This window comes from Pseudomonas sp. S3_A03 (assembly GCF_054668275.1).
The window spans coordinates 3839021-3952626 of sequence record NZ_CP162753.1 but is presented as its reverse complement, the minus strand read 5'-3'; the positions used below and the strand labels follow the sequence as shown (position 1 = coordinate 3952626).

At 61.8% G+C, this 113606-nt stretch carries 102 protein-coding genes and 6 pseudogenes (2 of these 108 running past the window's edge); 47 read left to right on the top strand and 61 right to left on the bottom strand.

Going from position 1 to position 113606, the window contains the following annotated elements:
* Window positions 1-473, top strand: a pseudogene (locus tag AB4O25_RS18135) (M23 family metallopeptidase) (it extends 198 nt beyond the left edge of the window).
* 3 nt (window positions 474-476) lie between these two features.
* On the opposite strand, the gene AB4O25_RS18130 reads toward AB4O25_RS18135, so the two are convergent.
* The 3 genes from AB4O25_RS18130 to phoB form a co-directional block, all read right to left on the bottom strand.
* Window positions 477-1817, bottom strand: coding sequence for a hemolysin family protein (locus AB4O25_RS18130; protein ID WP_017528593.1), 1341 nt, complete (start codon window positions 1815-1817; stop codon window positions 477-479).
* 202 nt (window positions 1818-2019) lie between these two features.
* Complete coding sequence (gene phoR, locus AB4O25_RS18125) at window positions 2020-3306, bottom strand: phosphate regulon sensor histidine kinase PhoR (protein ID WP_241665008.1); 1287 nt, start codon at window positions 3304-3306, stop codon at window positions 2020-2022.
* Window positions 3307-3400: 94 nt separating this feature from the next.
* Complete coding sequence (gene phoB, locus AB4O25_RS18120; RefSeq protein WP_003176964.1) at window positions 3401-4090, bottom strand: phosphate regulon transcriptional regulator PhoB; 690 nt, start codon at window positions 4088-4090, stop codon at window positions 3401-3403.
* Window positions 4091-4245: 155 nt separating this feature from the next.
* Here phoB and AB4O25_RS18115 point away from each other — a divergent pair, with 155 nt between their 5' ends.
* Complete coding sequence (locus AB4O25_RS18115) at window positions 4246-4623, top strand: COG4315 family predicted lipoprotein (RefSeq protein ID WP_017528591.1); 378 nt, start codon at window positions 4246-4248, stop codon at window positions 4621-4623.
* Window positions 4624-4735: 112 nt separating this feature from the next.
* Here the strand turns inward: AB4O25_RS18115 and ubiA are convergent, their stop codons facing one another.
* Window positions 4736-5626 (bottom strand): 4-hydroxybenzoate octaprenyltransferase, encoded by an 891-nt coding sequence (ubiA, locus tag AB4O25_RS18110; RefSeq protein WP_017528590.1) that lies wholly within the window; start codon window positions 5624-5626, stop codon window positions 4736-4738.
* Window positions 5626-6189, bottom strand: coding sequence for a chorismate--pyruvate lyase family protein (locus AB4O25_RS18105; RefSeq protein WP_017528589.1), 564 nt, complete (start codon window positions 6187-6189; stop codon window positions 5626-5628). The genes ubiA and AB4O25_RS18105 overlap by 1 nt, the downstream gene beginning before the upstream one ends.
* A 196-nt stretch (window positions 6190-6385) precedes the next feature.
* Between AB4O25_RS18105 and AB4O25_RS18100 the strand changes: the two genes are divergently transcribed.
* The 3 genes from AB4O25_RS18100 (at window position 6386) to AB4O25_RS18090 (ending at window position 8206) form a co-directional block, all read left to right on the top strand.
* Complete coding sequence (locus tag AB4O25_RS18100; RefSeq protein ID WP_017528588.1) at window positions 6386-6553, top strand: rubredoxin; 168 nt, start codon at window positions 6386-6388, stop codon at window positions 6551-6553.
* A 37-nt stretch (window positions 6554-6590) separates the two neighbouring features.
* A complete protein-coding gene (locus tag AB4O25_RS18095; protein WP_017528587.1) occupies window positions 6591-7739 on the top strand; it encodes an NAD(P)/FAD-dependent oxidoreductase in 1149 nt (382 codons plus the stop codon).
* Between the two features lie 191 nt (window positions 7740-7930).
* Window positions 7931-8206: an HU family DNA-binding protein gene (locus AB4O25_RS18090; RefSeq protein ID WP_003176958.1), complete on the top strand. Its 276-nt coding sequence runs from the start codon at window positions 7931-7933 to the stop codon at window positions 8204-8206.
* A gap of 126 nt (window positions 8207-8332) precedes the next feature.
* On the opposite strand, the gene AB4O25_RS18085 is transcribed toward AB4O25_RS18090, so the two are convergent.
* The 14 genes and pseudogenes from AB4O25_RS18085 to tssA form a co-directional block, all read right to left on the bottom strand.
* A complete protein-coding gene (locus AB4O25_RS18085; protein WP_065879241.1) occupies window positions 8333-8995 on the bottom strand; it encodes a hypothetical protein in 663 nt (220 codons plus the stop codon).
* Between the two features lie 583 nt (window positions 8996-9578).
* Window positions 9579-9812, bottom strand: a pseudogene (locus AB4O25_RS18080) (hypothetical protein); the annotation flags it as partial.
* 152 nt (window positions 9813-9964) lie between these two features.
* Complete coding sequence (locus tag AB4O25_RS18075) at window positions 9965-10564, bottom strand: hypothetical protein (RefSeq protein WP_017530588.1); 600 nt, start codon at window positions 10562-10564, stop codon at window positions 9965-9967.
* A gap of 18 nt (window positions 10565-10582) precedes the next feature.
* Window positions 10583-15037, bottom strand: coding sequence for an RHS repeat-associated core domain-containing protein (locus AB4O25_RS18070; protein WP_460149835.1), 4455 nt, complete (start codon window positions 15035-15037; stop codon window positions 10583-10585).
* A 12-nt stretch (window positions 15038-15049) separates the two neighbouring features.
* Window positions 15050-15484 carry a DcrB-related protein gene (locus tag AB4O25_RS18065; protein WP_065879244.1) on the bottom strand — a complete coding sequence of 145 codons (435 nt, stop codon included), beginning with the start codon at window positions 15482-15484 and terminating at the stop codon, window positions 15050-15052.
* Between the two features lie 15 nt (window positions 15485-15499).
* Window positions 15500-17440: a type VI secretion system Vgr family protein gene (locus AB4O25_RS18060; protein ID WP_460149834.1), complete on the bottom strand. Its 1941-nt coding sequence runs from the start codon at window positions 17438-17440 to the stop codon at window positions 15500-15502.
* 157 nt (window positions 17441-17597) lie between these two features.
* Complete coding sequence (gene tssH / locus AB4O25_RS18055; protein WP_460149833.1) at window positions 17598-20252, bottom strand: type VI secretion system ATPase TssH; 2655 nt, start codon at window positions 20250-20252, stop codon at window positions 17598-17600.
* Window positions 20245-21288, bottom strand: a complete 1044-nt coding sequence (tssG, locus tag AB4O25_RS18050) for a type VI secretion system baseplate subunit TssG (protein WP_065879246.1) — start codon at window positions 21286-21288, stop codon at window positions 20245-20247. Before tssG ends, tssH begins: the two co-directional genes overlap by 8 nt.
* Window positions 21252-23111, bottom strand: a complete 1860-nt coding sequence (tssF, locus tag AB4O25_RS18045) for a type VI secretion system baseplate subunit TssF (protein WP_017526781.1) — start codon at window positions 23109-23111, stop codon at window positions 21252-21254. The genes tssG and tssF overlap by 37 nt, the downstream gene beginning before the upstream one ends.
* Window positions 23108-23623, bottom strand: a complete 516-nt coding sequence (gene tssE / locus AB4O25_RS18040) for a type VI secretion system baseplate subunit TssE (protein ID WP_026067178.1) — start codon at window positions 23621-23623, stop codon at window positions 23108-23110. The genes tssF and tssE overlap by 4 nt, the downstream gene beginning before the upstream one ends.
* Before the next feature lie 72 nt (window positions 23624-23695).
* A complete protein-coding gene (locus AB4O25_RS18035; RefSeq protein ID WP_017526783.1) occupies window positions 23696-24184 on the bottom strand; it encodes an Hcp family type VI secretion system effector in 489 nt (162 codons plus the stop codon).
* A gap of 140 nt (window positions 24185-24324) precedes the next feature.
* On the bottom strand, window positions 24325-25821 hold the full coding sequence (gene tssC / locus AB4O25_RS18030; protein WP_017526784.1) for a type VI secretion system contractile sheath large subunit: 1497 nt from the start codon (window positions 25819-25821) through the stop codon (window positions 24325-24327).
* 2 nt (window positions 25822-25823) lie between these two features.
* A complete protein-coding gene (gene tssB / locus AB4O25_RS18025) occupies window positions 25824-26330 on the bottom strand; it encodes a type VI secretion system contractile sheath small subunit (protein ID WP_017526785.1) in 507 nt (168 codons plus the stop codon).
* Between the two features lie 54 nt (window positions 26331-26384).
* Window positions 26385-27401, bottom strand: a complete 1017-nt coding sequence (tssA, locus tag AB4O25_RS18020; RefSeq protein WP_017526786.1) for a type VI secretion system protein TssA — start codon at window positions 27399-27401, stop codon at window positions 26385-26387.
* A gap of 395 nt (window positions 27402-27796) precedes the next feature.
* Here tssA and tagH point away from each other — a divergent pair, with 395 nt between their 5' ends.
* The 13 genes and pseudogenes from tagH to AB4O25_RS17955 all read left to right on the top strand — a co-directional run bounded on the left by tagH (window position 27797) and on the right by AB4O25_RS17955 (window position 45356).
* Window positions 27797-29185 (top strand): type VI secretion system-associated FHA domain protein TagH, encoded by a 1389-nt coding sequence (gene tagH, locus AB4O25_RS18015; protein WP_137220065.1) that lies wholly within the window; start codon window positions 27797-27799, stop codon window positions 29183-29185.
* A 55-nt stretch (window positions 29186-29240) separates the two neighbouring features.
* Window positions 29241-29750, top strand: a complete 510-nt coding sequence (tssJ, locus tag AB4O25_RS18010; RefSeq protein ID WP_017526788.1) for a type VI secretion system lipoprotein TssJ — start codon at window positions 29241-29243, stop codon at window positions 29748-29750.
* Window positions 29751-29768: 18 nt separating this feature from the next.
* Window positions 29769-31103: a type VI secretion system baseplate subunit TssK gene (tssK, locus tag AB4O25_RS18005; RefSeq protein WP_017526789.1), complete on the top strand. Its 1335-nt coding sequence runs from the start codon at window positions 29769-29771 to the stop codon at window positions 31101-31103.
* Window positions 31104-31109: 6 nt separating this feature from the next.
* A complete protein-coding gene (locus tag AB4O25_RS18000) occupies window positions 31110-32399 on the top strand; it encodes a DotU family type VI secretion system protein (protein ID WP_017526790.1) in 1290 nt (429 codons plus the stop codon).
* Entirely contained in the window at window positions 32396-35896 is a 3501-nt protein-coding gene (gene tssM, locus AB4O25_RS17995; protein ID WP_460149832.1) for a type VI secretion system membrane subunit TssM, read from the top strand. Before AB4O25_RS18000 ends, tssM begins: the two co-directional genes overlap by 4 nt.
* Complete coding sequence (gene tagF, locus AB4O25_RS17990; RefSeq protein ID WP_017526792.1) at window positions 35893-36546, top strand: type VI secretion system-associated protein TagF; 654 nt, start codon at window positions 35893-35895, stop codon at window positions 36544-36546. The genes tssM and tagF overlap by 4 nt, the downstream gene beginning before the upstream one ends.
* A complete protein-coding gene (locus AB4O25_RS17985) occupies window positions 36547-37266 on the top strand; it encodes a PP2C family protein-serine/threonine phosphatase (RefSeq protein WP_017526793.1) in 720 nt (239 codons plus the stop codon).
* Window positions 37263-40250, top strand: coding sequence for a serine/threonine-protein kinase (locus AB4O25_RS17980; RefSeq protein ID WP_065879250.1), 2988 nt, complete (start codon window positions 37263-37265; stop codon window positions 40248-40250). Before AB4O25_RS17985 ends, AB4O25_RS17980 begins: the two co-directional genes overlap by 4 nt.
* The gene (locus tag AB4O25_RS17975) at window positions 40250-40954 is read left to right on the top strand and encodes an ABC transporter ATP-binding protein (protein ID WP_078826588.1); all 705 of its coding nucleotides are present in this window, start codon (window positions 40250-40252) and stop codon (window positions 40952-40954) included. Before AB4O25_RS17980 ends, AB4O25_RS17975 begins: the two co-directional genes overlap by 1 nt.
* Complete coding sequence (locus AB4O25_RS17970; protein ID WP_017526796.1) at window positions 40954-42138, top strand: ABC transporter permease family protein; 1185 nt, start codon at window positions 40954-40956, stop codon at window positions 42136-42138. Before AB4O25_RS17975 ends, AB4O25_RS17970 begins: the two co-directional genes overlap by 1 nt.
* On the top strand, window positions 42131-43843 hold the full coding sequence (locus AB4O25_RS17965) for a formylglycine-generating enzyme family protein (RefSeq protein ID WP_017526797.1): 1713 nt from the start codon (window positions 42131-42133) through the stop codon (window positions 43841-43843). The genes AB4O25_RS17970 and AB4O25_RS17965 overlap by 8 nt, the downstream gene beginning before the upstream one ends.
* Window positions 43844-43925: 82 nt before the next feature.
* Window positions 43926-44854, top strand: a pseudogene (gene tagQ / locus AB4O25_RS17960) (type VI secretion system-associated lipoprotein TagQ).
* A gap of 124 nt (window positions 44855-44978) precedes the next feature.
* Window positions 44979-45356 (top strand): helicase, encoded by a 378-nt coding sequence (locus AB4O25_RS17955; RefSeq protein ID WP_267863769.1) that lies wholly within the window; start codon window positions 44979-44981, stop codon window positions 45354-45356.
* A 53-nt stretch (window positions 45357-45409) separates the two neighbouring features.
* On the opposite strand, the gene AB4O25_RS17950 is transcribed toward AB4O25_RS17955, so the two are convergent.
* From AB4O25_RS17950 to exbB, 9 genes and pseudogenes are all read right to left on the bottom strand, one after another.
* Entirely contained in the window at window positions 45410-46810 is a 1401-nt protein-coding gene (locus tag AB4O25_RS17950) for an aminoacyl-tRNA deacylase and HDOD domain-containing protein (RefSeq protein WP_017526800.1), read from the bottom strand.
* Window positions 46811-46887: 77 nt separating this feature from the next.
* On the bottom strand, window positions 46888-48963 hold the full coding sequence (gene recG / locus AB4O25_RS17945) for an ATP-dependent DNA helicase RecG (protein WP_017526801.1): 2076 nt from the start codon (window positions 48961-48963) through the stop codon (window positions 46888-46890).
* A 7-nt stretch (window positions 48964-48970) separates the two neighbouring features.
* Window positions 48971-49894 carry a hydrogen peroxide-inducible genes activator gene (locus tag AB4O25_RS17940; protein WP_003176928.1) on the bottom strand — a complete coding sequence of 308 codons (924 nt, stop codon included), beginning with the start codon at window positions 49892-49894 and terminating at the stop codon, window positions 48971-48973.
* A 113-nt stretch (window positions 49895-50007) separates the two neighbouring features.
* On the bottom strand, window positions 50008-50538 hold the full coding sequence (locus AB4O25_RS17935) for an iron transporter (protein ID WP_017526802.1): 531 nt from the start codon (window positions 50536-50538) through the stop codon (window positions 50008-50010).
* Window positions 50535-51362, bottom strand: a complete 828-nt coding sequence (locus tag AB4O25_RS17930; RefSeq protein WP_017526803.1) for an FTR1 family iron permease — start codon at window positions 51360-51362, stop codon at window positions 50535-50537. The genes AB4O25_RS17935 and AB4O25_RS17930 overlap by 4 nt, the downstream gene beginning before the upstream one ends.
* A 3-nt stretch (window positions 51363-51365) precedes the next feature.
* Window positions 51366-51701, bottom strand: coding sequence for a cupredoxin domain-containing protein (locus AB4O25_RS17925; protein WP_017526804.1), 336 nt, complete (start codon window positions 51699-51701; stop codon window positions 51366-51368).
* Window positions 51702-51883: 182 nt separating this feature from the next.
* A pseudogene (locus tag AB4O25_RS17920) lies at window positions 51884-52618 on the bottom strand (TonB family protein); the annotation flags it as partial.
* A complete protein-coding gene (gene exbD / locus AB4O25_RS17915) occupies window positions 52615-53040 on the bottom strand; it encodes a TonB system transport protein ExbD (protein ID WP_017526806.1) in 426 nt (141 codons plus the stop codon). The gene exbD and the pseudogene AB4O25_RS17920, both read right to left, overlap by 4 nt.
* A gap of 6 nt (window positions 53041-53046) precedes the next feature.
* Window positions 53047-54018, bottom strand: coding sequence for a tonB-system energizer ExbB (gene exbB / locus AB4O25_RS17910; protein ID WP_065879252.1), 972 nt, complete (start codon window positions 54016-54018; stop codon window positions 53047-53049).
* A gap of 189 nt (window positions 54019-54207) precedes the next feature.
* On the opposite strand from exbB, the gene AB4O25_RS17905 reads away from it, so the two are divergent.
* Window positions 54208-55059, top strand: coding sequence for an SDR family oxidoreductase (locus tag AB4O25_RS17905; RefSeq protein ID WP_460149831.1), 852 nt, complete (start codon window positions 54208-54210; stop codon window positions 55057-55059).
* A gap of 121 nt (window positions 55060-55180) precedes the next feature.
* On the opposite strand, the gene AB4O25_RS17900 is transcribed toward AB4O25_RS17905, so the two are convergent.
* The 6 genes from AB4O25_RS17900 to AB4O25_RS17875 all read right to left on the bottom strand — a co-directional run bounded on the left by AB4O25_RS17900 (window position 55181) and on the right by AB4O25_RS17875 (window position 60488).
* On the bottom strand, window positions 55181-55924 hold the full coding sequence (locus AB4O25_RS17900; protein WP_017526809.1) for a hypothetical protein: 744 nt from the start codon (window positions 55922-55924) through the stop codon (window positions 55181-55183).
* Window positions 55925-55979: 55 nt separating this feature from the next.
* Window positions 55980-56360, bottom strand: a complete 381-nt coding sequence (locus tag AB4O25_RS17895; protein ID WP_003176922.1) for a RidA family protein — start codon at window positions 56358-56360, stop codon at window positions 55980-55982.
* A 36-nt stretch (window positions 56361-56396) separates the two neighbouring features.
* Window positions 56397-58502, bottom strand: a complete 2106-nt coding sequence (gene spoT, locus AB4O25_RS17890; protein ID WP_003176921.1) for a bifunctional GTP diphosphokinase/guanosine-3',5'-bis pyrophosphate 3'-pyrophosphohydrolase — start codon at window positions 58500-58502, stop codon at window positions 56397-56399.
* 60 nt (window positions 58503-58562) lie between these two features.
* Entirely contained in the window at window positions 58563-58826 is a 264-nt protein-coding gene (gene rpoZ, locus AB4O25_RS17885; protein WP_003176920.1) for a DNA-directed RNA polymerase subunit omega, read from the bottom strand.
* A 167-nt stretch (window positions 58827-58993) separates the two neighbouring features.
* Window positions 58994-59614 (bottom strand): guanylate kinase, encoded by a 621-nt coding sequence (gene gmk, locus AB4O25_RS17880; protein WP_017526810.1) that lies wholly within the window; start codon window positions 59612-59614, stop codon window positions 58994-58996.
* 10 nt (window positions 59615-59624) lie between these two features.
* Window positions 59625-60488 (bottom strand): YicC/YloC family endoribonuclease, encoded by an 864-nt coding sequence (locus AB4O25_RS17875; RefSeq protein WP_065879254.1) that lies wholly within the window; start codon window positions 60486-60488, stop codon window positions 59625-59627.
* Between the two features lie 197 nt (window positions 60489-60685).
* Here AB4O25_RS17875 and rph point away from each other — a divergent pair, with 197 nt between their 5' ends.
* Window positions 60686-61408, top strand: coding sequence for a ribonuclease PH (gene rph, locus AB4O25_RS17870; RefSeq protein WP_017526812.1), 723 nt, complete (start codon window positions 60686-60688; stop codon window positions 61406-61408).
* Between the two features lie 22 nt (window positions 61409-61430).
* Window positions 61431-61799 carry a DUF4870 domain-containing protein gene (locus AB4O25_RS17865; protein ID WP_017526813.1) on the top strand — a complete coding sequence of 123 codons (369 nt, stop codon included), beginning with the start codon at window positions 61431-61433 and terminating at the stop codon, window positions 61797-61799.
* Window positions 61800-61857: 58 nt separating this feature from the next.
* On the opposite strand, the gene AB4O25_RS17860 is transcribed toward AB4O25_RS17865, so the two are convergent.
* Window positions 61858-62637 (bottom strand): exodeoxyribonuclease III, encoded by a 780-nt coding sequence (locus AB4O25_RS17860; protein WP_003176915.1) that lies wholly within the window; start codon window positions 62635-62637, stop codon window positions 61858-61860.
* Between the two features lie 82 nt (window positions 62638-62719).
* Here AB4O25_RS17860 and pyrE point away from each other — a divergent pair, with 82 nt between their 5' ends.
* Window positions 62720-63364 (top strand): orotate phosphoribosyltransferase, encoded by a 645-nt coding sequence (pyrE, locus tag AB4O25_RS17855; RefSeq protein ID WP_017526814.1) that lies wholly within the window; start codon window positions 62720-62722, stop codon window positions 63362-63364.
* Window positions 63365-63502: 138 nt separating this feature from the next.
* Here the strand turns inward: pyrE and argB are convergent, their stop codons facing one another.
* The 5 genes and pseudogenes from argB to coaBC all read right to left on the bottom strand — a co-directional run bounded on the left by argB (window position 63503) and on the right by coaBC (window position 67759).
* The gene (gene argB / locus AB4O25_RS17850) at window positions 63503-64408 is read right to left on the bottom strand and encodes an acetylglutamate kinase (RefSeq protein WP_003176913.1); all 906 of its coding nucleotides are present in this window, start codon (window positions 64406-64408) and stop codon (window positions 63503-63505) included.
* A 20-nt stretch (window positions 64409-64428) separates the two neighbouring features.
* Window positions 64429-65832, bottom strand: a pseudogene (locus tag AB4O25_RS17845) (phosphomannomutase/phosphoglucomutase); the annotation flags it as partial.
* Window positions 65823-66023, bottom strand: a complete 201-nt coding sequence (locus tag AB4O25_RS17840; RefSeq protein WP_460149830.1) for a hypothetical protein — start codon at window positions 66021-66023, stop codon at window positions 65823-65825. The pseudogene AB4O25_RS17845 and the gene AB4O25_RS17840, both read right to left, overlap by 10 nt.
* Before the next feature lie 66 nt (window positions 66024-66089).
* A complete protein-coding gene (gene dut / locus AB4O25_RS17835; protein ID WP_017526817.1) occupies window positions 66090-66545 on the bottom strand; it encodes a dUTP diphosphatase in 456 nt (151 codons plus the stop codon).
* A 5-nt stretch (window positions 66546-66550) separates the two neighbouring features.
* Window positions 66551-67759: a bifunctional phosphopantothenoylcysteine decarboxylase/phosphopantothenate--cysteine ligase CoaBC gene (gene coaBC, locus AB4O25_RS17830; RefSeq protein WP_017526818.1), complete on the bottom strand. Its 1209-nt coding sequence runs from the start codon at window positions 67757-67759 to the stop codon at window positions 66551-66553.
* A 164-nt stretch (window positions 67760-67923) separates the two neighbouring features.
* On the opposite strand from coaBC, the gene radC reads away from it, so the two are divergent.
* On the top strand, window positions 67924-68598 hold the full coding sequence (gene radC / locus AB4O25_RS17825; protein WP_017526819.1) for a RadC family protein: 675 nt from the start codon (window positions 67924-67926) through the stop codon (window positions 68596-68598).
* A gap of 26 nt (window positions 68599-68624) precedes the next feature.
* On the opposite strand, the gene AB4O25_RS17820 is transcribed toward radC, so the two are convergent.
* Window positions 68625-70217 (bottom strand): ABC transporter substrate-binding protein, encoded by a 1593-nt coding sequence (locus tag AB4O25_RS17820; RefSeq protein ID WP_017526820.1) that lies wholly within the window; start codon window positions 70215-70217, stop codon window positions 68625-68627.
* Window positions 70218-70675: 458 nt separating this feature from the next.
* Here AB4O25_RS17820 and rpmB point away from each other — a divergent pair, with 458 nt between their 5' ends.
* Together rpmB and rpmG are read left to right on the top strand one after the other, a co-directional pair.
* The gene (rpmB, locus tag AB4O25_RS17815) at window positions 70676-70909 is read left to right on the top strand and encodes a 50S ribosomal protein L28 (RefSeq protein ID WP_003176907.1); all 234 of its coding nucleotides are present in this window, start codon (window positions 70676-70678) and stop codon (window positions 70907-70909) included.
* Window positions 70910-70920: 11 nt separating this feature from the next.
* A complete protein-coding gene (rpmG, locus tag AB4O25_RS17810; protein ID WP_003176906.1) occupies window positions 70921-71076 on the top strand; it encodes a 50S ribosomal protein L33 in 156 nt (51 codons plus the stop codon).
* Window positions 71077-71148: 72 nt separating this feature from the next.
* Here rpmG and AB4O25_RS17805 read toward each other — a convergent pair whose 3' ends face one another.
* Window positions 71149-71511 (bottom strand): cupin domain-containing protein, encoded by a 363-nt coding sequence (locus AB4O25_RS17805; protein WP_460149829.1) that lies wholly within the window; start codon window positions 71509-71511, stop codon window positions 71149-71151.
* A gap of 229 nt (window positions 71512-71740) precedes the next feature.
* Between AB4O25_RS17805 and AB4O25_RS17800 the strand changes: the two genes are divergently transcribed.
* Together AB4O25_RS17800 and AB4O25_RS17795 are read left to right on the top strand one after the other, a co-directional pair.
* Window positions 71741-73234, top strand: a complete 1494-nt coding sequence (locus AB4O25_RS17800; protein WP_017526822.1) for an aldehyde dehydrogenase — start codon at window positions 71741-71743, stop codon at window positions 73232-73234.
* Between the two features lie 147 nt (window positions 73235-73381).
* Window positions 73382-74530 (top strand): MFS transporter, encoded by a 1149-nt coding sequence (locus AB4O25_RS17795; protein ID WP_460062473.1) that lies wholly within the window; start codon window positions 73382-73384, stop codon window positions 74528-74530.
* Between the two features lie 56 nt (window positions 74531-74586).
* On the opposite strand, the gene AB4O25_RS17790 is transcribed toward AB4O25_RS17795, so the two are convergent.
* Both AB4O25_RS17790 and AB4O25_RS17785 read right to left on the bottom strand, forming a co-directional pair.
* Window positions 74587-76155, bottom strand: coding sequence for a phospholipase D family protein (locus AB4O25_RS17790; RefSeq protein ID WP_032883377.1), 1569 nt, complete (start codon window positions 76153-76155; stop codon window positions 74587-74589).
* 62 nt (window positions 76156-76217) lie between these two features.
* The gene (locus AB4O25_RS17785; protein ID WP_017526825.1) at window positions 76218-77642 is read right to left on the bottom strand and encodes an aminotransferase-like domain-containing protein; all 1425 of its coding nucleotides are present in this window, start codon (window positions 77640-77642) and stop codon (window positions 76218-76220) included.
* A gap of 166 nt (window positions 77643-77808) precedes the next feature.
* Here AB4O25_RS17785 and AB4O25_RS17780 point away from each other — a divergent pair, with 166 nt between their 5' ends.
* On the top strand, window positions 77809-78033 hold the full coding sequence (locus AB4O25_RS17780; RefSeq protein WP_026067179.1) for a DUF1127 domain-containing protein: 225 nt from the start codon (window positions 77809-77811) through the stop codon (window positions 78031-78033).
* On the opposite strand, the gene AB4O25_RS17775 is transcribed toward AB4O25_RS17780, so the two are convergent.
* A complete protein-coding gene (locus AB4O25_RS17775; protein WP_460149828.1) occupies window positions 78034-79326 on the bottom strand; it encodes an NAD(P)/FAD-dependent oxidoreductase in 1293 nt (430 codons plus the stop codon).
* Between the two features lie 115 nt (window positions 79327-79441).
* On the opposite strand from AB4O25_RS17775, the gene AB4O25_RS17770 reads away from it, so the two are divergent.
* Window positions 79442-79795, top strand: coding sequence for a YkgJ family cysteine cluster protein (locus AB4O25_RS17770; RefSeq protein WP_017526828.1), 354 nt, complete (start codon window positions 79442-79444; stop codon window positions 79793-79795).
* Between the two features lie 8 nt (window positions 79796-79803).
* On the opposite strand, the gene AB4O25_RS17765 is transcribed toward AB4O25_RS17770, so the two are convergent.
* Complete coding sequence (locus tag AB4O25_RS17765) at window positions 79804-80292, bottom strand: Lrp/AsnC ligand binding domain-containing protein (protein WP_003176896.1); 489 nt, start codon at window positions 80290-80292, stop codon at window positions 79804-79806.
* Between the two features lie 156 nt (window positions 80293-80448).
* Between AB4O25_RS17765 and dadA the strand changes: the two genes are divergently transcribed.
* From dadA to AB4O25_RS17735, 6 genes and pseudogenes are all read left to right on the top strand, one after another.
* A complete protein-coding gene (dadA, locus tag AB4O25_RS17760) occupies window positions 80449-81750 on the top strand; it encodes a D-amino acid dehydrogenase (protein WP_460149827.1) in 1302 nt (433 codons plus the stop codon).
* A complete protein-coding gene (locus AB4O25_RS17755; RefSeq protein WP_017526830.1) occupies window positions 81722-82075 on the top strand; it encodes a RidA family protein in 354 nt (117 codons plus the stop codon). Before dadA ends, AB4O25_RS17755 begins: the two co-directional genes overlap by 29 nt.
* Before the next feature lie 77 nt (window positions 82076-82152).
* Window positions 82153-83226 carry an alanine racemase gene (alr, locus tag AB4O25_RS17750; protein ID WP_068935995.1) on the top strand — a complete coding sequence of 358 codons (1074 nt, stop codon included), beginning with the start codon at window positions 82153-82155 and terminating at the stop codon, window positions 83224-83226.
* Window positions 83227-83342: 116 nt separating this feature from the next.
* Window positions 83343-83891 carry a cupin domain-containing protein gene (locus AB4O25_RS17745; protein WP_003176893.1) on the top strand — a complete coding sequence of 183 codons (549 nt, stop codon included), beginning with the start codon at window positions 83343-83345 and terminating at the stop codon, window positions 83889-83891.
* Window positions 83892-84073: 182 nt separating this feature from the next.
* On the top strand, window positions 84074-84484 hold the full coding sequence (locus AB4O25_RS17740) for a c-type cytochrome (RefSeq protein WP_017526832.1): 411 nt from the start codon (window positions 84074-84076) through the stop codon (window positions 84482-84484).
* 137 nt (window positions 84485-84621) lie between these two features.
* Window positions 84622-86543: pseudogene (locus AB4O25_RS17735) on the top strand (acetyl-CoA hydrolase/transferase C-terminal domain-containing protein).
* A gap of 127 nt (window positions 86544-86670) precedes the next feature.
* Here AB4O25_RS17735 and AB4O25_RS17730 read toward each other — a convergent pair.
* Both AB4O25_RS17730 and rep read right to left on the bottom strand, forming a co-directional pair.
* Window positions 86671-87240, bottom strand: coding sequence for a xanthine phosphoribosyltransferase (locus AB4O25_RS17730; RefSeq protein WP_003176890.1), 570 nt, complete (start codon window positions 87238-87240; stop codon window positions 86671-86673).
* 58 nt (window positions 87241-87298) lie between these two features.
* Window positions 87299-89308 (bottom strand): DNA helicase Rep, encoded by a 2010-nt coding sequence (gene rep, locus AB4O25_RS17725; protein ID WP_017526834.1) that lies wholly within the window; start codon window positions 89306-89308, stop codon window positions 87299-87301.
* A gap of 255 nt (window positions 89309-89563) precedes the next feature.
* Between rep and AB4O25_RS17720 the strand changes: the two genes are divergently transcribed.
* Window positions 89564-91228 carry a putative bifunctional diguanylate cyclase/phosphodiesterase gene (locus tag AB4O25_RS17720; RefSeq protein WP_017526835.1) on the top strand — a complete coding sequence of 555 codons (1665 nt, stop codon included), beginning with the start codon at window positions 89564-89566 and terminating at the stop codon, window positions 91226-91228.
* Between the two features lie 27 nt (window positions 91229-91255).
* Here AB4O25_RS17720 and AB4O25_RS17715 read toward each other — a convergent pair whose 3' ends face one another.
* The gene (locus tag AB4O25_RS17715; protein WP_065879261.1) at window positions 91256-92659 is read right to left on the bottom strand and encodes a NorM family multidrug efflux MATE transporter; all 1404 of its coding nucleotides are present in this window, start codon (window positions 92657-92659) and stop codon (window positions 91256-91258) included.
* Between the two features lie 152 nt (window positions 92660-92811).
* On the opposite strand from AB4O25_RS17715, the gene AB4O25_RS17710 reads away from it, so the two are divergent.
* Both AB4O25_RS17710 and AB4O25_RS17705 read left to right on the top strand, forming a co-directional pair.
* Window positions 92812-93732 (top strand): LysR substrate-binding domain-containing protein, encoded by a 921-nt coding sequence (locus AB4O25_RS17710; protein WP_017526837.1) that lies wholly within the window; start codon window positions 92812-92814, stop codon window positions 93730-93732.
* Between the two features lie 178 nt (window positions 93733-93910).
* Window positions 93911-95887 carry a methyl-accepting chemotaxis protein gene (locus tag AB4O25_RS17705; protein ID WP_017526838.1) on the top strand — a complete coding sequence of 659 codons (1977 nt, stop codon included), beginning with the start codon at window positions 93911-93913 and terminating at the stop codon, window positions 95885-95887.
* 41 nt (window positions 95888-95928) lie between these two features.
* Here the strand turns inward: AB4O25_RS17705 and AB4O25_RS17700 are convergent, their stop codons facing one another.
* Window positions 95929-97425 carry a YifB family Mg chelatase-like AAA ATPase gene (locus AB4O25_RS17700; protein WP_460149826.1) on the bottom strand — a complete coding sequence of 499 codons (1497 nt, stop codon included), beginning with the start codon at window positions 97423-97425 and terminating at the stop codon, window positions 95929-95931.
* Between the two features lie 152 nt (window positions 97426-97577).
* Window positions 97578-97838: an accessory factor UbiK family protein gene (locus tag AB4O25_RS17695; protein ID WP_017526840.1), complete on the bottom strand. Its 261-nt coding sequence runs from the start codon at window positions 97836-97838 to the stop codon at window positions 97578-97580.
* 423 nt (window positions 97839-98261) lie between these two features.
* Here AB4O25_RS17695 and glnK point away from each other — a divergent pair, with 423 nt between their 5' ends.
* The 4 genes from glnK to sutA all read left to right on the top strand — a co-directional run bounded on the left by glnK (window position 98262) and on the right by sutA (window position 101046).
* Entirely contained in the window at window positions 98262-98600 is a 339-nt protein-coding gene (gene glnK / locus AB4O25_RS17690) for a P-II family nitrogen regulator (RefSeq protein ID WP_002555808.1), read from the top strand.
* A 34-nt stretch (window positions 98601-98634) separates the two neighbouring features.
* On the top strand, window positions 98635-99972 hold the full coding sequence (locus AB4O25_RS17685) for an ammonium transporter (RefSeq protein WP_017526841.1): 1338 nt from the start codon (window positions 98635-98637) through the stop codon (window positions 99970-99972).
* 210 nt (window positions 99973-100182) lie between these two features.
* Window positions 100183-100608, top strand: a complete 426-nt coding sequence (locus tag AB4O25_RS17680) for a secondary thiamine-phosphate synthase enzyme YjbQ (protein ID WP_017526842.1) — start codon at window positions 100183-100185, stop codon at window positions 100606-100608.
* A 102-nt stretch (window positions 100609-100710) separates the two neighbouring features.
* Window positions 100711-101046, top strand: a complete 336-nt coding sequence (sutA, locus tag AB4O25_RS17675) for a transcriptional regulator SutA (RefSeq protein ID WP_017526843.1) — start codon at window positions 100711-100713, stop codon at window positions 101044-101046.
* Window positions 101047-101240: 194 nt separating this feature from the next.
* On the opposite strand, the gene AB4O25_RS17670 is transcribed toward sutA, so the two are convergent.
* Genes AB4O25_RS17670 through lptM form a run of 6 tightly spaced genes read right to left on the bottom strand, consistent with a single transcriptional unit; the run spans window position 101241 to window position 105826 of the window.
* On the bottom strand, window positions 101241-101936 hold the full coding sequence (locus AB4O25_RS17670) for an HAD-IA family hydrolase (protein WP_116078100.1): 696 nt from the start codon (window positions 101934-101936) through the stop codon (window positions 101241-101243).
* Window positions 101933-102832: a tyrosine recombinase XerC gene (xerC, locus tag AB4O25_RS17665; RefSeq protein ID WP_065879265.1), complete on the bottom strand. Its 900-nt coding sequence runs from the start codon at window positions 102830-102832 to the stop codon at window positions 101933-101935. The genes AB4O25_RS17670 and xerC overlap by 4 nt, the downstream gene beginning before the upstream one ends.
* Before the next feature lie 2 nt (window positions 102833-102834).
* Window positions 102835-103551, bottom strand: coding sequence for a DUF484 family protein (locus tag AB4O25_RS17660; protein WP_065879266.1), 717 nt, complete (start codon window positions 103549-103551; stop codon window positions 102835-102837).
* 13 nt (window positions 103552-103564) lie between these two features.
* Window positions 103565-104395 (bottom strand): diaminopimelate epimerase, encoded by an 831-nt coding sequence (gene dapF, locus AB4O25_RS17655; RefSeq protein ID WP_065879267.1) that lies wholly within the window; start codon window positions 104393-104395, stop codon window positions 103565-103567.
* A 3-nt stretch (window positions 104396-104398) separates the two neighbouring features.
* Window positions 104399-105646 (bottom strand): diaminopimelate decarboxylase, encoded by a 1248-nt coding sequence (gene lysA, locus AB4O25_RS17650; RefSeq protein WP_017526848.1) that lies wholly within the window; start codon window positions 105644-105646, stop codon window positions 104399-104401.
* A gap of 9 nt (window positions 105647-105655) precedes the next feature.
* The gene (gene lptM / locus AB4O25_RS17645) at window positions 105656-105826 is read right to left on the bottom strand and encodes an LPS translocon maturation chaperone LptM (protein ID WP_017526849.1); all 171 of its coding nucleotides are present in this window, start codon (window positions 105824-105826) and stop codon (window positions 105656-105658) included.
* 238 nt (window positions 105827-106064) lie between these two features.
* On the opposite strand from lptM, the gene cyaY reads away from it, so the two are divergent.
* The 3 genes from cyaY (at window position 106065) to rnk (ending at window position 107162) form a co-directional block, all read left to right on the top strand.
* Window positions 106065-106397 carry an iron donor protein CyaY gene (gene cyaY / locus AB4O25_RS17640; RefSeq protein ID WP_017526850.1) on the top strand — a complete coding sequence of 111 codons (333 nt, stop codon included), beginning with the start codon at window positions 106065-106067 and terminating at the stop codon, window positions 106395-106397.
* Window positions 106398-106399: 2 nt separating this feature from the next.
* Window positions 106400-106618 (top strand): DUF1289 domain-containing protein, encoded by a 219-nt coding sequence (locus tag AB4O25_RS17635; RefSeq protein ID WP_026067180.1) that lies wholly within the window; start codon window positions 106400-106402, stop codon window positions 106616-106618.
* Between the two features lie 130 nt (window positions 106619-106748).
* The gene (gene rnk / locus AB4O25_RS17630) at window positions 106749-107162 is read left to right on the top strand and encodes a nucleoside diphosphate kinase regulator (protein ID WP_017526852.1); all 414 of its coding nucleotides are present in this window, start codon (window positions 106749-106751) and stop codon (window positions 107160-107162) included.
* 10 nt (window positions 107163-107172) lie between these two features.
* Here rnk and AB4O25_RS17625 read toward each other — a convergent pair whose 3' ends face one another.
* The 3 genes from AB4O25_RS17625 to AB4O25_RS17615 form a co-directional block, all read right to left on the bottom strand.
* The gene (locus AB4O25_RS17625; RefSeq protein WP_065879269.1) at window positions 107173-110013 is read right to left on the bottom strand and encodes a class I adenylate cyclase; all 2841 of its coding nucleotides are present in this window, start codon (window positions 110011-110013) and stop codon (window positions 107173-107175) included.
* A gap of 159 nt (window positions 110014-110172) precedes the next feature.
* Window positions 110173-110427, bottom strand: coding sequence for a TIGR02647 family protein (locus AB4O25_RS17620; protein WP_460149825.1), 255 nt, complete (start codon window positions 110425-110427; stop codon window positions 110173-110175).
* Between the two features lie 95 nt (window positions 110428-110522).
* On the bottom strand, window positions 110523-110807 hold the full coding sequence (locus AB4O25_RS17615; protein ID WP_017526854.1) for a hypothetical protein: 285 nt from the start codon (window positions 110805-110807) through the stop codon (window positions 110523-110525).
* A 125-nt stretch (window positions 110808-110932) separates the two neighbouring features.
* On the opposite strand from AB4O25_RS17615, the gene AB4O25_RS17610 reads away from it, so the two are divergent.
* Window positions 110933-111592, top strand: coding sequence for a glutathione S-transferase family protein (locus AB4O25_RS17610; RefSeq protein ID WP_017526855.1), 660 nt, complete (start codon window positions 110933-110935; stop codon window positions 111590-111592).
* Between the two features lie 64 nt (window positions 111593-111656).
* Here the strand turns inward: AB4O25_RS17610 and argH are convergent, their stop codons facing one another.
* Entirely contained in the window at window positions 111657-113051 is a 1395-nt protein-coding gene (argH, locus tag AB4O25_RS17605) for an argininosuccinate lyase (protein WP_068935492.1), read from the bottom strand.
* A 502-nt stretch (window positions 113052-113553) separates the two neighbouring features.
* On the opposite strand from argH, the gene AB4O25_RS17600 reads away from it, so the two are divergent.
* A protein-coding gene (locus tag AB4O25_RS17600) for a LytR/AlgR family response regulator transcription factor (RefSeq protein ID WP_460149824.1) crosses the window boundary here: on the top strand, window positions 113554-113606 show its start. 694 nt of this gene lie beyond the right edge of the window; only the first 53 of its 747 coding nucleotides appear in the window; its start codon is at window positions 113554-113556; its stop codon lies beyond the right edge, outside the window.

Genomic DNA, 113606 nt, shown 5'->3' with positions numbered 1-113606 from the left:
CTCTACCGACCGCAAGCCTACCGCTATCCCTTACCCTGGCGCGGCGGCCCGTTCCGCCTGACCCAAGGCCCCAACGGCAGTTTCAGCCACACCGACGCCAAGAGCCGCTACGCCATGGACATTGCCATGCCCGAAGGCACGCCGATCATTGCGGCGCGCAGCGGGGTGGTGGTGAAGGTCGAGAACGAGCAGGCGGGGCGCGGCAATGATGCCTCGGGCAATTTTGTGCGGGTGCAGCACGATGACGGCACCCAAGGCGTGTACCTGCATCTCAAGCAAGGGTCGGTCAGTGTGAGGGCGGGGCAGCGGGTGGCGGTGGGTAGCCCGCTGGCATTATCGGGCAATACCGGCAACAGCAGCGGGCCGCACCTGCACTTTGTGGTGCAGCGGGCCACCGAGGGGGGTTGGTGTCGATCCCGTATGAGTTCAACCAACCCGTCGGCGCATTGCCCAACTTTGCGTTGGGCAATTGAGGGTCAGTCCAGCAGCAGCACCTTGGCCAGCACGATTTTTGGCCCTTTCATCTTTTTGATGATGATGCGCAGGCCTTCGACTTCCAGCACTTCTTCTTCTTCTGGCACGCGCTTGAGCGTGTCGTAGATCAGCCCGGCCAGGGTTTCCGCTTCGATGTGGTCCAGGTCCACACCCAACAGGCGCTCCACCTTGAACAACGGCGTATCGCCGCGTACCAGCAGCTTGCCCGGCTGGTAGGCCAGGACGCCGCGCTCGGCCTTGCGGTGTTCGTCCTGGATATCGCCCACCAACACTTCCAGCACGTCTTCCATGGTCAGGTAGCCGATGATCTTGCCGTCGGCTTCTTCCACCAGGGCGAAGTGCGCGCCGCCCTTACGGAACTGCTCCAGCAACTGCGACAACGGCATATGGCGCGACACACGCTCCAGTGGGCGGGTCAGTTCGGCCAGGTTGAACGACTCGGGGAGGTGGTCCAGGGCTGCCAGTTCCAACAGCAGGTCCTTGATGTGCAGCAGCCCCACGAACTCGTTGCGCACCGCGTCATACACCGGGTAGCGGCTGAATTTGTGGCGGCGGAACAGCGCCAGGATCTCTTTGAGCGGGGCGTTGAAGTCCAGGGTCACCAGGTCTTCCCGGGAGTTGGCCCAATCCACCACTTCCAGCTCGCCCATTTCCACCGCCGAAGCCAGTACGCGCATGCCTTGGTCGCTCGGGTCCTGGCCACGACTGGAGTGCAGGATCAGCTTGAGTTCTTCACGGCTGTAATGGTGTTCATGGTGCGGGCCGGGCTCGCCTTGGCCGGCGATACGCAAGATAGCGTTGGCACTGGCGTTGAGCAGATAGATCGCCGGGTACATGGCCCAGTAGAACAGGTACAGCGGCACCGCCGTCCACAGCGACAACAGCTCAGGCTTGCGAATGGCCCAGGACTTGGGCGCCAGTTCGCCGACCACGATGTGCAGGTAGGAAATCACGAAGAACGCCGCAAAGAACGACACGCCCTTGATCACTTCCGGCGATTCGACGCCCACGGCGCCCAAGAGCGGTTCGAGGATGTGCGCGAAGGCCGGCTCGCCGACCCAGCCCAGGCCCAGGGAGGCGAGGGTGATACCCAGCTGGCAGGCCGACAGGTAGGCGTCGAGCTGGCTGTGGACGGTGCGCAGGATCTGCCCGCGCCAGCCGTTGGTGTGGGCGATGGCTTCGACCCTGGTGGAACGCAGTTTGACCATGGCAAATTCCGCCGCAACGAAAAAGCCGTTGAGCAGTACCAGGATCAGAGCAAAAAGGATCATGCCGAAGTCGGCGAAGAGTGTGGCGAAGGTGATACCAGGGGAAGGGTCCATGATGGGGTTTTGCAGGTTCCGTGTGTCAATAAGGGATGGCGGGTGGGCCTGAAAGGCAGGCGCAAGTCGGCCAATGTAGCCGCTGATGGGGCGCTTGCCTAGTGGTTGCTGCCGGGTGGGGTGTGGAATACACCCTCCAAAACGACACAAATCCACTGTGGGAGGGGCCCCCCTCCCACATTGGGTCTTGCGTTGTTTCGAGTTATTCGTCATTCCCGACGAGGCGCGCACGGGTCACCTGCGTCGCCGGGAAATGGCAGGTAAACGTACTGCCATGCCCCAGCACGCTGCTGATTTCCAGGCGCGCGCGGTGGCGCAGCAACACATGCTTGACGATCGCCAGCCCCAGCCCGGTGCCGCCGGTGTTGGAGTTGCGGCTGGAATCGACGCGGTAGAAGCGTTCGGTCAGGCGCGGCAAATGCTTGGCGTCGATACCGATGCCGGAGTCCTGCACGCTCAGGTGCGCGCCTTGAGCGTCGGCCCACCAGCGGATGCGGATAGTGCCCTTGTCCTGGGTGTATTTCACGGCATTGAACACCAGGTTGGAGAACGCACTGCGCAATTCACCCTCACTGCCCTTGAGCATCACTGCCGGGTCGGCCTCCAGGCTGATCTGTTGCCCGCGCTCGCCGGACAGGGCCTTGGCGTCATTCTTGATGGTCTGCAACAGGCTTTGCACGGCCACCGGTTGGTTGTCCGACGGGTAATCCGTGGCTTCCAGCTTGGCCAGCAACAGCAGGTCGTTGAGCAGGGTCTGCATGCGCGAACCTTGTTGCTGCATCTGTTGCAGGGCACGGCTCCAGCGCGGGTTGATCTCGTCAACGTTATCCAACAGGGTCTCCAGGTAACCGCAGATCACCGTCAATGGCGTGCGCAGCTCGTGGGAAACGTTGGCGACGAAGTCTTTGCGCATCTGTTCCAACTGGTGGATGCGGGTCACGTCGCGCACCAGCATCAGGTGCTCGTTGTTGCCGTAGCGCGTCAGGTAGAGCTGGATGCGCACGCGGTCATTGGTCGGCGAGGGGATCTCCAGGGCTTCTTCGTAGTTGTCTTGCTCGAAGTACTCCTTGAAGCGCGGGTGGCGTACCAGGTTGGTCACGGGTTGGCCGCTGTCCTGGGGCGTCTTGAGGCCCAGCAGGGTTTCGGCCGCGCGGTTCCACCATTCCAGGTTGCCGTCGCTGTCGAGCATGATCACTGCGTCCTTGAGCGCAGCGGTCGACTCCTGCACCCGATCGATCACCGCTTGCAGGCGCCCGCGCACACGTTGGTCGCGGCGTTGCAGATGGTAGATGCTGTCGAACACCTCGCCCCACAGGCCGTAGCCGTCGGGTGGCGCTTCGTCGGGTTTGTGCTGGCGCAGCCATTCATGCAGGCGCAACAGTTGCTTGAGGGTCCAGCCCAGGTACAGGCCGATGCCGATAGCCAGGCTCCACCCGTAGTAGCCACTGATCAACCCCACCAACAGGCAGCCAGTAATCAACAAAAGCATGTGACGGATCAGGGTGCCATGCCAGTTCTGGTTCACTTGAACATGCGTCCTTGTCAGCTGTTAAGTCAGGCTCTTGAGTCACGAAGCGACGGGCTCAGCCCTTGGTGGAAAAGCGATAGCCGGTGCCGCGCACGGTTTGTACCAGATTCTCATAGGCATCGCCCAAGGCTTTGCGCAGGCGGCGGATATGCACGTCCACGGTGCGCTCTTCCACGTACACGTTGCCGCCCCACACCTGGTCCAGCAACTGGCCACGGGTGTAGGCGCGCTCCTGGTGGGTCATGAAGAACTGCAGCAGGCGGTATTCGGTAGGGCCCATCTCGGCAGGTTTGCCGTCGATGGTCACGCGGTGGCTGATCGGGTCCAGCAACAGGCCGCCGACTTCGATCGGCGCTTCGCCATCCGTCGGGCCGGCACGGCGCAGTACGGCTTTGAGGCGCGCGACCAGCTCGCGTGGAGAAAAGGGCTTGGTGATGTAGTCATCGGCGCCCACTTCCAGGCCCTGGATCTTGTTGTCCTCTTCGCCCTTGGCGGTGAGCATGATGATCGGAATGTCCCCGGTCAGCTCGTCGCGCTTGAGGCGGCGGGCCAGTTCGATGCCGGAGGTGCCGGGCAGCATCCAGTCGAGCAGGATCAGGTCCGGCTTGCGGTCGACGATAATGGCATGGGCCTGCTGGGAGTTCTCCGCCTCCAGGCAGTCGTAGCCGGCCATTTCCAACGCAACGGCGATCATCTCGCGAATGGGCGCTTCGTCGTCAACAATCAGAATGCTCCTGCCAACCATGCTCAAAAATCCTCTTGTCATTTAACTGTCTTGCGCCGCATTAGATAACGGAATTATTGCAGTCGTGTGACAGTAATTTAGTCGCTCGGGCAATTCACGGCACTCTGGACTACCCTTTGGGTCCGAATCCTGACAACCACAAAAGGAAGGTTCCGATGACTTACAGCACTGTTTCCTGGAAAGCCCTGCTGCTATCGGCGGTGATGACACTGCCAGGCCTGGCGTTTGCTGCAGAGCCGGCGATGACTAAAGAGGGGATGTTGGTGGATCACAAGGGCATGACGCTCTATACCTTCGACAAAGATGCCGACGGCAAGTCGGCGTGCAAGGACCAATGCGCGACCAACTGGCCACCGCTGAAGGCTGAATCCACAGATACAAAGACGGGCGATTGGACGGTTATTACACGTGATGACCAGACCAGCCAGTGGGCCTACAAAGGCAAGCCGGTGTACACCTACAAGGACGACAAGAAGGCCGGTGACAAGACCGGTGACGGCAAGGGTGGGGTTTGGCACATCATCAAGCCATAAGCCTGCGGCGCCGCTGAATCCATCGGGGGCAAGCCCCCTCCCACATTTGAAATGCGTTCCCCTGTGGGAGGGGGCTTGCCCCCGATGAGGTCCGACCAGGCACTGCAAAACCTCAGCGAACCGCGTAATCCACCACAATCCCGACAAAAATCGCCAACCCCGCCCAGTGGTTGTGTAAAAACGCCTTGAAGCACTTCATGCGGTCCCTGTCGCGGGTATACCAGAACTCCCAGGCAAAACAGCCCGCCGCCGCCAGCAGCCCCAGGTGGAACCAGCCGCCCAGCTCAAACCGCACGCCCGCCAGCAACAGGCACACCAGCGCCAGGCCCTGCAACGTGAGGATGATCACCCGGTCGGCATCGCCGAACAGAATTGCGGTGGATTTCACGCCGATCTTCAAGTCGTCGTCGCGGTCGGTCATGGCGTAATAAGTGTCATAACCCACCGTCCACAACAGGTTGGCGATGTACAACAGCCATGCGGTGGCCGGCAGATCACCGGTTTGGGCGGTAAACGCCATCGGCATGCCCCAGGAAAACGCTGCGCCCAGCACCACCTGCGGGTAATAGGTGTAGCGCTTCATGAACGGGTAGCTTGCCGCTAGCGCCAGGCCGCCAAGGGACAGCAGGATGGTGGTGGCGTTGGTGAGCAATACCAGCAGGAAACTGATGCCCATCAGCAGCGCAAAGAACACCAGCGCCTCTTTTGAACTGATCTTGCCGCTGGCCAGCGGGCGTTGTGCCGTGCGCTTTACATGGCCGTCGACCTTGCGATCGGCCCAGTCGTTGATCACGCAGCCGCCGGCCCGGGTGAGTATCACGCCCAGCACGAAAATCACGATATTAGCCAGCGACGGCGAGCCCTTGCCGGCAATCCACAGCGCCCACAGCGTAGGCCACAGCAACAGGTAAATGCCGATGGGCTTGTCCATGCGTGTCAACTGAATAAAGTCCCAGGCCCTGGGGTTCAAGCGGTTCAAGGACTTGAGCAAGCGTTGATACATCAGCAGTTCTCCGGATGGTCATGCAGCGCCTGCCAGAAGCCCGGCAGGAAGATCTCCGCCACCAGCACGCTCAGCCCCCCACGGTCGAAGCGCGAGCGGCGGGCCCATAGTTCGTCGGCCTGGTCGGTGGTCGGCAGCCAATGCCGGGGATAACGGCACACTTCGATCGCCCGCCGGGTGAATGCGCGGTCGCAGAACAGCAACTCCCCCAGCGAACGGCTGCCCAGTTCGTCCATATGCAAGCCGTCGCCCTGCAAGGCACTGCGTGATGCGACGCTTCGGGCAAATACCCACGGCTGGCCATGCCCGCGCAAATACACTTCGCGTACCCAGCCTACCGTGGCCGGGGCAAGCTCAAGGGCGGCACACTCATCGTCCCGCAGCGGCTGCCAGCCTTCGAACAGTGGCGTCACGCTGAAGCCATCGTTTGACAGCCGCGTCAGCCGTCGCGTCAGCGAGCCTTCATCGAACAGCCAGGCAAGGGCCAAAGGCGCGGGAAGAGGGCTCAGACGGCTCTGGGTCAGCCATCGGCAAGCATCGGGAAGGGCGATTGAATGCGGCACGGTGAGTCAGTATGGGCGGCAAAAGAGGCGGCGAGCTTACCATGGCACCTTGGACTTTTGCCGGGCAGAACCGGCGCCTTGCGTCGATCAGGCTTGCATCTGGCGCCCCCGATCAGTACAAAACGCCCTGAGCCGTGCGGCAACGCTGGATCCATCGACCGCCGGCCAATCTGCCTGGACCCTGAGGAAGCAAGTAATGAAGAAGTGGCAATGTATCGTCTGTGGCCTTATTTACAACGAAGCAGACGGCTGGCCGGATGACGGAATTGCGCCAGGCACGCGCTGGGAAGATGTGCCGGCCGACTGGCTGTGCCCAGACTGCGGCGTGGGCAAGATGGATTTCGAAATGATCGAAATCGGCTGATCTGAACATTTGAGAAACGTACTACAAGGAGAATGGAATGAACGCACCTGTCGTGATCATCGGCACAGGACTGGCCGGTTACAACGTGGCCCGGGAGTTTCGCAAGCTCGACAGCGAAACCCCCTTGCTGCTGATCACCGCGGATGACGGGCGTTCCTACTCCAAGCCCATGCTCTCCACCGGCTTTGGCAAAAACAAGGAAGCCGACGGCCTGAGCATGGCTGAACCGGGCGCCATGGCCGAGCAACTCAAGGCCCAAGTGCGCACCCACACGCGTGTCAGCGGCATTGACCCAGGCCACAAGCGCCTGTGGATCGGCGAGGAGGCGGTGGCTTACCGCGACCTGGTCCTGGCCTGGGGCGCCCAGACCGTACAGGTGCCCGTCGAGGGCGATGCGGCTGAACTGATTTTCCCGATCAACGACCTCGAAGACTACGCGCGCTTTCGCACCGCCGCAGCCGGCAAGCGCCGGGTGCTGCTGCTCGGCGCCGGCCTGATCGGCTGTGAATTCGCCAACGACCTGATGCTTGGCGGCTATGAAGTCGACCTGGTTGCACCCTGCGAGCAAGTCATGCCGACCCTGCTGCACCCGGCGGCGGCCGCGGCCGTGCAGGCCGGGCTGGAAAGCCTGGGCGCGCGTTTCCACCTAGGGCCGGTGCTCAACCGTCTGCAACGCACGGCAAACGGGCTTGAAGCCCATCTTTCGGGCGGTAAAGTGATCCCCTGCGACCTGGTGGTCTCGGCCATCGGCCTGCGCCCGCGCACCGACCTGGCCGCCGCCGCCGGCCTGCAAACCAACCGCGGCATCATGGTGGACCGCCACCTCAAGACCTCCCACGCCAATATCTACGCCTTGGGCGACTGCGCCGAGGTCGACGGCTTGAACCTGCTGTATGTCATGCCCCTGATGACCTGCGCCCGCGCCCTGGCCCAGACCCTGGCCGGCAACGCCACCGTCGTCAGCTACGGCCCCATGCCCGTCACCGTGAAAACCCCGGCCTGCCCGCTGGTGGTCTCGCCCCCGCCACGCGGCACCGAGGGTGTATGGAGCGTCGAAGGCCAAGGCGCCGACATCAAGGCCCTGTGCCGCGACGCCAGTGGCCGCTTGCTGGGTTATGCGCTGACCGGCGCGGCCGTGATGGAAAAACTGGCACTCAATAAAGAACTTCCGCCGTTGTTGGCGTAAATACCGGTCGTTCTGTCGGAATAAGCATGTTTTTCACCTCAGAAAGGTCGCCGCGAGACTGGCGCGGCGTCCGGCGGCATGCCATCCTCATTCCCGTCTGCCGCAGAGTAGAGCCTGCGGCGCTTTGGGCGCCGCTCCGTCAGAGAGTGGCACGGACATAACAACAAAAAACCGTCAAAGAGGCTTCACATATGCGTAAACCAGAACTCGCAGCCGCCATCGCTGAAAAAGCGGATCTCACCAAAGAGCAGGCCAACCGCGTCCTCAACGCCGTTCTTGAAGAAATCACCGGCGCCCTGCACCGCAAGGACAGCGTCACCCTGGTAGGTTTCGGCACCTTCCTGCAACGCCACCGCGGCGCCCGCACTGGCAAAAACCCGCAAACCGGTGAGCCAGTGAAAATCAAGGCGAGCAATACGGTTGCGTTCAAGCCGGGTAAATCGCTGAAAGATACCGTTAACGCGTAACGCGCAGTACCGTCTCGAAGGGAGGCGGGGCGGTAAAGAAGATGGGCACGCCGATTGGGTCGGGTGCCCTTTTTTGTTGGGTACTGATGCGTATGCCGGATTAAGCCAGCCCGCCTAATCGCATTCTCAGGTGAATTGAACTAGGAAATAGCCGCCCACATCCCCTTCCTTCAGCTTTTTCGCTCGATTATCGGCGAACACATAGCCGATACCTCCACCGAATATTCCTTCGTGACTAGGGCTGATTTTTGCAATGTCGGCGTCGGTGAGTTGAGCCAAGAAATAGTAGCGAGGGCTTTCATACAAAGGGTCTTGCAACCATGCGGGGCGCCCAAGGGCCTTGCTGATACTCGCGCCACTGTCCAGGTCTTCCAATTCTTCCTCCATTTGTTCGGGAGTGAACGGTTGCTGGGCAATATACGTTCGCGGGATTGGATCAACCAACGCAGCGGGTGTGAGTTCGGAAGTCGCCAGTGCGTGAAGCAGAACTTGACTATGGCCAAGTTGGAGCTTTTCCATCTCGCTTTGTTGATGAACAGTCAACTTTCGTACAGACGATCGTGTGTACGTTTCGTCAGTTCGCTCAACGGAGACGAACGCAGTAAGCGCCATCCCGGAGGGTATGAATGGGACGTCCAAGAACGTTGAGGTCATCGTAATCACCGGCAGCATAAGCTGACCGGTCTGCGGGTCTTTAGGCCACAACTCAAGGTCTGTAAGCCACGCACCTCCGCCTATTTGTCCAAGGTTATGGTCTTGCCCTGAGAGGATAATTTGATTGATACCCATAGCCGGTGATCCTTTGGAAACAACCTTTTCGTTTGGCGAATGACGTGGCAGAGCGCCTCGCCGTCCTGACTTGTTGTTGCGTGATGATCCCGGTTTTGACCAGTGAGTTGTGTATGGCTTGGGACATGAGGCGAATCTCCAGCTTCCCGCGCTTAAGCATTTGATTGGGTCCCATCCCACGAGCGCGCCGCAAACGATTCTCCTCGGCATGCACCATGGCTGGTCTGGCTATGCCGATGCTCTTGCCGCAGGCGCAAGCCCTGCCAATCAAAGCGGGTTTCACCCAACGGATAACCGTTGCTGTCATGTTCGGTTTTAGCGATGCGCCGACCACGTCGTAGTGGTGGTGCAGGCCGCCCGCCGAGCTCTGTTCGGTGAGCAACTGGCCAAGGGCGTCGCGCTCCAGCCGATGGACGATGGACGATGGGCGCGGGCGCGGGCGGTATCTCGGGAACGACGGCCAAACCACTGCCATAAGGGGCCGGAACAGCGGTCACCGCAATCACATTGTCCAGCGGATCGTAGCGGTAGCGCTTGGCGCTGCCATCCAGGTCTTGCTGCTCGGTCAGCCGATCCCCTGCATCCCACGCAAACTCATGGCCAGGCCGACAACCGTGCCCACCACGGCGCCCAGCAGGAAACAACCGAGCCCGCCAGTGGCCACGGTAATCCCGGTGGCGGCAACCACCGCCGCAGTCGCCACTGCCGTTATCGCGATGTTAGCCGCCACTTCCAGCACACCGCCGAGGATGTCGGCCATCATCGAAGTATGGGAGAGCGCATCGCCCATGCGGGCGGCCCAGAGTGCGTCAGACATGCGTGGTGCTCAGGGATGTGCCGATTCTATTGAGACTTTCCATAGTCAATCAGCTGCCATCGTGTGGTTAAGGCATGCTCATCAACGTTGTTTTCATGCGCGAATCTTCAAGGCAATCGACAGGCCGTACATTGTCTTTGGCACAACCTTTCTTAGCCGTAGAAGTAATCGAAGAAGCGTTCGAAGTTTTCCTCACCTAGCAACGGGCTCACTTCCTTGGTCAGCAATTTTACAAACTTGGGGGAAAGCTCGTCGTCATCGTTGTAAATGTCAAAAATGTCGAATTTTCCATGAACAATTTCGATAGTTTTGGCGAATGCCAGGAGGAAATCAGCGAGGGAATCGGCAATCTTGAACGGCTTGACGACATCGTAGCTCGCCCACACTGGAGTCCCGGCAGTATCCGTGACGGCGATAACCGGTTTTCCGCCGCCAATGTCATCCATGAAAACCAGATACTGAGCAGGCCAATTCCCATTTACCTGGGTCTTGTTCGAATCGCCGTCCCATTTATAGCCAACTTGGCCGTCTTCCAAAGTGCTCAAGTTGAAGAAGCAGATCGGCGTCAAACCGGTTTCAACTTCAACATCAACTGGCTCACAGTTATCGTAGAAATAGTCGGTTTCTGCCGAGCGCGGTAACGTCTGCGGCCATTTTGCGTTGGCATGGCTGCTTTTTTCGAAGCTACCTTCGATATCGAATTTTTTGTGGACGCGGCGCAACTCTTTAAATGCGTTGTCAAGGGCGCTCATGTTCTTCTCCAATGGAAATTATTTACCGCAGCCGGCTTTTCTGCCGGGTGTTCTAAGACGATCGATCAATCGGCCTTTGCCTGAGTTGGCATAATTTTTTCGGTGCCCTTGAGGGCTGTTCAAATGTTCATCCACACCACTTGGGTGTCTCGAGTTTTGCAAGAAAACAATGTTCCTCGGGTCACCTTTCCAGGCCTTGCCTAAGGCGCCATTACCTTCGACGCTGTTGATATGGTGACCGGTGTAACCTGCTTTGGACATCTTTGAGTTCAGGCGGGCGTTACTCTTTGTATTTTTGATCAGCTCGCGTTCTTCATCTGTCCAGTTTCGTGAGCCCCCACCACGTAGAACCAGATCCCGTTCTTCGCCCCATGCTCTATTGATTGCCGTACCGCGGCCACCTGCTTTCGGGGTAACGGAAGCCTTGGGTTTGTAACGTATCAAATCCTCAGGATTCAAGCCGTAGGGGTCGATCCAGGTCAGCGGATTTGTTGAGTACAGGTAAAGGTTCAGGCCCCCTGCGAGGCCGATAGGATCGGGGGTAGTGAAACGGCCGATATCCGGATCGTAGAAACGGAATATGTTGTGATGCAAGCCGGTTTCACGATCCAGATACTGGCCCTGAAACCTCAGGTTTTGTTCTTCGATGTAGTAGGGTTCACGGATTTCTTGAACCGTATTTCCCCAAATTTGATAGCTGGCTTGCCAGACGGTCTGGCCTTCAGCTTCAGAGAGCAGTTCGGGCAGGCCGTTGAGATCATTGTGGTAATAGCGAACTTTCTGCTGGGTACCACTGCCATCAACGCGAGCGAGAGGCTCGTGGCTGTCGTCCCCGTATATGTAGAGGCTGGTCTGGGCGTGCTTGTGTTCTTGAAGCAGGCGCAGTCCATCCCAGGTAAAGCGGGTTTCGCTCAACAAATAGCCATTCCCGTCGTAGGTCGCCTTGGCAGTTCTTCGTCCTATAGGGTCGTAGGTCATTTTTACGACAGACCGCTGCCCGCCGTGCTCATTGTGGACCTCAGTCAAGCGATGTTCGGCGTCATAGACAAAGCGTTGGATGCCGCGATTTGCGCTACGTTTTTCGATCATTCGACCAAAACCATCATAACGATAGCGTTTGTCCTGATACGTCAGGACCTTGTTGTGTTGTATCAGTCCTGCACCCGGTTGCGCGGCATCGAGAAGGTTCGCAGCCGCATCATAGGTATAGGTTTCGCGTTGGCCCACGAGATTGTCTTGGCTGGCGACCACCCGGTCGGTTGCATCGTAATGCAGCAGGTGCCTGCGTTGGCCGCTCGGCGTCTGTTCGAGCTTGCCAATCAGATTGTCGCTGGGGTCATACTCGAATTGCTTTTGTACCGCAGCAGGAAGTACCGATGCCCGAGCGATCTGGCCTCGTTCGCGGGAGCGCAACCGCCCACAACGGTCATAGTGATGACGCGTGCTGAGATGTCCTTGGGTACGCAGTACTTCGCGGTGCAAGCGGTCGCGCTCGAAGTCACTGATCACCTGGCCGTCGAGATTTATTTGATGGAGGTGCCCACTGCCGTAATGCAAGCGATTGAGCCAACGTCCGTCGGGCAGAAGAGTCTGGCTCAGGTTGCCGAGCTCGTCGTAATTATGTTTCAGGGCGCCAGTCGCGCTTTTCTCTTCGATCAGTTGACCAACGCTGTCGTAGTCAAAGTTGATCGCTTGTTGCCTGCCGGCATGGTCGGTAAATGTGACGGCCTTGAGTCGATCCAGCGAGTCGTAGGTGTATTCCGTTCGTCCATCATCAGTGATCTTGACCCGCAGACGGCCGACGGCGTCGCGCTCAAAGCAATGCACTATGGGTGCTTCGGGAGTTACAGCGACTGATGCCATTCCGCTGCCCAGAGGGGCAGGAATAGTTTCCATCCGTTTGATGTTGTTCAGTGCGTCGTAATGATAACGGCGCACGCTACCGTCCAGGTCCTGTTGTTCGGCCACGCGGTCGTTGGCATCCCAGGCGAAACGGTACCGTTCACCGTTTTCGTTGCGCAGAGCTCTAAGGCGGCCATAGCTGTCGTATTCAAAGTTGACTTGGCGGCCATGCGCATCTAGCCGCTGGCTGACCTGTCCCTGGCGATTGCGTTGATAGTACGTAGAGTGTCCGGAGAAGTCGGTATGCGCGATCAATTGACCGCTAGTATCGCGTTGAAAGTGTTCAATGCGCCCGTCAGGTAGCTGAGTACTCAGCAATAGGCCCCTTGGATCGTAAACAAAGGTTGTGCGCTCACCCAATGCATCGGTGACAGCCTGCAAATAGCCTCTTTCGTCATACTTGAAACGTGTCGGGTAACCTGAACAGTCAATATGTTCAATAAGTTGACCGAATGGGTTCCAGCGCATCCTTTTGCTTTTTCCCGCTGCGTCGATGACCTCCACCAACTGCCCGTGATCGTCATAGCGATACTGCGAAACACGACCCTGCGGGTCCGTTTCAGCAATGCAGTTACCTCGCTGGTCATAACGTAAGTGCCAGGTGTTGCCTTCGCTGTCCGTGCCAGATACTGGTAAAGCCCAATGCTCAAGCCACGTAGTGGATTCGCTGCGGCCAAGCGGGTCAGTCTCGCCGATCAGGTTGCCGGCTTCATCGTAGCTGTATTCAAAGCGACCACCCTGCGGATCGGTGGCACTGAGCAATTGGCGCTCGTCGTTCCACTCGAACAGCCAGGTTTGCCCGAGGTTGTCGCTGTACCGAACGATCTGGTGCTGGGTGTTCCAGTGGCGGGTACTGACGCGTTGCAAGCCGTCGGTAATTCGCGTGATACCGGCCTGCAAGTCGTAGTCGAACTGGTAGGCGTCACCTTCGTCGGTCCAGTGCCGGACCACGCGCCATTCCACGTCTTCAACCAAGGCCCATTCGTAAAAACAGCGCAATCCAGCGGGCAACTGGTGCTCCACCATGCGCCCGCCGGCATCGTAGCTGAAGCGCCGCTGCACCTGGCCGGTGGCATCGCGGACCTCAGCCAGGTTGCCGATAGCGTCGTAGCCGTAGCTGACCAGCACTTCGCGGCGCTGGTCGGGGTACAGCCGTTCGAGCCGCACCACGTGGCCTTGATCTCGGATCAATTCCACTTGCACCAGATCGAACGTATCGCGCAGCCGGATCAGCCGCCCGGCGTCGTCATAATTGACGTGAATGCGGTTGTCGTTACGGTCGCCGAGCTGGCTGAGGCGCAGCAACGCCGGGCTGGCAGAGGGTTCAAACAAGCGATACAGCCCGTCATCGCTTTCGATCAGTAACTGCCCATTGAGGTGTCGCCGCACGGCCAGCCCTTCACCGGCACTGAACACCGCGCCACCCAAAGGGATGTAGCCCATGTCGATAGGGCGCCCCTGCTCATCGGTGTACACCAGCGTTTCGCCGCCCTCGGGATGTGGACGAACTTCGACGCACACCTCATACGGCACGCTCCAACCCGCGCCGAACAAACTGCCTGTGCGTTCGTCACGGCTGTTGTAGAAACGCTGCCAATCAATCGGCAGGATGCCAGGCAACACGAAGTCCAACTCATCATCGCCGCCCAACACCTTGGCGCCGGTGGCCGCATGCACCGGGTTCGACGAGCCCATCGCCGCGTTGGCCATCGCCCCCATCGCACTGCTGACGGCCATCGAAGCCGCGCCGCCGATCAACATGCAGGGCAACTTGCTGAAGAACTTGCCCTTGCCGCCCTTGAGCATCAACAAAGCCGTCACCGCCAGCCCGACGCCCGGGGTCTTGCCGCTGCGAATCTCACGCACCACCACCGAGCCGCCGCCAATGGTCACGTTGGAGGAGATCAGCCCCGACGAGACCACCGTTGCATCGCAGGTGCTGCGGTCACCGCTGCGCACCGCCGGTTGGCCATTGATGGTGACTTTTTCCGAACCCTCGGCCAGAAACTGCGGCGGCATCGGCGGATGCTTTGTGCACGTCACCTGATCCAGCGGCTTGGGTTCGGCGCCGGGGGCGGGCGTGGCCACCGTGGGGCGCCACATCTGCGAGAAGAAACTCTCGGCCATGTCCAGGAAGCTGGCTTCCGGCTCGGGCGCGGGCTCTTCCAGCTCAGTGCCGGCGGGTGCGACGTGAGAGGTGATCGCCCCGGCGGCGCGCGCGGCCGGAATGTTATTGGTCAGGGTGTTGGTGGAACCGGTGAGGATGTTCGCCTGTACCGTGGGCGGAAACAGGGCGTTGCTGAAGCTCTCGCATAAATTCGATAAGCCTTTGTCCGCGCCGGTCTTGCTCATGGCCAGGCCGACAACCGTGCCCACCACGGCGCCCAGCAGGAAACAACCGAGCCCGCCAGTGGCCACGGTAATCCCGGTGGCGGCAACCACCGCCGCAGTCGCCACTGCCGTTATCGCGATGTTAGCCGCCACTTCCAGCACACCGCCGAGGATGTCGGCCATCATCGAAGTATGGGAGAGCGCATCGCCCATGCGGGCGGCCCAGAGTGCGTCAGACATGCGGGCAACTCATCAGGAAATAGCGTCGAACGACAGCGAATTTTTAATCAACGCCCAATGCGCCGCCTCGGCATCCCCAAGCTTGTCCGCCTTCACATAACTCAAGGCGAGCATCTTGCGCGTGCCCGGTATCACCAGCGCCAGCTGATACTGGAACACCTTGTCGTTGCCCTTGTTGAACTGGCTGCGCAGCTCGATGCCTTCCACTTCCTGCGCGGCGCCCAAGCGCACGTCCACGCCCGGTTGATAGCGCAGCTCCTGCACTTGTTTTTCCAGGCGCTGGAGTTGGTCGTTGAAGTTACTGTGCAGGGTTTCGCCGTCGGCCAGCAGGCTGCGGCTGACGATCAGGGATGTGCCCAGCTCAGGGAATTTGAGGATATTGATCGTCGCGTCCTGCAGCTCGCTCGCCGGCAGTTGGAACTGGAATTCGTTGATTCGGTACGTCATGGCAAACGGGTCTCGTCAGGAGCTTTTCGGCGCGGGGAACGCGGCTTTGATATTGGCGTCGATGCTGGCTTTCTGGCCCTGTCCATCGGGCGTGGCGCCAGGGCCGCCGCCGTTATTAAGGTGCAGCACGCCCTTGGTATTGAACTCGGCGTCGCCGCTGGCATAGAAGCTGATGTTCACGCCGGTGAGGTTGATCTGCCCGCTGGCATTCAACTCCAGGATGCTTTCGCCGCAGACCAGGCGCAGGTTTTCGCCCACCTCGATCACATAGCTCTGGCTGATGCTGTCGGTCTTGCGCTGGCCCACCGAGAGGATGTCTTCCTGCTTGACGATGCGCAGGCGGTTGTTGCCGATGATCACCGTCTCGTTATGCCCAATGCTCTTATTGCGGTCATGCCCCACCGAATGGCTCTCATCCACCTCCACCACAATGTCCTGATTACGCTCGGCATGGATGTACAACTGCTCCAGGCCCTTCTTGTCCTCCATGCGGATTTCATTGAAGTTGGCCGGCGTGCCGCCTTTGCTCGAACGGCTTTTCATGCCGCTCTGGGTCGCGTTCTCGGGCAAATCGTAAGGCACCGTCTGCTCGGCGTTGTACACCCGCCCTGTGATGATCGGCCGGTCGGGGTCGCCTTCGAGGAAGCTGACAATCACTTCCTGGCCGATCCGTGGGATCTGCATGGAGCCCCAGTTCTTGCCGGCCCAGGATTGCGACACGCGAATCCAGCACGAGCTGTTTTCGTTGGATTGGTCGTGACGGTCCCAGTAAAAATGCACCTTCACGCGACCGTACTGGTCGGTCCAGATTTCTTCGCCTTTGGGGCCAACGACCAGGGCGGTCTGCGGGCCTTTGACCACCGGCCGATGGGTGGTGGGCAGGGTGCGGTAGCTTTGTTGCGCGGGGATGCAGGTCAGGCTGCTTTCAAACTGCGCCGAGCCTGAACCGCCGCCGCTTTCCAGGCTTTCCTGGACGATGTAGTAGCGGCAGCCGACGATCAGGTATTCGCGGTTCTGGTCCTGGCGGCTGAAGCCGGTGAGGCTGAACAGATGACCGGAGCCGAGGCCGCGGGCATTGCCGGCGAACTCAATCTGCTCATGCAAGGTTTGCAGGGCTTCGATACGGGTGCGTGCGTAGTGTTCGCCGTCGGCGCTTTGCACGTAGGTGCCGGGGTAGTCGTACAGCGGGTAGTCGCCGGCGGTGTGCGGGCGCGGCATGGCCGAGCGCACGTCGATGCTCGCGCTGGGGCGCTGGAAGTCGTAGTCGTTAAGCTCCAGCGAACCCGGCTGCACCTCCTGCGCCAGGTGCCAGTTGTGCATATGGTCGCGTTCGCGCTGTTGCTCGTCCTTGGGGTAATACGGGATCGACGCATAGCCCGGCACCGTGGTGTGGGCGCCATAGGCGTCGGCCAGTACCAGCACGTGCCGGTCCTGTTCATGGCGGAAGTAGTAGTAGATGCCTTCCTGTTCCATCAACCGGCTGACGAAATCGAAGCTGGTCTCGCGGTACTGCACGCAGTATTCCCACTCGCGGTAAGGCCGGCTCAGGGCGTCTTCGAAGTCGGAAAACCCCAGGTCGCGGAACACCTGCTTGATGATCTGCGGGATGCTCAGGTTCTGGAAAATCCGGCAGTCCGAGGTGCGGCTCAGCAGCCAGAACCACGGGCGCAGCGTCACCTGGTAACTGGCGAATTGGCCCTGGTCGATGTTCTGGCTGCAACGCGCGACGATACCGTGGAAGTGCCGTTCGCCGCCGTCCGCCAGTTGCAGGCCGACGCTCATCGGCTTGCCCAGCAACTGGTTGAGGTCGATGTTGGCGTTCAGGGACGTCAGCTGCAGCTCATAGTTGAACAGCCGCCCCAGCTCTTCGCCGCCGCCCATTTCATTGAGCAGCAGCACATCCGGCCCGAGGGGGCTGTTGATCTTGGCCAGGCGTGAGGCTTGGTTGAATAGCATCGGTTAACCCGTAAATTGCTGAATAACTGACGAAACCGAATTCAAGTGTGGGAGGGGGCTTGCCCCCGATGGCGGTGAATCAGTTACCTGCTCTATCCACTGAGACACCGCAATCGGGAGCAAGCCCCCTCCCACATTTGAGCCGTGTTCTGTCAGGTCAATCGTTGAACTGGTAGTGCAATTCGTTATCCCGGCTGCCGATGCGCACCCCCGCCAACGCCTTGCCTTCGAGCATGCGCGTGAGGAACTCGCGGCTCATGTCCGGCAGCAGGCTGTTGGTGAGGATGGTGTCGATCATGCGCCCGCCGCTTTCGGTTTCGGTGCAGCGCGAGACGATCAGGTCGATCACCGCGTCGTCGTAGTCGAAGGCCACCTTGTGGGTGTTCTCCACGCGCTTTTTGATGCGGTTGAGCTGCAGGCGGGTAATCGCCTTGAGCATCTCGTCGCTCAGCGGGTAGTACGGGATGGTCACCAGACGCCCGAGCAGGGCCGGCGGGAAGATTTCCAGCAGCGGCTGGCGTAGTGCCTTGGCGATTTCTTCCGGCTCGGGGATGTTCGCCGGGTCCTTGCACACGTGCGAGATCAGCTCGGTACCGGCGTTGGTGGTCAGCAGGATCAGGGTGTTCTTGAAGTCGATCACCCGGCCTTCGCCGTCTTCCATCACGCCCTTGTCGAACACCTGGAAGAAAATCTCATGCACGTCCGGGTGGGCTTTTTCCACTTCGTCCAGCAGCACCACGCTATAGGGCTTGCGCCGCACCGCTTCGGTCAACACGCCGCCTTCGCCGTAGCCGATATAGCCCGGTGGCGCGCCCTTGAGGGTCGACACCGTGTGGGCTTCCTGGAACTCGCTCATGTTGATGGTGATCACGTTCTGCTCGCCGCCGTACATGGCTTCGGCCAGGGCCAGGGCGGTTTCGGTCTTGCCCACGCCGGAGGTGCCGGCCAGCATGAACACGCCAATCGGCTTGCTCGGGTTGTCGAGGCCGGCGCGCGAGGTCTGGATGCGCTTGGCGATCATCTGCAAGGCGTGGTCCTGGCCGATGATGCGTTTTTTCAGGTGCTGGTCGAGGTTGAGCACGGTTTCCAGCTCGTTGCGCGCCATGCGGCCCACCGGAATGCCGGTCCAGTCGGCGACCACCGAGGCCACGGCCTGGTAATCCACGGTCGGCAGGATCAGCAGGGTTTCGCCTTGCAGCGCGGTGAGGCGCTGTTGCAGGTCGACCAATTGCGTACGCAATTGGTCGCTGCCGCTGTCCACCACGCCGGCTTTTTCACGCAGGGTCGCGCGGGTGGCGAGCAGCTCGTCAACCAGGGTTTTCTCTTCGGCCCAGCGGCTTTCCAGCGTGGCCAGGCGCTCGCGCTCGGCGCTCAGCAACGCTTCGCTGTTGCTCTGGCGCGCACCAATGGCGATGCCGATCGCATGCTCGCGGGCGATGATTTGCAGCTCGGTTTCCAGCGCTTCGATGCGGCGGCGGCTGTCGTCCACCTCCGCCGGCACTGCGTGCAGGCTGATGGCGACGCGGGCGCAAGCGGTGTCCAGCAGGCTCACGGATTTGTCCGGCAACTGACGCGCCGGAATATAGCGGTGCGACAGCTTCACCGAGGCTTCCAGGGCTTCATCGAGAATCTGCACCTGGTGGTGTTTTTCCATGGTCGAGGCCACGCCGCGCATCATCAGCAGGGCTTTGTCTTCCGACGGCTCGGCGACCTGTACCACCTGGAAACGACGGGTCAGCGCCGGGTCTTTTTCGATGTGTTTTTTGTACTCGGCCCAGGTGGTGGCGGCCACGGTGCGCAAGGTGCCACGGGCGAGAGCGGGTTTGAGCAGGTTGGCAGCGTCACCGGTACCGGCGGCGCCACCGGCACCCACCAGGGTGTGGGCTTCGTCGATAAACAGAATGATCGGCTTGGGCGAAGCCTGCACGTCTTCGATGACCTGGCGCAGGCGCTGTTCGAACTCGCCTTTCATGCTGGCGCCGGCTTGCAGCAGGCCCACATCCAGGCTGCGCAGCTCTACGTCTTTGAGCGCAGGCGGTACGTCGCCGGCGACGATGCGCAGGGCGAAGCCTTCAACCACGGCGGTCTTGCCCACACCGGCTTCACCGGTGAGGATCGGGTTGTTCTGGCGCCGACGCATGAGAATGTCCACCAGTTGGCGGATCTCTTCGTCGCGGCCCACGATCGGGTCGAGCTTGCCTGTGCGGGCCTGTTCGGTCAGGTCCACGGTAAAGCGCTTGAGCGCTTCCTGCTTGCCCATCGCGCTCGGCGCCATGGCGCCGCTGGCTTCGCCTGGAACTCCGGCATTGAAGCCGTCGCTGGCGCTCAGGGCATTTTCCGGCGAGTCGCCGACGTATTCGTCAAAACGTTCGCTCAGGGCCTCGGCCTTGATCTTGTCGAACTCCGACGACAAGCCCAGCAGCGCATGGCGCAGGCTCGGCGTCTTGAGAATGCCCAGCACCAGATAACCGGTGCGTACCTGGCTTTCGCCGAACATCAGGCTGCCGTACACCCAGCCGCGTTCAACCGCTTCTTCCACGTGGGACGACAGGTCGGTGATCGACGTCGAGCCGCGCGGCAGGCGGTCCAGCGCTTCAGTGAGGTCGCGGGCCAGGCGTGCCGGTTCCAGGTTGAACTGGCGAATGATGCGGTGCAGGTCCGAGTCTTGCAGTTGCAGCAACTGGTGGAACCAATGCGCCAGTTCCACATACGGGTTGCCCCGCAGTTTGCAGAACACGGTGGCGGCTTCGATGGCCTTGTAGGCCACGCTGTTGAGTTTGCCGAACAGTGCGGCGCGACTGATTTCACCCATGCTCTGGATTCCTTGAGGTGGTGGCTTGATCGGCGTAGTGCCGGGCCAGGATTAGGTCGTTGGCGTCATGCTCAGGTTTACCGAGCCAGGTATTGAAGCCCAGGCGAAACTGGCCGTTGAGTTGCAGTGCCGGGACTTCAGGTTGTTGCAAAACCAGGTTCAAGTCCCAGTCCAATTCATGGCCCAGGTACTCGGCCACCCACGCCACCAGCTCGTTGAATGGCTGATGGCCGGGCAGCATGCCCATGTAGTCTTCCAGCGTGAGCGGGCCCAGGCGGATGCGGAATTTATGCTGGCGGTCCCACACATGGCTACCCAGGCAAAAGTCCACGCCCAGGCGGTTGGCGCTTACGCCCACGCGGCTGCGCTCGGGCAGCTCCAGCCATTGGCCGACGTATTCTTCGATCTCCACCGGCAGGCCGAAATACTCGCTGAGAATCGCCTTGAGGCCGTCCGGGTAGCGGGTCTGCGCCGACAGGTGGCCGCTGTAATGCAGCTTCGCGGTGTCGGGAATCAGCCCTTGGTTGAGCAGGCTCGGCATGCCCCGGCCACTCAAGGCGGCGAGGCGCGCGGACCAATAGTCATCGTCCGGGCGGTCGTGGCTGACCGTCGGCCGCGCCTCGGCCCAGGCCCGGTAAAACAGGCTGAGCAGGCGATGGTGGAACACGTCCAGGAACTGCTTGCTGGTGCTGTCGGCGTTGTTGCGCTGGCGCTCGCGCACGTATTCGGTGATGTGCAGCGGAAGCGGGCCGTTGGGGCCGCCAAGGCCGAAGAAGAACTGCTCCAGCCGCGCCGGCTTGCCATCGCCAGCGGGGTCGACGGCGGCCAGGGTCGCCGGGGCGAAGGTGCAATCGGCCTGTTGCCCCAGGCGCAGCGGATCATCGGCCAGGCGCAGGGAATGGCCCAGGCGCGGCAGGTGTGGCGATTCGCACTCGATACGCCGCAGCGCCTGGAAGAAATCGTATTCCCAGGGCGCCTGATGCATTGCATCCAAGGTACTCACAGGGTCGGACGACGTCCGGGCTTGGCTTTCCATCGCATGATCTCGCCGCGTTCGGTGGTACGGATCACCGTCTCGGTAAAACTGTTGATCGACACGTAGCGTGCCAGGAAACGTTCCAGCACCGCACCGAGCAGGAACACGCCGGTGCCGCGAAACGCGTTTTCATCGAATTCCAGGGTAATTTCCAGGCCGCGCCCAAACACAATCGGGCCGGGCATCGGCAGGCGTCGCGTCACCGCTTTGCTGCTGACTTCGCGCAGGCCTTCGATCTGCAATTGCAGCGCCGCGTCGTTGCTGTCGCCATACAGGCGCAACAATTCACGCAAGGCGCCCGCGCCCTGGCCCTGCTCGCTCAACGACAGGTAGTTGAGCGACAACTGGCTGATCAGGCGCCAGGCCTTGGCATCATGGGCGTGGCTGGCACGCGGGCGGCTGGGGCCTGCGACGCAACGCACGGCCAGTACCGGCGCGCTGTCGGCCAGGGTGAAGTCGGTCTTGCTGTTGCCCACGCTCATGAACAGCGGCAGGTCGCGATTGGTACACAGCGCGGTCACACCGAGTTGGCGCAGGTCATGGCCATACGGCGCCTGGCGGCTGTCCACCAGGCTGACAAAGGTTTCGCTGCCCACATAGGTCGAGCGCGGGCCATTGCGACGCTGCTCGCTGGACAGCACGCGCGGCTCGCGGCGCACCGTGTAATACGCCTGGTCGCGGCCATAACGCGAAGGGTCGCGTACCGCGTAGAACGGCAAGAACGGTTGCTCCGGCCCGGTGCCATGGCCGGTAAGGCCGGTCAACGAGTGGATCTCGAAATCCATTGGCCGCGTGCGGTCGGCGATGACGTGGTGTTCGTTGACCCGGTCGGACAAGTGGATACGGTCCACGCGCTTGGGGAACAGGTTGATCGCCGGCGTGCAGAACGGCAGGAATTGCGCCGCGCCGACGCTGCCTTCCAGGCTCGGTTCGTGGCGGTCGAACAGCACGATCAGCTCCAGCTCCTGGCCGTCGCAGCGTTTGACCGCACGGCTCAGTTCGGCGAATTCGACGAACAGGTAGCGGTGGGGCAGGGCGAAGTATTCCTGCAACAGCCGATAGCCCTGGAACGCCCGCGCCACCACCGGCATGGCCGCGTCGGCATCATCAAAGCCCCGGGAGCGCAACGCGTCTTGCCCCAAGCGCTCGACCCAATCGCCACCGGGCTTGCGCGCGAACACCGCGCAGGCATTGCCCAGCAATTGTTCGTAGAGGCGGAACGGCTGCTCGTCGGCACCGCTGAGGTACAGCGGCAGGTTGTCCAGATCAAGGCTGTTGAACGGTAATTCTGCGCCGGTGCGCAGGGTCAGGCGCAAGCCGGCCTTGGCTTTCGGTTCGCTGGCGGCCAGGCGCCCGAGTACGGTGGCGGGGTTGCCGAAGTATTCGGCGCTGCTGACCTGCAACGGCCACAATGTCACCGGATGGGCGGTGCGGTACTCGCAACAGGTCTGGGTTTCGCGGCCCAGGGCGGCCCGCAATACGCTGTCGCGGGGCAGCGGGAAACCGCTGGCCAGGGAGCCTTCATCGGGGTCGGTCTGCAGTTGCACCACGGTCATCGACGGGGTCGGCGCCAGGTAGTGCGGGTAGGCGATTTCCAGCAGGTTGTGGGTGAAGGTCGGGTATTCAGCGTCGAGCTTGAGTTGCACGCGCGCGGTGAGGTAGGCGAAACCTTCGAGCAAGCGTTCGACGTACGGGTCGGCGCAGTCCATACCGGACAGGGTCAGCCGACTGGCGATCTTCGGGTATTCCTTGGCGAACTCGGCGGCGCTTTCGCGCACGTGGTGCAGTTCCTGGTTGTACAGCTCCAGCAGGCGCGGGTTCATGGGCGTCTCCGCTGATCGGCGTTCACCACGCGCACATGACCGGACTCCAGGTCCAGGTCGGTTTGCAGCAGCAGGCGCAGCGGCACCGGCTGTGCCCACAGGTCGCCCTCGATCTCGAAACTCAGGGCGTTGTGGTTCATCTCGCCCTGGCCGACACGGGCTTTGACGCGCAGCGTGTGGCGCAGGATGCGCGGCTCGAACGTCGCAATGGCCTGGTAGATCAGGGCTTCCAGGGACTTGATGTCGACGCTGGAGACGCTGCTGCCCGCCAATGCCGGCAGGCCATAATTGACCACCGAGGTGCCGGCCGGGGTGTGCAGCGTGGCATCGGCATCGAGCAACGACGTGGTGTTGAGCAGCCACGCCAAGTCGCGCAGTACCGAGGCTTTCAATTGGGTCAGGGACAGCACGCGTTTGTCGGCGCTTTCCTTCGGGTTGGTCGGGTCGTCGTCGGTCAGCCGGTCCAGCAGGGACGGTTGCAGACGGTCGCGGGAAGCGATTTCAGTTACCACCAAAGCAGCTCCACGGACGGGTTGCGAGAGGGACACAATGGCCGTGGCACCGGGCCACGGCCACAAGGGCTATCAGCGCTTGGTGTTGGAACGGATGTTCCAGCCAAACTTGACCGCGCCGCCGTCTTTGGTGCCGTCGGCTTTCTGCGGCTGGTAGTCGACCATCACTTGGGCGAAGTTCAGGGTGACGTTTTCGGTCAGGCGGTCATCGGTGCCCGAACCGCCGGTGCTCAGCGAAGTCACCAACACTTCTTCCAGGTTGATCACCATGTACTCGACCTGGCTTTCACCACCGGCCTTGCGCACGGTCAGCTTGACCTTGTCGATGTGTTTGCCGCTGGCGCACAGCATCATCAGGTTGGGCGAAGCCTTGTCGACGTACTTGGTCAGCGACAGGTCCTGGATGTTCACCTTGCCCGCGCCGCCGCCACCGCCTACATGCATGTTGCCGGACTGGGACATGCCCCAGCTCCAGTTCAGCACGTCGATTTCGTCCTTGTGGGCCTTGTCCATGGACTCGCCCTTGATGTCGCCGATCTTGATGAAAATATCAACAGCCATGTTTTCTCCCTGTGTGGCACCGGCCACTTGATTTGGTTTGTGTGGGAGGGGGCTTGCCCCCGATGCAGGCAACTCGGTCTGTCAGTCAAACCGAGATGATGCTATCGGGAGCAGGCCCCTCCCACAGAAGAGCAAGTTACTTACGCGCCTTTAGCTGAAGGCAGCTTGGACACCAGGCGCAACGACACGGTCAGCCCTTCGAGCTGGTAGTGCGGACGCAGGTAGAACTTGGAGTTGTAGTAACCCGGGTTGCCTTCGACTTCTTCCACGATCACCTCGGCGGCGGCCAACGGGTGCTGGGCCTTGGTGGTTTCGGTGGAGTGAGCCGGGTCACCGTCGACGTAGTTCAGGATCCAGTCCTGCAACCAGCGTTGCATCTCGTCCTTCTCTTTGAAGGAACCGATCTTGTCGCGCACGATGCACTTCAAGTAGTGAGCGAAACGGCAGGTGGCGAACAGGTACGGCAGGCGCGCCGCCAGGTTGGCGTTGGCGGTGGCGTCCGGGTCGTCGTATTCGGCCGGTTTCTGCAACGACTGCGCGCCAATGAACGCGGCGAAGTCGGTGTTTTTCTTGTGCAGCAGCGGCATGAAACCGTTCTTCGCCAGTTCCGCTTCACGACGGTCACTGATGGCGATTTCGGTCGGGCACTTCATGTCCACGCCACCGTCATCGGTAGGGAACGTGTGCGCCGGCAGGTTTTCCACTTCGCCGCCGGACTCAATGCCACGGATGCGCGAGCACCAGCCGTAGTGCTTGAACGAACGGTTGATGTTCACCGCCATCGCGTAGGCGGCGTTGGCCCAGGTGTACTTGGCGCTGTCGGCGCCGTCGGTGTCTTCTTCGAAGGCGAAGGCTTCCACCGGGTCGGTCTTGGCGCCGTACGGCAGGCGCGCCAGGAAACGCGGCATGGTCAGGCCGATGTAGCGCGAATCTTCCGATTCACGCAGCGAGCGCCAGCCGGCGTATTCCGGGGTGGTGAAGATCTTGGTCAGGTCGCGCGGGTTCGACAGTTCCTGCCAGGAGCCCATGCCCATCACGGTCGGCGATGCCGCAGCGATGAACGGGGAGTGCATGGCCGCGCAGACTTTGGACAGCTCGCCCAGCAGCTCGACATCCGGCGGGGACTGGTCGAAGTAGTAGTCGCCCACCAGGCAACCATAAGGTTCGCCGCCGAACTGGCCGTATTCTTCTTCGTACATCTTCTTGAAGATCGGGCTCTGGTCCCACGCGGTGCCTTTGAATTTCTTCAGGGTCTTGTGCAGGTCCGGCTTGGAGATGTTGAGCACGCGGATCTTGAGTTGCTCATCGCTCTCGGTGTTGTTGACCAGGTAGTGCAGGCCACGCCAGGCGCTTTCCAGCTGCTGGAAATCCTGGTGGTGGATGATCTGGTTGACCTGGGCGGTGAGCTTGGCGTCGATGGCGGCGATGATCGATTCGATCGACTTGATCGCGTCATTGGACACCAGGTCGGTCTGGGCCAGCGCCTGTTCAGCCAAGGTGCGCACGGCGGTTTCCACGGCTTCGCGGGCACGCTCGGTCTTGGGCTTGAACTCTTGCATCAACAGCGAGGCGAACTCGCTGGTTTCTTCGGTGGCGCCCAGGTTGAGCGCGCCTTCGCGAACGGTATTGTCGGTCATGATTACTGATCCCCTGCAGGCTTCGGCGCGCTGGCAAGTGCCTGAAGCAGTGCCGGGTCCTTGATCGCCTTCATGATGATTTCTTCAGCGCCGGTCTTGCCGTCCATGTAGGTCAGCAGGTTGGCCAGCTGGGTGCGGGCTTCGAGCAACTGGTTCAGCGAGTCGACCTTGCGGGCCACGGCGGCCGGGCTGAAGTCGTCCATGCTCTCGAAGGTCATGTCCAGGCTCAGGTTGCCTTCGCCGGTCAGCTCGTTGGGTACGTGGAACGCCACGCGCGGCTGCATGGCCTTGAGGCGCGAGTCGAAGTTGTCGACGTCCACTTCAAGGAACTTGCGGTCGGCCACTGGGGCCAGCGGCTCGGCAGGCTTGCCGGCGAGGTCGGCCATCACACCCATCACGAAGGGCAGCTGGACCTTTTTCTCGGCGCCGTAAAGCTCGACGTCGTACTCGATCTGCACTCGAGGCGCGCGGTTGCGCGCGATGAATTTCTGAGAACTTTGCTTCGCCACGTTGCTGCTCCTGGTCGCTTGAGCGACGGTGTTGTTACTGCAAAGCCTGGCGACTTACTCGTCGTCCGGGCCACGCAGGTTTTCAAATTGGGACATGCCATCGGGAATCAGATTGCGCACGATCGCCGCAAAATCGGCGTGCACCAGATTTTTCGCGCGGTTCAACAACACCGGCAGCGGGCTCGAAGGCTCGTGCCGGGTGTAATACGCAAGGATCTTGTCGAGGCTGCGCAACACGTCATCGCGGCTGGCGATGTCGCCGACCGGGCGTGGTGCGGCAGGGGCGGCGAAGTCGACCGAGGGGGCATTGTCGTCACTGACGGCCTCGGGCTCGCTGCTGCTGTCGGTGCCTGGCACCGCTTGATTGAGAATTTGCAGGGCCTGCTTGAGCGGTTGCTTCAACAGGCTCAGGTCCACGCCCTGGGCCGAACCGACCTGGTCGTTGACCTGTTGTTCGATGGCTTCACAGGCCGAACGCGCGGCGCTCAAGGCGTCGCGGGTGGCCTGCAGGAGTTCGGGATCGCTGTCGAGGAACGCGGCATTCAACTGCTGCGCGCCCAGTTGTTCGTCCGGGAAACTCATCAGGCCGCTGGCATTCAGGGCGGCGCGCAGGCTTACCGGGCCGAAGGTGCGCGAGCGCGTGAGGATACTTTCGCGCAACAGGCGAATGGTCGCGTCGCTGGTCAAGCCGGCCAGGGCGTTGATACGCACGGTAGGGTCGTTGTCGTCGTCCGCATCCAGGCGCGGGTGCAACTCGGCCCAGTATTCACGCAGGAGCGCATCGATCAACGTCAGGACTTCAGCCAGCCCGGCCACACCCTGGAGGGCGAGGGAGCTTTGCAGCAGGAAATGAGTGATGCGCAGGTCTTTGCTGCGCTGCAACAAGTCGAGGCTTTGCTGCTGGATGCTGCGCCATTCAGGCGGTTCAGCGGGCAGAACGGCGTCGCCCATGCTGCGCTCGGGTTGGCCCTTGGCATCACGCTCAAGCTGGAGAAATTGCGCGTCATACTCCATGTCTTCGCCACAAGGCGAAGTCGCGGAAACGGCGGTGAGCAGCAACGGCACATCCACTGAAATCGATCTCCCTATCAGCCCGTTAGATGACGGGCAATGCATGCATTAGTTGCGCGGTGAACTTTGCATGTTTTCTTGGTCATATAAGCACAGTGCTATTAATGTGCCATCATTGGTATTCAAGAAGTTGTGCATTTTTGGTGTAGTACTTATGCCTTGTCAAGGTAAGCTATTCGCCCTCTGTGACAGATGTGCGGTGCTTAACAACCTGCACGACCAACGGGTCGAACGGCGTACCGGGACAGGATTTTTGTCATAGAGCCCAGTTAAGATCAGCGATCATGCTGGCATCAGCAGGTTGGGGACGGCCGATTGCACGTCCTGATGGGGATTTCTCGGGGAGCGCCGTCCCGGGAATCGACCGCGCGCGAAGTAATCAGCAAGGAGGCAAGATGTCGCTGTGTTTGACTATTACTAGTTATCACAAGATTACCCCAGGGCAGTGCGCCGAAAAGTCCATGAACCAGGGCTCGATGGCGATCGGCCGCAGCTCGGATAATGACTGGGTATTGCCTGACCCAGAGCGCCTGGTGTCTTCCCAACATTGCGTTATTCAATACAAAGATGGCCGTTATTACTTAACCGATAACAGTACAAACGGTGTGGAGTTGGTCAGCGCCGGTATTCGCATGCGCCGGGGTAACAGCGAGCCGCTGCAAGACGGTGAGCTGATCCGCATCGGCGACTACGAGATCCAGGCGCGTATCGACTTCAACGTGCAAGCCGTTGATAGCCAACCGTTTGCCGGTGATTCGCCGAACAGCTTTGAAGCGCTGATGGGCGCCGTGGCCCGCCCGCCGACGCCCGCGCCAATGCCCACCCCGGTGATCGCACCGCAGTTTCAGGGCGCCTCCTCCATGGACACCCTGCCGGACCTGTTCGACTTCCTCAGCCCCACCGCTGTGCCGCCGCCGACTGTGCCGGATCATGTGCCGTCCCAGCAACACGACTTCCGTGCGCCGACCCCGGTGGTTGTACCGGTGGCCGAGCCTGTGGTTGAAGCGCCGGTGGCCTCCGGTTCAGTGATCCCTGAAGACTGGGACCTGTTCGGCGACGCGCCCGCGCCCGCGCCGGTGGTGAGCGCTGCGCCGCTACCCACGCCGCCGCTGCCCTCACCACCGCCGCCGCCACCTGCAGCGGTTATCCCGCCGCCGCCCGTGGTCGAGCCTGTGCGCCCGGTGGCCGACAGCCAACAACCCGATCTGTTGCAAGCCTTCCTGCGCGGCGCCGGCCTGGACCAATTACGTCTGGACACTGCCCAGGCGCAAGCGCAGATGGAAAACATCGGTCGCAGCTATCGGCTGATGGTCGAAGGCCTGATCGATGTATTGCGTGCCCGCGCCAGTCTCAAGGGCGAGTTCCGTATGCAGCAGACGATGATCCAGCCGGCGGAAAACAATCCGTTGAAATTCGCCCCGAATGCCGACGAAGCGTTACTGCTGCTCCTGCGCCACGGCAACCAAGCGTTTATGGCACCGGATATCGCCGTGCGCGACAGTTTCGATGACCTGCGTGCCCATCAACTGGCGGTGATGGCCGGGGTGGAGGCCGCGATCAAGCACCTGCTGGCGCGCTTCGAACCGGCGCAGTTGGAAGAACGCATGGGCAAGCCGGCCGGGCTGTCGAGTCTCTTCAACGGTTCGCGCCAGGCCCAGTACTGGCAGCAGTTCACCGAGCTCTATAGCAATATTTCCCGCGAGGCCCAGGAAGATTTCCAGGACCTGTTCGGCCGCGAATTCAGTCGGGCCTACGAAGAACACAGCGCACGACAGCGTCGCTGAACGCGGCGCGGCAACGGTTTCAACGGATAGCTAAGTACGTCATTGAGGACGCAGGATGATTCCCAGGTTTTTACTCGCAGTCGCCACCGCGCTGCTGCTGACGGCGTGCGCCAAGGAGGCCGCCAAGCCCGACGCCGCCGTCGAGGCAGAAGTGGACACCGCCGCCGTCGAGCTGCATTTCCACGCCATTTCCGGGCTTAACCCCGGCGCCAATGGCCAGGCCGCCCCGGTGCGCGTGCGCATTTTCGAACTGAAAAACGCCGCCACCTTTGGCCGCTCCGACTACTTCGCCCTGGCCGACCGTGCGCAATCGACCCTCGGCCTGGACCTGCTCGACCAGGATGAAGTGATGGTGCAACCCGGCCAACAATTGAGCATTCAGCGCGACCTTGACCCGTCCACGCGCCAGATCGGCTTGCTGGTGGGGTACCGCGAGTTGGACCGCGCGCAATGGCGCACCGTGATCAACGTGCCGCCGCGTCAATACACCGAATACCAGATCAGCCTTGATGTGCGTGCCGTGCGCGCCGACGTCGTGGTTACCCCATCCAGCCCTGCCCAATAAGAAGCAATCGGAGCCCCCATGTCTTGGAACAATCGCGTGGTCTGGTCGGAAGGCATGTTCATCGGAACGCAGCACTTCCAGCAGCATGACCGTTACCTGGAAAACCTGATCGACGCCCGCAGCCGCCCGTTGTCCGCAGGCAGCTGGGGCTTTTCCGAATTGCTGATCGACCAGGGCCTGCTGGCCCAGGGCAAGCTGGCGATCGTCTCGGCCCGTGGCCTGTTGCCCGACGGCACGCCGTTCAATATTCCCCAGGACGACCTGGCGCCGAGCCCGTTGAACGTCGACGACAACCTGCGCGACGGCCTGGTGTACCTGGCCTTGCCGCTCAAGCGCGCCGGCGCGCGCGACACGGTGGACGAAGGCGAAGCCCTGGAAGCCGCACGTTACGTGAGCCAGGTGCGTGAAGTGCGCGACGACAACGCACCGTTCGAAAACCGCGCGCCGGTGGCCGTAGGCTCGCGGGCGTTGCGCCTGCTGACTGCCCAGGATGGCATCAGCGACTACGCCGCCGTCGGCCTGGTACGCATCAAGGAAAAACGCGCCGACCGCGCCCTGGTGCTCGACGACACCTACATTCCACCCGTATTGGACGTGGCCGCGAGCAAACCGCTGAGCGCGTTTCGCAGCGAGCTGCTGGGCCTGTTGCATCAGCGCGGCGAAGCCCTGGCTGGCCGTGTAGTCGCCTCGGGTGCCGGCGGCGCTTCGGAGATCGCTGACTTCATGCTGCTGCAACTGGTCAACCGCGCCCAGCCGTTGATCCGGCATTTCAGCCAGTTGAGCCCGCTGCACCCAGAGCGCTTCTTCAGTGAACTGGTGAGCCTGGCGGGGGAGTTCTCGACGTTTTCCACCTCGGGCCGTCGGCCCCAGGAATACCCGCAGTACCAGCATGACGACCTGGCGTTGAGTTTCGCCCCGGTGATGGCGGCGTTGCGCGAGGCGCTGTCGATGTTGATCGACAGCAAGGCCACGCCTATTCCCATCGTGGAAAAAGCCTATGGCATCCACGTGGCGATGCTGGCGGACAAGACCCTGCTCGACAACGCCAGTTTCATCCTGGTGGTGCGTGCCGATGTGCCCGGCGAAACCCTGCGCGGGCGCTTCGGCCAGCAGAGCAAGGTCGGCGCGGTGGAGCACATCCGCGACATGGTCAACCTGCAGCTGCCGGGCATCGGCCTGGTGCCGTTGCCGGTGGCGCCGCGCCAATTGCCGTACCACGCGGGCAGCACCTACTACGAACTGGACCGGGGCAGCGAGCACTGGCAACAGTTGAGCAACTCCGGTGGTTTTGCCTTCCATATCGCCGGGCAGTTCCCGGGCTTGAACCTGGCCTTCTGGGCGATCCGAGGATAATCCGCGATGCATCCCAATGATGACGACCGCACCCAGTTCATGCCGCGTCCGGGTGGCCGCGCGCCGGAACCTGCGCGTGCTGAACCCGCGCCTTTGTCGATGCCGGCCGCGCCGATGCTCACCGGCAAAAGCCAAGGCCTCAACCCGCTGGAAAGCGCCGCGGGGCCGCTGTTGGCCTTGCTGACGCGCTTGCGCAACACCATCGCCCACCCGGCGCCGGCCAGCCTGCGCGCGCAGTTGCTGGCGTACCTGCGCCAGTTCGAAGAGCGCGCCGAAGCCGCCGGCGTGGCGCGTAACGAAGTGCTGTTGGCGCGTTACGCGCTGTGCACCGCCCTGGATGAGGCGGTGTTGAGCACGCCCTGGGGCAGCACCAGCGAGTGGGGCAAGCAAAGCCTTTTGATCACCGTGCACAACGAAGCCTGGGGCGGCGAGAAAGTCTTCCAACTGCTCGACCACTGCCTGCAAAGCCCACGGGAACGCCTGTATTTGCTGGAGCTGTTGTACCTGTGCATGTGCCTGGGTTTCGAAGGCCGCTACCGCGTGATGAACGACGGACGCAGCCAGTTGGAAGCCCTGCGCGAGCGCACGGCGGCGGCGATTCGCAGCGCCCGTGGCGAGCACGAGCGCGAGCTGTCGCCGCACTGGCGCGGCGTGACCGTGGCGCGGGACCGCCTGGCGCAGTTCATGCCGCCGTGGATCGCCGTGGCCATCGGCCTGGCGCTGCTGCTGGCGTTGCTGTTCGTGCTGCGCATGTTGCTGGCGGCGCAGGCGGAACCGGTGTTCAAGAATATCCATGCCCTGGGCGAGATCCCGGTGCAGGCCATCGACCGTCCGGTGGCGCAGCCCAAAGTCATCGAGCGGCCGCGTCTGGCGGGCTTCCTGGCGGAAGACATCAAGGCCGGGCGCGTGGCGGTGGAAGACAAGGTCGACCGCTCCGTGGTGACCATTCGTGGCGATGAGCTGTTCGCGTCCGCCAGCTCCAGCATCGTCGATGACTACCAGCCGCTGATGCTGCGCATCGCCGACGCCGTGCGCAAGGTCAAGGGCCAGGTGCGCGTCACCGGCCACAGCGACAACCGCCCGATTGCCACGCTGCGCTTCCCGTCCAACTGGGCGTTGTCCGAAGCGCGGGCCAAGTCGGTGCTGGAAATCCTGGCGGCCAAGACCGGCCAGGCGGATCGCTTCAGTGCCGAGGGCAGAAGCGACACCGAGCCGCTGGCCACCAACAGCACAGCCGAAGGCCGTGCCCGCAATCGTCGGGTTGAAATCACCGTATTGGCGGAGGGCGTCGAGTGAAGGCGTTTTTCAGTTTCATGATTCGCTGGGTGATCCCGGTGCTGGGCCTGATCGCCCTGAGCCTGATCATCTGGTTTGTCGGGCCGTTGCTCGACGTGCTGGTGCCAGAAGGGCGCCGTTGGGCGCTGATCATCCTGGTGTTTGGGGTGTGGATCGCCTATCGCGTGTTCCGCATCGTCCAGGCCCGTCGCCAGGCCGCCGAAGTCATGCGCAGCCTCGCGGCGCAAACGCCGGTCGACCCCAACAGTGTGGCCACCGCCGAAGAGCTGTCGACCCTGCGCGAGCGCATGGACGAAGCCCTCGCGCTGTTGAAAAAAGCCAAGCTCGGCGGTGATGAGCGGCGCAACCTCTATGAACTGCCGTGGTACGTGATCATCGGGCCGCCGGGCTCGGGCAAGACCACCGCGCTGGTCAATTCCGGCCTGCATTTTCCGTTGGCCGCGCAGTTGGGCGCCGGTGCGGTGCGCGGCGTCGGTGGTACGCGCAACTGCGATTGGTGGTTTACCGACCAGGCCGTCCTGCTCGACACCGCTGGCCGCTACACCACCCAGGACAGCAACTCCAAGGTGGATAAAGCCGCGTGGCTGGGCTTTCTCGACCTGCTGAAAAAGCAGCGCTCGCGTCGCCCCATCGACGGCGCATTCATTGCGATCAGCCTGTCGGATTTGCTGCTCGGTACCGACGCCGAGCGCGCCGCCCACGCCGCTGCGATTCGCCTGCGTATCCAGGAGCTGTACACCCAACTGGGCGTGCGCTTCCCCATCTACCTGATGCTGACCAAGCTCGACCTGGTGCCGGGCTTCATGGAGTTCTTCGACAACCTGAGCAAGGAAGACCGCGCCCAGGTGTGGGGCATGACGTTTGCCCTGGACGACGGCAAGAACAGCGACAGCCCGCTGGCCCATTTGCAAAGTGAGTTCGCCGGCCTCGAACAGCGCCTCAACGAACGCTTGGTGGAGCGCCTGCAACAGGAACGCGACCCGGCGCGGCGCGACCTGATCTACGGCTTCCCACAGCAGTTCGGCGCGTTGAAGGATTGCCTGCAAAGCTTCCTCGAAGGCGTGTTCAAACCCAACGCCTTCGAAGAGCGTGCGTTGCTGCGCGGTGTGTATTTCACCAGCGGCACCCAGGAAGGCAGCCCGATTGACCGCCTGATCGGCGCCATGGCCCAGAGCATGAACCTGGACCGCCAGCACCTGGCGCGCCAGAGCGGCACCGGGCGCAGTTACTTCATCGAAAAACTGTTTACCGCCGTGGCATTTGCCGAGCGTGGGCTAGTGGGGGTGAACCCGAAGGTCGAACGGCGGCGCAAATGGATTGCACGCGGTGTCCTTGCGGCTACCGTGGCCCTGGTGGTCGTGGTCAGCAGCCTGTGGTGGGTGAGTTATCGCGCCAACCAGGCCTATATCACCCAGGTCGACCAGAAGGTCGCGCCGCTGGGCCAGACCGTACAGAACCTGAGCCCGGCACAGCGCGAAGTGCTGGCCGTGCTGCCGTTGCTCAACGCGGTAAAAAACCTTGCGGGTGACTCGCCCAACTGGTCAGAGGGCCTGGGCTTGTATCAGGGCGACATGCTCGAAGCCGAGTCCGCCAGCGTCTACCGCAAGCTGCTGATCGCGGTGTTTGCGCCACGCCTGGTGACGCGCATCGAAGAACAACTGCACGGCGGCGGCAACTCGGACTTTCTTTACGAAGGCCTCAAGGCCTACCTGATGCTGGCCGACAGCGAGCATTACGACCCGGACTTCATCAAAGCCTGGATCGCGCTCGACTGGGACCGCAACTTGCCGCGCGACTTGCCGGCCGATCAGCGCCAGGCGTTGACCGGGCACTTGCAGGCGTTGTTCGAGCGCCACCCACCGAATGCGCGCCTCGACCCACGTTTGATCGACGATCTGCGCCGCCAACTGCAACAATTGCCGGTGGCCCAGCGTGTCTACGACCGGGTCAAGCGCCAGAAGCTGCCCGAGGGTATCCCGGACTTTCGCATCAACGAAGCCGCCGGTCGCGACGCCGCGCTGGTGTTCAGCCGCAAGAGCGGCAAGCCGTTGGGCGAGCCGTTGAGCGGGTTTTTCACCGCCAAGGGCTATCGCCAGGCGTTCCTGCTCAGCAGCCTGAACCAGACCGGCACCCTCGCTGAAGAGCAATGGGTGCTCGGCCGTGAGCAGGCCGATCAACAGAACGTGGTGAGCCTGGCCGCCGATGTGCGGCGCCTGTACTTCCAGGATTACCAGCGTCAGTGGGACGCGCTGCTCGCCGACATCGACTTTGTGCCCATCACCAGCGTGGCTCAGGCGGCTGACGTGCTGCGGGTGATTTCCGGGCCGAGCTCACCGCTGAAAAAACTGCTGGTGGCGGTGGCCAAGGAAACCGACCTGCAAGCCGAAGAGCGCCAACTGGCGGCCAAAGGTGTGCCGGTGGAAGGCGGTGTGGACAAGCTCAAGGAGCGCCTTGGCAGCCTGCTCGGCCAGGAACAACCCACCGCCAATGCCCCGCAGGCGGCGGATGATCCGGTGACTGCGCACTTTGCCGAGCTCAACAGCATCGTCAGCAAGAACGAAGGCGAACCGGCGGCCATCGATGGCCTGCTGTCGGACATGAATGCGCTGTATGTACAGGTCAGCGCCATGGTCGGCGCCAGCGGCGACGCCTTGCTCGGTGAGGCCAAGAACCAGGCGTCGGCCGCCGCCACGCGGGTCAGCCTGAATGCCGAGCGCCAGCCGCCATTGGTACAGGGCATGGTCAAGTCGGTGGTCAATTCCACCACCAACAGCATGATGGGCGGCGTGCGTAACCAACTGAACGCGGCCTGGGTCAGCGAAGTGGTCAACGTGTACCGCCAGTCGTTGGCGGGGCGTTACCCGATGTCGCCGGGCAGCACCCGCGACGCCACCCTGGATGACTTCGGCCAGTTCTTCGGCGTGGGCGGGGTGATGGACAACTACTTCCGCAAATACCTGCAACCTTACGTGGACACCTCCGCGCCGACCTGGCGCTGGCAGCCGGGCGCCGCGCAGAAGCTGGGGATTGCGCCGGGTGTGCTGCAAACCTTCCAGCGTGCCGCGACTATTCGCGATGCGTTCTTCAGGTCGGGGGGCACTCAGCCTATCGTGCGTTTCGAGCTCAAGCCGGTGTCGATGGACCCGACCATTACCCAGTTCCTGCTTGACCTCGACGGCCAGCAACTGAGCTACGACCACGGCCCGAGCCGCCCGGTAGCGATGCAATGGCCGAACCCCGGCAGCATTGGCGTGGTGCGTATTTCCATCATGCCGCCGTCGGCCAGTGGCCGTTCCGGCGTGACCCTGGATGGCCCGTGGGCGTGGTTCCGCCTGCTGGAGCAATCGGACCTCACCGCCGGCAACTCGCCGGACCGCTTCAACCTGCGTTTGCGGGTCGATGGCGCGAGCATCGCCTACGAGTTGCGCGCCAACAGCGCCTTCAACCCGTTCAAGAGTCGCGTGCTCAGTGGCTTCAGCCTGCCGGAGCGGCTATGACGAGCCTGGGTTTCTACGGCAAGCTGGCCAGTCGCGGGGACTTTGTCAGCCGCGCCTTGCCCCAGAGTTTTATCGGCCCGTGGGACAGCTGGCTCGCGGCGGGCTTGCTCGCCAGCCAGAACAGCCTGGGCGGTGATTGGCTCAATGTGTACCTGGTCAGCCCGTTGTGGCGCTTTGTACTGGCGCCGGGCGTATGCGGGCCGGACGCGGCGACCGGCGTGGTGATGCCGAGCATCGACCGGGTGGGGCGCTATTTTCCGCTGGCGGTGGTGGCTTTGCTCGATCACAACAACAACCCCGCCTCCCTGGTGGGCGGGTCGGACGCGTGGTTCGAGCGGGCTGAAGAGTTGCTGCTCAGCACCCTGGACGCCGGCGCGACATTTGAAGGTTTCAACGACGGCCTCGACCGCCTCGGCGCGCCGACGGCTGAGCCGCGTGCGGTCGACAGCCGTTTCGCCAGCCTGCAACGCATGGCCGCCACCGAGCCCCATGGGCGCATGGCCGCGCTCGCCGAGCAGGCCTGCGAAGGCGCAAGCCTCTGGTGGGGCCGTGGCTCGCAACGTATTTCCCCTGGTTTATTGCGGTGTCAGGGCTTGCCCGCCGCCAGCGATTTTGCGCAGTTTTTGCTCGGACAAGAAGGTGTGGTGTAGATGGGGGCGACGTACAAATCCGCAAGCAAAAGCCATGTAGGCATGGTGCGCCAAGTCAACGAAGACGCGTGCCTGGACCTGCCGGAAAACCGCCTGTGGGTGGTGGCCGACGGCATGGGCGGGCATGCGGCGGGGGACTACGTCAGCAGCCTGATCGTCGACAGCCTGCGCAGCGTGCCGATGGGTCGCTCCCTCGACGAATACTCGGCGGCCTTGCGCAATGACCTGATCCGCATCAACGCTGCCGTGCGTGAAGAAACCGCCAACCGTGGCGTGACCATGATGGGCAGCACCGTGGTGGTGCTCGCCGCGCGCGGCCTGCGCGGCGTGTGCCTGTGGGCCGGTGACAGTCGCTTGTATCGCCTGCGCGACGGCGTGCTGGAGGGCATTTCCCGCGATCACAGTTATGTGCAGGACTTGCAGGACAGCGGCCTGCTCAGCGAAGCCGACGCCCGCACACACCCGCGCGCCAATATCGTCACCCGCGCCGTGGGCGTGGAAGCCCAGCTTGAGGTGGCGGTGCTCGATCTGCTGATCGCCCCCGGTGACAGTTACCTGCTGTGCAGCGATGGCCTGAACAAGACCGTCGAAGATCATGAAATCCGCGACGTGCTCAGCCACGACGCCCCGGATGAAATCGTGCGCAGCCTGGTACACCTGGGGCTTAATCGCGGCGCACCGGACAACATCACCGCCATCGTCGTGAAGGTATCGGTATGAATATCGTGATTCCGGGCTACGACATCGAAGGCGAGATCGGCGAAGGCGCGATGGCCAGCGTATACCTGGCAACCCAGCGCTCGCTGGAGCGCAAGGTGGCGTTGAAGGTGATGGCGGCGGCGCTGGCGGCCGACCCGACGTTCTGCGAGCGCTTCCTGCGCGAAGGCAAAACCCTGGCGCGCCTGTCGCACCCGCACACGGTGACCATCCATGACATCGGCAATGTCGGTGAGCTGTATTACATGGCCATGGAATACCTGCCCAACGGCACGCTCAAGGAACGCATCGCCGCCGGCATGACGCCGGAGCAGGGCGTGACCTTGATTCGCCAGATTGCCTCGGCGCTGGGTTATGCGCATGCCCAGGGCTTGGTGCACCGCGACGTCAAGCCGGCGAACATTCTGTTTCGCGCCGACGGCACGGCGGTGTTGTCGGACTTTGGCATTGCCAAGTCCCTGGATGACCGCACCCAGTTCACCCAGGCCGGTTTTGCCGTGGGCACGCCGAGCTACATGAGCCCGGAACAGGCGCGGGGCCAGGAGATCGATGGCCGCGCCGACCTGTATGCGCTGGGCGTGGTGTTGTACGAAATCCTCGTCGGCAAGCTGCCGTACAGCGGCACCGATGCGCTGTCTACCGCGCTGGCGCACCTGACCGAGCCATTGCCGGAATTGCCGGTGCACCACGGCCGGTATCAGGGCGTGCTGCGCAAGCTGCTGGCCAAGGACCCGGCCGAACGGTTCCCGGATGCGGCGGCATTGCTGCTGGCGCTGGAGCAACTGCCGGCGGATTCGCCGGAAGCCACGCTGGTGCGGCCGCTGCCTATTCCGATGAATTTTGATTTGGCGGGGATCACGCCGCAGTCCATCGAGATCCCCACCGCCAAACCCCAGCCGCAGCCGGAGCGCCAACCGGTGGTGACGCCGACGCAGCACAAGGCTGTGTCCGAACAGCGCCGTGGGCCGGTGTTGGCACTGGCGGCGGTAGCCGTGGCGGTGGCGCTGGCGATTGGCGGCGCGAGTTACTGGTGGTTGAGCGGTAGTGACGAACCGGCAAAACCGCCTGCAGCCGTTGTACCGGCAGCCACGCCGCCGGCCATGCCCCCCGCAGCGGTGGCCGAGGTGGATGGCGGCCAGCGCCCGCTGTTGATGGCCGGTAAAAAGACCCTGTTCCAACGTGTGCTGAGCAAGCCCGGCGCCAAGCTTTCCAGCGAGGCCGGCAGTGCGCCCGGCAAAGCGCTGCCGGCGTTCTCCGTGCTCTACGTGTACCAACGCAAAGACCTCGACGGCCAGCCGTGGGTGCGCGTCGGCGCCGCCACCGATGGGCGCAGCGACGGTTGGTTGCCGGCCGCCCAGGTCAGCGACTGGAAGCAGAGCCTGGTGCTCAAGTTCACCGAGCGCTCGGGGCGTGCGCCGGTGATGTTCCTGCGCCAACCGGGGGAAGTGGAAAAACTGCTCGCCGACCCCGCCGCCGCCAAAGGTGTGCTGGCCAAAGCGCAGAAGCACAGCGACGACAACGGCCAGGTCCTGGCCCTGGAACCGGCTGCCAGCGCGGTGCCGCAGAACCAGTTTTACCTGTTGCCGATCTTCGACTCCAAAGAGAGCTTCGACGAAAACGGCCAGCCGGTGCAGTTGCTCAATATCGCCTCCATCGACCCCGGCAGCAGCGCGGTGGCCAAGCCGGCCACGCCGGTCATCAATGCCAATGCCGACGCCTTCCGCACCGCCGTAGTGCTGGTGGTGGATACCACCGTGTCGATGCAGCCCTACATCGACCAGATCCGCGATGTGGTACACGAACTGCAAACCCGTATCGCCGAGCGCGGCGAACTCGATAGCGTCAGCTTCGGCATGGTCGGCTTTCGCAACAGCACCCAGAAAACCCCCGGCCTGGAATACGTGGCCAAGACCCTGATCACTTTGGATCAGGGCCGCGACCCGCAGCGTTTCCTCGACATGGCGCGCCAGGTCAAAGCCTCCAGCGTGTCCAGCCATTCGTTCAACGAAGACGCGTTTGCCGGGGTGATGCAGGCGGTGGATGGCATGGACTGGTCCGGCTATGGCGGGCGCATCATCCTGCTGGTCACCGATGCCGGTGCGCTGCGCAAGAACGACCCGTTTGCCGCCACCCAGATGAACGAGGCCGAAGTGCGTCAGGCCGCGTTGGGCAAGCAGATCAAGATCTACGCCCTGCACCTGCGCACCGATGCCGGCAAGAAAACCCACGCCGGCGCCGAGAGCCAGTACCGCGTGCTCACCGCCGACGCCAACCCGCAGATCGGCGACCTGTACACGCCGGTACCGGGTGGCGATGTACGCAAGTTGGGCGAGCGTGTCGACGAGATCGGCACGGTCTTCGCCAACCTGGTGCACCAGGTACGCAGCAACACGCCGCAGCCGGTGCCGTTGCTGAGTGCCGCGCCAAGCCTGGCGGACAAAACCGCGGCGGTCGGGTATGCCATGCACATGGACTTCCTTGGCCGCAAGACCGCGAGCCAGGCGCCGCAACTGGTCAGCGCCTGGACCGCCGATCGCGACCTGACCAACCCGGCGCTGCCGGCGTTCCAGGTGTGTGTGATGCTGACCAAATTGCAGCTCAACGACTTGCAGCAGTCGCTGAAACTGATCGTGGACGCGGCGCGCAAGACCCAGACCTCGCCCAAGGATTTCTTCCAGGAAATCGCCAGTGCCTCGGCCTATATGAGCCGCGACCCGCAAGCCCTGCGCAAGGGCGGCAACCTGGCCGACGGCGGCATCCTCGGCGAATACCTGGAAGGCCTGCCGTACCGCAGCAAATCGCTGAACATGACCCAGGATTTGTGGTTGTCGTTGAGCGTGGCCGAGCAGGAAGACTTTATCGACGAGTTGGATTCGAAGATCCGCCTCTACGAAACCTTCCACAATGACGTGGCCAACTGGGTCCGTTTTGGCGATGCCGAGCCGGGCGATGCGTTGTACCGCGTGCCGTTGTCGACGCTGCCGTAATGCTGAACCTGAGCGCGGTGCACAAGAGCCGGGGCGTCGGTAGCCAGCGTTATAGCCTGGTGATCCCGGCGCTGACGCTGCGTGCGGGCGAGCAAGTAGCGATTGTCGGGCCCAGCGGTTGCGGCAAAAGCACCTTGCTGGATTTGCTCGCGCTGGTGCTGGCGCCGGATCAGGTGGGCGGCTTCGAATTCAATCGGCAGGACATCGCTGGCTTGTGGCGCGCCGATCAGCAGTCCGTACTCGCCGCATTGCGCCGCCAACACCTGGGCTATGTCCTGCAAACCGGCGGGCTGCTGGGGTTTCTCGATGTGCGCGGCAATATCGCTTTGTCCCGCCAACTGCTGGGCTTGAAGGACGATGGCAGCGTGACGCGTCTGGCCGAACAGCTGGAAATCAGCGACCAGTTGGCCAAGAAACCCTCGGCACTGTCGGTGGGGCAACGCCAGCGCGTGAGCTGCGCGCGTGCCCTGGCCCACGCACCGCAACTGGTGCTGGCGGATGAGCCCACCGCGTCCCTCGACCCGCTGAATGCCGAACGTGTGATGCATGCACTGTTGGCCCAGGCCCGCGAATACCGCGCCGCCTGCGTGATCGCCACCCATGACGAACCCCTGGCCCGCGCCAGTGGCTTGCAGGTGCGGCGCATCAGTTGCCGCCGCGATGCCGACGGCGGCGTCACCGCCACCCTTGGGGAGGCGTGCTGATGCGTATCCCCTTGGTGGCGTCGTTGGCCTGGCAGGATTACCGCAACGATGCGTGGCTGTCGGCCTGTTCGGTGCTGGCGCTGGTGGCGGTGATCGCGCCGTTGCTGGTGTTATTCGGCCTGAAATTTGGACTGGTTAGCAGTTTGACCGAACGATTGCAGACCGATCCGGCTACCCGTGAAATTATTCCGCTGGGCGGTGGTCGATTCAGCAGCACATTTATCGCGCAGCTGGGCCAACGCCCTGATGTGGCGTTTGCGCTGCCGCGCACGCGGCAGATCGCGGCGACGGCGCAGGTGGGAACGCTGACCCTGGAGATGCTGCCGACGGCGCCGGGTGATCCCTTGCTGGGCGATCTGGCGATGCCCAAGGGCCTGGACCAGATCGTGCTAAGCCACACCGCCGCCGAAAAGCTGGCGGCACGGCCTGGCGACATGTTGGAAACCCGCTTCGCGCGTCAGGTGGCTGGGCGTGTCGAGGAACAGCGCACGCGGGTGCGGGTGGTGGCGGTGTTGCCGTTGGAAGCCTTTGCCCGAGACGCTTTGTTCGCCGACCTGGGCTTGCTGGAAGCGGCGGAAGATTATCGCGATGGGCGCGCCGTAGCGGCGTTGGGATGGGCGGGGGAAGAGGTGGCCGTGGGCGAGCAGCGCGTGTATCCGGCGTTTCGCCTGTATGCGCGCAGCCTCACTGATGTGGAGACGCTGCGCGTGTTTTTCGCCGGGCAGAACCTGTTGGTGTCGACCCAGGCGAACACCATTGCCCAGGTGCAGTCGTTGAGCCGCAACCTGTCGGTCGTATTCTGGATCATCGCCGGGTTGGCGTTGGCGGGCGCTTTTGCGGCGATCTTCGCCGGGGCCCTGGCCGCTGTGGCGCGCAAGCGTCGGGAATTGTCGGTGTTGCGCCTGTTGGGATTTCCCACCGGTGGGCTACTGTTGTTCGTGGTGCTGCAGGCGCTCTATAGCGCAGGCTTTGCCGCCGTGTTCAGCGCCGGGCTCTATGGCCTGGCCGAGGCGGGGTTGAATACATTATTCGTGCAGGTGCCGGGCGAACACGCCAGTCACCTGCTGGCGCGCCACTACGGCCTGGCCCTGATTGCAGTCCTCGGCGTCAGTGCCGTGGCGGCAGCTTGCGGCGGTTGGCGAGTGGCGCGTATACAGGCTTGCGAAGGAATCAGAGATGTATAAGTTACTGGGCGCCGCCGTGGCGCTGAGCCTGGCCTCGCTGGCCTGGGCGGATGAAGCAAGCGATAAACTGGACAACCCCAAACCGTTGCCGGACGACGTCAGCCTGCCGCTGCCGTGCGACGGCAATATGGTGTTCCGCTACGCCTACGTGCTGGCCCAGGGCACCCTGGATGACCGTGAGATCAGCCTCGGTTACCCCTTTGCCGAAGGCGAGGCGGGGTATCAGCAGTCGTTTATTTCCGGCTATCGCCGCGATTTCATCAACGGCCAGTTCACCCTCAAGGACTTGCCCAGGGACTGGAACAAAGTCATCGCGCCGCTGATGCCGAAGACCGACGCCAAGACCCCGCTCAAGCCCATGCTGTATTTCATCGGCAAGTACGAAGTTACCGCGCGCCAGTACGCCCAGGTGATGGCCCAGGCGCAGTCCCTGGCCAGTGGCGAGCCGGCCCCGGCCTGCGAGGCGCCCACCGGCATGGCCGGGCGTTTGCCCAAGGTGAAGCTGTCGCGCTTTGAGGCCGAGCGCTTCTCGGCGGTGTACAGCGCCTGGCTGATGAAATACCACCGTGAGTTGCTGCCGGTGAGCGGGCGCGGGACGTCGGCCGAAGACGGCGGCCTGGGGTTTGTGCGCCTGCCTACCGAGGTGGAATGGGAGTTCGCGGCACGCGGTGGCCAGGCGGTGAGCCGTCAGGACCTGGAAGGGCGGTTGTTCCCGCGCCGCGCCGAAGGCAGTGACAGCGACGGCCCGCTGGGCGATTACGCGGTGTTCAACCAGGTCGCCGGCGGCACAGGTCAGGCCGCGCGCTTGATGCCCATCGGCACCAAACTGCCCAACCCGATCGGCATGTTCGATGTGATCGGCAACGCGGCGGAAATGGTCCAGGAATCTTTCCAACTGGTACATGCCGGGCGCCGCCAGGGCACCTATGGCGGCTTCGTGGTCAAGGGCGGCAATTACCTGGAAGGCGAGGGCACGCTGTTTACCGGCATGCGCCGCGAATACCCGTTGTTCGCCGCCGACGGCACCGAACAAAGCAACGAAACCACCGGTTTTCGCGTGGCGATTGGCGCGCTGTCCGCGCCGCGCTCGCGCTACAAGGAGCTGTTCGCGCAGTGGCAAAAGGAAGGGCGCCTGGCGTCGCTGACCGACGCCATCGACGACGCCCAGGACCCCACCAAGCGCCTGGACAGCATCATCGCCGCCAGCGCCGACCCCAAGCTGCAAGCCGAACTGGGCCTGGTCAACGAAGAGCTCAAGCGCAACGTTTCGCTGATCGCCCAGCAACGCGAAGAGGCGGCCGGCAACCTGATTCAGTCTTCCGCGCTGGTGGCCGAGACCATCAGCAACTACAACATTCGCCTGGCCAACCTGCAGAAGAGCCGCCAGCAGGCCGTGGACAACAAGGACCAGGCCAGCGCGCAGTTGTTTGATATGGCCATTGCCAACGGGCGCAGCGCCCTCGACGGCGCGGTCGCGATTTACATCGACAACCTGGCCACCGGCACGCGCTACACCGATGCGGTGATCCAGGCACAGTTTCAACGGATCAAGGAAGAGTTGGATCGCAAGCCCGTGCTCGGTAAGAGCCTGGTCACGCGCGCGACACTATTCGTCAGCCATGTCGGCAATTACCGCAAACAACAGCGGGCCGACCCGGCGACGATCTTGAAGGAATTGCTCGCAGCGAGCGGTCAGCGGTCTTGACCGTTGGTTGCAGCGAGCTTGGAAGGGACTCAGGCGGCGGTTGCCGTGCTGGGCAAGTCAAACTTAGAAGAGAACACAACTTATGCTTTTTTCCCGTAAGGCGGTTTCCAAGCGTCATTTGCTGCTGATCGCGGCCGGCTTCAGCACGGTGCTGACCGGTTGTGCGACATCGCCGGCCTCCAAGGTCGCGTCCAGCACAAAGTCGAGTACTACCCCAACTGCTACGAGCCGGTACAGCACCTGCGTGCCACCGATTCGAACATGACCAAGTCGGTTGTCACTGGCGCGGCCATCGGCGCTGCCGGCGGTGCCTTGCTGGGCGCCCTGACCGGCGACAAGGAAAAGCGCGGTCGTAACGCCGCGATCGGCGCAGCCGGTGGTGCCCTGGCCGGCGGCGCGGCGGGTTACTACACCGAGCGTCAGAAGCAGATCGCCGATGACAACCAGCGCATCGCCTCCTATGCCGCTGACGTGAACAAAAGCGCTTCCGATATCGATCGCAGCACGGCGTATGCCAAGGCGTCCCAGCAGTGCTACCAGAGCGCGTTCACCAAGCTGGTCTCGGACCGCAAGGCCAAGACGGTCAACGACACCGAAGGCCGCAAGCGCCTGGCGGAAATCGTCGCGGGCCTGAAGGAATCCAATGACCTGATCGTTGCGGTCAATGGCAAGGCTGCCGAAGACCTGAACAACTACACCCAGGCCTACGAGAAAGACCTGCAACAGGTCGGCGTGCAGCGTGCCGACGTGGTCACCGTGGCCAAGGCCGATGTAACGCCTGTCGTGCCGCCGGCCAACAAGAAGAAAGGCACCGGTACCAAGCCGCCGAAGAAGCCGCCGCTGCCAACCGTACCGACCGAAGCGGTGTCCACCGAGAAAACCTTCCAGGCCGCCCAGACCAAGCAAGATGAAAGCAAGAAGGTCGCCAGCGCCGGCAAGGCACAGATCGAAGGCACCTGCCGCGATCCAAACCTGGCCGATTGGGCACCGGTACCTTGCCCTAACGTTTGAGTAAGATGTTGCTATAAGCGTTAAACGCCAGCCGATCTGCGCCTAAAGCGCTAGATCGGTGGCGTTCTGCTTGCAATTGGTTACACTGCTGCGGCCACTTAATAATGACACCGAGGCCGCGTGCATGAAATTTCGTCTTCTCTTGTGGGTGCTGGGCCTGATGATGGGCAAAGCCAGCCGCACCAATCCTGCCTTCCAGCAACAGTTGGGTGACAAAGACCTGGCGTTCCAGTTGCAGACCCTCGACGGCAAGGTTGCCCGTCACTTCATCGTCAAAGACCAGCGTATTACCAGCCGCTCAGGGGTTCACCCGGCGCCGGCGTTCGCGATTGCGTTCAAGGATGCGGCCTACGGCTTCGCCACGATGCAGGCGAAGAATAAGCAATTGGCGTTCATGACGGGGATTCAGGACAAGTCGATCCAGATCAAGGGCAACCCGGCGCTGGTGATCTGGTTCCAGGGGTTGACCAAGTATTTGCGGCCGAAGAAAAAGAAGAGCTGAGGTTTTTCAGTAAAACCGAGTTGCTCCCGATAGCGGCCTGACAGGTTATACATTCAGCCTTGGCTGAACTGAGAGGCCAGCTCTCGCAACAGCACTTCGGCGTCCAGCACCTTGGCGACCACTTCCTCAGCCTTTTCGCGGCTCAAGCCCAGACGCTCCAGCAACGCATCCGGGATGGTTTCATCCGGCCCGGATCCAATCCCGCGGCTGCGCAACAGGCGCACGGCCAGGCACACCAGGTTCGGGTATTCGGCGTATTGGCCGTCGTAGGTCGGGTCGTGCTGGAAGCGCAGGGCGGTGGACAGTTCATCCGGCATGTCCCAATAGCGCATCAGCCAGGCACCGATCTGTTCGCGGCTGATCCCCAGCAGGTGCTGTTCCACGTAGCTGTGGCACAGGTGCGGGTTGACCTCCAGATGGCGGCAGATCAGTGAGAAGTGCGGCGGAAACACGTGGGCCAGCAGCAGGTAACCGAAGTTGTGCAGCAGGCCGGCGAGGTAAGTCAGGCCGGCTTCCGGGCGCTGGGCGCGGGGCATGGCACGGGTCAGGCCTTCGATCACGGCGGCGGTGTAGATCGACTGGTGCCAGTACGGCGTGGCCTGGTGGGGGTGATCTTTGGGCAGGCTCAGGGTTTTGCCCAGGGCCAGGCCCAGCGCCAGGTTGATGACCAGGTCAAAGCCCAGCACGCGGACGATGGCGTCTTCCACCGAGCGGATCTTGCCCGGTGATGCGTAGTACGGGGACGCTGCCCAGCTCACCACTTGAGCCGCCAGCGCCGGGTCGGTTTCGACCACGCCGGTGATGTCGTCGATGGTCGCATTGGGGTCCACGCGCAGCTTGATGATCTTTTGCGCGGTGTCGGCCAGCGGCGGAATCTCGATAGTCGCTTCCAGGCGCTGCTGAATGCGGCGCGCGGTGAACGCCTGCATGGCCTGAGTGATTTCCTCGCGGTCATCGTTGGGGCGGTCGAGGTTGGGGCGGATATTGCTCAGCGGCTCGCCGAACTGCGCGGCGCTGGCCTTGGTGAGCATGGTTTTGAAGGCGTCACTGGCGATTTCCAGCAGTAACCCGGCTTCGCCAGAGTGCACCAGCAGACTCGGCTCGTTGAGCAGGCTGCCTTCGTACAGACATGGCGAACTGGTAAGTGCCGGCAACCCGGGCAGCAGGCTCAGCTCATGCTTGTCCAGCATGCGCCTGACGCGTTCCGGCGGCACCGCCGTGAGGCGGCGGCCGGTGAGTTCGGTGAGGCGGTTGAGGTCGAGCAACTGGTTTTGCGGAAACAGCACCATCAGTGCGCCCACCGCATCTTCCAGCAGCACCGCCTGGACCTTTCGTGCTGGATTCAGGCCCGGATGTTCGATGACTTCCGCGTAGGGGATGGCGAGTTTTGCGAGCAGAGCCCGAATGACCGGCGGGGCGGTCAGTGGGGCTGTGGCGAGAGCAACTTCTGACATGGCCTGATCCAAATTCGTACAGTCACCGAAGTATAACCAGCTTGATACATCTGTAGGTCGCTTAAGTGAGTCAGGCGTCACACTTGGCCGTATTGCTGCCCGTGGCGCAGCCAGCGATCCAGCAGCGGGCTGACGTGATCCGGCCAGCGTTCCAGCAGGGCTTGCGCCGCATCGCGTACGGCAGGCAACAAATCGGCGTCACGCATCAGGTCGGCGACCTTGAATTGCAACAGGCCGGTCTGGCGAGTACCGAGCATTTCGCCGGGGCCGCGCAGTTCCAGGTCTTTTTCGGCAATGACAAAACCGTCGTTGGTCTCGCGCATGATGCCCAGGCGCTGACGGCCGATCTGCGACAGCGGAGGGTGATACAACAATACGCAGTGGCTGGCCGCACTGCCCCGGCCCACGCGGCCGCGCAGCTGGTGCAGTTGCGCCAGGCCCAGGCGCTCTGGGTTTTCGATGATCATCAAGCTGGCGTTGGGCACGTCCACGCCGACTTCAATCACCGTGGTGGCCACCAGCAATTGCAGATTGCCGGCCTTGAATTCGGCCATCACCGCCGCTTTTTCCACTGGTTTCATGCGCCCGTGAATCAGCCCGACCTTGAGTTCGCCGAGGGCGCTGGTGAGGTCCTCGAAGGTGGTTTCGGCGGCCTGGCAGGTCAGCTCTTCGGACTCTTCGATCAGCGTGCACACCCAATACGCCTGGCGCCCTTCTGCGCACGCGCCGCGTACGCGTTCAATCACTTCCACCCGCCGGGTGTCGGTGACCAGCACGGTGTTGACCGGGGTACGCCCTGGCGGCAGTTCGTCGAGGATCGAGGTGTCGAGGTCGGCGTAGGCGCTCATGGCCAGGGTGCGGGGGATGGGTGTGGCGGTCATGATCAACTGGTGCGGGTTCATGCGCCCGCCCACGCCTTTTTGGCGCAGGGCCAGGCGTTGTTGCACGCCGAAGCGGTGTTGCTCGTCGATGATCACCAGGGCCAGGTTCTTGAACTGCACTTCGTCCTGGAACAGCGCGTGGGTGCCCACCACCATCGGCGCGCCGCCGGCGATCTGTTCCAGGGCCGCTGCGCGGTTCTTGCCCTTGAGCTTGCCGGCCAGCCATGCCACTTCCAGGCCCAGCGGTTCGAGCCAGCGCTTGAAGGTGATGAAGTGCTGCTCGGCAAGGATCTCGGTTGGCGCCATCAACGCCACCTGATAGCCCGCCTCCAGTGCCTGCAAGGCGGCGAGGGCGGCGACCACGGTCTTGCCGGCGCCCACGTCGCCCTGGATCAGACGCAGCATCGGCTCTTGCTGGCTGAGGTCGTAGGCGATTTCATTGCCAACGCGCTGCTGGGCACCGGTGGGCGCAAAACCGAGGTTGGCCAGGTATTGCGCGGGCAGGCGCGTGGCCTTGGGCATCGCCGGCGCGCGCAGGGAACGCATGCTTTCGCGCAGGCGTTGCTGGGACAACTGATGGGTGAGCAGTTCTTCGAAAGCCAGGCGGTGCTGGGCCCAGTGATGACCCAGGGCCAGTTCGTCGACATCGGCATCGGCCGGCGGGTTATGCAAATAGCGAATCGCGTCATCCAGCGGCGCCAATTGATAATCGCGGGCCAGTTCCAGGGGCAGCCAGTCGGGCAGGCTCTTGGGGCCGAGCATCGTCAGCGTCTGCATGCATAGCTGGCGCAGGCGCTGCTGGGTAAGGCCTTCGGTAAGCGGATAGATCGGCGTGAGGGTGGTGTCTACCGGCGGCGGTTCGTCGCCGGTAATCGCACGGTATTCAGGGTGGTAGATCTCCAGGCCGGACGCCCCGGGGCGCGCTTCGCCGTAGCAGCGTACGCGGGTACCCCGCTTGAGGCCGTCCTTCTGCGCGTTGCTGAAATGGTAGAAGCGCAGGCTCAGGCCGCCGGTGCCGTCCTGCAGGCGCACGACCAGGCTGCGACGCTTGCCCATCACCACGTCGGCGCCGCTGACCGTGCCTTCGACCACCGCATCCTGCCCAGGGCGCAATTGGCCGATGGGTACCACGCGGGTGCGGTCCTGGTAGCGCAGGGGCAGGTGGAACAGCACGTCCTGGAGGTTTTCCAGGCCGACCTTGGCCAACTTCTCGGCCATGGCTTCACCGACACCCTTGAGTGCCGTCACCGACACCTGCGACAACTCGGTCATACGGTTTTCAGCTCGCAGCGGCAGGCGGCTTGGCCACCGAGCACAGGCGGATCGAGTCGGCGAGGATCTCAATCGCTTTGGGCCGCGGGAAACTCGCGCGCCAGGCGATCGCCACGGTACGGAACGGCACCGGCGGCGTCAGTGGGCGCACTTCGATCACGCCGGGGGCGTAGTGATGGCTGTCCACCGCCGACAGCGGCAGGATCGAGATACCCAGGCCGGAGGCGACCATGTGGCGGATGGTTTCCAGGGAGCTGGACTCCACCGTGGTGTGCTTGGCGCCGTCGTTGCCCTTGGTGAGGGTTGGGCAGGCTTCCAGCACCTGGTCGCGGAAGCAGTGGCCTTCGCCCAGCAGCAGCAGGCTCTTGTCGTTGAGCAGCCCGGCGTCGATGGTGGTTTTCTGGGTCCACGGGTGTGAGGCGGGCATCAGCACCTGGAAGGGCTCGTCGTAGAGCTGCAGGGTGAGTACGTCCGCCTCGTTGAACGGCAGGGCGATGATGATCGCGTCCAGCTCGCCGTTGCGCAGTTTGTCGCGCAATACGTGGGTGAAGTTTTCTTCGATATACAGCGGCATCTGCGGGGCAACGCGGTGCAGTTGCGGGATCAGGTGCGGGAACAGATACGGGCCGACGGTGTAGATCGCGCCGACCTTGAGCGGGGCAGTCAGCTGGTTCTTGCCGGCCTGGGCCAGCTCGCGAATGCTCTGCGCTTGCTCCAGTACTTTTTGAGCCTGGGCCACGATACCTTCGCCCACGGGAGTGAGGCGCACGGCGCTTTTGCTGCGCTCGAAAATCAGCACACCGAGTTCGTCTTCAAGCTTTTTCACGCCCACCGACAGCGTCGGCTGGCTGACGTGGCAACGCTCAGCCGCGTGGCCGAAGTGTTGTTCTTGGGCGAGGGTCACGATGTAGCGTAATTCTGTAAGAGTCATAGCGGGCGTCCATGAGGTTGCGGGCCAAGCATACCGGCTGCAATCGATAGACGCACGTTATCAGACACAGTGGTGCTTACGACACCCGCTAATCGGCTGTCGTAAGCAGGGACTCAACTCTGTGGGTACTTGAATGTGAAGGTTTTGGTGAAGGGGGACCACCATTCAGGCACACCGGTTTCCTTGTCGACGTGATGGAAAAATCCCTTGATCTGCGGGCTTTCGTAGCGCAGTACCACGGTGTACGTGCCGGGGCCGTCCATCTTCACGTTGTTGGCATAATGGGCACCGTCTTTGGCGACCATCGGCAGCAGCGTGCCGATCTCCTTGTAGTCCGGCGCGCCTTGCTTGATCAGCGAGTAGGTGATGGTCAGGTACGGTACCCATTCACCGTTGGCCAGGCCGTACTTGTTATCGGCGGTGGCGTGGACGTCGGTTTCCAGGTGTACCGAGTCCTTGCTCATGACCATGCCTGGCGGCATGGGCGCCATTTCGATGCCCACCAGGTAGGACGATGCGATTTCCATGTCATTGGCCTGCACCGGGCCGCCAATCGGGTATTCGCGGGCTTGGGCGAGGGTGGACATGGCCGCGCCGCCGACGAGTATCAACGCGGCGGCCAAGGGTTTGCTCAAAGGTTTCATGGGGTAGCTCCGTGGGAGGTGGAACGTGAGTGAAGCAATCGACTGCCCGTCACCAGAAGCAGCAACGTGACCACCCAGGCAACCAGCTGAACACCCAGCGGTCGATCGGTGTAGCCCACCAGCGCTTGCAGCGCCCTGCCGGTGAGGCTGGCGTCGGACACCAGCCAGGAAGTGTCCCAGAGCTGATAGCCCCAGGCAGGAATCAGGTCGATACCGGCGAGGATCGCGGCGGCGCGTCCGGCCATACCGGCGGCGAGCAGCGCGATCATCCAGGCGGTGATCGAGAACAGGCGCTTGAGGCTGACGGCGATCAGGCCGCGATACAGCAGCCACGACAGCGCTGCGCCGGCGAAGATGCCAAGCACGCCGCCGGCCAGCATCGTCAGTGGGTCGGTGTGGGTCGAGGCGGCAATGCCATACAGGAACAGGACGATCTCGGAGCCTTCGCGCAACACCGCCACGGTGATCACCACAGCGAGCGCCCAGAGTGATTTTTCCCCACGCAGCACCGCATTGCCGGCGCTGCGCAGTTGTGCCGCCAGCTCACGTCCATGGGTGGCCATCCACAGGTTGTGCCAGCCGAGCATGAAGACCGCCACGATCAGAATCGCCGCGTTGAAAATTTCTTGACCGAACCCTTGCAGCGCCTGGGTGATTGCCCCGGTAAACAGCGCCAGAAGGCCCGCACCCAATACGCCTGCGGCGATCCCGCCGCCGATAAACAGGCCGCGTCGCGCCAGCCCCTGGGTGGCGGCCATGACGATCCCGACCACGATCCCGGCTTCCAGCACTTCGCGAAACACAATCAATAGACACGCGAGCATGGCCTACTCCTTCGCCGCGATGGCGGTGACCGTGCCTTTGGCCTGGTCTGGGTGGTAGTCATCGAAGAAGGTGTAGGTGCCTGGGTGCAGCGGGCCGGCGAACACCGTGACGGTGTTGCCGGGAACAATGATTTTTTCGAACTTCATGTCATAGCTTTCGAACTCATCGACGCTCTCGTCATGGCTGGTGAGCTGGATCCGAAAGCGTTCGCCCGCAGGCACTTCGAAGCTTGAAGGGGTGAAGGTGTGGTTTTGAATGTCCAGCGTGACCAGTCGATCGGCCTGGGCGGCGACCGGAAACGCAAGCAGGGCGAGGGTCAATCGGGCGAGGTTGCGCACACCGGCTATCCACTAATGAGAACTGTTCGCGGATGATTGGCGTTGCAATGAAGTGTTACAAGTGAAGATTGGGTGTGCACACAACCTGTTCAATCCCGGTTCAGGTTGAAGGCTGTGCGAGGGGAGGGAGCGGCAACCGTGGGCACCCGAGAGTGCCCACGCAGAGGCTTAGCGTCGACGTTTTCGATGTTGTACACGAACGGTGCAACGATCTCGATACTGCCACCTTTCAACATGTCAGCCGGTGGCTTGGGCAGCGGTTGGGCACGACGGATCATGTCCAGGGTTGCACGGTCCAGGTCGGCGTTGCCGGAACGGCCCACCAACTCGTAGGACAGTACGTTGCCATCGGCATCGACGACGAATTTCAGGCGGTTCAGGCCTTCCTTGCCACGGGCCTGAGCGCCTGGCGGGTACTTCTTGTACTTCTGCAAGTGCGCCAACAGGGTGCCTTCCCAGGATGCCTTGGCTGCGATCTGCTGCGGCGATGGGCCAGGCACCGGCTGGGCCGATTTTTCAGCGGGCGCCTGGGTTGGCGGCGCGTCGCTCGGTGGGTCCTCGGAAGGTTTTTCCTTGGGCGGTTCGATCTTTTTCTCTATCGGCTTGGGCGGCTGAGGTTTGGGCTTGGGCTTGACCGGCTTAGGCACCTGGATCGTCGGCTTGGGCGCCTCGGCCAGTTTCGGCAAAGGCAACTCTTCTACCGGAGCGGGCGGCTGCGGCGGCGTGACCACTTTCGGCGGGGCCGGCGGCGGTGGCGCGGGCATCGGTGCCAGGTCGATGACCATGGCGGCCGGTGGCAGTTGCACCGTGCGCGGCGCCGACCAGTGGAGCGCGATGGCAATCGCGACGGCATGCACGCCCAGCACGACGGCGAGGCTGGTGCCATAACGCGTCAGTTTGTGGCGCGTCGTGATCATTTCTTGGCTGCCGTCTCAAGTCCGACCAGGCCCACCTTGAGGTAGCCGGCTGCCCGCAAGGCATCCATCACGCTCATCAGGTCGCCGTAATCCACGCCTTTGTCGGCCTGGAAGAAGATCGTCGTGTCCTTCTTGCCTTGGGTCTTGGCGTCGAGCACCGGGCCCAGGGTTTCGGTTTTCACTTCTTCTTCACCCAGGAACAGGCGTTGGTCCGCCTTGACGCTGAGGAAGATCGGCTTCTCCGGCCGCGGCGCGGGCTTGGCGCTGGACGCAGGGAGGTCGACCTTGATATCCACGGTGGCCAGCGGTGCGGCCACCATGAAGATGATGAGCAATACCAGCATCACGTCGATGAACGGCGTGACGTTGATTTCGTGGTTCTCGACGAGTTCGTCGTCGCCTTGATTCAAATGCAGGCCCATGGCCGATTACCCCACTTTCACCATGTGCGGTTGCGAGCTGCGCTCGGTAGGCAGGTGATCGAGGTCGCGGCTGACCAGCAGCAACACTTCTGCCGACGCGTCGGATACCTGGGCCTTGTAGCCGGCAATCGAACGGGCGAAGACGTTGTAGATCACCACCGCAGGGATCGCGGCAACCAGGCCCAGGGCCGTGGCCAGCAGGGCTTCGGCGATGCCGGGGGCAACGACGGCGAGGTTGGTGGTCTGGGTTTTGGCGATGCCGATAAAGCTGTTCATGATGCCCCACACGGTGCCGAACAGGCCGACGAAGGGGGCGGTGGAACCGATAGTGGCGAGTACGCCGGTGCCGCTGCTCATGTTACGGCCGCAAGCCGCTACCAGGCGCTCGAGGCGGAAGCTGACACGCTCCTTGATGCCTTCTTTTTCGCGGGTATTGGCCGACAGGCGCATTTCTTCCAGGGCGTCGTGCACCAACAGGTTGGCCAGTGTGCCTTTTTTGGTTGCGCTTTCACTCGCTTCCTTGAGGGTGGCCGCCTTCTTCAGGTGGACGATTTCAGTGCGCAGACGACGTTTGGCGCCCAGCAGTTCGAAGCCCTTGGCGATCCAGATGGTCCACGTGATGATCGAAGCGATGGCGAGGCCGATCATCACGGCTTTCACCACGACGTCAGCGTTCTGGTACATGCCCCATGGCGACAGGTCGTGGGCCATGCCCAGGGTGTTGTCTTCTTCCAGCACGACGCCGGTGTCTTGCGCGTCGGCGGGCGCGGCCGGGTTGGCGGCATCTGGCGCTGCGACAGGTGCGGCCGGGGCAGCGGCATTTTGCTCGGCGGCAACCGGGGTGGCTGGAGCGGTGGCATCAGCGAATGCGGCGGTCGGCGCCAGCAGTACGCTGAACAGCATCGCAGCAATCGCGCGCCAGGCGCGGGACGGGCTGTGAGGCTTGGTTGGCGAAGCGGGGGTTGTATTACGTGTCATGCTGGCCGGACCTGAGAAGAAAAAATGAGTGAGCGCCCTACCAGACCTAGGACGGTCGAGGACAAATGGGCGGTCATTATTGCAAGTAATTCTTGTTAACAGAAGTAATACAGTAACTTTATTTGTGCTTTTTCTGGCCGCCGGTCCGCTGTGAAGGCTAACCTAGACCTTTGAATACGGAGTTTTGTGATGTCTGCACCTTCTGTTGTGATTGCCGGATGCGGCGATGTGGGTAGTCGGCTGGCTAGCCAATTGCTGGCCTCGGAATGGGAGGTTCGTGGCCTGCGCCGCGATATTTCGCGGTTGCCTGAGGGCGTCATCGGCATTGCCGGGGACCTGTTCAAAAAGGACTGCCCCGACACTTGGCCCATCGGCGGCGTGGATTATCTGGTGTATTGCGCCGCTGCGACGGATCACGACGAAGCCGGCTATCGCGCTGCTTACGTTCAGGGTTTGAAGCACGTGCTGGAGTGGCTGGAAGACTACGGCCAGGCGCCCAAACACTTGCTGTTTGTGTCCAGCAGCAGCGTCTACGGGCAGCAGAACGGTGAGTGGGTAGATGAAGCCTCGGACACTCAGGCTAAGGGGTATTCCGGACAAGTCATGCTCGAAGCCGAGCAGGTTGCACTGAGCAGCGGCATACCCGCGAGCATTGTGCGCTTGACCGGTATTTACGGCCCGGGTCGCGAATGGCTGCTGACCCAGGTGCGCCAGGGTTACCGTGTGGCGGTGGACCCACCTTTGTATGGCAACCGCATACACGCCGATGACGCTGCGGGGTTGCTGGCGTTTTTGTTGCGTCATGTGGAACAGGGCGGTTCGTTGGACAAGGTCTACATTGGCGTCGACGACGCGCCAGCACCGTTGGCTGAGGTGGTGGCCTGGCTGCGTGACTATCTTGGGGTTACCGAGTGGTCCGAGGACGCCAGTGTGCGCCGTGCCGGCAGCAAGCAATGCAGCAATGCGCGCGCCAAGGCGCTGGGCTGGAAGCCGAGGTATCCGACTTACCGTGAAGGCTACGCGGCGATTCTGAAAGGCTGAAACGCGATCAAAAATGTGGGAGGGGGCTTGCTCCCGATAGCGATAGATCAGTCAAAGAGATGTCGACTGATGCACCGCTATCGGAGCAACCCCCCCCACATTTGGATCTGTGTAGGGTTGCTTATTGCTTTTCAAGCAGCCACTGGCGGGGGCCGGGAGTGAACTGGGGCACTTCGTCCGTCCGCGCGGTATTGATCGCCTGGAATATCTCCAGTTGCTTGCCTTTACGCACAAAGATCCAAGGGTTGCCGACGCCGTTGAGCTGCAGCCAGATGCTGTCATAACCGCCGCTCATGGAGGCGCAGTCTCCGGCCAGGCACAGCGAATAGCGATCGACCCCCGGCAGGCCGGCGACTTTGCCGTCCGCCTGGAACTGTACGATAGCGCCGCTACCGAAGCCGTCGCTGATCTTCCAGTCGCCGCCCATATAGGCTGCGTACAGCGCACGTTCGAAGTTGGCACCCAGCGGTGCACCTTCCGGTGCGGGCTCTTTGGCGCGGGCAAACAGCTGTTCGGGCTCGTTATCGTTGGCCACCTGCAGCAGTTGTTTGCCTTTACGCTTGAGTTCGGTGGCGGAGCTGCCGTAGAAGTCCACGCTCCAGGCGCCGGATTTCTCACCGAGCAACTTGCCTTCCGCAACCTCGAAACCGTTGTAGTAGCGTGCCTGGGAGGCCTTGGTATTCACCTCCCATTCGAGGTTCGGGCCAAAGCTCTGCAACGCTTCACGCAAAGGGCCGCCCTTGGCTGCCGCATCGATGGCGACCTGATTGATCCAGGTGCCGCTCACATCCAGGTCGGCAGGGTTGCTGGCGCAGCCGCCGAGCATCAGGGCGAGCAACGAAGTGGCTACAAGCGCTTTGCGCATCATGAAATCCTTTAAAACGAAGTCGGCGCAGCCTGTTAGAGGCTGCGCCGGGTTTTTACTCAATGACCAGAATCGCGTCCATCTCAACCTGCGCGCCCTTTGGCAGGGCAGCAACGCCGATGGCGGCGCGGGCTGGGTAAGGCTGTTCGAAGTACTTGCCCATGATCTCGTTGACCTTGGCGAAGTGGCTCAGGTCGGTGAGGAAAATGTTCAGCTTGACGATGTCCTTGAACGAACCGCCGGCGGCTTCGGCCACGGACTTGAGGTTCTCGAAGACCTGCACGGTCTGAGCTTCGAAGCCTTCCACCAGCTCCATGGTTTTCGGGTCCAGCGGGATCTGGCCGGACATATAGACGGTGTTGCCCGCCTTGATCGCCTGGGAGTAGGTGCCGATGGCGGCCGGGGCTTTGTCGCTGGTGATAACGGTCTTGGTCATTTATGACTCCTTGTAAGAGATGACTTATCTGAAAGGCTATGCCCGCATGCGGGTAATGCGGATCACACCGGTCAAGGCGCGCAGTTTCTTGATCACGCGGGCCAGGTGCACGCGGTCGTGCACGCTGACCACCAGCTGGACCACGCTGATGCGGCCATCGCGCTCGTCCATGCTGATTTTCTCGATATTGCCGTCAGCGGCGTTGACGCTGCTGGCCAGCAGGGCGATCAGGCCGCGCTGGTGCTCCAGCTCTACTCGCAGCTCGACGTTGAACTCGCCGGTGACATCCTTGGCCCAGGAGAGCTGGATGCATTTTTCCGGGTTGTGGCGGATTTCGGTGATGTTGCGGCAGTTGTCCAGGTGCACCACCATGCCTTTGCCCGCGGACAAGTGGCCGACAATCGGGTCGCCCGGGATCGGCGTGCAGCACTTGGCGTAGCTGAGCACCAGGCCCTCGGTGCCGCGAATCGCCAGCGGGCCTTCCGGGCTTGGCAGCTGTTCGCCTTCGCCGAGCAGGCGGCGGGCGACCACGTAGGCCATGCGGTTGCCCAGGCCAATATCTTCCAGCAGGTCTTCGATGGTCTCCTGGCGATACTCGTGGAGCATTGCTTGCACGCGCTCTTGCGGGATCTTGTCCAGGGCGCTGTCGAAACCGTTGAGCACCTTGTTCAGCAGGCGTTCGCCGAGGCTGATGGATTCGGAGCGGCGCTGCAGTTTCAGCGCGTGGCGGATGTGCGTGCGCGCCTTGCCGGTGACCACGAAGTTGAGCCACGCTGGGTTCGGCCGTGCGCCCGGTGCGCTGACGATCTCCACCGTGGAGCCGCTTTGCAGCGGCTCGGACAGCGGGGCCAGGCGCCGGTTGATGCGGCACGCAATGCAACTGTTGCCGACATCGGTATGCACGGCGTAGGCAAAGTCGACCGCCGTGGAGCCTTTGGGCAGCTCCATGATCCGGCCTTTGGGCGTGAACACGTAGACCTCGTCCGGGAACAGGTCGATCTTCACGCTTTCGATAAATTCGAGGGAGTTGCCCGCGCGTTGCTGCATTTCCAGCACGCCTTTGACCCATTGGCGGGCGCGGGCGTGGGTGCCTTTTGGCTGCTCGTCGCCACTGGATTTGTACAGCCAGTGGGCGGCGATGCCATTGTTGGCCATCTCTTCCATCTCGCGGGTGCGGATCTGGATCTCGATCGGTACGCCGTGCATACCGAACAGCGTGGTATGCAGCGACTGGTAGCCGTTGGCCTTGGGAATCGCGATGTAGTCCTTGAAGCGGCCCGGCAGAGGTTTGTACAAATTATGTACAGCGCCCAGCACGCGGTAGCAGGTGTCGACCTTGTCGACGATGATCCTGAACGCGTATACGTCCATGATCTCGTTGAAGGCCCGGCGCTTGCCGCGCATCTTCTTATAGATGCCGTAGATGTGCTTCTGCCGTCCGCTGACCTCGCCCTCAATCTCGTCGATCGCCAGGCAATGGCTCAGCGACTCTTCGATCTTGTTGACGATTTCCTTGCGATTGCCCCTGGCGCGTTTGACCGCCTGGTAGATGCGCGCCGAACGCATCGGGTGCATGGCCTTGAAACCGAGGTCTTCGAACTCGATTCGAATGGCGTGCATGCCCAGCCGGTTGGCGATGGGCGCGTAGATTTCCAGGGTTTCCTTGGCGATGCGTCGGCGCTTTTCGCCGGACAGCACTTCCAGCGTGCGCATGTTGTGCAGCCGGTCGGCCAGCTTGACCAGAATCACCCGGATATCCCGGGCCATGGCCATGGCCATCTTCTGGAAGTTTTCGGCCTGGGCTTCGGCCTTGGTCTCGAAATTCATCTGGGTCAGTTTGCTGACCCCGTCGACCAGTTCGGCCACGGTCTCGCCAAATTGCGAACTGAGCGCTTCCTTGGCGATGCCGGTGTCTTCGATCACGTCATGCAGCATCGCGGCCATCAGGCTCTGATGGTCCATGTGCATGTCGGCAAGAATATTTGCCACCGCAAGAGGATGCGTGACATACGCCTCGCCGCTACGGCGGCGTTGGCCGTCGTGGGCTTGTTCGGCGTAGAAATACGCTCGGCGGACCAGGTTGACCTGGTCGGGGCCGAGGTAGGTCGATAAGCGATCGGCGAGGGCGTCTATGCTCGGCAAAGTGTGAACTCCTGCCGAAGGCTGTGACCCCGCGCCGTGCTACGTCGACCAGGCATAGGCTTAGACGGCCTCGTTGGACTCGTCCTCGAACGCTGCAAACAGCGGTTCGTCTTCAACGATTTCAGCGTTGGCAATGAACTCGTAGCTCATCAGGCCTTCAGCGATTTCGCGCAGGGCCACAACGGTAGGCTTGTCGTTTTCCCACTGGACCAGGGGCTCTTTGCCGCCAGTGGCCAGTTGACGGGCACGCTTGGTAGAGAGCATGACCAGCTCAAAGCGGTTATCCACGTGTTCTAGGCAGTCTTCAACGGTTACGCGGGCCATGGTATTCCTCGGAGCGAATGCAAGATGCGCGCTGCCCGGTTGGGCGAGCGGACTGAGCAGTTTAAAAAATCACCAGCGTTTAGGGAAGCGCTGATTTTTCTCAGGCCCTCGCAAAACCGCTACGAGTGCCAATGTAAAGGCCTTGCAGCGGTTTTGGGAAGGGCCATTCAACCCAGCAGTTCGGCGAGTAATTTGCCGAAACGCTGCTGTTGGCGCTTTTGCTGGAGCTGATTGGCGCGGAAAATCGCCTTTAGATCATCCAGTGCGTGGGAAAAATCGTCATTGATGATCAGGTAGTCGTAGTCGACGTAGTGGCTCATTTCGCTGACGGCTTCACGCATGCGGCCTTCGATGATCTCGTCGCTGTCCTGGCCGCGGTTGGTCAGGCGCTGGTGCAAGGCTTCAAGCGACGGCGGCAGGATGAAGATCGAGCGCGCCTGGGGCATCAGCTTGCGGACTTGCTCGGCGCCCTGCCAATCGATCTCCAGAATCAGGTCGTGGCCTTCGTCCAGGGTCTGCTGCAGGTGGCTTTGCGAGGTGCCATAGAGGTTGCCGAACACTTCGGCGCGCTCCAGGAAGTCACCGTGTTCGATCATCTTCACGAACTCGGTGCGCTCGACGAAGTGATAATGCACGCCGTTCACCTCGCCTGGGCGCATGGCGCGGGTGGTGTGGGAGATCGAAATGCGGATCTGATCGTTGGTGTCGGTCAGCGCCTTGACCAGGCTGCTTTTGCCCGCGCCCGAAGGGGCGGAAATGATGTAAAGGGTGCCGGTGCTATGGGTCATGGAGGTTGCCTTACTCAATATTCTGTACTTGTTCGCGCATCTGCTCGATCAACACTTTGAGGTTGACCGCAGCGGTGGTGCTGCGCGGGTCGAATGCCTTGGAGCCCAGTGTATTGGCTTCGCGGTTGAGCTCCTGCATCAGGAAGTCCAGGCGCCGACCGGCGGCGCCGCCGGACTTGAGCACGCGCCGCACTTCAAGAATATGGGTGCTCAAACGGTCGAGTTCTTCGGCGACGTCGCTCTTTTGTGCCAGCAGGACCATTTCCTGCTCCAGGCGCACGGGGTCCAGGTCGGCCTTCATGTCGGTGAAGCGGTCGAGCACCTTCTGGCGTTGGGTGGCAAGCATTTGCGGGACCAGCTCGCGCAGGGTGACGACATCGGCTTCGATCGAAGTCAGGCGCTCGTTGATCAGGCGTGCCAGCTCGGCGCCTTCGCGTTCGCGGCCGGCCTTGAGTTCCTTCAAGCCCTGGTTGAACAGGGCCAGGGCTTCGGCGTTGAGGGTTTGCGGGTCGGTGGCGTCGGCCACCAGCACGCCGGGCCAGGCCAGCACTTCCAGGGGGTTGAGCGCGGCGGGCTGCTGGATCAGGCTGGCGATGGTTTCGGCGGCGGCGACCAGTTGCGCGGCGCGGTCGCGGTCGACCTGCAACGGTTTGCCGGTGGTCTCTTCGGTAAAGCGCAGGGTGCATTCCAGCTTGCCGCGGGATATGCCCTGGCGCAGGGCTTCACGCACGGCGCCTTCAAGGTCGCGGAACGATTCCGGCAGGCGCAGGTGCGGCTCCAGGTAGCGGCTGTTGACCGAGCGCAGTTCCCAGCTCAGGGTGCCTTGGGCGCCGGCTTTTTCGACGCGGGCAAAGGCGGTCATGCTGTGCACCATGGAGGTACCTCGCGTTGCAGTCCCGCAAACACGGGCTGATGGTTAAGAAGGCGCAGGATTGTAGCGCAGTGGGCCGAGCGCGCCCAAACAATGGGCAATAGTTGACCATTCGTAACCGAATTTTTTAGCAGTGCCCCGAATCGGCTCGCGGCTCTATAATGCTCGGCAGTTTTTCGTCCCCCGTACAGGTATCCCCTATGAAACGTCCAAGTGGTCGCGCTGCCGATCAGCTCCGCTCGATCCGCATCACCCGCAACTACACCAAACACGCCGAGGGATCCGTATTGGTCGAGTTTGGTGATACCAAGGTGATCTGCACCGTCAGCGTCGAAAACGGCGTGCCGCGTTTCCTCAAGGGCCAGGGCCAGGGCTGGTTGACCGCCGAATACGGCATGCTGCCGCGTGCCACCGGCGAGCGTAACCAGCGTGAAGCCAGCCGTGGCAAGCAAGGCGGGCGTACCCTGGAAATCCAGCGTCTGATCGGCCGTTCCCTGCGCGCCGCCCTGGATATGTCCAAGCTGGGCGATGTGACCCTGTACGTCGACTGCGATGTGATCCAGGCTGACGGCGGCACCCGCACTGCATCCATCACCGGGGCCATGGTGGCCCTGGTCGACGCACTCAAGGTGATCAAGAAGCGTGGCGGCCTGAAGGGCGGCGACCCGCTCAAGCAGATGATTGCCGCCGTCTCGGTGGGCATGTATCAGGGTGAGCCGGTGCTGGATCTGGATTACCTGGAAGACTCGGCTGCCGAGACCGACCTGAACGTGGTAATGACCAGCACCGGTGGTTTCATCGAAGTGCAGGGCACCGCCGAAGGCGCGCCATTCCAGCCGGCCGAGCTGAACGCCATGCTGGCCCTGGCCCAGAAAGGCATGAACGAAATCTTCGAACTGCAAAACGCCGCACTGGCTGACTGAATCGGCCTCAAGGAGAAACGCCATGAATGACACTCAGCCACTGGTACCCACGCCGTCCTACGAGGCGCGCCAAGGGGCGATGCTGTGTCATTTTGCGGCGTTCCTGGGCTTTGTGTTCCCCTTCGGCAGCGTCGTGGGGCCACTGATCCTGTGGCAAATCAGGAAGGAAAAGGATGCGTTCATTGATGATCAGGGCAAGGAGGCCTTGAACTTCCAGATCACCGTGGCCATTGCCTGGCTGGTCTGCATGGTGCTGGCGTTCGCAGTCATCGGGTTTTTCCTGATGATCGCCCTGGCGATTGCGACGGTGGTGATGACGATCATTGGCGGTATCAAGGCCAACAAGGGCATTGCCTATCGTTATCCCTTTACCTGGCGCTTGGTCAAATAGCGAGCACCCACAAAAAAACCGACAGTGATGTCGGTTTTTTTGTGCCTGGAAAAGCACCTCAGATGGTCAGCGTCCAGTCGTAGTCCACGATCAGCGGCGCATGCTGCGAGAAGCGCGGCTGGCGCGGCAAGCGTGCACTGCGAACAAACCGGCGCAGACCTGGGGTCAGCAACTGGTAGTCGAAACGCCAACCCAGGTTGAGCATCTCAGCCTGTTCGTTGTCCGGCCACCAGCTGTACTGGTCGCCTTCGCGGCTGACTTCGCGCAGGGCATCCACATAGCCCATGTTGCCGACAATCTCGTCCATCCAGGCCCGTTCCGGCGCCAGGAAGCCCGGGGATTGCTGGCTGTCGCGCCAGTTCTTGATATCCAGCTTCTGTTGCGCCACGTACAGCGAGCCACAATAAATGTACTCGCGACGTTTGCGCCGCTGTTTGTCCAGGTAACGGGCGAAATCGTCCATTAGCTTAAACTTCTGGTTCAAGTCTTCATCGCCGTTCTGCCCCGAAGGGAGCAGCAAGGTCGCGATGCTGACCTTATCGAAATCGGCTTGCAGGTAGCGCCCGTAGCGGTCGGCTGTCTCGAAGCCGAGGCCGCTGATGACCGCCTTGGGTTGCAACCGCGAATACAAAGCCACGCCACCTTGGGCAGGGACTTCGGCATCGCAGGCATAAAGGAAGTAGCCATCCAGTTGGAAGGCTGGGTCGTCCAGTTCAAAGGCGGAGGCGCGGGTATCCTGCAGGCAGATGACGTCGGCATTCTGGGCTTGCAGCCAACTGAGCAAACCACGCTCGACTGCAGCCTGAATACCATTAACGTTCACACTGATGATCCGCATAAATGGCCCCAAAAATCGCGTGCGTGTATGATACACGCCGTCTACCTAATTAGCTAAATCCGTGGTATCTGAGGCTTTTTTCATGCAGGCGTATCAACGCGATTTCATTCGTTTTGCCATCGATCGCGGTGTTTTGCGCTTCGGTGAGTTCACTCTCAAGTCCGGGCGCACCAGCCCGTACTTCTTCAACGCCGGCTTGTTCAACTCGGGTTCGGCCCTGGCTCAGTTGGGCCGTTTCTACGCGGCGGCCATCGTTGAAAGCGGTATTTCCTTCGACGTGCTGTTCGGCCCGGCCTACAAGGGTATTCCCCTGGCCGCCGCAACGGCCGTGGCCCTGGCGGAACATCATGGGCGCGATCTGCCATGGTGCTTCAACCGCAAGGAAGCCAAGGCTCACGGCGAAGGCGGTAGCCTGGTCGGCGCACCGCTGACTGGCGATGTGTTGATCATCGACGATGTCATCACCGCCGGTACCGCGATCCGTGAAGTGATGCAGATCATCGCTTCCCAGGAGGGTGCCAAGGCGGCCGGCGTGTTGATCGCGCTGAATCGCCAGGAGCGTGGCAACGGTGAGTTGTCGGCGATCCAGGAAGTGGAGCGCGATTTCGGCATTCCAGTGGTGAGCATCGTTTCGTTGAACCAGGTATTGCAGTTCCTGGAAGATGACCCGCAGCTCAAGCAGCACTTGCCGGCAGTGCGCGCGTACCGCGAGCAGTTTGGCGTCTGACACAGACCCAATGGTGTAAGAGCGCTTGTGTGGGGGCTTGCTCCCTTCCACAGGCGATCTCCACTTATTTGTAGAGTCAGCGCCCATAGAAAAGGCCCCGCTCAATTCGATTGAGCGGGGCCTTTTTGTGTTTGACGCTTAAGGACGCTTGCGGTTACTGATCAGCGTGCCCACGCCGGTATCGGTGAAGATTTCCAGCAGGATCGCATTGGGAACGCGGCCATCCAGGATCAGTGAGCTGCCAACGCCGCCTTGCACGGCTTCCAGTGCGCAGCGGATCTTTGGCAGCATGCCGCCGTAAATGGTGCCGTCGGCGATCAGGTCGTCTACTTGCTGGGTCGTCAAGCCGGTCAGCACCTTGCCTTGCTTGTCCATCAGCCCGGCAATGTTGGTCAGCAGCATCAGCTTTTCAGCCTTCAGTGCCTCGGCAACCTTGCCCGCCACCAGGTCGGCGTTGATGTTGTAGGACTCGCCATTGGCGCCCACGCCGATCGGCGCGATCACCGGGATGAAGTCGCCTTTGACCAGCAGGTTGAGCAGGTCGGTGTTGATGCCGATCACTTCGCCTACCTGGCCGATGTCGATGATTTCCGGCTGGGTCATTTCCGGCGTCTGACGGGTTACGGTCAGTTTTTTCGCGCGGATCAGCTCCGCATCCTTGCCGGTCAGGCCGATGGCGCTGCCGCCATGGCGGTTGATCAGGTTGACGATGTCCTTGTTCACCTGGCCGCCGAGGACCATCTCCACCACATCCATGGTCTGCGCATCAGTAACGCGCATGCCATCGATGAAGTGACTCTCGATCGACAAGCGCTTGAGCAGGTCGCCGATTTGTGGGCCGCCACCGTGGACCACCACCGGGTTGATCCCCACGGCTTTCATCAACACGATGTCACGGGCAAAGCCGGTTTTCAGCTCGTCGCTTTCCATGGCATTGCCGCCGTATTTGATCACCAGCGTCTTGCCGACGTAGCGTCGAATATAAGGCAGCGCTTCGGACAGGACCTTGGCGGTGTTGGCAGCGGCTTCGCGTTCGAGGGTCATTCAGGGCTCCGGTGCAAAAATCAGAACGGTAATTGGAGATCAGGGGCAACACGTTTCAACTGGGCGTGGAACACGTCCTTGATGCGCTGCAACTCGGCCTCGGTATCCGCCTCGAAACGCAGCACCAGCACCGGTGTGGTGTTGGACGCGCGAACCAGGCCCCAGCCTTTGGCGTAATCGACTCGCACACCATCAATGGAGGTCAGGTTGGCGCCTTCACCCCATTGCGCGTCGTGCAGTGCGTCAATGATGCTGAATTTGCTCTCCTCGGTCACATGGATATTGATCTCTGGCGTAGAAATATCGTTCGGGAAGGTCTGAAACAGCTCCTGCGCCGTGGATTCTTCCTTGCTGAGGATCTCCAACAAGCGAGCGGCGCTGTAGATGCCGTCGTCAAACCCGAACCAGCGCTCCTTGAAGAACACGTGGCCGCTCATTTCGCCAGCCAACAGCGCGCCGGTTTCCTTCATTTTCTTTTTGATCAACGAGTGACCGGTCTTCCACATTAGTGGGCGGCCGCCATATTCCTTGATCAGCGGGGTGAGGCGGCGCGTGCACTTCACGTCGAAAATGATCTCGGCGTTGGCATTGCGCGCCACCACGTCACGGGCAAACAGCATCAGCAAGCGGTCGGCGAATACGTTCTCGCCAGTGTTTGTCACTACGCCCACGCGGTCGCCGTCACCGTCGAAGGCCAGGCCCACATCGGCGCCGGTTTCCTTGACCTTGGCGATCAGGTCCACCAGGTTCTCAGGCTTGCCCGGGTCCGGGTGGTGGTTGGGGAAGTTGCCGTCGACGTCGCAGAACAGCGGGACCACTTCGCAATTGAGGGCTTCGAGCAACTGCGGGGCGATCACGCCGGCCGCGCCGTTGCCGCAGTCCACCACCACTTTGAGGCGGCGCGCGAGCTTCACGTCGCCAGTGATTTCATCAGAGTAGCGCTGAAGAATGTCGACTTTCGTGACGCTGCCCGTGCCGCTGGTCAGGTCATTGTTCTTCAGGCGGTCATGCAGGGCCTGGATCTGTTCGTTGGCCAGGGTGTCGCCGGCGATGACGATCTTGAAGCCGTTGTAGTCCGACGGGTTATGACTGCCGGTGAGCATGACGCCGGATTTGCCGGCCAGGACGTTGGCGGCATAGTACAGCGCCGGCGTTGGCACCAGGCCCACGTCGCTGACGTGGCAACCGCTGTCGGCCAGGCCCTGGATCAGCTGCTCCACCAACTCGGGGCCGGACAGGCGACCATCACGGCCGACCGAGACGTTGGGCTCGTCCTGGGCAAGGCTCTGGGCGCCGATGGCGCGGCCAATCCAGTAGGCGGTCTCGGCAGTCAGGGTCTTGGGCACCACGCCACGAATGTCATAGGCGCGAAAGATGCTGTCGGGGAACGTCGGGGCTACTCGGGCTGCGGTAGTCATCGCGGGGGGAACTCCATCTGAAAGGGGGCAAGGCTGGCCTGAATGGGGCTGGCCGGCAGGCTCAAACTGAAGGGTATGACGGTGTTTTCGGCAGAGAGTTCGTGGTGCAAAAGTGCCATCGGAGCTTGGGCTCCGTATTTTTGTTTGCGTAAACCGTTGATTTTAAATGGGAAATAACGCTGGTAAATTCCGCGCATTCTTCTTCCTGAAAGCCATGCGGTAGCGTCTGGCCGGACCAAAGGTGCCGGCCAGGGGCGGCGTGGTCAGTGGCTGCCGGAATGCCCAAAGCCGCCAGCGCCGCGTTGGGTCTCGTCGAATTCCTGCACCAATTCGAAGTGCGCCTGCACTACCGGTACCAATACCAGTTGGGCGATGCGCTCGCCGACTGCGATGTTGAACGCGGTCTGGCCACGGTTCCAGCACGACACCATCAACTCGCCCTGGTAGTCCGAGTCGATCAGCCCCACGAGGTTGCCAAGGACGATGCCGTGTTTGTGGCCCAGGCCGGAGCGCGGCAGGATCAGCGCCGCCAGGCCAGGGTCGCCTACATAGATCGACAGGCCGGTGGGGATCAGCAGGGTCTGGCCCGGCTCAAGGAGGGTGTCTTCCTTGAGCATGGCGCGCAGGTCCAGGCCGGCGGAGCCCGGGGTAGCGTAGGCCGGCAGTGGGAATTCGCTGCCGATGCGGGGGTCGAGGATCTTGGCTTGCAAAGCGTGCATGGAAATTAAACCTGGTTCAGCCGTTGGGCGATAAATGAGATCAGCTGTCGGGCAATCTTGCCCTTGCTGGTCTGGGCGAAAAGGGTGGCGTGCAGTTCGCGGTCAATCACGCTGCAGGCGTTTTCCTCGCTGTTGAAGCCGATGCTCGGGTTGGCGACATCATTGGCAACGATCAGGTCGAGGTTTTTGTCTTTCAATTTGCGCGCGGCGTAGTCCAGCAGGTGCTCGGTCTCGGCGGCGAAGCCGACACTGAACGGGCGGTCCGGGCGCGTGGCGATGGTTGCCAGGATGTCCGGGTTGCGCACCATTTGCAGGAGCAGGCCGTCGCCGCTTGTAGGGTCTTTCTTGAGCTTTTGCGGGGCAACCACTTCCGGGCGGTAGTCCGCGACCGCTGCCGAGGCGATGAACAGGTCGCAGGGAATGGCCGCTTCGCAGGCCGCCAGCATGTCCCGGGCGCTGACTACGTCGATTCGCGTGACCCGATCGGGTGTTGGCAAATGCACCGGGCCAGTGATCAAGGTGACGCGTGCGCCTGCCTCGACCGCGGCTTCGGCAAGCGCGAACCCCATTTTTCCTGAACTATGGTTGGTGATGTAGCGCACCGGGTCGATGTTTTCCTGGGTCGGCCCGGCGGTAATCAGCACGTGCTTGCCGGTCAGGGCCAGGTGTTGGAAGCACTCGGCGGCACACAGCGCCAGGTCGGTGGCTTCGAGCATGCGGCCCATGCCGACGTCACCGCAGGCCTGGCTTCCGGAGGCTGGGCCGAACACCTTCAGGCCACGGTTTTGCAGGAGTTGCGTGTTGGCCTGGGTGGCCGGGTCGCGCCACATGGCCTGGTTCATGGCCGGGGCGATGGCGACAGTGGCGTCGGTGGCCAGTACCAAAGTGGTCAGCAGATCATCGGCGATGCCTTGGGCCAGGCGGGCGATCAGGTCGGCGGTGGCCGGGGCGATCAGCACCAGGTCGGCCCATTTGGCCAGTTCGATATGGCCCATGGCGGCTTCGGCCGCCGGGTCCAGCAGGTCCAAGTGAACCGGGTGGCCGGACAAGGCCTGCATGGTCAGCGGGGTGATGAACTCGCTGCCGCCGCGGGTCATGACCACGCGCACTTCGGCACCGTGGTCCAGGAGCCTGCGAACCAACTCTGCGCTCTTGTAGGCGGCAATGCCGCCGCCGACGCCGAGAACGATGCGTTTCCGATACAGACGCTGCATTGGTTTGCCTTTCCAGTTCAGTGAAGCCAGTTCAGTGACGCCTCGCGATCTCCCCTCCCCAGGTGAAATCGCATGCAAAAAAGAGGGCCTACGATAACACAGCGCCCGCCCAGCAACAGCGGCGGACGTGGCGTATATGGCGCACATAGGGAGAGGGAGGCGGGATGAGTATTCGCGATTGGCCGGCGGCGGAGCGGCCGCGGGAGAAGCTATTGGAGTGGGGCGCGGCAAGTTTGTCGGATGCCGAGTTGTTGGCGATTTTCTTGCGTACCGGGGTTTGCGGTAAAAGCGCGGTGGACCTTGCGCGTCACCTGTTGGCGCAATTTGGTGGCTTGCGCCCCTTGTTGGAGGCCAGCCAGGCGTTGTTCAGCCAGCAATTGGGCTTGGGGCCCGCCAAGTTTGCCCAGTTGCAGGCGGTGCTGGAAATGTCCCGGCGGCACATGGCCGAACAACTGCGCAGTGAATCGGTACTCGAAAGCCCGATAGCCGTGCGCAATTACCTCAAGGCGCTGTTGCGTCATGAGCCACACGAGATCTTCGGCTGCCTGTTTCTCGATTCAAAGCACCGCGTCTTGGGCTTCGAGGCTTTGTTCCAGGGCACTATCGATGCCGCCGTGGTTTACCCGCGGCAAGTGGTCAAGCGCGCCCTGGCTTACAACGCAGCGGCATTGATCCTGTGTCACAACCATCCTTCGGGAAGTGCGGAGCCGAGCGTGGCTGATCGAAAACTGACCAAAACCCTGCAAGGCGCCCTGGAGGTGGTGGATGTGCGGCTGCTGGATCACATCATCGTGGGGGATGGTGATCCGTTGTCGATGGCTGAATATGGGTGGATATGACCCCGCCCAGTGGGCGGGGCCTGCTATCAGGGCTTGACGCTGGCCTTGGAGAAATCCTGGCGCCCGAACGGGCTTACCTGGTACCCCTGGACGTTCTTGCGGGCCAGGGCAAACGCGGTCGGATGCGCCAACGGTAACCACAACGCCTGCTGCTGGATCTGCGCCTGAGCCTGTTGATACAGCTTGCTGCGCACGCCTTGCTCGCTGGTGGTCTTGCCGGCGCTGATCAGCTTGTCCAGGGCCGGGTCGCAATAACGCGCGAAGTTGGTGCCTGATTTGACCGCCGCGCAGGAGAATTGCGGGGTCAGGAAGTTATCCGGGTCACCGTTGTCGCCGGCCCAGCCCATGAACAGCAAGTCGTGCTCGCCGGCCTTGGCACGGCGAATCAGCTCGCCCCATTCGATCACGCGGATTTCGGCCTGGATGCCGACCTTGGCCAGGTCCGCCTGCAATAATTGCGCGCCCAGGTTCGGGTTGGGGTTCAGCAGGCTGCCGGTGGGGCGAGTCCAGATAGTAGTCTTGAAGCCATCCTTGAGCCCGGCGCGGTCCAGCAACACCTTGGCCCTGGCAAGGTCCTGGGGATAACCCGGCAAGTCCTTGGCGTAGCTCCAGGTATTGGGCGGGTACGGGCCGTTGGCGGCTTCGGCGGTGCCTTCAAACACAGCCTTGAGGTAGCTGGCCTTGTCGAACGCCAGGTTGATCGCCTGGCGCACTTCGGGCTTGTCCAGAGGAGGGTGCTGGCTGTTGATGGCCACGAATGCGGTCATGAAGGCTGCGGTTTTTTCCACCTTGAGCGCAGGATCTTTCTCTGCCTCGCCTACATCCAGCGGCTTGGGCGACAAGGCGATCTGGCACTCGTCGCGGTGCAATTTCTGCAAGCGCACATTGGCGTCCGGTGTAATGGCGAAGATCAAGTTATCCACAGCCGGTTTGCCGGCGAAGTAGTCCGGGTTGGCCTTGTAGCGAACCACCGCATCTTTCTGGAAGCGGCTGAAGATGAATGGCCCGGTGCCGATGGGCTGGCTATTGAGCTTTTCGGGCGTGCCGGCCTTGAGCAGTTTGTCGGCGTATTCGGCCGGGTAGATCGAGGCAAAGCCCATGCTCAGGGCTGCGAGGAAGGTGGAATCGGCGTGATCCAGGGTGAAGCGCACGGTCAGCGGGTCGAGGGCGTCGATCTTCTTGACCAGCGCAGGCAATTGCAGGGATTGGGCGTGAGGGAAGCCACTCTGGGCAATTTTGTGCCAGGGGTTGGCCGGGTCCAGCATGCGTTCGAAGCTGAAGCGCACGTCTTCGGCGGTCAGGCTGCGACTCGGGGTGAAATACTCGGTGCGATGGAATTTCACGTCCGGGTGCAGTTTGAAGGTGTACGTCAGGCCGTCTGGCGACACGTCCCAGCTGTCTGCCAGGCTGGGCACCAGTTTGCCGCTGGCGGCGTCGAAGTCCACCAGGCGGTTCATCAGCACATCTGCCGAGGCGTTGGTGGTGGTCAGCGAGTTGTACTGCACCACATCAAACCCTTCGGGGCTGGCCTCGGTGCAAACGCTCAGGTTGCTGGCGGCAGAGGCCAGCGGCGCGATTAAAAGAGGGGCAAGCAACAGTGGCAGGGCAGCGAGGCGCATGGTCGGTTTCCTTTGCAGATCGAAGGCCCATCTGCGAGTGCAGTCTGGAAAAGCCCTACCGTAGTGGTCTGATTGGCAAATGACTAGCCCATTTTTGCCTGTGCTTTTGGCTCAAATGCTGTTTTGATGGCGCCTCAGAGAGTTTCGCTGTGCGCTTTGCGGCGCGCGCGGGCGCTGAAAATCATTCTGTGCGACGAGCGGTCGGCTATGGCAGCGGCCCCTCCTGGCAACGGTTCAGGCATCAACGGGCGAGATTTACTGCGGTAAAAACATACTCGCTGTTGTTGCACCAAGGTCTTTCTGGTATAAAGCAGCGCTCTTTTCTAGGGGCCCGGTTCCTTCGCTTGTAGGTGTAGCCGGTAAGACCCTAAAGAAACGCGGCGCCTGGCGCCAAATGACTGAGAGATTAAGCGGCCAACCCATGCCGGGTTGGGCATGTGGTTTTAGAGGGCTGAGGCATGTCGAGAGTCTGTCAAGTTACCGGTAAGGGTCCGGTGACTGGGAATAACATTTCCCACGCAAATAACAAAACCCGTCGTCGTTTCCTGCCGAACCTGCAGCATCACCGCTTCTGGGTTGAAGAAGAGAAACGTTTTGTTCGCCTGCGTGTATCTGCCAAAGGCATGCGTATCATCGACAAGCGTGGCATCACTGTCGTGCTGGCCGAAATCCGCGCCGCCGGCAAGATCTAAGGAGCTCTATCATGCGTGAATTGATTCGAATGATCTCTAGCGCCGGTACTGGTCACTTCTACACTACCGACAAGAACAAGCGTACTACCCCGGACAAGCTCGAAAAGAAAATGTTCGACCCGCGCGTTCGCAAGCACGTGATCTACAAAGAAGGCAAAATCAAGTAATTGATTTTCTTCCTTGTGAAAAAAAGCCCGTATCTCACGATGCGGGCTTTTTTTTGCCTGTGTGTTTACTGATCAGGCTTTCCGTTCGAATACCACATAGATCTTGCGGCATGCTTCCAGTACTTCCCAGGTGCCGCTGAAACCGGCCGGAATCACGAAACGGTCACCGGCACGCAGGGTCTTGGCGTTACCCTCGGCGTCACGCAGCACCGACACGCCTTGCACAATTTCGCAGTATTCATGCTCGGTGTAGTTGACCGTCCACTGCCCGACTTCACCCTCCCAGACACCGGCGTTCATCTGGCCGCACGGGCTGTTGTAGTGGTTGTAGACCGTTTGCTCGGGGTCACCCTTGAGGATTTTTTCGGCGGCAGGGCGATAGCGTTCGGGCGCGGTGTTGGCTTGGCTGAAGTCGACGATGTCCTGGATGCTCATGTGCGTGTCCCGTCTGGCCTGCGGTTGGAGAGTCCAAAGTCTATGTTTATTAAAATGAACATCGCAAGGGCGTTTACCGCCGTTATGTCAAATATATTGAAACATCCCCAGCCGCTGGTTTAGGGTGGCAGCTGCCTTGCGCCGAACAGATGGCTGGCGGGCAAGAATGCTTTGAGGCTGCCGGGGCACATCGCCTGGCCCTTATATTCAATAAGAGGAGGACACTCGCATGACCACCCTGACCCGTGCCGACTGGGAACAACGCGCCAAGGATCTGAAAATCGAAGGCCGCGCCTACATCAATGGCGAATACACCGCCGCTGTTTCCGGTGACACCTTCGAATGCATCAGCCCAGTCGATGGCCGCCTGCTGGCCACCGTGGCCAGTTGTGACGCCGACGACGCCCAGCGCGCCGTGGAAAACGCCCGCGCCACCTTCAACTCCGGTGTCTGGTCGCGCCTGGCGCCGGCCAAGCGCAAGGCCACCATGATCCGTTTCGCCGCGCTGCTCAAGGCCAATGCCGAAGAGCTGGCGCTGCTTGAAACCCTGGACATGGGCAAACCGATCAGCGACTCCCTCAACATTGATGTGCCCGGCGCGGCGAATGCGCTGAGCTGGAGTGGCGAGGCGATCGACAAGATTTACGATGAAGTGGCGGCCACCCCACACGATCAACTGGGCCTGGTGACCCGTGAGCCGGTGGGGGTTGTCGGCGCCATCGTGCCGTGGAACTTCCCCTTGATGATGGCTTGCTGGAAGCTCGGCCCGGCACTGTCCACCGGTAACTCGGTGATTCTCAAGCCGTCCGAAAAATCCCCGCTGACCGCCATCCGTATCGCGGCCCTTGCGGTTGAAGCAGGTATTCCAAAAGGTGTGTTCAACGTGCTGCCGGGCTACGGCCACACCGTTGGCAACGCCCTGGCGCTGCACATGGACGTCGATACCCTGGTGTTCACCGGCTCTACCAAGATCGCCAAGCAACTGTTGATCCGCTCCGGCGAGTCGAACATGAAGCGTGTGTGGCTGGAAGCCGGTGGCAAGAGCCCAAACATCGTGTTCGCCGATGCCCCGGACCTGCAGGCCGCCGCCGAGTCCGCCGCCGGTGCCATCGCTTTCAACCAGGGCGAAGTCTGCACCGCCGGTTCGCGCCTGCTGGTGGAGCGCTCCATCAAGGATACATTCCTGCCGCTGGTGATCGAGGCCCTCAAAGGCTGGAAACCCGGTAACCCACTGGATCCTGCGACCAACGTCGGCGCGCTGGTGGACACCCAGCAGATGAACACCGTGCTGTCGTACATCGAAGCCGGGCATGCCGATGGCGCCAAGCTGGTGGCCGGCGGCAAGCGTACGCTGGAAGAAACCGGCGGCACTTACGTCGAACCCACAATTTTCGACGGCGTGACCAACGCCATGAAGATCGCCCAGGAAGAAATCTTCGGTCCGGTCCTGTCAGTGATCACCTTCGACAGCGCCGAAGAAGCGGTGAAAATCGCCAACGACACCGTGTATGGCCTGGCCGCCGCCGTGTGGACCGCTGATATCTCCAAGGCGCACCTGACCGCCAAGGCCCTGCGTGCCGGCAGCGTGTGGGTCAACCAATACGACGGCGGTGACATGACCGCACCGTTTGGTGGTTTCAAGCAGTCGGGTAATGGTCGCGACAAGTCACTGCATGCATTCGACAAGTACACCGAGCTCAAGTCGACCTGGATCAAACTCTAAGCAACACCGCCGCTCAAATGTGGGAGGGGCTTGCCCCGATAGCAGTGTGTCAGGCACCACAAGTGCTGGCTGATCCACCGCTATCGGGGCAAGCCCCCTCCCACACTGTTTTGTGTGTACTCAAGAATTATCCACAGGAGCGTGGCAATGCGTTGGGCGACTTATTTCGCCGTGTTGACCTCGGTACTCAGCGTCGGCCTGGCGTTGGGTGTGAGCATGCCGCTGGTGTCCCTGCGCCTCGAAAGCTGGGGTTACGGCAGTTTCGCTATCGGTGTGATGGCGGCGATGCCGGCCTTTGGTGTGCTGTTGGGTGCCAAGGTTTCCAGTCGCCTGGCCTCCTGGCTCGGCACCGCCAACCTCATGCGTCTGTGCCTGTGGGGCGGTGCGGTGTCCATCGGGTTGTTGGCGATTCTGCCCAGCTACCCGGTATGGCTGGTGCTGCGGTTGATGATCGGGGTGATCCTCACCCTCGTGTTTATCCTTGGCGAAAGCTGGATCAACCAGTTGGTGGTGGAGCAGTGGCGTGGCCGACTGGTGGCGCTGTATGGCTGCAGTTATGCCTTGAGCCAGCTCTCGGGCCCCCTGCTGCTGGGTGTGATCGGCACCGATCATGACTACGGGTTCTGGGTCGGTGTGGGCCTGTTGCTGGTGGCTCCGCTGGCCTTGCTGGGTCGCACCGGCGCGCCCAGTGCGGAGTCGTTAAGCGTGACGTTCGCCGACCTCTGGCGCTTTTGCCTGAGTTTGCCGGCGATTGCCTGGGCGGTGGCGCTGTTCGCTGCGTTCGAGGCGATGATCCTGACGCTGTTGCCGGTGTATTGCCTGCAACAGGGCTTCACCGCCGAGATCGCCTTGGCGATGGTCAGCACGGTGGTGGTCGGCGATGCGCTGCTGCAATTGCCCATCGGTGCGCTGGCGGACTACCTGCCGCGCCGCACGTTGTTCCTGAGCTGTGCGGTGCTGTTGCTGGCGTCGAGCCTGGCGGTTCCGCTGTTGATGCACACGCTGCTGATCTGGCCGATATGGGTGCTGTTCGGCGCCAGCGCAGGCGGGTTATTTACCTTGTCGTTGATCCTGATCGGCGAGCGCTACCGTGACGATGCGCTGGTGCGCGCCAATGCCCACATTGCACAGCTGTGGGGCATCGGTTGCCTGATCGGCCCGCTGGTGGCGGGCGCCGGCAGCCAATGGATCAGCGGGCATGCATTGCCGTTTTTCATGGCGGCTGGGGCGCTGGGCCTAGTGCTGCTGTTGCTGCGCCAAGGGGCATTCGGCACCGCCCAGCCAGCCACGCCTTGAAATGCAATCAACTGTGGGAGGGGGCAAACCCCTCCCACAGTTGATTCATTGTGTTTCTAAAGCATGCGCTCCAGGCCGACGGAAGTAGCGAACCAGGCATTGAACCTGCGCCACCAACTGCCCGGTTCGCGCGTGAGGGTATGCAACTGGCCGTTATCCTCGGTCACCCACACCACCTGGCCATCCTGCAATTTCGCCTCATAGCTCAGGGCTGGCGCCATGCCTTGCAGCGCCAGGTTGCGTACATGCTCCGCCAGCTCGGGGCTGTCGACCAGCACGCCGACTTCGGTGTTCCACAGCACCGAGCGTGGGTCGAAGTTGAAGGAGCCGATAAACGACTTGGTGCGATCAAAGATCATTGCCTTGCTGTGCAGGCTTGAATCCGAGCCCCGGAACGAACCGCGACGAAACAGGTGCGGCCCACTGCCGGCGCTGGGGTCGCCCGGCTGGCGGCGCAGTTCGTAGAGCTTTACCCCGTGCTCCAGCAGTGCCTTGCGATACGGCGCATAACCGCCGTGCACGGCCGGCACATCGGTGGCCTCCAGGGAATTGGTCAGCAGGCTCACCGACACGCCGGCGTCGGCGCGTCCCGTCAGATACACCAGCCCCGGCTGCCCCGGTACGAAATACGCCGAGATCATCATCAACTCGTGGTGGACGCCCTCAAGCTCCGGCCCCAGTTGGGTGGTCAGCAAAAGCTGCGGGTCCGGGTCGGCCTTGGCCAGCACCTTGCTCGGCGCATCCCACAGCGCCTGGTTCCAGGCCCAGATCAGCTCACGGCGCCAGATGTCCATGCGCGGCTGGGTCTGGTAGGTGCGCAAGCGGTTGTACAGCGCGTGATTCTGCTGGCGCGAGTCGGCCAGCGACGCTTGCAGGCGCACGCGTACAGCGGCCAGGTCGCCTTTTGAAGGGCGGCTTGAGACAAAGTCATCGATGGGTTTGCTCAGCGCGCTGTTCCAGTACTGATCGAAACTGTGCCCGAGTTGCTCGGCCACCGGCCCGACGCTGAGCATGTCGATATCGGTGAAGTTCAGGTTGGGCTCTGCGTCGAAATACTCATCTCCCAGGTTGCGCCCGCCGACGATGGCCACGCTGTTGTCCGCCAGCCACAGTTTGTTGTGCATGCGCCGGTGTTGCAGCGACAGGTTGAACAGGCGGCCCATCGCCCGCGTAACACCGGTGCTGCGGCCCAGGTGCAAGGGGTTGAACAGGCGGATCTCGATCTTGGGGTGGGCGGCGAGGGTGGCGATGATCTGGTCGAGCCCGTCGCTGGTGGTGTCATCCAGCAGAATGCGCACGCGCACGCCACGATCGGCGGCCTTGAGCAGTTCATCCACGAGCATGCGGGTGCTGATGCCGTCGTGAACGATGTAGTACTGCAGGTCAAGGCTGGTCTGGGCGTTGCGGATCAGTTCGGCGCGGGCCATGAAGGCTTCGCTGCTGTTGGGCAACAGGCGAAAGCCCGAGCGGCCCTGATAAGGCGCGGCCTGGGCCAGGATCGAGCGCCCGAACGAGGACTGAGCGGCCGGCAGCGCATCGCTGGGGATGCGCGGGGTACTCACGCCGGCACAGCCACCCAGCACCAGGGCTCCCAACAGGCAAAACGGTAATAGCCGTCGAATCATCAAGGGAGTCGCTTCCAGGTCAGGGCGGTTGTCGATATAGGACGGCTATTTCTCGCGAAAGGTCAGTCCGACGATTGCGCCAGCATTTTGCTCGCGGCGGCGCCTACCTTGCGCACGGCTTCTTCAATCTGCGGGGTAGGCTTGGCGCTGTAGTTCATGCGCAGGCAGTTGCGGTACTTGCCGGACGCCGAAAAGATACTGCCCACCGCCACCTGTACGCCTTGTTCTATGAGTATGCGGTTGAGCTTGAGGGTGTCGAAGCCGTCCGGCAGCTCTACCCACAGCATAAAGCTGCCTTGCGGCCGACTGGCGCGCGTGCCGGCGGGGAAGTAGCGGCTGACCCAATCGAGCATCAGGTCGCGATTACGCTGGTATTGGGTGCGCATTCGCCGCAAATGCGGTTCGAAATGGCCGCCCTTGAGAAATTCGGCAATCGCGATCTGCGGCTGTGTGGCCGTCGAGCCGGTGCTGATGTATTTCATGTGCAGCACCCGTTCGAGGTAGCGCCCGGGGGCAACCCAGCCAATGCGCAGGCCCGGCGCCAGCGTTTTCGAAAATGAGCTGCACAGCAGCACGCGGCCATCTTCATCGAAAGATTTGATGGTGCGCGGGCGTGGGTAGCTGTAGGCCAATTCGCCGTATACATCGTCCTCTATGATCGCTACGTCAAAGCGCTGGGCCAAGGTCAGCAGCGCGCGTTTGCGCGCCTCCGGCATGATGTAGCCCAAGGGGTTGTTGCAGTTGGGGGTCAGCTGGATGACCTTGATCGGCCATTGTTCCAGGGCCAGCTCCAGAGCTTCCAGGCTGATGCCGGTAATCGGGTCGGTGGGGATTTCCAGGGCTTTCATACCCAGGCCCTTGAGGGTCTGCATGGCACCGTGAAAGCTGGGCGAATCCACGGCGACGATATCGCCGGGCTCACAGATGGCATGGATGCTGGCGGACAGCGCCTCATGGCAGCCGGTGGTGATGACGATGTCTTCGGCGGTCAGCTGGCAACCGGAATCCAATGACAGTCGGGCGATTTGCTCGCGCAGTTCCATACAGCCAAGAATATTGTCGTAATACAGCCCCGGCAGGTCCTGGCGACGGCTGACGCGCGCCAGGCTGCGCAGCAGCGGTTTGAGGGTGGGCGACAGTACATCCGGCATGCCGCGGCCCATCTGTATGACGTCTTTGCGCGGCACGGCGCGAATCAGTTCCAGCACCTGGTCCCACTGGGATATTTCCACCGGGCGTTGTGCCGGGCGGCCGACCTCAGGCAGGGCGGGCAGCTCACGGCCAACGGGCACGAAGTAGCCGGATTTCGGCTTGGGCATGGCCAGGCCGTTATCTTCCAGCAACCGATAGGCCTGCTGAACGGTGCTCAAGCTGACCCCATGTTCCACACTCAACGCCCGTACGGACGGAAGCCGGTCACCGGGGCGGTAGAAGCCCTGTTCGATGCGCGTGCCCAACAATTCGGCGAGGTTGACGTAAAGCGTCATGGCGGTCGCTCCCAAGAGACCAATACAGATGCAGGGAAAATACAGGATTCAGCCGCCGTCAGGCAGTATCTGTATGGATTTAATAAAAATAGGTTGAATCTGTAATGCTCTGGCCCGTTCGCCCATGCTCGTCACTCAAGGCAACACACCACTGAGGGGCAGCAAAATGAACGGTATGAGCGATGTGCGGCTGGCGTTACACAGTCAGGAGCTGGAGGCGGGACAGGAGCGCGCGATGGCCGCGCCGGCGAATAGCCGTTGGAACCTGTTCTGGCACCGTCGGCACACGCGCAAGGCTCTGCTGACCCTGACCCGTGAGCAACTGCGTGACATCGGCTTGACCGCTGAGCAGGCACGCCAGGAAGGGGTTAAGCCTTTCTGGCGCAGTTGATCAGACCAGCTCTTTGAGGCGGTGCCAGAGCATCCCCAGGGCCAGCAGCGGCGAGCGCAGGTGCTTGCCGCCGGGGAAGGTAATGTGCGGCACTTGGGCAAACAGATCGAAACGCCCCTGCTGCTGGCCGCTGATGGCTTCGGCCAACAACTTGCCCGCCAGGTGCGTGGCGTTGAGACCATGGCCGGCGTAGGCCTGGGCGTAATACACGTTGGGCTGGTCGGCCAGACGGCCGATCTGCGGCAGGCGGTTGGCGCCGATGCCGATCATGCCGCCCCATTGATAGTCGATCTTCGCGTCGGCCAGTTGTGGGAAAACGCGCAGCATTTTCGGTCGCATATAGGCGCCGATGTCCTGCGGGTCGCGGCCGGAATAGTGGCAGGCGCCGCCAAATAACAGGCGGCGGTCGGCGGACAGGCGGAAATAATCCACCGTCACGCGCTGGTCACACACGGCCATGTTCTGCGGCAACAGGTTGGCGGCCTGCGCTTGGCTCAACGGCTCGGTGGCGATGATGTAACTGCCGGCGGGCAGTACTTTGCCGCTCAAGTGCGGGTTGAGGCGATTGAGGTAGGCGTTGCAGGCCAGCACCAGGGTCTTGGCGCGCACATGGCCGTGCGCGGTGTGCACCCTGACCTCAGGGCCATAGTCGATACCGGCGACGTCTGATTGCTCAAACAGCCGCACGCCCAATTGCCCGGCGGCAGCCGCTTCGCCGAGCGCCAGGTTCAGCGGGTGCAGATGGCCCGATCCCATATCAATCATGCCGCCCACGTAACGCTCGGAGCCGACCACGCTGCTCATCTCGCTGGCTTGCAACAGGCGCACCGCATGGCGATAGCCCAGGCTGCGCAGTTCTTCGGCGTCTTCGGCCAGGCCTTGCAGGTCGCGGGGCTTGTTGGCGAGGTCGCAGTAGCCCCAGGTCAGGTCGCAGGGAATCTGAAAGCGCTCGACGCGCTCGCGCACGATCTCCACGGCTTCCAGCCCCATCAGCTTCATCTGGCGTACGCCGTCGGTGCCGATCACGTTGGCGAACTGGTCCAGGCCGTGGCCGACGCCGCGAATCAGTTGGCCACCGTTACGCCCGCTGGCGCCCCAGGCGATCTTGCGCGCCTCCAGCAACACCACGCTGAAACCGCGCTCGGCCAGCTCCAGGGCGGTGTTGAGCCCGGAGAAACCACCGCCGACCACGCATACATCGGCAGTCACTTCACCGGTCAACGCCGGGTAATCCGGTTGCGGCACGCTGCTGGCGGCATAGTAGGACGCGGTGTGCCGGGCGCTGGCGGTCATGGGGACGCTCCCTGTTTGGAAAATTTGACGCAGGATACAGCGGTCGGACGACGCTGTCTGCGCGCGGCGTTTTGCGTCAGAATCCAGGTCTATTCGCCCTCCGGTACCTGTTTCGATGAGTTGCAACAGTCAGAAAATCAGCGCGCTGCGCCGTCAGATTCCTTCGTTCGAATGCGTACCCGGTTGCCACGACTGCTGTGGGCCGGTAACGACGTCGCCCGAGGAAATGTCACGCCTGCCGCGTAAGACCGCCGCCGAGCAGGACGCGGCGATGGATGAGCTGAACTGCGTGCACCTGGGGCCCGCCGGCTGCACCGTGTATGACGAGCGGCCGTTGATCTGTCGGTTGTTCGGCACCACCAAGACCTTGCCGTGCCCTAATGGGCGGCGACCGGTGGAGTTGATCCATCCACGGGTCGAAAAGCAGATTCATGAGTACATGGCCAGTACCCGGCAAGTGCTGGTGTAGCGGTCCAGTCAGTCCGGAATTGGCAGGTTCAGGCTCTCTTTGACTTCTTCCATCACGATATAACTCTTGGATTCGCGCACGTGGGGCAGCTTGAGCAGGATATCGCCCAGCAACTTGCGGTATGAGGCCATCTCGGAAATCCGCGCTTTCACCAGATAGTCGAAGTCGCCGGAGACCAGGTGGCACTCCAGCACATGGGGCAGTTTCAGCACGGCGCGGCGAAACTCCTCAAAGGTATCGCCGGACTTGTAATCCAGGCTGATCTCGACAAATACCAGCAAACTGCCTTTTAAATGCTGCGGATTGAGCCGCGCGTTGTAGCCCATGATGATCCCTTCGCGCTCCAACCGACGCACCCGCTCAGTGCAAGGCGTGGTCGACAGCCCGACCTTTTCCCCCAGTTCCGTGAACGAAATTCGCCCGTCGGTCTGCAGGATACGCAGGATGTTGCGGTCGATCTTGTCCAGCTCCCGCTTGGTCTGGGTGTTGGTACGCATAGGGGATACGCCTCTGTAAAAAGGGTTTTTGCCGAGAATTGTCGCCAAATATAGGCATTTATATAGTGAAATGCACTGGCGATTGCTTTTTATACTGCGCTCATCATTGCTCGAAACAACACACGTCAGCGGCCAGGCCGCGATGAGGATATAAAAATGCGCGTTCTGGTCTTGGGTAGCGGCGTCATTGGTGTGACCAGTGCCTACTATTTGGCTCGGGCCGGTTTTGAGGTCGTGGTAGTCGACCGTCAGCCCGCCGCCGCCATGGAAACCAGTTTCGCCAATGCCGGCCAAGTGTCTCCCGGCTATGCCTCGCCCTGGGCCGCGCCGGGTGTGCCGCTCAAGGCCATCAAGTGGTTGCTGCAACGCCACGCGCCGCTGGCGCTCAAGGCCACCGCCGATATCGATCAATACCTGTGGATGGCGCAGATGTTGCGCAACTGCACGGCCAGTCGCTATGCCGTGAACAAGGAGCGCATGGTGCGCTTGTCCGAGTACAGCCGCGACTGCCTCGATGAATTGCGCGCCGAGACCGGCATTGCCTACGAAGGCCGTAGCCTCGGGACTACCCAGTTGTTCCGCACCCAAGCCCAATTGGATGGCGCCGCCAAGGATATCGCGGTGTTGAAAGAGTCCGGTGTGCCGTTCGAACTGCTCGATCGCGCCGGCATTGCCCGCGTTGAGCCGGCCCTGGCCAGCGTCACCGATATCCTCGCCGGTGCCCTGCGCCTGCCTAACGACCAGACCGGCGACTGCCAGATGTTCACCACACGCCTGGCCGAGATGTGCAAACAGCTGGGTGTGGAGTTCCGCTTCGAACAGGACATCCAACGCCTTGACCAGGCCGGTGATCGCATCAACGGCGTGTGGATCGACGGCAAGCTCGAAACCGCCGACCGCTACGTGCTGGCCCTGGGTAGCTACTCGCCAAAACTGCTCAAGCCGCTGGGGATCAAGGCACCGGTGTACCCGCTCAAGGGCTACTCGCTGACCGTGCCGATCACCAACCCGGCGATGGCACCGACGTCGACCATCCTCGATGAAACCTACAAGGTCGCGATCACCCGTTTCGATAACCGCATTCGCGTGGGTGGCATGGCTGAAATAGCCGGTTTTGACCTGTCGCTTAACCCTCGTCGACGTGAAACCCTGGAGATGATCGTCAACGACCTTTATCCTCAGGGCGGCGATTTGGCCGAGGCCAGTTTCTGGACCGGCCTGCGTCCGACCACACCCGACGGCACACCCATTGTCGGTGCCACACCGTTCAGGAACCTGTTCCTCAATACCGGCCACGGCACCCTCGGTTGGACCATGGCGTGCGGTTCCGGTCGCTTGCTGGCCGACCTGATGGCCAGGAAAACCCCGCAGATCAGCGCCGCAGGCCTCGATATTTCCCGTTACGGCAACCACCAGGAGTCCGCAAAACATGTCAATCCAGCGCCAGCTCACCAATGAGCGCATGAGCCAGATCGTTGTCCACAGCGGTACCGTGTACCTGGCAGGGCAAGTCGGCGACGACATGAACGCGGGGATTGAACAGCAGACCCGTGAAACCTTGGCCAATATCGAGCGTTTGCTGGGCTTGGCCGGGACCGACAAGAGCCGGTTGCTGTCGGTGACGATCTACCTGAAAGACATTGACGCCGATTTCGCCGGCATGAACGCGGTGTGGGACACGTGGTTGCCTAAAGGCGTCGCCCCGGCCCGTGCCACGGTTGAAGCCAAATTGTGCGAGCCGCAAATCCTCGTAGAGCTGTCCGTCGTGGCCGCGCTGCCTTAAACACGATCCCTCTTACGGTGCCGATGCTGTCTGTCGGTACCGTTTTTTTTCACTCCGCTGCCTAGAAGCCTGCCGCCATGCGTCCAGCCCGTGCCCTGATCGACCTCCAAGCCCTGCGCCACAACTACCAATTGGCCCGTGAAGTCACCGGGGCCAAGGCCCTTGCCGTGATCAAGGCCGATGCCTACGGCCATGGCGCCGTGCGCGTGGCCCAGGCGCTGGAAGCCGAGGCCGATGGGTTCGCCGTGGCATGCATCGAAGAGGCGTTGGAGCTGCGCGCCGCTGGCATTCGCGCGCCAGTGTTGCTGCTGGAAGGTTTTTTTGAAGCGGATGAGCTGGGGCTGATCGTCGAGCATGATTTTTGGTGCGTGGTGCATTCGCTGTGGCAACTGGATGCGATCGAACAGGCCACGCTGAGCAAGCCCTTGACTATTTGGCTCAAGCTGGACTCGGGCATGCATCGCGTGGGCCTGCATCCCAAGGATTACCACGCGGCTTATCAGCGCCTGCTGGCCAGCGGTAAAGTCGCGAAGATTGTGCTGATGAGTCACTTTGCCCGCGCCGATGAGCTTGATTGCGCCAGCAGCACCGAACAAGTGGCGGTGTTTGAAGCGGCGCGCCAGGGTCTGGCGGCCGAAGTCAGCCTGCGCAATTCACCCGCGGTATTGGGCTGGCCAAATGTGCTCAGCGACTGGGTACGCCCGGGCATCATGCTGTACGGCGCCACCCCATTTGGTGAAAACCAGGCTCTGGCCGCGCGCTTGCAACCGGTGATGACCCTGGAATCGAAAGTGATCTGTGTGCGCGAACTGCCGGCTGGCGAGCCGGTGGGCTACGGCGCCCGGTTCGTTACGCCCAAGCCGATGCGTATCGGCGTGGTTGCCATGGGCTACGCAGACGGCTATCCGCGTCACGCGCCCACGGGTACGCCGGTGCTGGTGGCCGGGCAGCGCAGCCAGTTGCTGGGGCGTGTGTCCATGGACATGCTGTGTATCGACCTGACGGATGTGCCTCAGGCTGGCCTTGGCTCCACGGTAGAGCTGTGGGGCAAAAATATCCTCGCCAGCGACGTCGCGGTGGCCGCTGACACCATCCCCTACCAGATCTTCTGCAACCTGCGCCGGGTGCCAAGGCTCTATTCCGGCGCTTGACCGCCGCGCACGAACACAGCTGCCTGGGATTTAGGCCCAAGTGTTGTAAATACTGAACGCTGTCGCCATGATAACGGCCAATTACAACAACGCCTGAATCCTAGGAGGCTCCCGCATTGGACGTCGGCGAACGACTGCAATCCATCCGTAAGCTGAAGGGTCTTTCCCAGCGTGAACTCGCCAAGCGTGCGGGTGTCACCAACAGCACCATTTCGATGATCGAAAAAAACAGTGTCAGCCCCTCGATCAGCTCCTTGCGCAAGGTGCTGGGCGGCATCCCCATGTCGATGGTCGAGTTCTTTTCCGAGGAGATCCTCCAGGAAATTCCGACGCAGATCGTCTATAAAGCCAATGAGCTGATCGACATCTCCGACGGCGCGGTGACCATGAAATTGGTAGGTCGGGCGCACCCTAGCCGGGCCATCGCGTTTCTCAACGAAATCTACCCGCCGGGCGCTGATACCGGCGAAGAAATGCTCACCCACGAAGGCGAGGAAACCGGGATTCTGGTGGAGGGCCGTTTGGAGTTGGTGGTCGGTCTTGAAACTTTTGTGCTCGAAGCCGGCGATAGCTACTACTTTGAAAGTACCAAGCCCCATCGTTTTCGCAATCCGTTCGACGTACCGGCGCGGCTAATCAGCGCAGCCACACCCGCGAACTTTTAAGAATAGAGGCGTCCTGCCAGCGTTGCAGAGGCTCCCGCAGCAGTATTCCGCGAGACTGAATCTCCCTTTATTTAATAGGGTTGTTTCGGCCAGGCGGGCTAACCGTTATACTTTCGCCGCCTGCGAAACCGTGGCCGCAGGCGTGAATAGCCACCATTGAGGGTGAACGCGTGAACCTAATTATGAAAATGCTGGCTGCACCAGCAACCGTACTGGCCCTATGGGCTGTCAGCGCTCAAGCTGCGACCAATGATGAAATTGCCAAACGCCTGGAGCCTGTCGGCCAGGTTTGCGTCCAGGGCCAGGAGTGCAAGGGCATGGAAGTCGCCGTTGCAGCGGGCGGTGGCGGCGCGAAAACGCCGGACGAGATCATCGCCAAACACTGCAATGCTTGCCACGGCACTGGCCTGCTGGGCGCGCCGAAAATCGGCGACAAAGCCGCCTGGAAAGAGCGCGCCGACCACCAGGGCGGTCTCGACGGCATCCTGGCCAAGGCGATCACCGGGATCAACGCCATGCCGCCCAAAGGCACCTGCGCGGATTGCTCGGATGACGACCTCAAAGGCGCTATCAAGCAGATGTCTGGGTTGTAATCAGTCAATCTTCGCCAAAAATGCCGCTTACGAGCGGCTTTTTTGTACCTGTCATTCAGGTTTTGCGCTGTTCATTGCAGCAAAGACCCGGCAAGCTCGGTCGAACCCCTATTCATGGAATGTTCGGGAGCAGTCGGATGGTGCAGTTGTGTTCAATCGAGCAAGCAGTTGACGACGTACTGGCGCGCTTGCCGGCGCATATCCACATGGGCATGCCGCTGGGCCTGGGTAAGCCCAACCTGTTCGTCAACGCGCTGTACCGGCGAATCGCCCAACTGCCGGAGCGCGCGCTTACGATTTACACCGCCCTGAGCCTTGGCCGGCCAACCCTGGGTGACGGGTTGCAGAAGCGCTTTCTCGAACCCTTCATCGAGCGGGTGTTCGGTGACTATCCCGAGCTGGATTTCCTCGCCGACCTGCATAAAGACAGCCTTCCAAACAACATCCACGTACGGCAGTTCTTCATGCAGCCCGGCAGTTTGCTGCACAGCACGTCGGCCCAGCAGGATTACGTCAGCAGTAACTACAGCCACGCCGCCCGCGATATCAATGCCGCTGGCTTGAATCTGGTTGCACAATTGGTGGCCAGCAGCGCCGAGCATCCGGACCGCCTGAGCCTGAGCTGCAACCCCGATATCAGCCTTGACCTGCTGCCGATGATCGAAAAGCGCCGCGACGCGGGCGAAACCATTTTGATCGTCGGCCAGGTCCACACCGACTTGCCCTACATGCCTGGCGATTCCGAATTGGGCATGGATGCGTTCGACTACCTGATCGATGCCAAGGACAGCACCACGCTGTTTTCCACGCCGAATATGCCGGTGGGGTTCCAGGATCATTTCATCGGCCTGCACGCCAGCACCCTGGTGCGTGATGGCGGCACCTTGCAGATAGGCATCGGTTCCATGGGGGATGCGCTGACCGCCGCCTTGCTCGCGCGCCAGGCCGACAACGAAGCCTACCGCCTGCTGCTGACGGACCTTGATGTGTACCAGTGGGCGCCGCTGATCAGCCGTGAAGGCGGTGTCGATCCCTTCGCCCGTGGCCTCTACGGCTGCAGCGAGATGTTCGTCAACGGCCTGCTGGTGCTGGCGGATGCGGGGATTGTGCGACGCAAGGTTTATCCGGATGTGGCGACTCAGGAGCAGGCCAACGCCGGCTTGCTGGACGATGCGGCGCAGCCCGATGGGGTGTCGATACACGGTGGTTTCTTCCTGGGCCCCCGCAGTTTTTACCAGCGCTTGCAGGAAATGACCCACGCCAAGCGCCTGCAATTCAACATGACCCGCATCAGCTACATCAACGAGCTGTACGGTCAGGAAGAACTCAAGCGTTTGCAGCGCCAGGATGCGCGGTTTATCAACAGCGCAATCATGGTGACCTTGCTCGGCGCGGGCGTCGCGGACCAGTTGGAAGACGGTCGCGTACTCAGCGGCGTGGGCGGGCAATACAATTTTGTTGCCCAGGGCCATGCATTGGACGGTGCGCGCTCGATCCTGATCTTGCGCAGCTGGCGCGAGTCGGCGGGGAGGTCAGTTCCAATATCGTCTGGGGCTACGGCCACTGCACCATCCCCCGGCACCTGCGGGATATCGTGATCACCGAGTACGGAATTGCCGACTTGCGGGGGCAGACGGACGCCAAGGTGATCGAAGCACTGCTTACTATCAGCGACTCACGCTTCCAGGCCGACTTGATCGAGCAGGCGCAAAAGGCCGGCAAGTTACCCAGGGGCTTTCAGTTGGATCCACGTTTTGCCGACAACACGCCGGAGCGCCTCAAAGGCATTCAGGCGCGGCATAAACGCTTGTTCCCGGAGTACCCGTTGGGCAGTGATTTCACCAATGAAGAGCGGGACTTGTTACGGGCGCTGAACTGGCTCAAGAGTAAGTTCAAGCTGACGGAGGTGCTTGAGCTGGGCAAGGCCGCGCTGGATGCTCCGGAGCCGGAGGCGTTTCCCAGGCATCTGGAGCGGATGCGGCTGGATAGGCCGGAGGGGCTGAAAGAGGATCTCTATCAGCGCTTGTTGCTGGCGGGCTTACAAGCAACCGCGCACTGAAAACCAATATAAAACCAAATGTGGGAGGGGGCTTGCCCCCGATAGGCAGTGTGTCAGCCAATACATTTGGTGACTGATACACCGCTATCGGGAGCAAGCCCCCTCCTACATTTCAAGCGGTGTTGCCTCAGATAAAGGTGACAACCCCACCTGCCAGCGACTTCACCCGCGCCAGCGACTCAACCCGATAGCCCTGCGCATCCAGCTCCGCACGGCCACCCTGGAACGACTTCTCGATCACGATCCCCAGGCCCGCAACGGTCGCGCCGGCCTGCTTGATGATCGAAATCAGCGCCTGGGACGCCTTGCCGTTGGCCAAAAAGTCATCGATCACCAACACGCGGTCGCTGCTGGTCAGATGACGCGGCGAGATCGCCACGGTGCTCTCGGTTTTCTTGGTGAAGGAATACACCGTCGCCGACAGCAGGTTTTCGGTCAGGGTCAGCGACTGCTGCTTGCGCGCAAAAATCACCGGTACGCCCAGGTTCAGGCCGGTCATGATCGCCGGGGCGATACCCGAGGCTTCGATGGTGACGATCTTGGTGATGCCCGAATCCTTGAACAGCGCGGCGAATTCGTCGCCGATCAGTTTCATCAGTGCCGGGTCGATCTGGTGGTTCAAAAAGGCGTCGACCTTGAGTACCTGATCGGAAAGCACGATGCCTTCTTCGCGAATTTTCTTGTGCAGTGCTTCCACGGAAAGCTTCCTCTAATGGCGCGGTGCGCGCCGAAAGTAGATTAAAAAATAGTCGATTCTAGCGCTTTAGCATTGCGCGTATATCCGCCAGGGCGGTATTGCCGCGAACGGCCTTCACCTCGGTCGGGGTGTCGTCATTGCCTTCCCAGGCCAAGTCATCCGGCGGTAGTTCGTCGAGGAACCGGCTGGGGGCACAATCGATGATTTCGCCGTATTGCTTGCGCTTGGCGGCAAAGGTGAAGGCCAGAGTCTGACGCGCGCGGGTAATGCCCACGTAGGCCAGGCGCCGTTCCTCTTCGATGGTGTCGGCTTCAATACTGGAGCGGTGCGGGAGGATTTCTTCTTCCATGCCCATGATGAACACGTAGGGAAATTCCAGACCCTTGGAGGCATGCAAGGTCATCATCTGCACACCTTCGGCGCCGTCTTCCTCTTCTTGCTGGCGCTCAAGCATGTCGCGCAGCACCAGCTTGCCGATGGCGTCCTCGACGGTCATTTCGCCGTCTTCGTCTTTTTCCAGGGTGTTCTTCAGCGCTTCGATCAGGAACCAGACGTTGCCCATGCGGTAATCCGCGGCCTTGTCGCTGGAGCTGTTGGTGCGCAGCCAGTTCTCATAGTCAATGTCCATGACCATGCTGCGCAGGGCGCTGATCGGGTCTTCCCCGGCGCATTGTTCGCGCACCTTGTCCATAAAACGCTTGAAGCGCGACAGACGATCGGTGAAGCGTGTGTCCAGGTGTTCGCCCAGGCCGATTTCATCGGTGGCGGCGTACATCGAGATCTTGCGCTCGGTGGCGTAGTTGCCGAGTTTTTCCAGCGTCGTCGAACCGATCTCCCGACGTGGGACGTTGATCACCCGCAGGAAGGCGTTGTCGTCGTCCGGGTTCACGATCAACCGGAAGTAGGCCATCAGGTCTTTTACTTCCTGGCGTCCGAAAAAACTGTTGCCGCCCGACAGGCGATACGGCACCTGGTGGTGCTGCAATTTCAGCTCGATCAGCTTGGCCTGGTAGTTGCCGCGATACAGGATCGCAAAGTCGCTGTAGGGCCGGTCGGTACGCAAGTGCAGGCTGAGGATTTCCACGGCCACGCGCTCGGCTTCGGCGTCTTCGTTGCGGCAACGGATCACGCGGATCTCATCGCCATGGCCCATCTCGCTCCACAGCTGTTTTTCAAACTCGTGGGGGTTGTTGGAGATCAACACGTTGGCGCAACGCAGGATGCGGCTGGTAGAGCGGTAGTTCTGCTCCAGCATCACCACTTTCAGGGACGGGTAGTCGACCTTGAGCAGCATCAGGTTTTCCGGGCGGGCGCCGCGCCAGGCGTAGATCGATTGGTCATCGTCGCCCACCACGGTGAACTGGTTGCGCGTGCCGATCAGTAGCTTCACCAGCAAATACTGGCTGGCGTTGGTGTCCTGGTATTCGTCCACCAGCAGGTAGCGCACCTTGTTCTGCCACTTTTCAAGGATGTCGGCGTGTTCCTGGAACAGCTTGACCGGTTGCAGGATCAGGTCATCGAAGTCCACCGCGTTGAACGCCTTCAGCGTGCGTTGATAGTGGGTGTAGACGATGGCGGCGGTCTGTTCCTTGGGGTTGCGTGCGTTTTCCAGGGCTTGGGCGGGCAGGATCAGGTCGTTCTTCCAGGCGCCGATCATGTTCTTGATCTCGTCAACGCCGTCGTCGCCCGCGTATTCCTTCTGCATGATGTCGGTCATCAGGGCTTTGACGTCGGTCTCGTCAAAAATCGAGAAACCCGGCTTGTAGCCCAGCCGCGCATGCTCCTTGCGGATGATGTTCAGGCCCAGGTTGTGGAACGTACACACGGTCAGGCCCCGACCCTCGCCACCCTTGAGCAGGGTGCCGACACGCTCTTTCATCTCGCGCGCGGCCTTGTTGGTAAAGGTCATGGCGACGATGTACTGCGCGCGGATGCCGCAGTTCTGGATCAGGTGCGCGATCTTGCGGGTGATCACGCTGGTCTTGCCGGAGCCTGCGCCGGCGAGCACCAATAGAGGGCCGCCGACATAGTTCACGGCTTCTTGCTGCCGGGGATTGAGTCGGGACATACAGAGTTCAGGGAGTCGTTGTTCAAAAGGGCGGGCATTTTAACAGGCTGGCGAGATTCTGCTGCTCTGGATCGACGGTGTGACGTACCACTCGATCTAAATTTGCCGCTTTTGCTACTTTGCCGCAGGATGTATTAGTTTTTAAGACAATTGCTTACAGCCTGCGTATTTGATAACCCCTGTCATTGGTGATTGTCAGGTCGCACGTCATAATGCCCGCCGCCAACGAATTTTTGCAGAGTCTAGGGAGCTAGCTTGTCTACGCCTGTCGAACCCTTGCGTTTGCTGCTATTGGCCGATGCGCCTGAGTGGGCAGCTTTGTTGCGCGAGTGCCTGGCGCCGATGGGCGAAGGGGCTGTGCTGATCAGCGCACCCAACTGGGACTCGGTGAGTCGTCTGTTCGATGACGACCAAAGCGCCGTGCTATTGACCACGCCCAGCCTGCAGCCCGGGCCTGGCCGTTGCAGCCTGCCGTGTGTGTTGCTGCTGGAAGAGGAGCCGTTGGTAGCGCCGTTGGGCGTCAGTGATTGGCTGATCCATGATGGATTGGACGCCGACACTGTGCGCCGTTGCCTGCGCCATGTGCGCGAGCGTGGTGTGCTGGAAAACACCCTGCAGCGCCTGGCCGAGCAAGACCCCCTCACCGGTATCGCCAACCGCCAGGGTTTCCAGACCCTGCTGGCCGCGCGGCTGGCCGAGAACGAAGGTCGCGGCCTGGCCCTCGGTCACCTGGACCTCGACAATTTCCGTCACGCCAACGACGCCCTCGGCCACCAGGCCGGCGACCGGTTGATCCTGCAGGTGGTCTCGCGGCTCAAGAACCAGCTTGAGGTCGGCGACCAACTGGCCCGCCTGGGCAGCGATGAATTTGCGCTGTTGATCGACACCCGCCGTGCGCCCCAGCGCGCCGAATGGATGGCCGAGCGCATTACCGAAGCGATGGCCGAACCTTACTGGGTAGATGGCGAAAGCCTGCTGATCGGTTGCAGCCTGGGCGTGGCGCATGCCCGTGCGCGCGCCGGCGCCGACCCGCTGATGTGGCACGCCCATATCGCCATGCAGCAAGCCAAAAGCACTCAGGGCTGCACCTTTCATATCTTCAACGAACGCATCAACCGCAATGCGCGCAGCCTGGCCGACCTGGAAAGTGAACTGCGCCGTGCCCTGCGTCGCGATGAGTTGGAGTTGCATTACCAGCCACGCCTGGATCTGGACGATGGGCATATCGTCGGCCTTGAGGCCCTGGTGCGCTGGCGCCACGGCGAACGCGGCCTGTTGCCCCCCAGCGAATTCGTGCCCCTGGCCGAACAGAGCGGCCTGATCGTACCGCTGGGCTACTGGGTGATCTCCCGGGCCCTGCGCGACATGCAAGACCTGCGCGAACGCGGCCTGCCGCCGCTGCACATGGCGGTCAACCTGTCGTTCCGCCAGTTCCAGGACAGCCAGTTGCTCTCCACGCTCAGCCGGCTGATCAGCGAGCGCGGCGTGGAGGCGCAGTGGTTGGAGTTCGAGCTGACCGAAACCGCCGTGATGCGCCGCAGTGACCTGGTCAAGCAGACCATGGATGCCCTCGGTCGCCTGGGTGTGCGGTTTTCCCTGGATGACTTCGGCACCGGTTTCTCATCGTTCGTGCACCTCAATAGCTTGCCGATCGCCTTGTTGAAGATCGACAAGAGCTTTGTCGGCGGCATGGAAGAGCGCGAAGAGAACCGCAAGCTGGTACACGCGATGATCAACCTGGCACACAATCTCAACCTGGAAGTGGTGGCCGAAGGCGTGGAAACCCCGGAGCAACTCGCGTTGCTGAGGCTGTTTGGCTGCGACCAGGCCCAGGGTTACCTGATCAGCAAACCGTTGCCGCTGCCGGAGTTGGTGGAGTACTTGAAGTTCGACAAGGGCCAGCAGGCGTTACTGGGTTGAGCTGTAAACCCAACCCAAGTGCCCGCGCTAGTCAGGTTGCATGGCTGGGAATTTCGCGTGTACTTGCGGTTCCTGGCGAATCATTCGCTTCATCTTCGCTTCAAACGCCCAAGTCAGGCTGACCGCTGCACACGCCAGGCCCAACGCCAAACCCCACCACACACCGGTCGGCCCCCAGCCCAGGGTGAAGGCCATCAGCCAGGCCGAAGGCGCGCCGATCAGCCAGTAGCATCCCAAGCCCACCAGAAAGGTGGTCTTGGCATCCTTGAGCCCTCGGATGCAGCCCATGGCGATGGTCTGCACGCCATCGAACAGCTCGAACCAGGCCGCGACGGCCAACAGGCTGACTGCCAGCACGATCACGTCGTGGAACGCCGGGTCGTCATGGTCGAGGAAGAGCCCGATCAAAGGGTCGGAAAACAGCCACAGCACGGCGGCAAATCCCAACATCACCGCCGCGCCAAAACTGATCCCCACTCGCCCCGCCATGCGCGCTTGCAGCAATTGCCCGGCCCCATAGTGCTGGCCGATGCGCATGGTCACCGCGTAGGACATGCCGGCCGGAACCATGAACGCCACCGAGACAATTTGCAGGGCGATCTGATGCGCCGCCAACTGCGTACTGCCCATGGTACCCATGCACAGCGCGGCAAAGGCGAACAACCCGACCTCCACCGCGTAGGTGCCGCCAATCGGCAGGCCCAGGCGCCACAATTCGCGCAGATAGTGGGTGTTGAGGCGCAGCAGGCCGTTGCTCAGCGGGTAGGCAGCGTAGGCGCGGTTGCTGCGGATGTACCACATCAGCGCCAGCGCCATGCCATTGGCGACGATGGCGGTGACCAGGCCGATGCCCATCAAGCCGAGTTTCGGCAGGCCGAACATGCCTTCGATCAGCGCGTGATTGAGCAGGTAGTTGAGCACCGTGCCGCCGAGGCTGATCACCATCACCGGGGTGGCCTTGCCGATGGCACTGGTGAAGCCGCGCAAAGCCATGAAGCTCAGGTAGCCGGGCAAGGCGAACGGCAGCACCGTGAGGAACTGTCCCGCCGACTGCACGTTGGTTTCGGTCTGGCCGAACATCAGCAGCACCGGTTTGAGGTTCCATAGCAGCAAGGCCGCCGCCAGGGCCATCAGCCAGGCAAGCCAGAGCCCGGCCTGGGTCAGGCGGGTGGCGCCTTCGATATCGCCGGCGCCGTGACGGATAGCGACCAGCGTCCCCACGGCAGCAATCACGCCGATGCAGAAGATCGACACGAACGAATAACTCGCCGCGCCCAGGCCGCCGCCAGCCAGGGCTTCCGGGCTCAGGCGCGCCATCATCAAGGTGTCTGTCAGCACCATCAACATGTGCGCCAACTGCGAGGCAATCAGCGGCCCTGACAGCCGCAGAATGGCCCAGAGTTCGGTACGTGCCGGATGCTGCATGATCATCACGCTCAACAAATCAGAGGGTTGGGAGAGGGTTGATTCTCGGCGCTCTGCGCCCAATGCACAAAGGGATAAAAGCGATCGTTCGCATGATTAAAACTCATGCCTGATTGATTCTGGTAGGGTTCGGGCATTGCGCTGTCGGAGCTTTCAACATGTCTCGTCGTCTTCCTCCTCTTTATGCCTTGCGCGCATTTGAAGCGGCCTCCCGGCACCATTCCTTTACTCGCGCCGCTGAAGAGCTGTCGATCACCCAGAGTGCGGTGAGCCGGCATATCCGCACCCTGGAAGAACATTTCGCCTGCCGCCTGTTTCAGCGCAGCGGCCGCAATTTGCAGCTCACCGAAGCCGCGCGCCTGCTGTTGCCCGGCGTGCGCGAAGGGTTTGCCGCACTGGAACGGGCCTGCCACACCCTGAACGCCGAAGACGACATTTTGCGCATGAAGGCGCCGTCGACCCTGACCATGCGTTGGTTGTTGGCGCGGCTCAGTCGCTTCCGGGCGTTGCAGCCGGGCAATGAGGTGCAACTGACCAGCGCCTGGATGAGCGTGGATGAGGTGGATTTCAACCAGGAGCCTTTCGATTGCGCGGTGCTCTTGAGCAACGGGCATTTTCCAGCGGATTGGGAGGCCTGCTATCTGTTCCCCGAGCTGTTGATTCCGGTTGGCGCGCCGAACTTGTTGAGCGACGGGCCTTGGGATGTAAACCGCCTGGCCGGCGCCGAGTTGCTGCACCCCACGCCAGACCGTCGCGACTGGCGCAGTTGGCTGGAGCGCATGGGGTTGTCGTCCCAGGTTTCGCTCAAGGGCGGGCAGGTGTTCGATACGCTTGAGCTGGGCATGATCGCCGCCGCCCGTGGTTACGGCGTGTCCATGGGCGACCTGCTGATGGTGGCCGAAGACGTGGCCCAGGGGCGTTTGAGCCTGCCGTGGCCGACCGCGGTGGCCAGTGGGGAAAATTACTACCTGGTGTGGCCGAAAACCCGTCCCGGTGGTGAACGCTTGCGGCGCCTGGCGGATTTCCTTCAGGGCGAAGTGCAAGCCATGGTCCTGCCGGCGGTCGAGCGCCTCGATTGAGGGGGTTGCAGGCCTGGCGCGCAACCGTTTGCGTGATACCCCTGCGACTCGCTCAAGTATTGCCGAGCGCCGCCGAAGTAGGTGTGTTGGCACCATCGTCCTCCAACGTTTCCCACCAGATAATTTGCCGAGCAGCGCTATGAGATCAGGATGATCCTGGCCTCGGCCAGGAGCAGTCATGTCTCAACCTCGCGCCCGGATCGCCTCCCAGTTAGGCCTCGCATTAGCCTTGATTCTGGCTGTCGTCATCAGCGGCAGTACCGTTTTCGCCCTGCGGTCCCTCGATGCCGCCAACCTCGATACCCGCGAGGAGCACCTGGCCAGCGAAGCGCGTTTGCTCGCCGACCAGCTCAATACCTTCCACAGTACGCTGCGCGAAAGCACCCAGCGCCTGACGGGGTTGTTTGAGAAGCGCTTCAGCGCCGGGCTGTCGGTGCAGGCCGATCACCCGGTCACCGTGGCCGGGGTGCAGACGCCGAGCCTGTTGCTGGGCAGCGAAGTGCTCAACAACAACTTCACCGAAGTAGACGAGTTCAAGCAAATGTCCGGCGGCGTGGCCACGGTGTTCGTGCGCAGCGGCGACGACTTTATCCGCGTCAGCACGTCCCTGACCAAGCAGGACGGCAGCCGCGCGATCGGCACCGTGCTTGATCGCCAAGGCCCGGCTTACCAACGTGTTCTCGGTGGCCAGGCCTATATCGGGCGAGCAGTGTTGTTCGATCGGTCCTATATGACCCAGTACAGCCCTGTACGCGACGCCGGCGGCAAAGTGATTGCCGTGCTGTTCATCGGGTTTGACTACACCGACGCCCAGGCCGCGCAGTTCGAAAACCTCAAGCGCTTCCGCATCGGCCAGACCGGCTCCCTGGCGTTGCTCGACGAGCAGAAGCGCTGGCTGGTACCGCCGGCGGGTGTACAGGCGTTGGATCAGGCGGTGCCGGTGATGTTGGATCTGGCCAAGACCCCTGGCAAAGGCCGCTTCTGGAGCGACAAGAACGAAGATTTCTACAGTGTTTCGGTACCCTTCGACGGTGGCCCTTGGGCCGTGGTTGCGAGCATGCCGAAAGCTGAAATCCGCGCGGTTACCTGGGCGGTCGGGATTCGCCTGGTGATCGGCAGCGTGCTGGCGATGCTGCTGGCGGTGGGTGCCACGGTGTGGCTGCTGCGCAGCAAGCTGCAGCCGCTGAGCGACCTGGTGCGCCAGGCCGAAGCCTTGGGCGCGGGTGATTTGAGTGCACGCCTGAACGTGTCCAGCCATGACGAAATTGGCCAACTGGCGCGCAGTTTCAACCAAATGGGTGAAGCGCTGTCGACCATGGTTTCCCATATCCGCAAGGCAGCCGAAGAGGTCAATAGCCGTGCCCAAGCGCTGTCCGGTTTGTCTGGCGGTGCTTATGACGGCATGGAACAGCAGTCCGGCGAGATCACCAGCATGGCCGGCGCGGTTGAGGAGTTCAGCGCCACGTCGCTGAATATCGCCGACAATATGGGCGCCACCGAGCGCCTGGCCCAGGAAAACGCGCAACAAACCCGTATCGGTCGCAACTCGATGCAAGAGGCGTCGTCGTCCCTGGAACACATCGCCACCGCCCTGAACAGCACCGCGTCCGTGATCAACACCTTGGGCCAACGCTCCCAGGAGATCGGCGGAATCGTCGGCGTGATCACCTCCATCGCCGAGCAGACCAACCTGCTGGCGCTCAACGCCGCCATCGAAGCCGCACGGGCCGGTGAACAGGGTCGCGGTTTTGCCGTGGTAGCCGACGAGGTGCGCAACCTGGCGTCGCGTACCCGCGAAGCCACGGATGAAATTTCCGGGATGATCCAGAGCATCCAGAAGGAAACCGGCAATGCCATCAGCACCATGGAGCACGGCAATGCGCTGATGCAGGAAGGCCTGTCGCGCAACGCCGACGTGGCCTCGGCCCTGGCACGTATCGACGAGCAAAGCCGCTCGGCCGGTCAGCAGTTCGCAGCGATTACCACCGCGACCCAGGAGCAAAGCAGCACCGCGACCTTGCTCAGCAGCAACTTGCAGAGCATCGCGCTGGCCAATAGCGAGCAGCGTGAAGTGGTGTCGAATTTGGCGATTACCGCTAAGGAGTTGGAAACGTTGGCGGCGGGCCTGCGCCATGAAGTGGATCGGTTCCGCTGAGATTACGCTGTGCAAAATGTGCGAGGGGGCCTACGCCAGACTCAAGTGATTGCTGGGGGCCGGTATTGCAAGGCCTCCATGAGATGATCGCGGGTGATCGCCTGCACCTGATCCAAGTCCGCCAGAGTGCGTGCCACCTTGAGTAGCCGATGTGCCGCGCGCAGCGACAACGTCAGCCGCTCGCAGGCACCCTCCAGCCAGCTTTCATCGGCTTTCAGTAATTGGCAGTGCTCGCGCAGGCTCGGTAGATCAAGGAAGGCATTGGCGCAGCCCTGGCGCCGTTGCTGACGGTCCCTGGCTTCGGCCACGTGGGCCGAGGCTGTAGCCGTCGTGTCACCGGCCTGCCGGGTTGGATTCAACGCGGTTGTTTCACGTGCCACGGTAAGGTGCAGGTCGATTCGATCTAGCAGCGGCCCGGAGAGCTTGTTTCGATACCGCTGGATTTGCTCCGGCGTGCAGCGACAACGCCCACTGGGTTCGCCCATATAGCCGCAGGGGCAGGGGTTCATGGCCGCCACCAGTTGGAAGCGCGCCGGGAAACTCACTCGGTCGCGAGCGCGGGAAATCACGATGTGTCCCGACTCCAGTGGCTCGCGCAGCACCTCCAGTACTTTGCGATCGAACTCCGGCAATTCATCCAGGAACAACACCCCGTGATGCGCCAGGGTAATTTCCCCTGGCTGCGGTTTCGAGCCGCCACCCACCAGCGCCGGGCCTGAAGCGGAATGGTGCGGCTGGCGAAACGGCCGGTGTGGCCAGTGGCTCAGCGGCGCGAGGCTGACCACCGATTGGATCGCCGCCACTTCCAGAGCCTCCTGTTCGCTCAGTGGCGGTAGCAAACCGGGCAGGCGGCTGGCGAGCAAGGTCTTGCCGGTGCCCGGTGGCCCGCTGAACAGCAGGTTGTGCGCACCCGCCGCTGCGATCAGCAATGCACGCTTGGCGGCGAGTTGGCCCTGCACTTCGCTCAAGTCTGGGTAGGGCTTGTTCAGGTACAGCAAGCCATCGGATTTGTAGGGCTCAATCGGCACCTGCCCATTCAAGTGCGCTACCACCTGCAGGAGGTGATCCACCGCTATCACCTTCAACCCGCAAGCCAGGCAGGCCTCCTCGGCATTCGCCCGCGGCACTATCACGGTGCGCCCGGCCTTGCGCGCCGCCAATGCGGCTGGCAACACACCTTTGACCGCGCGCACTTCACCGGACAGCGCCAATTCGCCCAGGCATTCGACCTCATCGAGCATCAACGCCGGTACCTGCACGCTGGCCGCCAGAATCCCCAAGGCGATGGCCAAATCAAAGCGCCCGCCGTCCTTGGGCAGGTCGGCGGGCGCGAGGTTGAGGGTGATGCGGCGCGAGGGATATTGCAGGGCACTGTTGAGGATGGCGCTGCGCACGCGGTCCTTGCTTTCCTTGACGGCGGTTTCGGGCAGGCCCACCAGGGTCAGGGAAGGCAAGCCATTGGCCATGTGCACTTCTACGGTGACGGCGGGGGCTTCGACGCCGACCTGGGCGCGGCTGTGGACAATGGCGAGGGACATGCTCGTTCCTTGAAATGGAGGGCCGCTTCCTGCGGTTTTTCAAGGGTAGACGAGGTGGGGAAGAGCGAAGCGCGGAGGTTTTACAGAACGTATCCAGAGAAAAAGGTGACGCGCGTGTGGAGGGAGCCAGCCCCCTTCCACACGGGCTGCGTTTATTCAGCGGGTGGTGTTAACCGCGCTTCCAACTCCGCGACTTTCGCTTCCAGGCTCTCCAGCCGCGCACGCGTGCGGGCCAGCACCACCATTTGGCTATCAAACTCTTCTCGGCTTACCAGGTCGAGCTTGCTGAAGCCACTTTGCAGCAAGGCCTTGAACTGGCTTTCGATTTCATTGCGGGGCAGCGGGGTTTCGCCGCTGAACAGGCGAGAGGCATGGCCGCTCAGGGCGTCGAGGAGGTCTTTGGGCGCGAGCATGGGAAATATTCCGGAAAACTGTTGGCGGGCAGTGTATCACGCAGCGTCTATAGTCTTTTTCACGGCCTGCGGCGCACGCTTTTCGCGCATCGCGCCGGACGGCGGCGCACTGTTTTCGTGCGCATTGCGGCCGCCAGACAGCCCTGCGGGTGGGCTTAAGTGGGCAATGGACTGATTTCAGTGGTTTTTACGGGAGCTGGCAAGGTTTCTGCTTAGACGATCATGACCCATGCACTGATGCAGTCGCTGTGACGAATGCAGTGCGCTGACGGATCAGGGGTACAGGTTTCGTCACCAGTGGTTAGCTGGCGTCGCAATGGCAACTGCCCTTGCGACGATGCGTTACAAAGCCAGGCACTGCGCTTAGACTTGAGACGGGTTTGTTTTCCTGGGGCAAGTCCACCAATTCGGGAGAGAGTTTTCATGAAGCTAGTCACTGCCATCATCAAGCCGTTCAAGTTGGACGATGTACGCGAGTCACTGTCCGAGATCGGCGTGCAGGGCATTACCGTTACTGAGGTCAAGGGCTTCGGTCGGCAGAAGGGTCATACCGAGCTGTATCGCGGCGCGGAATACGTAGTCGATTTCCTGCCGAAGGTGAAGATCGATGTCGCCATTGACGACAAGGATCTTGACCGGGTTATCGAGGCGATAACCAAGGCGGCCAACACCGGCAAGATCGGTGACGGCAAGATCTTCGTGGTCAATCTGGAACAGGCTATTCGCATCCGTACCGGCGAAACCGATACCGACGCAATCTAAGCCGCCAAACCCCAACGCCCCAGGAGAAAACAATATGACTCTGCGTAAATTCGCAGGGCTCGGAGCCCTGTTGTCCATCGTAATGCCAAGCCTGGCCATGGCGGCAGACGAAGTGGCTGCTCCAGTCCTCAACTCCGGCGACACCGCCTGGATGCTGACCGCCACCGCACTGGTGCTGTTCATGACCATCCCGGGCCTGGCGCTGTTTTACGGCGGCATGGTCCGCTCCAAGAATATTCTGTCGGTGATGATGCAGTGCTTCGCCATCACTGGCCTGATCAGCATCCTGTGGGTCATCTACGGTTACAGCATCGCGTTCGATACCACCGGTATGGAGCAGGGCGTAGTCAACTTCAATTCCTTCTTCGGCGGCATGGGCAAGGCGTTCCTGGCGGGTGTCACTCCGGCCAGCATCACCGGGCCTGCGGCGCTGTTCCCGGAAGCGGTGTTCATCACTTTCCAGATGACCTTCGCCATCATCACCCCGGCGCTGATCGTCGGTGCGTTCGCTGAGCGTATGAAGTTTTCCGCAATGCTGATTTTCATGGGCATCTGGTTCACGCTGGTCTATGCGCCGATCGCGCACATGGTCTGGAGCGGCAACGGTGGCCTGATGTGGGACTGGGGCGTGCTGGACTTCGCCGGCGGCACCGTGGTTCACATCAACGCCGGTGTGGCCGGCCTGGTAGCTTGCCTGGTACTCGGCAAGCGCAAGGGCTTCCCGACCACACCGATGGCCCCGCACAACCTCGGTTACACCCTGATCGGTGCGGCCATGCTGTGGATCGGCTGGTTCGGCTTCAACGCCGGCTCGGCTGTTGCGGCCAACGGCACTGCGGGCATGGCGATGCTGGTGACTCAGATTGCAACTGCCGCTGCGGCGCTGGGCTGGATGTTCGCCGAGTGGATCACTCACGGTAAGCCAAGCGCACTGGGCATCGCCTCGGGTGTGGTGGCTGGCCTGGTCGCGATCACGCCGGCCGCCGGCACCGTGGGCCCGATGGGCGCACTGATCATCGGCCTGGCGGCGGGTGTGGTGTGCTTCTTCTGTGCCACTACTCTCAAGCGCAAGCTGGGCTACGACGATTCCCTGGATGCCTTCGGCGTACACGGCATTGGCGGTATTCTCGGCGCGATCCTTACCGGTGTATTCGCAGCCCCTTCTCTGGGCGGTTTCGGCACCGTGACTGATATCGCGGCTCAAGTCTGGATCCAGTGCAAAGGCGTCGGTTTCACCGTGATCTACACGGCCATCGTCACCTACATCATCCTGAAGGTGCTGGACATGGTCATGGGCCTGCGTGTCAGCGAAGAGGAGGAGGCTGTTGGCCTCGACCTGGCGCAACACAACGAACGCGGCTACAACTTGTAAGTACGCGAAAAAAAGATGCCCGGCTTGCCGGGCATTTTTTTGTCTGGCGTTTGTCAGTCATAACAAGCTGTGCCGGTTTTGCGTCGAGTTTGTGATAGGACGCACACGGCACTTTTTAGCGTGCGAATGTCTTACAGGCATGTAGGCGTATTCGGCACTTTGTTTTTTCCCAGAGCGCGCTAGAATGCGCGCCGATGGGCGGAGAACTGTATGTGGCAACAGACCCTGATAACCCTGCGGGCCAAGCCTCGGGGCTTTCACCTGGTAACCGATGAGTTGCTTGCCGGCCTGCCTGAGTTGAAGGCGTGTCGTGTGGGCCTGTTGCACCTGTGGTTGCAGCACACTTCGGCCTCGTTGAGTGTCAACGAGAATGCCGACCCGGCGGTTCGCCGTGACTTTGAGCGTTTTTTCAACTCGCTGGTGCCGCAAGGCCGGGCAGGTTTCGAGCACAACGACGAAGGTCCGGATGATCTGCCGGCGCATTTCAAGGCCAGTCTCCTGGGCTGCCAGCTGAGTTTGCCGGTGAAGGCCGGCCGCTTGGCGATGGGGACCTGGCAAGGTGTTTATCTGGGCGAGCACCGTGATCATGGCGGTGCTCGTAAAGTCCTCGCCACCTTGCACGGTGATGAGGCATAGGCCACTGGTTATCCGGTGGACGTTGATTTTTTTCCGGCAGCCTCGACAGAGGATGAAGCTGGGCTATAACTAATCTGCTTTTCGCAAGTCATGAGGTAGAACATGAGCGACGATGATCTGGAAAACGACGACCTTGAAGTAGGTGAGGACGACGAGGCTGAAGACGGTCTTGATGCGGCAGCAGTTGACGACGTTGCTGAGGACGCCGATGAAAGTGGTGGCGACGACGCCGCGCCCAAGGCCAAAGGCAAAGCCAAGGCTGCTGTTTCGGTAGATGAACTGCCGAGCGTTGAGGCCAAGAACAAAGAGCGCGATGCCCTGGCCCGCGCGATGGAAGAGTTTCTTGCCAAAGGCGGCAAAGTGGTCGAAGTCGAGCCCAATGTGGTTGCCGACCCGCCCAAGAAGCCGGATAACAAGTACGGCAGCCGACCTATCTAAGCTCTGCCACCTGCTTGTCAGAAAACGCCCGCCGTCGCTGCGGGCTTTTTCATGGCTGATGATTTATCCGGGCCTTGTGGTGTTCTAACTGTGGGAGGGGGCTTGCTCCCGATAGCGGCAGGTCAGTCGACTCCTCCATCGACTGTCACTCTCCTATCGGGAGCAAGCCCCCTCCCACATTTTGATCGACAGTGTTACTGCCAACTCTGCAGCAACGCAGGCAACTCCGTCAGGCTACGAATTTCTGCATCCGGGCGCTTTGATGCTTCCCACACTTTGCCCGTCGGGTTAAACCACACCGCCCGCAACCCGGCCAGCTGTGCCCCGGCGATGTCATCCCCAGGGTGATCGCCTACATGCACTGCCGCACCGGCGTCCACGCCACCGCGCTGCAACGCCTCTTCAAACAAGCGCGCATCCGGCTTGGCGATGCCGATATCTTCGGCACGTAGCGCGAAGTGAAAATAGTCCGCCAGGCCCACGCGCTGCACATCCGCATTGCCGTTGGTGATCACCCCCAGCAAAAAGTGCTGGCGCAGGGCTTTCAACATGGGCTCGGCTTCAGGGAATACGGTGAGTTGATGGCGCGCATGAATGAACGCCTCAAAGCACACATCCGCCATTTCCCTGGCCTCAGGCTGTGGATAACCCGCCTCTTCAAACGCGTGGATCAGTACGCGGTGGCGCAGGAGGCTGATGCGGTGTTTCAGCTCGGGGTGACGCTGCAGCACCTGCTGGCGCAGGCTGGCGAAATGTTCCAGCGGCAGGTCGCCCACCTTGGTGGCGTTAATCGCCAGCCATTCGCGCATCGACGCTTCGGCGCTGATGATGACCGGTACGTTGTCCCAGAGCGTGTCGTCCAGGTCGAAGGTGATCAGCTTGATACTCATGAGTCGCCGCCCTTGATGCGTTTGGCCCGTGGATGGGCGCTGTCATACACCGTTGCCAGGTGTTGGAAGTCCAGATGGGTGTAGATCTGGGTGGTCTTGATATCGGAGTGGCCGAGCAGTTCCTGCACGGCGCGCAGGTCCTGGGACGACTCCAGCATGTGGCTGGCAAAAGAATGCCGCAGCATATGCGGGTGCAGGTTCTGGCCCAGTTCGCGTTCGCCGGCGGCCTTGACCCGCACCTGGATCGCACGAGGCCCCAGGCGCCGGCCTTGCTGGCTGATAAACACCGCATCGTCCTTGGGGTTGGCCAGCGCTCGCAGCGGCAACCACAGTTGCAACGCTTCGCGGGCCTTCCTGCCCACCGGCAGCACGCGGGTTTTGCTGCCCTTGCCCAGCACTTGCACCAGGCCGTCCGCCAGGTCCAGTTGGTCGATGTTCAGGCCGGTAAGCTCCGACAGGCGCAGGCCCGAGGAATAGAACAGCTCAAGGATCGCCTGGTCGCGGTGGGCGAGGAAGTCATCCTCCACGGCGCCATCGAGCAATTGCAGGGTGCGGTCGGTGTCCAGGGTCTTGGGCAGGCGTCGCTCGCCCTTGGGCGGAGACAGGCCGTTGGCCGGGTCGTGGTCGCACAGGCCTTCGCGGTTGAGGTAGTGATAAAGCCCACGTACTGCCGACAGCAGGCGCGACAGACTACGGGAAGACTGACCTTGCTGATGCAGGCGCGCGATCAGGCTGCGCAGGCTTTGGATATCCAGGGCTTTCCAACTGGTGACCTGTTGTTTTTCGCAGTACGCCAGAACCTTGTTCAAGTCCCGGCGGTAAGCTTCCAGCGTATGGGGCGACACTTGGCGCTCATTGCGCAGATGCGCGCAGTAAGCGTCCAGTTGTCGTTCCATGGTTAGCGCACCGCGCGCAGGGCGGTGGTGAAGCGTGGCAGGACGCGGCCCAGCACTTCGGCTATGTAAGTCAGAAACAGTGTGCCCACCGAGCTTTTGTAGTGCGCAGGATCGCGGCTGGCGATGGCCAGTACGCCATGCAAGCCTTGATGGCTGAGGGCGACCACGGCGGTGGAGCCGATCTGCTTGCGCTGTTCGGCGCCAAACAGGAAGTCCAGCTCATGCTCGCGCAGGGTGCCGCTGATAGTCTTGCCCTCGGACAACAGCCCGCCAATCGCGGTTTGCGCTTCGCTGCCGCTGACCCAGCGACCCACCGGCATCGGGTTGTCGCTGAACAGGATCAGGCTGACAAACGGCACCTGGAAGTCCTGGCGCAGGCTGTCTTCCACGGCAATCACGGTTTCTTCCAGGCTGGTGGCATCCATCAGGCCAAGAATCAGTCGACGGGTCTTTTCGAACAGGCGGTCGTTGTCGCGGGCTACTTCCATCAGGTGCGAGAGCTTGTGGCGCATTTCAATGTTGCGCTCGCGCAGGATTTTCATCTGCCGCTCCACCAGCGACACGGTATCGCCGCGCTGGTGGGGTATGCGCAGCGCCGGCAGCAGTTCTTCGTGTTCGACGAAGAAGTCCGGGTTAGCCTCAAGGTACGCCGCGACAGCAGCGGCCTCCAGACTTTCGCTTGGGGTAGCTTGGGCGGGTACTTGAGGCTTATCGGTCATTAGCTTGGCTCACTCATAAACGGACCTGTCCTTCGTATACACGCGAGGCCGGCCCGGTCATCAGCACCGGGTGGCCAGGGCCTGCCCATTCGATGGACAAGCGTCCACCGGGCAGGTCGATCAGCAGCGGCGAATCCATCCATCCCTGGCTGATCGCGGCCACGGCAGCGGCGCAAGCACCGGTGCCGCAGGCCTGGGTTTCGCCGGCACCGCGCTCCCATACGCGCAACTGCGCGCGGGAACGGTCGATCACCTGCAGGAAGCCCACATTGACCCGTGCCGGAAAGCGCGGGTGGTGTTCGATCTTCGGGCCCAGTTCATGCACGGGAGCATTGTTGATGTCGTGGACCCGCAGCACGGCGTGGGGGTTGCCCATGGACACGGCGGCGATGTCCAGCGATTGGCCATCCACGTCCAGTGCATAACTGACGGCCTGCTCACTGGCCTGGAACGGAATATCCGCCGGCACCAGGCGCGGCTCGCCCATGTTGACGCTGATCTGGCCGTCGTTGCGGATGTCCAGTTCGATCACGCCGCTCTTGGTCTCGACGCGGATCTGGCGCTTGGCGGTCAGGCGCTTGTCCAGCACAAAGCGCGCGAAGCAGCGGGCACCGTTGCCGCACTGTTCCACTTCGGAGCCGTCGGAGTTGAAGATCCGGTAACGGAAATCCACCTCCGGGTTGCTCGGTGCCTCGACGATCAGCAACTGGTCAAAACCAATCCCGGTATGCCGGTCGCCCCACTGTTTGGCGTGTTTGGGCAGGATGTGCGCGTGCTGGCTGACCAGGTCGAGAACCATGAAATCATTACCCAGCCCGTGCATCTTGGTAAAACGCAGCAGCATGGCTTACTCCGGCAGCAGGCTTTCGCCAGCATACAACTCGGCTACCGTCTCGCGGCGACGCACTTCAAACGCTTGATCACCGTCCACCAGCACCTCGGCGGCACGCCCGCGAGTGTTGTAGTTGGAGCTCATGACAAACCCATAGGCACCGGCCGAATGCACGGCCAGCAGGTCGCCTTCTTCGAGGGCCAACTGACGATCCTTGGCCAGGAAGTCGCCGGTTTCGCAGATCGGGCCGACAATGTCATACGCGCGCGCTTCGCTGTTGCGAGGCGCAACGGCCGTGACGTTCATCCAGGCCTGGTACAGCGCCGGACGGATCAGGTCGTTCATCGCCGCATCGACGATGGCGAAATCCTTGTGTTCGGTGTGCTTGAGATACTCGACCTGAGTCAGCAATACACCGGCGTTGGCGACGATATAGCGGCCCGGCTCGAACATCAGCGTGAGGTCGCGGCCTTCGATGCGCTCGCGTACGGCAGCGATGTAGTCGGCAATCAGCGGCGGCTCTTCGTCGCGATAACGTACGCCCACACCGCCACCGAGATCGATGTGGTGCAGGTAGATGCCACATTCGCCGAGGCGGTCGATCAGCGCCAGCAGGCGGTCGAGGGCATCGATGAACGGCGGCAGGGTGGTCAGTTGCGAGCCGATATGGCAGTCGACGCCCAGCACTTCCAGGTTCGGCAACTGCGCGGCGCGGATGTATACGTCCTCCGCGTCGGCAATGGCGATGCCGAATTTGTTCTCTTTAAGACCGGTGGAGATGTACGGGTGGGTGCCGGCATCGACATCCGGGTTGACGCGCAGGGAGATCGGTGCGCGGACGCCCATCTCGGCGGCCACGACTTGCAGGCGCTCCAGCTCGTCGGTGGACTCCACGTTGAAGCAATGCACGCCGACTTCCAGGGCGCGGCGCATGTCTTCGCGGCTTTTGCCGACGCCGGAAAATACGATTTTGTCAGCCTGGCCGCCGGCGGCCAGTACACGTTCCAGCTCGCCACGGGACACGATGTCGAAACCGGCGCCCAGGCGCGCCAGGACATTGAGTATGCCGAGGTTGGAGTTGGCCTTGACCGCGTAGCACACCAGGTGAGGTACGCCGTTCAGCGCGTCGGAGAACGAGCGATATTGCGCTTCGATATGCGCACGGGAGTACACATAGGTCGGCGTGCCAAAACGTTCGGCAATCGCGGACAACGCCACGCCTTCCGCGAACAGCTCGCCGTCCCGGTAGTTAAAAGCGTCCATGGAGTTCCCTTATTCGAAGGTGTCGTGCTTATGCGCTTTGGATGGCTTTTGCGACGATTGCGCCTGTTCATTCGGGTCTTTGCTGTCATCGGGCAGGTACAGCGGGCCTTTTTGACCACAGGCACTAACGAGGCAAGCGACCGCGACGAGCGCAGCAAGGGAAGAGATCAGGCGCTTCATGGCGAAATCCTTGAATATGCATTAATTGCGCCCGAGTATACCGACCACCCGCCAGCTTGCCTATGCGCTGGAATACCCGTCCGGCGGGGGTTTGCCGACACGACTGAGAAGCGGACTACGCTGGTTGGGGATATTTCACGCCGTCAATCGCGTTGAAATCGGTATCCTTTGCAATCGGCGAAGCTCGCCCGTATCGTGCGGCGCTTGAGCAAAACCAGACACTTTTGAGGTTGCCACAATGAGTTTGACCGAAGCCCGTTTTCACGACCTGGTGGATGCCACCCAGGAGAAGCTGGAAGATATTTTCGACGACAGCGACCTGGATGTGGACCTGGAAAACTCGGCCGGCGTGCTGACCGTCAAATTCGAAAGCGGCCAGCAATTGATCTTCAGTCGCCAGGAGCCTCTGCGTCAGCTATGGCTGGCGGCGCGCTCAGGCGGCGTTCACTTCGACTACGACGAAGAAAGCGGCAAATGGCAGTGCGACAAGAGTGAAGAGTTGCTGGGTGAGATGCTCACGCGACTGGTGCAGGAATACACCGGCGTCGAGCTGGATTTCGACGAGATCTGATGGTGAGTGAGCCTGCAACCGTACGCCCGCCCAAGCCGCTGTTCAGCAATGTCAGCCCGGCGGTGCCCTCACCTTGTATCAGTTTGTGTCGGCTGGATGAGCAAAAAGTCTGCCTCGGCTGCTTCCGGCATGTGGAAGACATCCGCGAATGGCGCTCCGCCGACGATGCCCGGCGCCGAGTGATCTGCGCGCAGGCCGCGCAGCGCAAGGCAAACGCCTGAGGCTGTCTTGTTTATTTGTGACGCTGTGGTAGTGTCCGGGTACGCCTCAACTCATCGAGGCCCGTGAGAACCCCGCCTTTTCCTGGCGGGGTTTTGCTTTTTTGTGCAGAAAAAGGAGTCTGCCTGAATCATGACCACCGCACCGTCCATCATCCTCACCCGCCTTGACGTGCAGCGTCTGGAGCAATTGATCGACCGCTTGGGCGACGAATTTCCCGGCGTCGAAGCGTTGCAAGCCGAACTCGACCGCGCCGAAGAGGTGGTGGGTCACGATGAAGTGCCTGCGGGTGTCGTGACCATGAACTCCAGTGTGCATTGCCGGGAACAAGGCAGCGGCAAGGATTACCACCTGACCTTGGTCTACCCCAAGCACGCGAATGCCGACGAAGGCAAGATTTCGATCATGGCGCCAGTCGGCAGCGCCTTGCTCGGCCTGCAAGTGGGGCAGCACATCGATTGGCCGGCACCCGGCGGCAAGACCCTCAAGCTTGAATTGCTTAGCGTCGAAGGCCAGCCCAAAGACGGCGGCGCGTTTCCTCTGTGAAGGCGTCGCGCTAGATCTGGCTTAACGCCTCGTTGAGCGACAGTTCCAACTCGGCTTTATAGCGCAGGTACAGGTTGCTCGGGCTTTGCACGTCACCGAGCAGGCCCGACAGGTCGAGGTCGGTGATATAGCAGCGGTAGCGCTCGGTCTCCCGGCGCTGCCCGATGATCTCTTGGGCGACCACGGCAAATAGCTGGTCGCCGAATTCCAACTCACAAAACTCCCGCTGATTACAGTACAAGGTGATGCCTACCTGGCCAGGCGAGGCCTTGCCGATAATCGCCTGCACGTCGTAAAACGGTTTATTCGCCGGGTTTTGCGGCGCCGGCCGAGGTTCGATGCTGCGTGCGCGATTGCCGCCAGACGGCAACAGTTGGTAATACAGGGTTTGCACCGCACCCGTCGGCTGTTGCGGGTCCAGCGTGGAAAGCGCGTCGCGACGGTAAATGATCGACTGAAGGAAGCGCTGCAGCGGTGCCAACAGGCTCTGCTCATCATGAAACGGCAGGCGCTGCTGCCAGAGCGCGTTGAATTCATCCAGTACATACAGCTCGGCAAAACCTTCATTGACCCGGTAAAACACTTGCACGCAGTCGGGCATGCCCATGGGCAGCAAGAGTGCCAGGTCATGGTCTTCCAGGGCCATGGCGTCCAAGTGCAGCGGGCTGTAGCTGGCCAGCTCTTCGCTGAGGTAGGCGATCAATGCGTCCCGGGTCGCCAGTGACACGTGGGTGGCTTGGCCCGGTATCAATTCCATCACGTGATAATGCTGCTGCACCTGCAGCAAATAGCGGTGGTTGGACTGGCCCAGCAGCAGGTGCTGCGCGGTCTCGAAGATTTCTTCCACGCGTTGGGCAATGAACTGCGCGCGGTTGTGACAGAAGCAGCGCACCCGCAACCGTGGCAGGTGGTCCGGCGGCAATTGGTTGAGGTAATCACGCAGGCAGTCTAGCAAGGCGTGCGGGCCGTCGTAGCGGCTGACCATGACCTCGTTCCAGCTGTTGAGCGTGACCTGGTCCAGGGTCAGCACCAGGTTGTCGCGCACTCCGGCGTAACTGAGGGAGTCGGTGCGCTCGGTGGTCATCAGAATGTTCAGGTCACGGTGATGCTTGAGCGGGTCGACGCCGACGTTGATCAGCAACAACACTTCCTCGGGCACCGCCGAGCGCAGCAGGCGGACTTCATCGACGCTGCTCAGGGGCAGGGCGACAGTCTGTTGCAGGCTGCCCAGCAGGTTGAACAGCTCGAACTCGGTCATGTCGCTGGTGCCGGGATGCAGCGCCAGGCGCGTGCTGCTGTCGATCACGCCATTACGATGGCACCAAGTGAGCATCTCCAGCAGGTCGCGGCTGCGCTTGATCGGTGCAAAGTGCTCCCATTCCAACGCGGTGAGGTTGCCGTTGTAGAGGCCCCAGTGGTGTTGGCCGGGCTCCTTGCGATTGGGCGAATGCACCAGGGTCAGGGTGTCTTCGGCCAAATCCGGGGCTATACCGGGGTTGATGAATTCGACTTTGCCCGCCTTGCGCTCGAAGGCCGCATACAGGCGTCGCCCAAGTACATTGAGGTCGCGCTTGTTGATCAGGCTGACGGTTTGCTCGGTGCGAGCGAACTGGGTCAGGAAGCGGTAGCTGTAGTTCAGTTCAGCGACCAGGGCGCGGCGTTCAGAGGCGACCTGGCGTACTTTCCACTGGCTGCGGCTGTCCAGCAGGGCCAGTTGGCGCTGGTCCCAGCCCCATTCGTGGGCCAGTCGCTCCAGCAGCAAACGCTGCCAACTGGGGGTGCGCTGACCGGCGCTGAGTTTGCGGTTGACCTTCAGATACAGCGCGCGCCGCACCAGCTCCAGGCGCTCGGGCTCGTTGCGCGCCTTGAGGTATTCCTCAATGCGGCGGTACACCACGATGTACGGGTCCAGCTCATCCAGATCCACCTGATTGGCGAATACCGCCCGCTTGAAACGCAGGCTCAGGCACTGCACGTTCGGGTGTTCGCTGGCGTAGACCTCGGTCAACAGCAGCTTGAGCACCGACTTGTAGGGCGACTCGATGCCCTTGAACAGTTGCCACAGCCCAGCGCCGATGAATTCGCCCGGAGGGATGCGCGCCAGGTGGCCGAGGTCGAGGGTTTCATCAGCGCGGATAAACCGCTTGGAGATCAGCGTGTGGGTAAATTCGGAGTACCGGCGTTCTTCGTACACAGGCACCAACCACCAGATCGGCGTGCGCCCGGCCAGCCAGATGGCGGTGCGGTAGAACTCATCCAGCAACAGGTAATGCTGGGTGGTGCCACAGTCATCGGAGCTCAGTTGGGTATCGCGCTCGCCCAGCACAAAGCGCGTCGGCTCGATCAGGAAGAAGTGCGCCTCGGCGCCCATGCCCAGGGCCCAGGTTTCGAGCAGTTGGCATTTCTTGCGCAGTTCGGCCAGTTCGCTCTCACCCAGACCGGGGGCATGGCACACCCACACGTCCATATCGCTCTGGTCCGCCTGCGCCAACGTACCAAGGCTGCCCATCAGGAACAGGCCATGGATCGGCCTGGGCTGATTGACCGGGCGCGGCTTGTAAGAGAACGAACGGGTCAGGCGCTGAGCTTCGGTAAGGGCCTGGGCGTCGGGTTCGAAATTGGACAGGCCGGCTGGCGTGCTGCCTGACACATAACCGGGCAGCAGCGGGTGATTGACGTGGAAAAACAGCGGCAGCAGGGTCAACACGCTTTGCTGACGCGGCGTCAGCCCCTCGACGGCCCTCGCCATGCGGCCTTCATTGAGGGCCATGAAGCGCGCACGCAATTGGCCCAGCACCTTGCGGTCGATGCCTTCGTCCAGGTCGGGGCGGATTTCATGGGTGCGGGTCATGTCGAACTCGGTGGCTCGCAGGCCCGACGTGGGCGGCCGTGTAGGAGTTTACAGACAGTAGCGTAGGAGGTTTAGAGGGAAATGGTTTTTGGCGTCAATTTTCATCCCAGCAAAGCCCTCGGAATCCGCAGGAGGCGGACTCCATGGGCGGGATGAGTATCAGGCGGCTTCTTTGGTGCTGGCAGTGGTCAGAATCGTCAGCAGAGTTTGGGCCTGCTCGGCGGCGTCCCGGCCAAGGCTGGTCAGGTAGCCTCCGTCCGGTTGATCGATCAGTCCTTTGGTATGGAGGCGCTTGGCAGCGGCGATGGCAGTGGGAGCAGCGGTCTGGTGGACTTTCAGACCTTCCTTGGTGCTGTCCAAGGGAAAGAGTACAAGGATTTCCAGTTCGGCAACCAACTCAGGGGTATACGACATAAGGACTCCAGACTTTCTAAAATTTATTAGAGGCTAGCAGGCCATAAGGTGAACGCACTTTGCCGAACTGTCCAGCGTGTTGCTGCGTGCCGGGATTATTCCTTTTCAGGCGGCAGCTCAGGCAGTGCCCGCAGCGCTGTTTCATACCATTCGGTATTGAAGGCGCGGTCGTCGTCCAGCATGGCGTCGATTTCGAACGCCAGCACGTGAGCCATGAGATTCAGGATTTCTTCACGGTCATAACCCACCAGGGTCAATTTGTTGAAAGTGGCCTTGGCCGCCGGCGGGTTGTCGCTTTCGATCTGGTTTTCGATCGCTTCGATCAGCGTGGTTTCGGTGAATTCTTCTTCGTCGTTGTCGATATCGGTCGGCTCGCTCATGGCAGGCTCCTCAAGGAAAGGGCGCCAGTCTACCCCCATTCAGCCAGGTGATGCTGCTGGTCAGGTCGGCGGCTTGGATCTATAACTCTTGCAGCCAACCCCGCACACGGCCTGGAGGCTTGGCGATGCTCAAGCTTTACGGATTTTCGGTCAGCAACTACTACAACATGGTGAAACTGGCGCTGTTGGAAAAAGGGCTGCCCTTCGAAGAAGTGCCTTTTTATGCCGGGCAAACCCCCGAAGCCCTGGCAATCAGCCCGCGCGGCAAGGTGCCGGTGCTGGGTGTGGAGCAAGGGTTTATCAACGAAACCAGCGTGATCCTCGAGTACATCGAGCAGACCCAGCAAGGGCCCGCGCTGCTGCCGGCTGACCCGTTCCAGCGAGCCCAGGTGCTGGCGTTGTGCCGGGAAATCGAGCTGTACATTGAGTTGCCTGCACGGGCGTGTTTTGCCGAAGCGTTTTTCGGCATGCAGGTGCCAGAGGCGATCAAGGAGAAGTCCAAGGCTGAATTGCTGCTGGGCGTCGGTGCTTTAGGTCGGCACGGCAAGTTCGGGCCTTTTGTGGCCGGGGAGAGCTTTACGATTGCGGACCTGTATTTCATGTACAGCATGAACCTCGCCTTAGGCGTGGGCGAGAAGCTGTTCGGGATGGATTTGCTGGCTGAGTTGCCGAAGGCGAAGGGGTTGCTTGCGCGCCTGAATGAAATGCCCAACGCGCAGAAGGTGGAGGCGGGCAGGCAGGCGGCGATGCCGGCGTTCATGGCGATGATTGCGGCCAAAAAGTAAATGAGGAGCGTCGTAAGACGAACTAAATGTGGGAGGGAGCAAGCCCCCTCCCACATTGTTTGGTTTAGCGGCTGGCGAGCAACGCCTGGCCGCGCACCACCGCTGCCTTCACCTGAGCCGGCGCCGTGCCGCCCACATGGTTACGGGCATTCACCGAGCCTTCAAGGGTCAGTACGGCAAACACATCCTGCTCGATCTGGTCACTGAACTGGCGCAGTTCTTCCAGGCTCATTTCCGCCAGGTCCTTGCCGGTGTCCACGCCGTATTTCACGGCATGACCGACGATTTCATGGCAGTCACGGAACGGCAGGCCGCGACGCACCAGATAGTCCGCCAGGTCAGTTGCGGTGGAGAAACCGCGCAATGCCGCTTCACGCATGATGGCGTGCTTGGGCTTGATCGCCGGGATCATATCGGCAAAGGCACGCAGTGAGTCGCGCAGGGTATCGGCGGCGTCGAACAGCGGCTCCTTGTCTTCCTGGTTGTCCTTGTTGTAGGCCAGGGGCTGGCCTTTCATCAGGGTCAGCAGGCCCATCAGTGCGCCGAAGACACGGCCGCTCTTGCCGCGCACCAGTTCCGGCACGTCGGGGTTTTTCTTTTGCGGCATGATCGAGCTGCCGGTGCAGAAGCGGTCCGGCAGGTCGATGAACTGGAATTGCGCGCTGGTCCACAACACCAGCTCTTCGGAGAAGCGCGACAGGTGCATCATCGCGATGCTGGCGGCGGCGCAGAATTCGATGGCGAAGTCACGGTCCGACACGCCATCCAGGGAGTTGCCGCCGACGGCGTCGAAGCCCAGCAATTGCGCGGTGTATCCGCGGTCGATCGGGTAGGTGGTGCCGGCCAGCGCGGCACTGCCGAGGGGCATGCGGTTGGCGCGCTTGCGGCAGTCCACCAGGCGCTCGTAGTCGCGGCTGAGCATTTCGAACCAGGCCAGCAGGTGGTGGCCAAAGGTTACCGGTTGCGCGGTCTGCAGGTGGGTGAAGCCGGGCATGATAGTGCCGGACTCACGTTCGGCCTGCGCCAGCAGGCCTTGTTGCAGGCGGGTGATTTCAGCCAGGATCAGGTCGATTTCATCGCGCAGCCACAGGCGGATATCGGTGGCCACCTGGTCGTTACGGCTACGACCGGTGTGCAGTTTCTTGCCGGTCACACCGATGCGATCGGTGAGGCGGGCCTCGATGTTCATGTGCACGTCTTCCAGGTCGACGCGCCAGTCGAACGTACCGGCTTCGATCTCACCGCGGATGGTGGTCAGGCCGTCGATGATGCTGTCGCGCTCGGCATCGGTCAGTACGCCGACCTTGGCCAGCATCGTGGCGTGGGCGATGGAGCCCATGATGTCGTGGCGGTACAGGCGCTGGTCGAAGGTGACGGAGGCGGTGAAACGGGCGACGAAGGCGTCGACGGGTTCACTGAAGCGGCCGCCCCAGGACTGGTTGGTCTTGTCGGTGCTCATGGGTTCGCTCGTGGTCTGCTTAATAGAGAGGCATGGAAGTGTGCCGGCGATAATAACAGGGTTGCCCGTGGAGGCGGTGCTGCGGGTGGTCGGCATTTTTATTTGTGCAAAGGATGGCTAAGTGCCTTGCCGTCGAACGCGTCCAGGACGAGACTGGAGACAGGGACGAATTGAAACGATATTTGACGATTGAGCAATGTCGTCGCAGTGAGCGTCTACAGTGGACTGATAGTGTGTGAATGCACCAAAGTCGGGTAATGCGGTCAGAACCTGACTATCCATTTAACAGGGGGGTATTCGGATTGTGTATCAGCAAACCCTACGACGATGCCCGACGGCGGCAGGCCATGGGCGCCCTTGAACCGGTCCGGGTAAATTTGGGTGCCGCTGTCGGGGCACTTTTTGCCGCTCGCGCTAGTCTTAGCGTGGATCGCTGTGACGCAAGTCACCGCACCTGTCTACGCTATCCTTGTGCGAGACTCACGCAGGAATCCAGCGCAATATGAATGTCCTGATCGTTGATGACGAACCGCAAGCCCGCGAGCGACTGATCCG

Bases quoted from the DNA above. Each gene is read 5' to 3' on its own strand.
- argH (WP_068935492.1), bottom strand. From the start codon at position 113,051: ATGAGCACCGACAAGACCAACCAGTCCTGGGGCGGCCGCTTCAGTGAA.
- AB4O25_RS17715 (WP_065879261.1), bottom strand. From the start codon at position 92,659: ATGATCATGCAGCATCCGGCACGTACCGAACTCTGGGCCATTCTGCGG.
- rpmB (WP_003176907.1), top strand. From the start codon at position 70,676: ATGTCGAGAGTCTGTCAAGTTACCGGTAAGGGTCCGGTGACTGGGAAT.
- exbD (WP_017526806.1), bottom strand. From the start codon at position 53,040: ATGGGCCTGCATTTGAATCAAGGCGACGACGAACTCGTCGAGAACCAC.
- tssK (WP_017526789.1), top strand. From the start codon at position 29,769: ATGTCTTGGAACAATCGCGTGGTCTGGTCGGAAGGCATGTTCATCGGA.
- gmk (WP_017526810.1), bottom strand. From the start codon at position 59,614: ATGACCCATAGCACCGGCACCCTTTACATCATTTCCGCCCCTTCGGGC.
- exbB (WP_065879252.1), bottom strand. From the start codon at position 54,018: ATGACACGTAATACAACCCCCGCTTCGCCAACCAAGCCTCACAGCCCG.
- tssG (WP_065879246.1), bottom strand. From the start codon at position 21,288: ATGGAAAGCCAAGCCCGGACGTCGTCCGACCCTGTGAGTACCTTGGAT.
- AB4O25_RS18065 (WP_065879244.1), bottom strand. From the start codon at position 15,484: ATGACGTACCGAATCAACGAATTCCAGTTCCAACTGCCGGCGAGCGAG.
- phoR (WP_241665008.1), bottom strand. From the start codon at position 3,306: ATGCTTTTGTTGATTACTGGCTGCCTGTTGGTGGGGTTGATCAGTGGC.
- AB4O25_RS17780 (WP_026067179.1), top strand. From the start codon at position 77,809: ATGAACGGTATGAGCGATGTGCGGCTGGCGTTACACAGTCAGGAGCTG.
- AB4O25_RS17765 (WP_003176896.1), bottom strand. From the start codon at position 80,292: ATGCGTACCAACACCCAGACCAAGCGGGAGCTGGACAAGATCGACCGC.
- tssJ (WP_017526788.1), top strand. From the start codon at position 29,241: ATGATTCCCAGGTTTTTACTCGCAGTCGCCACCGCGCTGCTGCTGACG.
- AB4O25_RS17975 (WP_078826588.1), top strand. From the start codon at position 40,250: ATGCTGAACCTGAGCGCGGTGCACAAGAGCCGGGGCGTCGGTAGCCAG.
- tssC (WP_017526784.1), bottom strand. From the start codon at position 25,821: ATGACCGACAATACCGTTCGCGAAGGCGCGCTCAACCTGGGCGCCACC.
- tssF (WP_017526781.1), bottom strand. From the start codon at position 23,111: ATGAACCCGCGCCTGCTGGAGCTGTACAACCAGGAACTGCACCACGTG.
- AB4O25_RS17895 (WP_003176922.1), bottom strand. From the start codon at position 56,360: ATGACCAAGACCGTTATCACCAGCGACAAAGCCCCGGCCGCCATCGGC.
- AB4O25_RS17790 (WP_032883377.1), bottom strand. From the start codon at position 76,155: ATGATTCGACGGCTATTACCGTTTTGCCTGTTGGGAGCCCTGGTGCTG.
- AB4O25_RS17905 (WP_460149831.1), top strand. From the start codon at position 54,208: ATGTCTGCACCTTCTGTTGTGATTGCCGGATGCGGCGATGTGGGTAGT.
- AB4O25_RS17955 (WP_267863769.1), top strand. From the start codon at position 44,979: ATGAAATTTCGTCTTCTCTTGTGGGTGCTGGGCCTGATGATGGGCAAA.
- AB4O25_RS17860 (WP_003176915.1), bottom strand. From the start codon at position 62,637: ATGCGGATCATCAGTGTGAACGTTAATGGTATTCAGGCTGCAGTCGAG.
- AB4O25_RS17820 (WP_017526820.1), bottom strand. From the start codon at position 70,217: ATGCGCCTCGCTGCCCTGCCACTGTTGCTTGCCCCTCTTTTAATCGCG.
- AB4O25_RS17775 (WP_460149828.1), bottom strand. From the start codon at position 79,326: ATGACCGCCAGCGCCCGGCACACCGCGTCCTACTATGCCGCCAGCAGC.
- AB4O25_RS17985 (WP_017526793.1), top strand. From the start codon at position 36,547: ATGGGGGCGACGTACAAATCCGCAAGCAAAAGCCATGTAGGCATGGTG.
- AB4O25_RS17935 (WP_017526802.1), bottom strand. From the start codon at position 50,538: ATGAAACCTTTGAGCAAACCCTTGGCCGCCGCGTTGATACTCGTCGGC.
- AB4O25_RS17625 (WP_065879269.1), bottom strand. From the start codon at position 110,013: ATGACCCGCACCCATGAAATCCGCCCCGACCTGGACGAAGGCATCGAC.
- xerC (WP_065879265.1), bottom strand. From the start codon at position 102,832: ATGGAACGACAACTGGACGCTTACTGCGCGCATCTGCGCAATGAGCGC.
- lysA (WP_017526848.1), bottom strand. From the start codon at position 105,646: ATGGACGCTTTTAACTACCGGGACGGCGAGCTGTTCGCGGAAGGCGTG.
- dadA (WP_460149827.1), top strand. From the start codon at position 80,449: ATGCGCGTTCTGGTCTTGGGTAGCGGCGTCATTGGTGTGACCAGTGCC.
- AB4O25_RS17930 (WP_017526803.1), bottom strand. From the start codon at position 51,362: ATGCTCGCGTGTCTATTGATTGTGTTTCGCGAAGTGCTGGAAGCCGGG.
- pyrE (WP_017526814.1), top strand. From the start codon at position 62,720: ATGCAGGCGTATCAACGCGATTTCATTCGTTTTGCCATCGATCGCGGT.
- AB4O25_RS17770 (WP_017526828.1), top strand. From the start codon at position 79,442: ATGAGTTGCAACAGTCAGAAAATCAGCGCGCTGCGCCGTCAGATTCCT.
- coaBC (WP_017526818.1), bottom strand. From the start codon at position 67,759: ATGCAGCGTCTGTATCGGAAACGCATCGTTCTCGGCGTCGGCGGCGGC.
- alr (WP_068935995.1), top strand. From the start codon at position 82,153: ATGCGTCCAGCCCGTGCCCTGATCGACCTCCAAGCCCTGCGCCACAAC.
- AB4O25_RS17705 (WP_017526838.1), top strand. From the start codon at position 93,911: ATGTCTCAACCTCGCGCCCGGATCGCCTCCCAGTTAGGCCTCGCATTA.
- AB4O25_RS17950 (WP_017526800.1), bottom strand. From the start codon at position 46,810: ATGTCAGAAGTTGCTCTCGCCACAGCCCCACTGACCGCCCCGCCGGTC.
- ubiA (WP_017528590.1), bottom strand. From the start codon at position 5,626: ATGTATCAACGCTTGCTCAAGTCCTTGAACCGCTTGAACCCCAGGGCC.
- AB4O25_RS18085 (WP_065879241.1), bottom strand. From the start codon at position 8,995: ATGGGTATCAATCAAATTATCCTCTCAGGGCAAGACCATAACCTTGGA.
- rph (WP_017526812.1), top strand. From the start codon at position 60,686: ATGAAACGTCCAAGTGGTCGCGCTGCCGATCAGCTCCGCTCGATCCGC.
- tagF (WP_017526792.1), top strand. From the start codon at position 35,893: ATGACGAGCCTGGGTTTCTACGGCAAGCTGGCCAGTCGCGGGGACTTT.
- AB4O25_RS17710 (WP_017526837.1), top strand. From the start codon at position 92,812: ATGTCTCGTCGTCTTCCTCCTCTTTATGCCTTGCGCGCATTTGAAGCG.
- AB4O25_RS17615 (WP_017526854.1), bottom strand. From the start codon at position 110,807: ATGAGCGAGCCGACCGATATCGACAACGACGAAGAAGAATTCACCGAA.
- AB4O25_RS17840 (WP_460149830.1), bottom strand. From the start codon at position 66,023: ATGCGCGGAATTTACCAGCGTTATTTCCCATTTAAAATCAACGGTTTA.
- dapF (WP_065879267.1), bottom strand. From the start codon at position 104,395: ATGCTGCTGCGTTTTACCAAGATGCACGGGCTGGGTAATGATTTCATG.
- AB4O25_RS17685 (WP_017526841.1), top strand. From the start codon at position 98,635: ATGACTCTGCGTAAATTCGCAGGGCTCGGAGCCCTGTTGTCCATCGTA.
- AB4O25_RS17865 (WP_017526813.1), top strand. From the start codon at position 61,431: ATGAATGACACTCAGCCACTGGTACCCACGCCGTCCTACGAGGCGCGC.
- AB4O25_RS17610 (WP_017526855.1), top strand. From the start codon at position 110,933: ATGCTCAAGCTTTACGGATTTTCGGTCAGCAACTACTACAACATGGTG.
- AB4O25_RS17965 (WP_017526797.1), top strand. From the start codon at position 42,131: ATGTATAAGTTACTGGGCGCCGCCGTGGCGCTGAGCCTGGCCTCGCTG.
- AB4O25_RS17875 (WP_065879254.1), bottom strand. From the start codon at position 60,488: ATGGTGCACAGCATGACCGCCTTTGCCCGCGTCGAAAAAGCCGGCGCC.
- phoB (WP_003176964.1), bottom strand. From the start codon at position 4,090: ATGGTTGGCAGGAGCATTCTGATTGTTGACGACGAAGCGCCCATTCGC.
- AB4O25_RS17695 (WP_017526840.1), bottom strand. From the start codon at position 97,838: ATGCTCGCGCCCAAAGACCTCCTCGACGCCCTGAGCGGCCATGCCTCT.
- AB4O25_RS18090 (WP_003176958.1), top strand. From the start codon at position 7,931: ATGCGTAAACCAGAACTCGCAGCCGCCATCGCTGAAAAAGCGGATCTC.
- AB4O25_RS18130 (WP_017528593.1), bottom strand. From the start codon at position 1,817: ATGGACCCTTCCCCTGGTATCACCTTCGCCACACTCTTCGCCGACTTC.
- radC (WP_017526819.1), top strand. From the start codon at position 67,924: ATGAGTATTCGCGATTGGCCGGCGGCGGAGCGGCCGCGGGAGAAGCTA.
- AB4O25_RS18095 (WP_017528587.1), top strand. From the start codon at position 6,591: ATGAACGCACCTGTCGTGATCATCGGCACAGGACTGGCCGGTTACAAC.
- AB4O25_RS18070 (WP_460149835.1), bottom strand. From the start codon at position 15,037: ATGTCTGACGCACTCTGGGCCGCCCGCATGGGCGATGCGCTCTCCCAT.
- AB4O25_RS18115 (WP_017528591.1), top strand. From the start codon at position 4,246: ATGACTTACAGCACTGTTTCCTGGAAAGCCCTGCTGCTATCGGCGGTG.
- sutA (WP_017526843.1), top strand. From the start codon at position 100,711: ATGAGCGACGATGATCTGGAAAACGACGACCTTGAAGTAGGTGAGGAC.
- rpoZ (WP_003176920.1), bottom strand. From the start codon at position 58,826: ATGGCCCGCGTAACCGTTGAAGACTGCCTAGAACACGTGGATAACCGC.
- AB4O25_RS17940 (WP_003176928.1), bottom strand. From the start codon at position 49,894: ATGACTCTTACAGAATTACGCTACATCGTGACCCTCGCCCAAGAACAA.
- AB4O25_RS17805 (WP_460149829.1), bottom strand. From the start codon at position 71,511: ATGAGCATCCAGGACATCGTCGACTTCAGCCAAGCCAACACCGCGCCC.
- dut (WP_017526817.1), bottom strand. From the start codon at position 66,545: ATGCACGCTTTGCAAGCCAAGATCCTCGACCCCCGCATCGGCAGCGAA.
- AB4O25_RS17700 (WP_460149826.1), bottom strand. From the start codon at position 97,425: ATGTCCCTCGCCATTGTCCACAGCCGCGCCCAGGTCGGCGTCGAAGCC.
- AB4O25_RS18075 (WP_017530588.1), bottom strand. From the start codon at position 10,564: ATGAGCGCCCTTGACAACGCATTTAAAGAGTTGCGCCGCGTCCACAAA.
- AB4O25_RS17755 (WP_017526830.1), top strand. From the start codon at position 81,722: ATGTCAATCCAGCGCCAGCTCACCAATGAGCGCATGAGCCAGATCGTT.
- AB4O25_RS17740 (WP_017526832.1), top strand. From the start codon at position 84,074: ATGAAAATGCTGGCTGCACCAGCAACCGTACTGGCCCTATGGGCTGTC.
- AB4O25_RS17970 (WP_017526796.1), top strand. From the start codon at position 40,954: ATGCGTATCCCCTTGGTGGCGTCGTTGGCCTGGCAGGATTACCGCAAC.
- rep (WP_017526834.1), bottom strand. From the start codon at position 89,308: ATGTCCCGACTCAATCCCCGGCAGCAAGAAGCCGTGAACTATGTCGGC.
- AB4O25_RS17795 (WP_460062473.1), top strand. From the start codon at position 73,382: ATGCGTTGGGCGACTTATTTCGCCGTGTTGACCTCGGTACTCAGCGTC.
- tssH (WP_460149833.1), bottom strand. From the start codon at position 20,252: ATGGGTGAAATCAGTCGCGCCGCACTGTTCGGCAAACTCAACAGCGTG.
- cyaY (WP_017526850.1), top strand. From the start codon at position 106,065: ATGAGTTTGACCGAAGCCCGTTTTCACGACCTGGTGGATGCCACCCAG.
- AB4O25_RS18100 (WP_017528588.1), top strand. From the start codon at position 6,386: ATGAAGAAGTGGCAATGTATCGTCTGTGGCCTTATTTACAACGAAGCA.
- tagH (WP_137220065.1), top strand. From the start codon at position 27,797: ATGTCGCTGTGTTTGACTATTACTAGTTATCACAAGATTACCCCAGGG.
- AB4O25_RS17670 (WP_116078100.1), bottom strand. From the start codon at position 101,936: ATGAGTATCAAGCTGATCACCTTCGACCTGGACGACACGCTCTGGGAC.
- AB4O25_RS17680 (WP_017526842.1), top strand. From the start codon at position 100,183: ATGTGGCAACAGACCCTGATAACCCTGCGGGCCAAGCCTCGGGGCTTT.
- glnK (WP_002555808.1), top strand. From the start codon at position 98,262: ATGAAGCTAGTCACTGCCATCATCAAGCCGTTCAAGTTGGACGATGTA.
- AB4O25_RS17660 (WP_065879266.1), bottom strand. From the start codon at position 103,551: ATGACCGATAAGCCTCAAGTACCCGCCCAAGCTACCCCAAGCGAAAGT.
- AB4O25_RS18035 (WP_017526783.1), bottom strand. From the start codon at position 24,184: ATGGCTGTTGATATTTTCATCAAGATCGGCGACATCAAGGGCGAGTCC.
- AB4O25_RS17785 (WP_017526825.1), bottom strand. From the start codon at position 77,642: ATGACGCTTTACGTCAACCTCGCCGAATTGTTGGGCACGCGCATCGAA.
- AB4O25_RS17900 (WP_017526809.1), bottom strand. From the start codon at position 55,924: ATGCGCAAAGCGCTTGTAGCCACTTCGTTGCTCGCCCTGATGCTCGGC.
- AB4O25_RS17800 (WP_017526822.1), top strand. From the start codon at position 71,741: ATGACCACCCTGACCCGTGCCGACTGGGAACAACGCGCCAAGGATCTG.
- AB4O25_RS17980 (WP_065879250.1), top strand. From the start codon at position 37,263: ATGAATATCGTGATTCCGGGCTACGACATCGAAGGCGAGATCGGCGAA.
- rnk (WP_017526852.1), top strand. From the start codon at position 106,749: ATGACCACCGCACCGTCCATCATCCTCACCCGCCTTGACGTGCAGCGT.
- argB (WP_003176913.1), bottom strand. From the start codon at position 64,408: ATGACCCTCGAACGCGAAGCCGCTGCCAACACCGCCAAGGTCCTGTCC.
- rpmG (WP_003176906.1), top strand. From the start codon at position 70,921: ATGCGTGAATTGATTCGAATGATCTCTAGCGCCGGTACTGGTCACTTC.
- AB4O25_RS17620 (WP_460149825.1), bottom strand. From the start codon at position 110,427: ATGTCGTATACCCCTGAGTTGGTTGCCGAACTGGAAATCCTTGTACTC.
- recG (WP_017526801.1), bottom strand. From the start codon at position 48,963: ATGACCGAGTTGTCGCAGGTGTCGGTGACGGCACTCAAGGGTGTCGGT.
- lptM (WP_017526849.1), bottom strand. From the start codon at position 105,826: ATGAAGCGCCTGATCTCTTCCCTTGCTGCGCTCGTCGCGGTCGCTTGC.
- AB4O25_RS18060 (WP_460149834.1), bottom strand. From the start codon at position 17,440: ATGCTATTCAACCAAGCCTCACGCCTGGCCAAGATCAACAGCCCCCTC.
- AB4O25_RS18000 (WP_017526790.1), top strand. From the start codon at position 31,110: ATGCATCCCAATGATGACGACCGCACCCAGTTCATGCCGCGTCCGGGT.